Annotated in this window: 102 protein-coding genes, 1 tRNA gene and 1 riboswitch (1 of these 104 running past the window's edge); of the genes, 30 read left to right on the plus strand and 73 right to left on the minus strand. The window is 61.2% G+C overall.

Annotated elements, in window-relative coordinates:
* From creD to hisD, 37 genes are all read right to left on the minus strand, one after another.
* Window positions 1–875: the 5' portion of a cell envelope integrity protein CreD gene (creD, locus tag HMPREF0326_RS12030; protein ID WP_020990572.1), read on the minus strand. Its footprint begins 727 nt before the window's first position; only the first 875 of its 1,602 coding nucleotides appear in the window; the start codon lies at window positions 873–875; its stop codon lies beyond the left edge, outside the window.
* Between the two features lie 47 nt (window positions 876–922).
* A complete protein-coding gene (locus tag HMPREF0326_RS12035) occupies window positions 923–1,864 on the minus strand; it encodes a symporter (RefSeq protein WP_008685002.1) in 942 nt (313 codons plus the stop codon).
* 257 nt (window positions 1,865–2,121) lie between these two features.
* Window positions 2,122–2,880, minus strand: a complete 759-nt coding sequence (locus tag HMPREF0326_RS16265) for an IS5 family transposase (RefSeq protein ID WP_020990573.1) — start codon at window positions 2,878–2,880, stop codon at window positions 2,122–2,124.
* A 50-nt stretch (window positions 2,881–2,930) separates the two neighbouring features.
* Complete coding sequence (locus HMPREF0326_RS12050) at window positions 2,931–4,088, minus strand: sel1 repeat family protein (protein WP_008685001.1); 1,158 nt, start codon at window positions 4,086–4,088, stop codon at window positions 2,931–2,933.
* Between the two features lie 301 nt (window positions 4,089–4,389).
* Window positions 4,390–5,172 carry a hypothetical protein gene (locus HMPREF0326_RS12055; RefSeq protein WP_008684999.1) on the minus strand — a complete coding sequence of 261 codons (783 nt, stop codon included), beginning with the start codon at window positions 5,170–5,172 and terminating at the stop codon, window positions 4,390–4,392.
* 17 nt (window positions 5,173–5,189) lie between these two features.
* Window positions 5,190–6,155: a serine/threonine-protein kinase gene (locus tag HMPREF0326_RS12060; protein ID WP_008684998.1), complete on the minus strand. Its 966-nt coding sequence runs from the start codon at window positions 6,153–6,155 to the stop codon at window positions 5,190–5,192.
* A 3-nt stretch (window positions 6,156–6,158) separates the two neighbouring features.
* Entirely contained in the window at window positions 6,159–6,896 is a 738-nt protein-coding gene (locus HMPREF0326_RS12065) for a PP2C family protein-serine/threonine phosphatase (protein ID WP_008684996.1), read from the minus strand.
* Window positions 6,897–7,136: 240 nt separating this feature from the next.
* Window positions 7,137–8,222: a lytic transglycosylase domain-containing protein gene (locus tag HMPREF0326_RS12070; protein ID WP_008684995.1), complete on the minus strand. Its 1,086-nt coding sequence runs from the start codon at window positions 8,220–8,222 to the stop codon at window positions 7,137–7,139.
* A gap of 55 nt (window positions 8,223–8,277) precedes the next feature.
* Window positions 8,278–11,823: a type VI secretion system membrane subunit TssM gene (gene tssM / locus HMPREF0326_RS12075; protein ID WP_008684994.1), complete on the minus strand. Its 3,546-nt coding sequence runs from the start codon at window positions 11,821–11,823 to the stop codon at window positions 8,278–8,280.
* The gene (gene icmH, locus HMPREF0326_RS12080; RefSeq protein ID WP_008684993.1) at window positions 11,820–12,827 is read right to left on the minus strand and encodes a type IVB secretion system protein IcmH/DotU; all 1,008 of its coding nucleotides are present in this window, start codon (window positions 12,825–12,827) and stop codon (window positions 11,820–11,822) included. The genes tssM and icmH overlap by 4 nt, the downstream gene beginning before the upstream one ends.
* Window positions 12,828–12,830: 3 nt before the next feature.
* Entirely contained in the window at window positions 12,831–14,171 is a 1,341-nt protein-coding gene (gene tssK, locus HMPREF0326_RS12085; protein WP_008684992.1) for a type VI secretion system baseplate subunit TssK, read from the minus strand.
* 67 nt (window positions 14,172–14,238) lie between these two features.
* A complete protein-coding gene (gene tssJ / locus HMPREF0326_RS12090; RefSeq protein WP_008684991.1) occupies window positions 14,239–15,042 on the minus strand; it encodes a type VI secretion system lipoprotein TssJ in 804 nt (267 codons plus the stop codon).
* Window positions 15,039–16,367: a type VI secretion system-associated FHA domain protein TagH gene (gene tagH, locus HMPREF0326_RS12095; RefSeq protein ID WP_008684990.1), complete on the minus strand. Its 1,329-nt coding sequence runs from the start codon at window positions 16,365–16,367 to the stop codon at window positions 15,039–15,041. The genes tssJ and tagH overlap by 4 nt, the downstream gene beginning before the upstream one ends.
* Complete coding sequence (locus HMPREF0326_RS12100) at window positions 16,351–17,940, minus strand: sigma-54 interaction domain-containing protein (protein WP_020990574.1); 1,590 nt, start codon at window positions 17,938–17,940, stop codon at window positions 16,351–16,353. Before HMPREF0326_RS12100 ends, tagH begins: the two co-directional genes overlap by 17 nt.
* Window positions 17,937–20,609, minus strand: coding sequence for a type VI secretion system ATPase TssH (gene tssH, locus HMPREF0326_RS12105; RefSeq protein ID WP_008684988.1), 2,673 nt, complete (start codon window positions 20,607–20,609; stop codon window positions 17,937–17,939). Before tssH ends, HMPREF0326_RS12100 begins: the two co-directional genes overlap by 4 nt.
* 3 nt (window positions 20,610–20,612) lie before the next feature.
* On the minus strand, window positions 20,613–21,617 hold the full coding sequence (gene tssG, locus HMPREF0326_RS12110) for a type VI secretion system baseplate subunit TssG (RefSeq protein ID WP_008684987.1): 1,005 nt from the start codon (window positions 21,615–21,617) through the stop codon (window positions 20,613–20,615).
* Window positions 21,614–23,389 carry a type VI secretion system baseplate subunit TssF gene (gene tssF / locus HMPREF0326_RS12115; protein ID WP_008684986.1) on the minus strand — a complete coding sequence of 592 codons (1,776 nt, stop codon included), beginning with the start codon at window positions 23,387–23,389 and terminating at the stop codon, window positions 21,614–21,616. Before tssF ends, tssG begins: the two co-directional genes overlap by 4 nt.
* Window positions 23,386–23,775, minus strand: a complete 390-nt coding sequence (gene tssE, locus HMPREF0326_RS12120) for a type VI secretion system baseplate subunit TssE (RefSeq protein ID WP_008684985.1) — start codon at window positions 23,773–23,775, stop codon at window positions 23,386–23,388. Before tssE ends, tssF begins: the two co-directional genes overlap by 4 nt.
* Window positions 23,776–23,778: 3 nt before the next feature.
* The gene (gene tssC / locus HMPREF0326_RS12125; RefSeq protein WP_008684984.1) at window positions 23,779–25,254 is read right to left on the minus strand and encodes a type VI secretion system contractile sheath large subunit; all 1,476 of its coding nucleotides are present in this window, start codon (window positions 25,252–25,254) and stop codon (window positions 23,779–23,781) included.
* A 101-nt stretch (window positions 25,255–25,355) separates the two neighbouring features.
* A complete protein-coding gene (tssB, locus tag HMPREF0326_RS12130; RefSeq protein ID WP_008684983.1) occupies window positions 25,356–25,934 on the minus strand; it encodes a type VI secretion system contractile sheath small subunit in 579 nt (192 codons plus the stop codon).
* A gap of 18 nt (window positions 25,935–25,952) precedes the next feature.
* Complete coding sequence (tssA, locus tag HMPREF0326_RS12135; RefSeq protein WP_008684982.1) at window positions 25,953–27,521, minus strand: type VI secretion system protein TssA; 1,569 nt, start codon at window positions 27,519–27,521, stop codon at window positions 25,953–25,955.
* 603 nt (window positions 27,522–28,124) lie between these two features.
* Window positions 28,125–28,385, minus strand: coding sequence for a PAAR domain-containing protein (locus tag HMPREF0326_RS16270; protein WP_008684980.1), 261 nt, complete (start codon window positions 28,383–28,385; stop codon window positions 28,125–28,127).
* A gap of 1,161 nt (window positions 28,386–29,546) precedes the next feature.
* Window positions 29,547–30,938 (minus strand): hypothetical protein, encoded by a 1,392-nt coding sequence (locus tag HMPREF0326_RS16885; protein WP_008684979.1) that lies wholly within the window; start codon window positions 30,936–30,938, stop codon window positions 29,547–29,549.
* A 10-nt stretch (window positions 30,939–30,948) separates the two neighbouring features.
* Window positions 30,949–33,480, minus strand: coding sequence for a type VI secretion system Vgr family protein (locus HMPREF0326_RS12150; RefSeq protein ID WP_008684978.1), 2,532 nt, complete (start codon window positions 33,478–33,480; stop codon window positions 30,949–30,951).
* An 89-nt stretch (window positions 33,481–33,569) separates the two neighbouring features.
* Window positions 33,570–34,088: an Hcp family type VI secretion system effector gene (locus HMPREF0326_RS12155; RefSeq protein WP_008684977.1), complete on the minus strand. Its 519-nt coding sequence runs from the start codon at window positions 34,086–34,088 to the stop codon at window positions 33,570–33,572.
* Window positions 34,089–34,894: 806 nt separating this feature from the next.
* A complete protein-coding gene (locus HMPREF0326_RS17235) occupies window positions 34,895–35,152 on the minus strand; it encodes a class I SAM-dependent methyltransferase (protein WP_198012624.1) in 258 nt (85 codons plus the stop codon).
* Between the two features lie 206 nt (window positions 35,153–35,358).
* Complete coding sequence (locus HMPREF0326_RS16275; protein ID WP_232224950.1) at window positions 35,359–35,694, minus strand: IS3 family transposase; 336 nt, start codon at window positions 35,692–35,694, stop codon at window positions 35,359–35,361.
* Between the two features lie 10 nt (window positions 35,695–35,704).
* Window positions 35,705–35,848, minus strand: coding sequence for a hypothetical protein (locus HMPREF0326_RS17240; protein ID WP_020990577.1), 144 nt, complete (start codon window positions 35,846–35,848; stop codon window positions 35,705–35,707).
* A gap of 179 nt (window positions 35,849–36,027) precedes the next feature.
* Entirely contained in the window at window positions 36,028–36,375 is a 348-nt protein-coding gene (locus HMPREF0326_RS12170; RefSeq protein ID WP_008684974.1) for a helix-turn-helix domain-containing protein, read from the minus strand.
* A complete protein-coding gene (locus HMPREF0326_RS12175; RefSeq protein WP_008684973.1) occupies window positions 36,375–36,677 on the minus strand; it encodes an addiction module antidote protein in 303 nt (100 codons plus the stop codon). The genes HMPREF0326_RS12170 and HMPREF0326_RS12175 overlap by 1 nt, the downstream gene beginning before the upstream one ends.
* Window position 36,678: 1 nt before the next feature.
* Window positions 36,679–36,786, minus strand: coding sequence for a hypothetical protein (locus HMPREF0326_RS17440; protein ID WP_232224952.1), 108 nt, complete (start codon window positions 36,784–36,786; stop codon window positions 36,679–36,681).
* A gap of 353 nt (window positions 36,787–37,139) precedes the next feature.
* Window positions 37,140–37,418, minus strand: a complete 279-nt coding sequence (locus HMPREF0326_RS12180; RefSeq protein WP_008684972.1) for a hypothetical protein — start codon at window positions 37,416–37,418, stop codon at window positions 37,140–37,142.
* A 316-nt stretch (window positions 37,419–37,734) separates the two neighbouring features.
* Window positions 37,735–37,826 (minus strand) — tRNA-Ser (locus HMPREF0326_RS12185).
* Between the two features lie 294 nt (window positions 37,827–38,120).
* A complete protein-coding gene (locus HMPREF0326_RS16890; protein WP_009302331.1) occupies window positions 38,121–38,261 on the minus strand; it encodes a hypothetical protein in 141 nt (46 codons plus the stop codon).
* A gap of 10 nt (window positions 38,262–38,271) precedes the next feature.
* A complete protein-coding gene (locus tag HMPREF0326_RS12190) occupies window positions 38,272–39,042 on the minus strand; it encodes an enoyl-ACP reductase FabI (protein ID WP_008684971.1) in 771 nt (256 codons plus the stop codon).
* 72 nt (window positions 39,043–39,114) lie between these two features.
* Entirely contained in the window at window positions 39,115–40,002 is an 888-nt protein-coding gene (locus HMPREF0326_RS12195; RefSeq protein ID WP_008684970.1) for a phosphoribosylaminoimidazolesuccinocarboxamide synthase, read from the minus strand.
* A gap of 147 nt (window positions 40,003–40,149) precedes the next feature.
* A complete protein-coding gene (gene hisD / locus HMPREF0326_RS12200; RefSeq protein ID WP_008684969.1) occupies window positions 40,150–41,454 on the minus strand; it encodes a histidinol dehydrogenase in 1,305 nt (434 codons plus the stop codon).
* A 323-nt stretch (window positions 41,455–41,777) separates the two neighbouring features.
* On the opposite strand from hisD, the gene grpE reads away from it, so the two are divergent.
* Window positions 41,778–42,305 carry a nucleotide exchange factor GrpE gene (grpE, locus tag HMPREF0326_RS12205; protein WP_442852262.1) on the plus strand — a complete coding sequence of 176 codons (528 nt, stop codon included), beginning with the start codon at window positions 41,778–41,780 and terminating at the stop codon, window positions 42,303–42,305.
* A gap of 229 nt (window positions 42,306–42,534) precedes the next feature.
* On the opposite strand, the gene HMPREF0326_RS12210 is transcribed toward grpE, so the two are convergent.
* The 6 genes from HMPREF0326_RS12210 to HMPREF0326_RS12235 all read right to left on the minus strand — a co-directional run bounded on the left by HMPREF0326_RS12210 (window position 42,535) and on the right by HMPREF0326_RS12235 (window position 47,868).
* Window positions 42,535–43,074: a GNAT family N-acetyltransferase gene (locus tag HMPREF0326_RS12210; RefSeq protein ID WP_008684966.1), complete on the minus strand. Its 540-nt coding sequence runs from the start codon at window positions 43,072–43,074 to the stop codon at window positions 42,535–42,537.
* A 122-nt stretch (window positions 43,075–43,196) separates the two neighbouring features.
* Window positions 43,197–44,315, minus strand: a complete 1,119-nt coding sequence (locus HMPREF0326_RS12215) for an HD-GYP domain-containing protein (protein ID WP_008684965.1) — start codon at window positions 44,313–44,315, stop codon at window positions 43,197–43,199.
* Window positions 44,312–44,908, minus strand: coding sequence for a PqiC family protein (locus HMPREF0326_RS12220; RefSeq protein WP_008684964.1), 597 nt, complete (start codon window positions 44,906–44,908; stop codon window positions 44,312–44,314). Before HMPREF0326_RS12220 ends, HMPREF0326_RS12215 begins: the two co-directional genes overlap by 4 nt.
* Entirely contained in the window at window positions 44,908–45,873 is a 966-nt protein-coding gene (locus tag HMPREF0326_RS12225) for an MlaD family protein (protein ID WP_008684963.1), read from the minus strand. The genes HMPREF0326_RS12220 and HMPREF0326_RS12225 overlap by 1 nt, the downstream gene beginning before the upstream one ends.
* On the minus strand, window positions 45,870–46,733 hold the full coding sequence (locus tag HMPREF0326_RS12230; protein WP_051149952.1) for an ATP-binding cassette domain-containing protein: 864 nt from the start codon (window positions 46,731–46,733) through the stop codon (window positions 45,870–45,872). The genes HMPREF0326_RS12225 and HMPREF0326_RS12230 overlap by 4 nt, the downstream gene beginning before the upstream one ends.
* Before the next feature lie 7 nt (window positions 46,734–46,740).
* Window positions 46,741–47,868 (minus strand): MlaE family ABC transporter permease, encoded by a 1,128-nt coding sequence (locus HMPREF0326_RS12235; protein WP_008684961.1) that lies wholly within the window; start codon window positions 47,866–47,868, stop codon window positions 46,741–46,743.
* 79 nt (window positions 47,869–47,947) lie between these two features.
* Between HMPREF0326_RS12235 and polA the strand changes: the two genes are divergently transcribed.
* From polA to HMPREF0326_RS12255, 4 genes are all read left to right on the plus strand, one after another.
* Window positions 47,948–50,716, plus strand: coding sequence for a DNA polymerase I (polA, locus tag HMPREF0326_RS12240; protein ID WP_008684960.1), 2,769 nt, complete (start codon window positions 47,948–47,950; stop codon window positions 50,714–50,716).
* Window positions 50,717–50,913: 197 nt separating this feature from the next.
* Window positions 50,914–52,692: a TraB/GumN family protein gene (locus HMPREF0326_RS12245; RefSeq protein ID WP_020990579.1), complete on the plus strand. Its 1,779-nt coding sequence runs from the start codon at window positions 50,914–50,916 to the stop codon at window positions 52,690–52,692.
* Window positions 52,689–53,582, plus strand: coding sequence for a hypothetical protein (locus HMPREF0326_RS12250; RefSeq protein WP_008684957.1), 894 nt, complete (start codon window positions 52,689–52,691; stop codon window positions 53,580–53,582). The genes HMPREF0326_RS12245 and HMPREF0326_RS12250 overlap by 4 nt, the downstream gene beginning before the upstream one ends.
* Before the next feature lie 16 nt (window positions 53,583–53,598).
* Window positions 53,599–54,657, plus strand: coding sequence for a radical SAM/SPASM domain-containing protein (locus HMPREF0326_RS12255; protein WP_008684956.1), 1,059 nt, complete (start codon window positions 53,599–53,601; stop codon window positions 54,655–54,657).
* Here the strand turns inward: HMPREF0326_RS12255 and HMPREF0326_RS12260 are convergent.
* From HMPREF0326_RS12260 to HMPREF0326_RS12280, 4 genes are all read right to left on the minus strand, one after another.
* Window positions 54,654–55,292: a hypothetical protein gene (locus HMPREF0326_RS12260; RefSeq protein ID WP_008684955.1), complete on the minus strand. Its 639-nt coding sequence runs from the start codon at window positions 55,290–55,292 to the stop codon at window positions 54,654–54,656. The genes HMPREF0326_RS12255 and HMPREF0326_RS12260 overlap by 4 nt on opposite strands.
* A gap of 67 nt (window positions 55,293–55,359) precedes the next feature.
* A complete protein-coding gene (locus HMPREF0326_RS12265) occupies window positions 55,360–56,118 on the minus strand; it encodes a translation initiation factor 2 (RefSeq protein WP_232221557.1) in 759 nt (252 codons plus the stop codon).
* 321 nt (window positions 56,119–56,439) lie between these two features.
* Window positions 56,440–57,197 (minus strand): IS5 family transposase gene (locus HMPREF0326_RS16895; protein WP_147568319.1). Its coding sequence is split into 2 segments (ribosomal slippage): window positions 56,440–56,873 and window positions 56,873–57,197, totalling 759 coding nucleotides; the frame shifts between segments, so codons are not numbered across the junction.
* Between the two features lie 50 nt (window positions 57,198–57,247).
* On the minus strand, window positions 57,248–58,486 hold the full coding sequence (locus HMPREF0326_RS12280) for an HD domain-containing protein (protein WP_008684947.1): 1,239 nt from the start codon (window positions 58,484–58,486) through the stop codon (window positions 57,248–57,250).
* 314 nt (window positions 58,487–58,800) lie between these two features.
* Between HMPREF0326_RS12280 and rplM the strand changes: the two genes are divergently transcribed.
* From rplM to nrdG, 15 genes are all read left to right on the plus strand, one after another.
* Window positions 58,801–59,235 (plus strand): 50S ribosomal protein L13, encoded by a 435-nt coding sequence (gene rplM, locus HMPREF0326_RS12285; RefSeq protein ID WP_008684945.1) that lies wholly within the window; start codon window positions 58,801–58,803, stop codon window positions 59,233–59,235.
* Between the two features lie 12 nt (window positions 59,236–59,247).
* Entirely contained in the window at window positions 59,248–59,640 is a 393-nt protein-coding gene (rpsI, locus tag HMPREF0326_RS12290) for a 30S ribosomal protein S9 (RefSeq protein ID WP_008684943.1), read from the plus strand.
* 120 nt (window positions 59,641–59,760) lie between these two features.
* Window positions 59,761–61,575, plus strand: a complete 1,815-nt coding sequence (locus HMPREF0326_RS12295) for a YcaO-like family protein (RefSeq protein ID WP_008684941.1) — start codon at window positions 59,761–59,763, stop codon at window positions 61,573–61,575.
* Between the two features lie 164 nt (window positions 61,576–61,739).
* Complete coding sequence (locus tag HMPREF0326_RS12300) at window positions 61,740–62,888, plus strand: ABC transporter substrate-binding protein (protein WP_008684939.1); 1,149 nt, start codon at window positions 61,740–61,742, stop codon at window positions 62,886–62,888.
* A 140-nt stretch (window positions 62,889–63,028) separates the two neighbouring features.
* Window positions 63,029–63,922 carry a branched-chain amino acid ABC transporter permease gene (locus HMPREF0326_RS12305; protein WP_008684938.1) on the plus strand — a complete coding sequence of 298 codons (894 nt, stop codon included), beginning with the start codon at window positions 63,029–63,031 and terminating at the stop codon, window positions 63,920–63,922.
* Window positions 63,922–64,959 (plus strand): branched-chain amino acid ABC transporter permease, encoded by a 1,038-nt coding sequence (locus HMPREF0326_RS12310; protein ID WP_020990580.1) that lies wholly within the window; start codon window positions 63,922–63,924, stop codon window positions 64,957–64,959. Before HMPREF0326_RS12305 ends, HMPREF0326_RS12310 begins: the two co-directional genes overlap by 1 nt.
* On the plus strand, window positions 64,956–65,774 hold the full coding sequence (locus HMPREF0326_RS12315; RefSeq protein ID WP_008684933.1) for an ABC transporter ATP-binding protein: 819 nt from the start codon (window positions 64,956–64,958) through the stop codon (window positions 65,772–65,774). The genes HMPREF0326_RS12310 and HMPREF0326_RS12315 overlap by 4 nt, the downstream gene beginning before the upstream one ends.
* Window positions 65,767–66,489: an ABC transporter ATP-binding protein gene (locus HMPREF0326_RS12320; protein WP_008684931.1), complete on the plus strand. Its 723-nt coding sequence runs from the start codon at window positions 65,767–65,769 to the stop codon at window positions 66,487–66,489. The genes HMPREF0326_RS12315 and HMPREF0326_RS12320 overlap by 8 nt, the downstream gene beginning before the upstream one ends.
* A gap of 205 nt (window positions 66,490–66,694) precedes the next feature.
* On the plus strand, window positions 66,695–66,907 hold the full coding sequence (locus HMPREF0326_RS12325) for a DUF6485 family protein (RefSeq protein WP_008684929.1): 213 nt from the start codon (window positions 66,695–66,697) through the stop codon (window positions 66,905–66,907).
* An 84-nt stretch (window positions 66,908–66,991) separates the two neighbouring features.
* Window positions 66,992–67,921, plus strand: coding sequence for a hypothetical protein (locus HMPREF0326_RS12330; RefSeq protein WP_020990581.1), 930 nt, complete (start codon window positions 66,992–66,994; stop codon window positions 67,919–67,921).
* Window positions 67,922–68,349: 428 nt separating this feature from the next.
* A complete protein-coding gene (locus HMPREF0326_RS12335; protein WP_020990582.1) occupies window positions 68,350–71,007 on the plus strand; it encodes a M16 family metallopeptidase in 2,658 nt (885 codons plus the stop codon).
* A gap of 714 nt (window positions 71,008–71,721) precedes the next feature.
* Window positions 71,722–72,624: a hypothetical protein gene (locus tag HMPREF0326_RS12340; RefSeq protein ID WP_008684925.1), complete on the plus strand. Its 903-nt coding sequence runs from the start codon at window positions 71,722–71,724 to the stop codon at window positions 72,622–72,624.
* A gap of 222 nt (window positions 72,625–72,846) precedes the next feature.
* Window positions 72,847–73,028: riboswitch (cobalamin riboswitch) on the plus strand.
* Between the two features lie 130 nt (window positions 73,029–73,158).
* Complete coding sequence (locus HMPREF0326_RS12345) at window positions 73,159–75,414, plus strand: anaerobic ribonucleoside triphosphate reductase (RefSeq protein WP_009302350.1); 2,256 nt, start codon at window positions 73,159–73,161, stop codon at window positions 75,412–75,414.
* 223 nt (window positions 75,415–75,637) lie between these two features.
* Window positions 75,638–75,808: an anaerobic ribonucleoside-triphosphate reductase gene (gene nrdD / locus HMPREF0326_RS16900; protein ID WP_008684923.1), complete on the plus strand. Its 171-nt coding sequence runs from the start codon at window positions 75,638–75,640 to the stop codon at window positions 75,806–75,808.
* Window positions 75,786–76,400, plus strand: coding sequence for an anaerobic ribonucleoside-triphosphate reductase activating protein (gene nrdG, locus HMPREF0326_RS12355; RefSeq protein ID WP_009302351.1), 615 nt, complete (start codon window positions 75,786–75,788; stop codon window positions 76,398–76,400). The genes nrdD and nrdG overlap by 23 nt, the downstream gene beginning before the upstream one ends.
* Window positions 76,401–76,553: 153 nt before the next feature.
* On the opposite strand, the gene HMPREF0326_RS12360 is transcribed toward nrdG, so the two are convergent.
* The 8 genes from HMPREF0326_RS12360 to HMPREF0326_RS12395 form a co-directional block, all read right to left on the minus strand.
* Window positions 76,554–77,627 carry a bacteriohemerythrin gene (locus HMPREF0326_RS12360; protein WP_008684921.1) on the minus strand — a complete coding sequence of 358 codons (1,074 nt, stop codon included), beginning with the start codon at window positions 77,625–77,627 and terminating at the stop codon, window positions 76,554–76,556.
* Window positions 77,628–77,726: 99 nt separating this feature from the next.
* On the minus strand, window positions 77,727–79,031 hold the full coding sequence (locus tag HMPREF0326_RS12365) for an HD domain-containing phosphohydrolase (RefSeq protein WP_008684920.1): 1,305 nt from the start codon (window positions 79,029–79,031) through the stop codon (window positions 77,727–77,729).
* Between the two features lie 217 nt (window positions 79,032–79,248).
* On the minus strand, window positions 79,249–80,403 hold the full coding sequence (gene nifS, locus HMPREF0326_RS12370) for a cysteine desulfurase NifS (protein WP_008684919.1): 1,155 nt from the start codon (window positions 80,401–80,403) through the stop codon (window positions 79,249–79,251).
* A gap of 3 nt (window positions 80,404–80,406) precedes the next feature.
* The gene (nifU, locus tag HMPREF0326_RS12375; RefSeq protein WP_008684918.1) at window positions 80,407–81,243 is read right to left on the minus strand and encodes a Fe-S cluster assembly protein NifU; all 837 of its coding nucleotides are present in this window, start codon (window positions 81,241–81,243) and stop codon (window positions 80,407–80,409) included.
* Window positions 81,230–81,670: an RrF2 family transcriptional regulator gene (locus tag HMPREF0326_RS12380; protein WP_009302354.1), complete on the minus strand. Its 441-nt coding sequence runs from the start codon at window positions 81,668–81,670 to the stop codon at window positions 81,230–81,232. Before HMPREF0326_RS12380 ends, nifU begins: the two co-directional genes overlap by 14 nt.
* Before the next feature lie 35 nt (window positions 81,671–81,705).
* Window positions 81,706–82,647 carry a homoserine O-acetyltransferase MetA gene (metA, locus tag HMPREF0326_RS12385; RefSeq protein ID WP_009302355.1) on the minus strand — a complete coding sequence of 314 codons (942 nt, stop codon included), beginning with the start codon at window positions 82,645–82,647 and terminating at the stop codon, window positions 81,706–81,708.
* A gap of 222 nt (window positions 82,648–82,869) precedes the next feature.
* On the minus strand, window positions 82,870–83,589 hold the full coding sequence (locus tag HMPREF0326_RS12390) for an ATP-binding protein (protein ID WP_008684915.1): 720 nt from the start codon (window positions 83,587–83,589) through the stop codon (window positions 82,870–82,872).
* A 105-nt stretch (window positions 83,590–83,694) separates the two neighbouring features.
* Entirely contained in the window at window positions 83,695–84,357 is a 663-nt protein-coding gene (locus HMPREF0326_RS12395; RefSeq protein WP_008684914.1) for an HAD family hydrolase, read from the minus strand.
* Window positions 84,358–85,045: 688 nt separating this feature from the next.
* Here HMPREF0326_RS12395 and HMPREF0326_RS12400 point away from each other — a divergent pair.
* The 4 genes from HMPREF0326_RS12400 to HMPREF0326_RS12415 all read left to right on the plus strand — a co-directional run bounded on the left by HMPREF0326_RS12400 (window position 85,046) and on the right by HMPREF0326_RS12415 (window position 88,264).
* Complete coding sequence (locus HMPREF0326_RS12400; RefSeq protein ID WP_008686473.1) at window positions 85,046–85,939, plus strand: aspartate/ornithine carbamoyltransferase; 894 nt, start codon at window positions 85,046–85,048, stop codon at window positions 85,937–85,939.
* A 163-nt stretch (window positions 85,940–86,102) separates the two neighbouring features.
* Window positions 86,103–86,860 (plus strand): IS5 family transposase gene (locus HMPREF0326_RS16905; protein WP_147568320.1). Its coding sequence is split into 2 segments (ribosomal slippage): window positions 86,103–86,427 and window positions 86,427–86,860, totalling 759 coding nucleotides; the frame shifts between segments, so codons are not numbered across the junction.
* A 28-nt stretch (window positions 86,861–86,888) separates the two neighbouring features.
* Window positions 86,889–87,743, plus strand: a complete 855-nt coding sequence (locus tag HMPREF0326_RS12410) for a threonine/serine exporter family protein (RefSeq protein ID WP_008684912.1) — start codon at window positions 86,889–86,891, stop codon at window positions 87,741–87,743.
* Window positions 87,740–88,264, plus strand: a complete 525-nt coding sequence (locus HMPREF0326_RS12415; RefSeq protein ID WP_008684911.1) for a threonine/serine exporter family protein — start codon at window positions 87,740–87,742, stop codon at window positions 88,262–88,264. The genes HMPREF0326_RS12410 and HMPREF0326_RS12415 overlap by 4 nt, the downstream gene beginning before the upstream one ends.
* 149 nt (window positions 88,265–88,413) lie before the next feature.
* Here the strand turns inward: HMPREF0326_RS12415 and HMPREF0326_RS12420 are convergent, their stop codons facing one another.
* From HMPREF0326_RS12420 to fusA, 12 genes are all read right to left on the minus strand, one after another.
* Window positions 88,414–88,968 carry a hypothetical protein gene (locus tag HMPREF0326_RS12420; RefSeq protein ID WP_009302358.1) on the minus strand — a complete coding sequence of 185 codons (555 nt, stop codon included), beginning with the start codon at window positions 88,966–88,968 and terminating at the stop codon, window positions 88,414–88,416.
* Window positions 88,968–89,726, minus strand: a complete 759-nt coding sequence (gene queC, locus HMPREF0326_RS12425; RefSeq protein ID WP_008684909.1) for a 7-cyano-7-deazaguanine synthase QueC — start codon at window positions 89,724–89,726, stop codon at window positions 88,968–88,970. The genes HMPREF0326_RS12420 and queC overlap by 1 nt, the downstream gene beginning before the upstream one ends.
* On the minus strand, window positions 89,723–90,436 hold the full coding sequence (locus HMPREF0326_RS12430; RefSeq protein ID WP_008684908.1) for a thermonuclease family protein: 714 nt from the start codon (window positions 90,434–90,436) through the stop codon (window positions 89,723–89,725). Before HMPREF0326_RS12430 ends, queC begins: the two co-directional genes overlap by 4 nt.
* Window positions 90,437–90,706: 270 nt before the next feature.
* The gene (rpoD, locus tag HMPREF0326_RS12435; protein WP_008684907.1) at window positions 90,707–92,476 is read right to left on the minus strand and encodes an RNA polymerase sigma factor RpoD; all 1,770 of its coding nucleotides are present in this window, start codon (window positions 92,474–92,476) and stop codon (window positions 90,707–90,709) included.
* Window positions 92,469–94,205 (minus strand): DNA primase, encoded by a 1,737-nt coding sequence (gene dnaG / locus HMPREF0326_RS12440; protein ID WP_008684906.1) that lies wholly within the window; start codon window positions 94,203–94,205, stop codon window positions 92,469–92,471. The genes rpoD and dnaG overlap by 8 nt, the downstream gene beginning before the upstream one ends.
* A gap of 341 nt (window positions 94,206–94,546) precedes the next feature.
* On the minus strand, window positions 94,547–96,904 hold the full coding sequence (locus HMPREF0326_RS12445) for an endonuclease MutS2 (protein WP_084493640.1): 2,358 nt from the start codon (window positions 96,902–96,904) through the stop codon (window positions 94,547–94,549).
* A 48-nt stretch (window positions 96,905–96,952) separates the two neighbouring features.
* Window positions 96,953–97,710 (minus strand): IS5 family transposase gene (locus tag HMPREF0326_RS16910; protein ID WP_147568320.1). Its coding sequence is split into 2 segments (ribosomal slippage): window positions 96,953–97,386 and window positions 97,386–97,710, totalling 759 coding nucleotides; the frame shifts between segments, so codons are not numbered across the junction.
* Between the two features lie 512 nt (window positions 97,711–98,222).
* Window positions 98,223–98,675 (minus strand): GatB/YqeY domain-containing protein, encoded by a 453-nt coding sequence (locus HMPREF0326_RS12455; RefSeq protein ID WP_035060924.1) that lies wholly within the window; start codon window positions 98,673–98,675, stop codon window positions 98,223–98,225.
* A gap of 148 nt (window positions 98,676–98,823) precedes the next feature.
* On the minus strand, window positions 98,824–99,027 hold the full coding sequence (rpsU, locus tag HMPREF0326_RS12460) for a 30S ribosomal protein S21 (RefSeq protein WP_009302365.1): 204 nt from the start codon (window positions 99,025–99,027) through the stop codon (window positions 98,824–98,826).
* A gap of 224 nt (window positions 99,028–99,251) precedes the next feature.
* Window positions 99,252–99,611, minus strand: a complete 360-nt coding sequence (locus HMPREF0326_RS12465) for an HU family DNA-binding protein (RefSeq protein ID WP_223300001.1) — start codon at window positions 99,609–99,611, stop codon at window positions 99,252–99,254.
* 28 nt (window positions 99,612–99,639) lie between these two features.
* Complete coding sequence (rsmA, locus tag HMPREF0326_RS12470) at window positions 99,640–100,464, minus strand: 16S rRNA (adenine(1518)-N(6)/adenine(1519)-N(6))-dimethyltransferase RsmA (protein WP_008684898.1); 825 nt, start codon at window positions 100,462–100,464, stop codon at window positions 99,640–99,642.
* Window positions 100,465–100,471: 7 nt separating this feature from the next.
* Complete coding sequence (gene fusA, locus HMPREF0326_RS12475) at window positions 100,472–102,514, minus strand: elongation factor G (RefSeq protein ID WP_008684896.1); 2,043 nt, start codon at window positions 102,512–102,514, stop codon at window positions 100,472–100,474.
* A gap of 227 nt (window positions 102,515–102,741) precedes the next feature.
* Between fusA and HMPREF0326_RS16925 the strand changes: the two genes are divergently transcribed.
* A protein-coding gene (locus HMPREF0326_RS16925; RefSeq protein ID WP_147568322.1) for an IS5 family transposase occupies window positions 102,742–103,499 on the plus strand; the annotation gives its coding sequence in 2 pieces (ribosomal slippage) (window positions 102,742–103,066 and window positions 103,066–103,499; 759 coding nt in all).
* Window positions 103,500–103,511: 12 nt separating this feature from the next.
* Here the strand turns inward: HMPREF0326_RS16925 and HMPREF0326_RS12485 are convergent.
* A complete protein-coding gene (locus HMPREF0326_RS12485; protein ID WP_008684892.1) occupies window positions 103,512–103,955 on the minus strand; it encodes a VOC family protein in 444 nt (147 codons plus the stop codon).
* Window positions 103,956–104,196: 241 nt separating this feature from the next.
* Between HMPREF0326_RS12485 and HMPREF0326_RS12490 the strand changes: the two genes are divergently transcribed.
* Together HMPREF0326_RS12490 and HMPREF0326_RS12495 are read left to right on the plus strand one after the other, a co-directional pair.
* Window positions 104,197–104,382, plus strand: coding sequence for a hypothetical protein (locus tag HMPREF0326_RS12490; protein ID WP_009302367.1), 186 nt, complete (start codon window positions 104,197–104,199; stop codon window positions 104,380–104,382).
* A gap of 222 nt (window positions 104,383–104,604) precedes the next feature.
* Window positions 104,605–104,916 carry a hypothetical protein gene (locus HMPREF0326_RS12495; protein WP_008684887.1) on the plus strand — a complete coding sequence of 104 codons (312 nt, stop codon included), beginning with the start codon at window positions 104,605–104,607 and terminating at the stop codon, window positions 104,914–104,916.
* A gap of 70 nt (window positions 104,917–104,986) precedes the next feature.
* Here the strand turns inward: HMPREF0326_RS12495 and HMPREF0326_RS12500 are convergent, their stop codons facing one another.
* From HMPREF0326_RS12500 to HMPREF0326_RS12515, 4 genes are all read right to left on the minus strand, one after another.
* Window positions 104,987–105,865, minus strand: a complete 879-nt coding sequence (locus tag HMPREF0326_RS12500; RefSeq protein ID WP_009302369.1) for a hypothetical protein — start codon at window positions 105,863–105,865, stop codon at window positions 104,987–104,989.
* Window positions 105,866–105,924: 59 nt separating this feature from the next.
* The gene (locus HMPREF0326_RS12505; protein WP_008684883.1) at window positions 105,925–106,443 is read right to left on the minus strand and encodes a hypothetical protein; all 519 of its coding nucleotides are present in this window, start codon (window positions 106,441–106,443) and stop codon (window positions 105,925–105,927) included.
* The gene (argH, locus tag HMPREF0326_RS12510) at window positions 106,440–107,834 is read right to left on the minus strand and encodes an argininosuccinate lyase (protein WP_008684881.1); all 1,395 of its coding nucleotides are present in this window, start codon (window positions 107,832–107,834) and stop codon (window positions 106,440–106,442) included. The genes HMPREF0326_RS12505 and argH overlap by 4 nt, the downstream gene beginning before the upstream one ends.
* Before the next feature lie 275 nt (window positions 107,835–108,109).
* A complete protein-coding gene (locus tag HMPREF0326_RS12515) occupies window positions 108,110–109,315 on the minus strand; it encodes an argininosuccinate synthase (protein ID WP_008684880.1) in 1,206 nt (401 codons plus the stop codon).
* 214 nt (window positions 109,316–109,529) lie between these two features.
* Here HMPREF0326_RS12515 and HMPREF0326_RS12520 point away from each other — a divergent pair, with 214 nt between their 5' ends.
* Entirely contained in the window at window positions 109,530–110,015 is a 486-nt protein-coding gene (locus HMPREF0326_RS12520) for a hypothetical protein (protein ID WP_009302372.1), read from the plus strand.
* A gap of 162 nt (window positions 110,016–110,177) precedes the next feature.
* Here the strand turns inward: HMPREF0326_RS12520 and HMPREF0326_RS12525 are convergent, their stop codons facing one another.
* On the minus strand, window positions 110,178–111,188 hold the full coding sequence (locus HMPREF0326_RS12525) for an aldo/keto reductase (protein WP_008684877.1): 1,011 nt from the start codon (window positions 111,186–111,188) through the stop codon (window positions 110,178–110,180).
* Window positions 111,189–111,608: 420 nt separating this feature from the next.
* Here HMPREF0326_RS12525 and HMPREF0326_RS12530 point away from each other — a divergent pair, with 420 nt between their 5' ends.
* Window positions 111,609–112,523: an AraC family transcriptional regulator gene (locus tag HMPREF0326_RS12530; protein ID WP_020990585.1), complete on the plus strand. Its 915-nt coding sequence runs from the start codon at window positions 111,609–111,611 to the stop codon at window positions 112,521–112,523.
* Between the two features lie 136 nt (window positions 112,524–112,659).
* Window positions 112,660–114,663: an 8-amino-7-oxononanoate synthase gene (gene bioF / locus HMPREF0326_RS12535; protein WP_020990586.1), complete on the plus strand. Its 2,004-nt coding sequence runs from the start codon at window positions 112,660–112,662 to the stop codon at window positions 114,661–114,663.
* Window positions 114,664–114,777 lie beyond the last annotated feature (114 nt).

Raw genomic sequence — 114,777 nt, forward strand, 5'->3', positions numbered from 1 at the left:
AGCGGCACGGGAATACGAAAACCCTCCTTCACGGCGCTAAAGGGCTGAGTGCCGGGTTCGGCGGCCAGTTCGGCCCGGTTCCAGACAAAGGGGCCCACCGTGCGCAGGGCGCTGGGCCAGGAGAGCCCCACGACGGCAAAAGCCCGCTGAAAGTCCACGCTTTCCAGGTCCGGGGCAATGCGTTTCAGGCTTTCGAGAGGCGGCAGCGTGAAATGCCCGGCCATGCTCAGCCTGGCGGTGTAGACCAGGGAGCGGTAAATGCCGCGCTGTCGCTCCTGCGGATCAAGATTGCAGGTAAAATCCGCTCTGGCGGGCAGCAGCACGAAATAGCCCGGCACCAGGCGGCTCTCCTTGATGACGCGGTATTCTTCGCCGCCAACGGCTTTGGGATCCTCATTGCGCACGGTCCGGGAGGTGATCTGGCGTTCGCTGTAGGGAATCAGCAGGATGGGACCGGTGATCTGTTGCTCCCCGCCCCACGCCTTGCTGATGTCCCGCACCACGCTGCGGTACAGACTCGCGCGCTCGTCCGTGAGATCCTTGACCAGCATCAGGGGCAACAGCAACACCACGGCGATAAAGGTCACAATGCTGAAACGGGCCAGAGGCGTGCGCAGCAGGGCGCGGGTTTCCTGATCCGGGCAGGCTTCGCGCCGGGACGGGATCGCTGCCGGGACGGTTGTTTCCATTGTGGGGCGGTTTTCTGTTTCAGGGGCGGGCTGCCCGACTTCCGGCCGGGCCGCGTCGGCGGCGGGATGCGCCGGACGCCGGGGCGCGGCATAGAGCCGGGCCAGCCAGCGCAGAAAAACAAAGCCGCCCAGCAGCGCCAGGCCAAGGCCCAGCAAGGCCACCACGGCCAGGAATATCCATTCCATAATCGCCTCCTGAAACCAAAGTAACGGAAAAATCCGTACAGCCGAGCTCAGCGGGCCGGAGCCGGAGTCCGGCTGCAATAGCGGTAATAAAACAGCAGGATGTACAGCGGCACCAGGTAAGCCGCGCCCATCAGGGCCTCGTTGACAGTGAAGAATTCGTTGCTGACGATCATCAGCAGAATGTTGTTGATGACCCCGAAGGAGATCAGAAAGGCCAGCCGCACCTGGCGGGGCATGCCGCGCGTGGCCGGAAGGGCCGCCACGGTCATGACCACGCAGAGCAGGCAGGACGCCAGCAGGGCGTGCAGGATCAGGGCCGGGGATTGTCGCAGCACCCCGGCGTAATTGCTGAAAATGCCCAGATTGGAAATGACGATGGCCGTGGTAAGCAGAGGGAATTGGCGGCGCAGAATGTCCCCGGCCAGCCGTGGCAGGGCGCGGGTGACCATGGCGGCGGCAAAGGGAAGCAGAATCGTGATGCAGAGCGAGATGGTCATGCCGCCCAGGGAGAAGTTTTCCGGCAGGTCCAGGCCGCCCGTGCCCAGGGCGCGCAGGACGCCGTCCGTGCAGGAGAGCAGAAGCGGCAGGCTGAGCGGCAGCAGCAGGGAGGTGAGGATGTTGCCCACCAGAATCAGGGCGGTATTGGCCCCGAGCATGAGCGAAAACACGGCGGCCATGACCCCTATCGGGGCCGCGCCCAGCAGCAGGGCCCCCAGGGAAAATTCGGGCATGATCAGACGGAAGACGGCAAAGACGAAGAGCGGCAGCGCCAGCAGACGCAAGACCGTGAGTCGGCAGACGATGCCGGGCATGGCGCGCAGTTCGTCCCAGAGGGCTCCGGCCCCCACGGCCAGAAAGCTGAGATAGAGCATGACCATCAGCATCAGGCGGGGCATGGCTTCAAGCGGACCGGCCAGTCCGGGCAGAAACACCCCGGCTGCCATGGAAGCGAAGGAGGAGAATACCATGGTCAGGTCGCGAAGCTGCATGAAATCCTCCAGCGTATTCCAGGCAGCTTGCCCGCTTATGCATCAAAAAACAAGGCCGGATGCCGGGAAAAACACATTGGCTTTTCCACGCCGCCATACCACGGGACTGTACACCTAGAGCATTTTGCGCTTGAAATTATCGCTTAGCGGCGAAGTAAATTCGCCTTGCGATAATTTCGCGGTGCGGATTTTCACGGAAAATCCACACAGAGCGTTAAGATATTTTCAATATCAAAACGCTCTAGGGCCTGTTAACACTATTTCAGAGCTATAACAATCAACGCAAAGACGACAAAGGCCAGGAACATGACATCGAGCTTATCGAAGCGAGTAAAAACACGGCGGAAGCCTTTGAGCCTCCTGAAAAGCCGTTCTACCTCATTACGTCTTTTGTATAGCTCTTTGTCATACTCCCACGGTTTCAGTCGGTTGGGATTGGGCGGCACCACCGGAGTGAAGCCCAACTCACGTCCCAAGCGAGTCGTTTCATTACCCTCATATGCGCCATCCATAAGCAAGCTGCACGGCGCTGGCATCGGCCCCAACTGGACAAGCAGCCTGCGCCCCTCGGGGGCATCGCCGGCGTTGCCGGGAGTGAGGCTGAAATTCAACGCGCATTCAGCATTCGCGGCAACCATATGAAGCTTGGTCGTCCAGCCGCCTCTGGACTTTCCGATGGACTGCGGACCTGTTTTTTTTAAGGCCCCTGTTCCATCGGGATGAACCTTAACAATAGTACTGTCGAGAGAAACTGCTTCTATTTTAAGGCGGAGTATCTGCTCTTGTTGAAGGCGTTCAAATATACGGTCAAGAACTCCGTTCTTGCTCCAGCGGTTCATGCGCGTGTAGATGCTGTGCCAACAGCCAAAATTTTTCGGCAGTCCACGCCATTTACACCCATGCTCCGCAACGTACAGAATCGCATTCAACACCTGGAGATTGTCAAAACGGACATTACCTCTTTGGCGCGGGAAGCAGTCAGCGATTCTCTCATATTGTTCGCGAGTAATTTGCATAAGACATTCTTACGGAATACTCGCTCTTTGTCAAATAGTGTTAACAGGCCCTAGTTCGCCGGGGCGGACTCCAGCAAAGCCTTTTCATGGGCGGCGCCGACTTCGGGCAGCCGGGCTCTGGCCCTGGCGTACAGCTTGTTTCTGTGTTGCAGCCTCTCGGAGGAACGGGCTTTCCAGCTTTCATAGAGCTGTTTGCTTTCGGCCAGGCCGGAGGCAACGGCATCGGACTTCTGACATTCGGGATTGGACTTGATATGCCTGATCAACCGGCCGAGGCGTTCAATGCTCGGCTCGCTGTTGTAGCGGAGCCTGTCCGCCAGCAACATGTAATTGTAGTAGCCTTCGCACTGCGGATGGTGTTTGAACGTTCCATCGGCATAACCGGCACCCAGAGTCAGGGCGTTTTCCACGGAACCGTTTTCAGCGGAGATGGCCGCGTAATGCTCAGCCCGTGCATAATCCGCCGCTCCTTTCCGGGGATTGGCGTAATATGTCGCCAGAAGCCCGGCGGCCTTCCAATAGCCGGAGTCCGCGGCCCTGGTCAGCCAGTAGCGGGCTTCGCCGTTGCGATCTTCCATAAAGCGGGCCTGAATGGGCGTGACGGGCGGCGTGGCCGGGGGAGAAAAGGGGATGTCCTCCCGCTCCCCGGCGGTGGCGAAGGTTCCGTACATACCGGCCCAATGCCCGGTCAGGGCGCTTTGCAGAAAAAAGTCCCTGCTCCTGGAACCCGCTTCGTACTGGTCTGCCAGCATGGCGTACTGCACGCCCAGCACATAGCCGCCTTCGCCCTTGCCCAGCAGGGTAAGCAGCCAGCCCTCCCAGAATTCCGGCGGCACCGGCCATGTCTGGTCGGCGTGCACCCGGCTGACCACGGACAGCGAGGCCATGGCGAACATATCCCCCTGCCATGTCAGTTGCAGCCATCCCGCGTAGGCTTCGCGGATTTTGCCGGACTTGTAGAGCCGCTCCACTCTTTTGAAAGCCGGAGTAATGAACCGGGCGTCGTCATACAGGCTCTCATATTGGTCATCAGGGCGGACAAAAGCCAGGCCCACAGGCGGCGCGGTTTTCGGCAGGCGGGCGCTGTCCGGTTCAGTGTCGGTCGTCAGAAAATTTTCGTCGGCAGAGAAGCCGTCCGCCCTGCTTGGATCGGCGGCCACGGCTGTCATACAGGTGGCCAGGAGCAGGAGCCAAAGCGATTTTCTCATGTGTTTTCATTCCTTCAACTGCACGGATCAAAAACCGTCGCATTTCCCGCGGGAATGCGACGGGCGCGAACTGTTCCCCTCGGCTCAATTCTCGGGCTCAAAACATTTCACCAAGCCTTTCGCCTGGATAGGATCTCCTCCGCCGGAAGCGGGAGATAAAAAGTATGTTGTAGTTTAGCTTATATTTATTTTTAAGTTTAGACCAGGGCTCATTTTCGGGAGACATCAACCGTTTTGGAAAACGGCACAATGGAGCAAAGCGCTCCGCACGGCAGGCACGGAGCACCCGTGCGGACGCGGGCTATGCCAACTCAAGGTATGCCGCGCTTTGGTTCCGTGTTTCCAGGCCGTCCTCTTCGGGGTAAGGAGCTATGAAAATGGCCTCCGGTTCACCCTCCACGCGCAGAAAGCAGGCATTGTCAGCCCCGATGAGGTTGCGGGCCGCGCACGCGCTGAATTCCCGCCCGCCCCAGTCTCCCCGGATGCCGCGCAGCGGGCGCTCAAGCGTGCATTTCCGCGGCAGTATGCCGCGAGGCCCCACGCCGAAGGCCGTTACCTCGGCTCCCAGGGTTCCGGCCATGAAGCCCGGCCATTGCGCGCCTTCTGTCGGTCCCGCTTCCAGCCATTGGCCGATGAGCGGGTCCAAATGGGCTGCCAGATGAAAGGGGCGCGGCGGCAGCGGACGGGATTTCAGACGCGCGGCCATGAGCCTGGCGGCAAAGTTCTTGTCCCGGCGGAAGACGCGTACATCCCCCAGCCAGTGGGGCAGTTCCGGTTCCGGGCCGTCGCCAGTGAGCAGGCAGGCCGTCAGGGGCGGGCTGGGACGGCGCAGGGCCAGGGTCAGCATGGCCATGCGATTCAGCACGGCAGGGGTGAAATCCGTTGACGCGCCGCAAAAGACCCAGGCCTGCACGGCCGGGTCGTCCAGAATGGGCAGAAGCCGCATCCAGCCCCGTTGCGCGGACGTCTGCCGCCAAGGCACGGTGGCTGCGGCAAAGCCCACGGCGCGCAGAGCGGCTTCCTCGGGAGGCTGGGCGGACGGATGTTCGTCAAGAACGCAGAGCAGGGCTTTGGGCAGCGTCACGGCAATCCTCCGGTCGGTCAGGGGGTGAAAAAATTACGGACCTGGCCTGTGCAGTTGCAGAGCGCGCTCCAGGCCGCAAAGGCGCGGCGCAGGCTTGCGGCGTCGGGCCGGGCCTGGGCCTGGAAGGCAAGACCCCGGCGCAGCAGGGGCCACAGAAAGGGCGGGATGCCGGGCGGCCTGGCCGGAACCATGTCCTGCTGCCGGGCTTCGGCCGGGGAAAGCCGTTTGAAGGGATGCGCGCCGCTGAACACTTCATGTACCGTGCAGCAGGCCGAAAAAATATCGTCTTCCATTGAGGGCGGGCCGCCTTCCAGGCGTTCGGGGCTGGAGTAGAGCAGGCTGTGGGCCGGAACGCGCAGGCTTTCGCGCAGCCCCACGGCTGCCGGTGTGCCGCCCTTGCGCACGCTGGCGGCGGCCACGTTGAAGTCGATGAGCACCGGGCGCTCCCCGCTTTTTAACAGCAGGTTGGCTGGCTTGATGTCGCCGTGGGCGATGCCCTGGGCGTGCAGAAAGGCCAGGGCGTCGAAAAAGCGTGCGGTCATGGTCGCCAGGGCCGCGCCGGGCAGGTCGCCGGGCCGGATCTCGCCCGCGTTGCGTCCCTGCAGCAGCTCCATGCTGTAGCAGAGGCCGAAGGGCTCGTTGTGCAAGTCAAAAACGCGGACCACGCCGGGATGGACCAGATGGCGCAGAATGCAGAATTCCTGCGCCAGGGCCAGTTGAGCCTGATAGTTCCGGGTCAGTTCCGGCAAAAGGCGTTTCACCGCCACCTGGGGAGAGGCATCGCTCCACTCCACACGGCGCAGATCCAGAGCGGCGTAAACTTCGCAAACGCCGCCGCAGCCCAGCAGCTGTTGCAAAAGAAAGCGTCCGTTGTGTTCCGTGCCCGGCATGCCCTTGCGGAGGTTGTGCGGCGCGGGAAAACGCCGGGGCCCGCGGAAGGGCCTTGCCGCCGGAACAGGCCGGAGATGCTTGTAAAGCGCCATGGCTCACCTCAACGAGGAAATGAAAACCGCCACCAGAGTGATGTTGTCCGGCTGGGGCACGCCGTCCACAGCCCGTGCCATGTCTTCCGCCGCCTCCCTGGCGGAAGTTCTTGCCAGGCGCGCCGCCAGGGCGTCCGGACCCAAAAGGTTGGACAAACCGTCGGAGCAGAGCAGAAATTTATCGCCGCCCCGCAGGGAAAAGCGGACTTCGTCCAGGCGCAGGGCGTCGCGCGCGCCCACGGCGTTGGTGATGATATTGCCCCGTACCATGCGCCGGGCCTCGGGCGCGGTCAGCTCGCCGTTGTCGATTTTTTCCTGCCGCAGGGTGTGCTCGCGGGTACACTGGTAGAGCACGCCGTCCCGCAGAAGATAGCAGCGGCTGTCGCCCGCCCAGAGGCAGGCCGCCTCGCCGCCGTGCATCAGCAGGGCCACCACTGTGCTGGCGGCCTGGGTCGCGCCGCCGTGCGCGCGCAAAATGTCGTTGCCCTGGCGCAGAATGCCGCCCACATTGTTCACATGCTCGTCCAGCGAGGCGGCATGGGGCGTTGTGAGCAGCATGCGGGTAACCAGCCTGCCCGCCTCGCCGCCGTGCGCGCTGCTGCCCACGCCGTCAGCCACGGCCCAGAGCAGGCGTTCGTTCCAGCTCAGAAAAGAATCCTGGTTTTCCAGGCGGAGATCTCCCTTTTGGCTCCAGCCCCAGGATTCAAGAGTTACGGGAAAGCCGCGCGCATTGTCCGCCATAGAGCCTCCGGCCATCATTTATATTTAATATTTTATATAAAATTTCAATTTATACCAAACGGAGAAACGTCCGCCGGGCGGCACGGCAACAGTCTGACCAAGCCATCGGAACAGAGGTTTGCTCCGCCCCTGAACGGGGTTGGAAAGAGCGCCGCGTGATCGCCGTCGCTTTACCTGTGCGACCGGCCGCTTTGGCACCGAACAGCGTAAAATCCGCCGTCGCGCAGTCCTTTCGCATGGTCAGGGCAGGCGGGATATGCGGGGCAGGCCCTGCGGCGTCCAGGCAGGGGCGTCGTAGCTGCCTTGCATGGCCAAGCGGCGTTTTTCCGGCCTGCTGTGGGTTCTGTTTTCCGGCCTGCCCGTTTTGATGTTTTTTTCCAGAGGAGCTGCTCCGGCCGCTTGCAGGGGCAGAAAGTTTTTTTCATTCAGGCCCAGTTCGGGGCTTTTGCCCAGAACCAGCACGGCCGCCGCGAATTGCGGCACAAAGCGCAATGTCTCTTCCCGCAGGGCCTGGGCGGCCGGGTCGTCGCTCCGGCACTTGCGGGTGATTTCCTCAAGGCTGTCGCCGTAGCGTTGCACGGCCTTCCGCATGGCGCCCTCGCCGCAGTTATACGCGGCCAGGGCCAGAGGCCAGTCCCGGAAAAGGCCGTGGAGATAGGCCAGATAACGGGCGGCCGCATCAGTGGATTTTTCCACGTCGAAGCGCTCGTCCTTTTCCTTGCTCACCGTGAGCCCGAAACGTCGGGCCGTTTGCGGCATCAGCTGCCACAGACCCGCCGCGCCCGCCGAGGAGACGCAGCGCGGCTCAAAAGCGCTTTCCACCAGGGGCAGGCAGGCCAGTTCTGCGGGCAGGCCCTGCCGTTGCATGCCTTCAAGAGCCACGGGCAGATAGCGCCGCGCCCGGCGCAGCACGTGATCCGTGGTGCTCCGCCGTTCTTCCAGCAGGCGGTGCAGATAGCGGCGCACCGTGGTTTCCTCGGCGTGCGGGGTCCAGACATCCAGCCGGGCCTCCGCGCTCAGGGACGCGTAATCCACCACGGCGGCCCGCTCCGTGCGGCGCAGCGGGCTCCACAGGGCGTGGGCGTCCCCCATGAAGCGCGGCACATGGATGGTCTGACCGCCGTTGGCCGGAATGAGTACCCGGCTCATGGAAGCCACACGGGTCTGGGGCAGGTCAGGATCAGGAGACGGGCCGCGGGCCCGGCAGGCCGCGAGACAGAAGCAGAGGCAGACGGCAAGCCCGAAGAACCGCGCGCGGCCCGTGTGCGGGGACGTTCGGGGGGCGGCCCGGCGGGCCGGCCTGAAGCGCGCGGCAAAGTTCCTCATGACCCGCCCGGCCCCGGCAAAGGAAATCTCTGCCGGGGCGTCACGTAACAGGGTGTTATAGCAGGGATGGCGGCAGGTTGAACGTGCAGACCCTGGGATCAAAGGGATTCATCTTGTTTCTGAACTGGATCAGGAACTGGGCCCACTTGCCCTGCTGCTGCACTTCGATGAGGCAGGTGCTGCCCTCCTGGCGCTTGATGCCGCCGCCGCGCAGCAGGCGGAACAGGGCCCATTCGCCTCGGGTTGTGGTCTGGCTGCTGATGCCGTGCAGGTCTATGGTTTCCAGCATGGCCTGGGACGCGCTGTCCGAGGGCCAGGTAAACGAGGCCCCCTGCACCGGGCCGTGCATGTAGCTCAGATGCCTGCCGGCCGCGCGCAGATTGACCTGCTTGAGCGTGGCGTCCAGGGCGTGGGGTTCCATAAGGAAGGTGATGCCCAGCTCTCTGCCGGACATGAAGAAGGCTTCCTGCACCCGGTTGGCCTTTTGCAGGTTGATCACCGCCTGGCTGGAAAGCGGCATGTACCGGCCCATGATGGGGCGCAGGGTGCCCGTGCGGGTGATGAAGGGCCGCAGATAGGTTTCGTGGAAGTTGTCCAGCACGCCGCCGCTGCGGAAGAAGGCGGCGAAATCGTCCAGGTTGGCGTCTCTGGACGCGCCTGGATCAAAGGGATAGCGGGCGTTCAGATTCTTGTCGTAAAGGGCGATGACCCGTTCCTGGTAGGCCTGGTTAATGCTGCGCGCGCCCCTGTTGAGCATGTCGCGCAGACCGCCCGCGGCCACGGTGGCGTACCAGCCGCGCACCGGCGCGGGCAGACGGCCCACGGCGCTTTCCAGGCTGCGCAGGGTGTCGTTTTTCTCGTCGGCCAGATCCAGCAAGGCGTGCAGCACGCGCTGTTCGCCCTGGTCGCTGGAAATGATCCCGGCGAAGTATTCCCCGGCTCCGGTCATGGCGTCCTGCACGGCCCGCAGCGCCGGGCCGGGATTGCCCTGCTCGTCCAGCAGGCTGTCCAGGGGCACAAAATACTGCCGCACGGCCTGGGCGTCGCGCTGGGCCGCCTCCAGAACGTCGCGACGCAGCTCCTCGGCGCTCTTGGCCGCCTGTTCTGTCAGGGCGCGGGCCATCTTGCCGCCGGTCTTGGAGGCCAGCTTCTGTTGCAGCTTGCGCTTGCCTTCCTCCTGCGCGGCGGCCTGCACGGCTCCGGGCTCCACGTTTTCCATGATCAGCCGGGTGTTGGCGCGTACCTCCCGCAACGCCAGCACGGCCGGGGGCATGCCGGGCGTGAGTTCCTCGGCCAGCTTGCGGGCGTCGCCCATGCTGGCGGGCATGCGCACGCTCAGGTTTTTGAGGGCCTGGCTCCAGGAACTGGTGTAATCGCGGAAGTACATGGTGCGCACTTCCTTGTAGACGTTGTTCATGTCCAGGGCGCTGAGCAGGATGGGATTAGCGCCGAAAATCCAGGTTTCGCCCGTCAGATTGCGGATGATGACCGGGCAGCGGCGGATGAGGTATTCCTCGTAGCCCTGGCGCGTGTACAGGTAGTCCACGGGCTGGGTGTCGCCGTTGAAAGGCGACTGGCCGATGGCCGCGCGGAAGGTGAAGGGCGGTTTGCCGCTTTCCCCGGCTTCCTCGCGCAGGCGCTGGTAGGCCAGTTCCGCCAGGGGAATGCGCAGCAGGGCCTTGCGGGCCCGGTCCACCAGCTCCGCGTCGGGCTCGGCGGGCGTGATGCCGTGCGCCAGAAGATAGTCCATATGGCGGCGCAGATCCGCCTGTACCGGGGCCTGGCCGGAATAGTCCCCGGCCCATACGTTGGCCAGCCAGGGATCAAGGAATTTCCGGTTGATGTGTTGGGGCTGGCAGAGCATGAGATAAGCCCTGAGCGCGTTTTTGAGTTCCATGGGATTGTTCAGGGCCGCTTCCACGCGCCGGGCCGCGGCCTGGCGCACCGGAGGCATGAGTCGCGTGTTGAGCGTGCCCAGGTAGGCTTCCTGCGTGGATTTCCGGAAAACGCGCCCCTGGTAAAGGCCGAGGCCGTAGCCGATGGCTGAATCCTCCTCCGGGTCATAGACGAAGGTGGCCTTCTCGATAATGTTCAGCTCCGGCAGGGGCGTGCGGGGCTCGTTGACCAGAGGGGCCTTTTTCTGCGCTCCGGAAAATCCGGCATAGGCCGCGTCCAGGGTTTCCACCCGCGAGTAATTGTTGATGAAACTCACCCCGAGAAAGGTTCCGGCCAGCAGAAAGAGCGCCGCCGCTGCCGCCTGCAGTCCGTAGCGGCGCAGGCGCAGTGCCCAGATGTGTTCCTTGTCGGCATTGGCCAGGCGGGCCTCGGGGATGATCAGGCCTTCCAGCAGGCGCAGCAGGAAAAAGCCCTTGGCGTAGTCGCCCACGGTGGCATTAAAGCCGGTCTGGTAGCTCAATTCTCCTTCCCGGGCCGTGGCGGCCACGATGTCCTGGGCCGAAAGCGCGCTGGAAAAGAAAAATCCCCGGAACATGACCGGCCGGTGATAGCGCGAGGGACCGAAGGCCTCGGTGATGAACTCCTCCATGCGCGAACCCAGGGCCGCCAGTTCCTGTGGAAAACGGAACATCTCGCCGCGCGAGGGGACGTCCCGTTCCTGATGGATTTTGGTCACGATCTGGGCGTTGAGGGTCTGCATGAGATCCTTGAGTTCCGCGCGCACGCTGCCCGCTTCCATGACGTCGGACTTGGCCGGGCAGCCGAAGATCTGCTCCCGCTCGGCACGGGAGAGATGGGCGAAAAACTGCGCGAAGCCCGGCACGGCGTCGCACTTGGTAAAGACAAGGTAGACCGGCACATAGGTGCGCAGGCGCTTGAGGGCTTCGCTGAGCCGCTGGCGGATGATGCGGGCCAGATGTTCGCGCCGGGGCGCGTCGTTGTCGATGATGTCGCGCATGCTCACGCAGACGATGATTCCGTTGAGGGGCCTGGCCGGGCGCACTTTGAACAGGGCGCGCAGCAGGGCGGTCCAGGCCTTGTGGGCCGGAGAATCCGGGCGGCTTTCGGTATAGGCCCCCGGCGTGTCCACAAACAGGGCCTCGTTGCTGTAGAGCACGTCGCAGTGCTCCGTGGCCCTGAGCTGATAGAGATGCCTGTCGGCCTGCTCGTTGAGCGGGAACTTGAGGCCGGAATTGAGCAGCACCGAAGTTTTGCCGCAGTTGCCGCTGCCCAGCAGCAGATACCAGGGCAGGGCGTAGCGGGAACGGCCCTTGGGGCCGTAAAAATTGGAAGTGGTGACGGTTTTGACGGCGGTCTTCAGGCGCTCCCTGATGTGGCGCAGCTCGTCGCGCAGCTGCATCTTGTGCTCTTCCGCCCGCTCGTAGGCCCGGGCCGCCTCGGGATCGTCCAGTTCCTTCCTGCGGCGGCGCGAGGCTGAAAGAGCCACAAAGAGTCCCCAGCAGAAAATAAGCAGCACCGTAGCCATCAGGCGGGCAATAACCCCCTCCAAGGGAACATATCCCGCCACGGCCACCAGCGGTCCCAGCAGCCAGACCAGCAGGATGAGCAGCAGGACAAGGCCCAGGGCGAGCACCCACGGAGTTTTGAACGCGTGCAGAAGGCTGCGGAAAAAACGGGCGATCATGGGTGGACCTCCGAGGCGGGCGTAACAGGCGCATGGGACGCGGCCGGGGTGGGAGCGGCGGTGGTTTCCTCAGCGGGGGCCGGGGTCGCCTCCGTTTGCGCGGTGGTTCCCTCCGTAGCGGCCCGCACGGGCGCTTCGGGCGCAAAGGGCGCGGAAACCAGGGTATGCCGGGCGAATTGGCTGAGCAGGGGTTCCGCCTTGCCGTTCAGCGTATGGGAGAAGCCCCAGAAAATGACGGCAATGCCGAAGACCAGCACGGCCCCGATGAGCCAGAGCGGCACATAGGCGTAGGTTTTGTTCTTGTGCGGCTCCACGCTGATTTTCTGGGCCAGATCCGGGCTGGGCTCGCCGCGCAGCAGGCGAATCTGCCTGTAGAGCTGGTCGCGCAGGGATTCCAGGGCCAGCGGGCCCCGGTCCTGCAAGCGGTATTTGCCTTCAAAGCCCAGACTCAGCAGCAGGTAAATCAGTTCCAGCAGATACAGCCTGCTGGCGGGCTGCTCCATGGTGCGGCCGAGCACGTCGAAAAATATCTCGCCGCCCCAGGTGTCCTGGTGAAAGGTGCTGAGCAGGGAATGATGCTGCCAGTCGCCCTGGGCGCCCGGAATGGCCGAGGTGGTCACGCTCTCATCCAGAGCCGTGCAGAGCAGGTATTGCGCGGCATTGACCTGGGCCTCGCTGACGCCCAGAGCCGCGGCCTGGGCGTTGAAGCCCCGGATTTCAGCTTCCAGGCGGATGCGCAGTTCCTCCAGGTCGGCTTCGCGCGCGTCGCGCAGGCGCACGATTTCCAGCAAGAGGCGGGAAGCCGCGTTGACCAGGGGATTGAGGCCCGGCGTGTATTCGTCAAAGGAGGTCTGCTGCGCCAGATAGGGCACATGGCGCGGGGCCTGCTTGCCGGGGGTCACGGCCACGGCCGTGAAGGGGAGGTCGGCGCTTTGGGAGCGCGGTTCCTCGGTAAAGAGCACCACGGTCTTGTCCGGATCGGTAGCGGCGGCTTGCTGCGACATGCTTTACTCCTTGATGGCCCAGAGTTGCAGGATGAGCCCCGGGAATGTGCCCGACACGTGCAGGGCGCAGCCGGTGGAGGCTTCCAGCTGCGCCCGCTGCTGGGAGGTGAAATCCAGTTGGAAATAGCTTTTTCCCGCGTGGAAGGGGATCTGACGGGGAGCCACGGGCATGGGATGTATTTTCACGCCCGGCAGATGCGTGTTGACCAGTTCGCGGATGTTTTCGGGCGTGCCGATCTTGATCTGCTTGGGCAGCAGGGCGCGCAGGCTTTCCTGATCCATATCCGCCTGCGCCACCAGGACGAAGAGCGCCGTGCTGAGCAGGTTCTTGTCGTGGATCGGGGCCAGCTGGACATTGTTCTTGCGCTGCTGCAGGGAAAGGAGCACGGCGTGCTGTTCCAGCACCATGCTCAGGGCGTAGCGGGCCTGCTCCATGAGCGCGGGGAAACAGTGGTACTGGGCCCCGTGGTCATAGCCCGTAAGCTCGTTGGGGCGCTTGCCCCGCTCGGAAAAGGTGGACAGCTCGCCCGCCAGCGAGAGCAGCAGGCGGTAAAATTCTTCGGGGTGCAGGCCCGGCGTCCTGTCCAGATGCCGGAACAGGGGTTCCATGCGGTTCAGGCATTGCAACAGCATGAAGTCGCCCAGTTCGGCGGTGCCGGTCTGCCCGGCGCTGCTCACGCGATTGGCGATGTGGTCGGCCCGGTGGGTCAGCAGGCCGATGATCTCGCGCAGATAGCCCGTGAGCGTGGGCGAGCCCTCCAGGTGCAGAAAGGTGGGCATGAACTCCTTGTCCAGAAGCACGCTCTTGTCCTGGCGGCACTCCACCACATGGGCCACGGGCATGGTCACGTAGCCCTTGAGATCCGAATCCTCCTCGAACATCAGGCGCATGTCGAAGCGCCCGCAGAGGATGCTCGTCTCGCTGCTGTTTTTTTCCTTGTAGGCATTGTGGTCGCGGATGCGCAGGGGCGTGCGGATATAGCGGGTGGAAAGCCCCGAGGTTTCCTCGTCCCTGGTTTCCGCGCCGCCTTCCACGGCCATGGGCAGGGCCAGCATGATCCGCTTGCCGGTGAGCCCCGGCGCGATGTCCAGGGAAAGCGGCGGCTGGCCGTGCCCGATCTCGAAAAGCGTGCCGTCCGGCAGCATGCCCGCCGCCTTGCTGAGCACTACCTTGCCGAGACTGAGATACTGCTCGTCAATGAGGAATTCGGTGAAACCCCAGGCATGGGGTTTGAGCATGGCCCCGCGCATGCGCAGCTGGGCGTCCACATGGCGGTCCTGCTGCTGAAAATGCACGGGGCTGACGCCCATGCCTTCGGTCCAGATAACCCTTTCAGGAAGCATGCCTTATTCTCCTGCGATAATATCCGTCCTCACGGCCTTGGCGGAACACAACACGGCTGCCCGCGTCTCAGCGGGCCGTCTTCATGGGCGGCACGGCATAGGGCGCGGGCGCGGCCCGTCGGGAGCGGGGCCGCGTGTCGGACGTTCCGGCGGCCTTCCCGGCGGCGTTGGTTTCCTCGGGCTCGGACATGCCGGGCGCGGCGTCCATGTCCTCGGAAGGCATGCGCCGGTTCCGCTCCAGCACGTCCGGGTCCGTCTCCGGTGCGGGCCTGGGCGGCGCGGGCGGGGTTTCGTCCTCATAGCTGGTCAGGGTCTGGTCCGGCGAGGGTTCGGTCCTGACGGCCGTGCGGGCGGCGGGGAGTTCCGGCTCCGGTTCGGGTTCGTGTTGCTTCAGGGCTTCTTCCGGGTCCCAGTCCTTGGCTCTGGATTCGGGGATGACGATGATGCTGGCGTCGTTGAGCTCCAGGGCGATCAGGTTCTTGCCCTCGGCGTCGATGGGCCGCAGGGTGCGCCAACGGGCGCGGTCCATTTGCCGGAATCCGGCCACGACACCCAGAAAGCGCGCGTCCGGACCGGGCAGATAGGTGATGGAGCGCGCTTCGCCGGGCACGAAAACCAGTTCGTCCGCCGCCAGGATGTCAGCGCCCAGCGTCTGCATGGGCTGGTCAAAGAGATTCTGGAAGTCGGCCTGGCGGAAGGCCAGGCCGCGCCGCAGCTCATAGACCTTGACCACCACCGGCGAAGGGCGGCCGGAAAAATCCGGATTCACGTTGGCCTGGCTGGCTACCAGCAGTTGGGCGCGCCCGCCGGAGCAGGCCGTCAGTGCGCAGATCGCCGTCAGTGCCGTCAACAACAGTGCGAATTTTTTCATTGTTGTGCTCCTTGCTTGGGACGCGCGCCCAGCGGGTTGAGGGTCCGGCCCTGCATTTCGTAGGCGCGGGCGAAATCCTGCAAGAGCAGGGCTTCCATGCCTTCATGATCGTCGCGCAGAGCGCGGTGCATGCGGATGAAGCTCTGCCAGAGACGCGTGGCCCGGCCAAGGCGCACCGGGCCGTTGATGTCCAGGCGGTTTTCCACGGCACGGGGCGAAAGCTTGTCCAGCAGCGCCGCGCTGGCGGCGCGCGCCCCGGCCAGCAGGCCCATGTGGTGGCGGTGCAGATCATTGAAGCCGCTGGTCATGGCCTTCACCGGAGGCATGACGCCTTTTTGCGGCGGCCCCAGCAGCGTCGCCAGGGCGGCTTCGGGCGAAGGGCTGAACTTCAGGGGATTGTTGTTGACCGCAAGGCCGGTGCTGGTGGCCGGAAGGCGCAGCTCATTTTTGCATTCGGCGCGGTTGTGCAGGGCGTTGGTCATGCCGTCCACGGCGGCCGCCAGCAGTTCCGCGGCCAGCTTCAGCACGCGTTCCCGCTCCTTTGGCGAGGATGGCGGCTCGGCGAAACCCAGGGCCTTGAAAAAAACGTCTGTTTCCGGCCCCGGCACGGAGCGGCTTTCCGGCGCTGGCCGGAGCGCTGCGACGGGCAGGGGCTCGGGATCGACCTGCGGCGCGCCTGCAGCCGTTTCTCCGCCGAGTGGGCAGGCTTCGCCGCTTTCATCGTCGTTATCCGGTTCGGCATCCCAGTTTTCAGGGATCAGCTCCTCCTGCTCGGGCACGGCCACAATGGGCTGCAATCTGCCCAGAAGCGGATCCGTGTGGTCCGCCGGCAGAACCGCCCTGGTCTGGCGGCCGCTGAGCAGGTCGTCATACTCGCCCATGCGTTTGCGGGCCACGAGTTCTTCTTCCTGTTCCATGGCCGTGAGGGGATTCAGGGACAGGCCCTTGGGGCGGCTGAGGATATCTTCCACATCTTCGGGAGAACCGGCATACGCGCCGGGGTTGTGCAGCAGGCGGGCCATAATCGTGTACGCGCCGATGATGAAGCCCTCGCCGTGTTCGATGCGGTGGCGGCTGTTCCTGCCCACAGGTTCGTGGGCCAGGGAGAGAAAGACGCCGTTGGCGCTGACGTCCTCAAGATAGAAGTGGCCGTCCTCAAAGGTGATCAGCGCGTGCTGGCGGGAAATTTCGCGCGATCTGTCCGGCAGAACCCATTCGCATTCCTCCGAACGGCCGATATAGCCCCCGGCCTCGCCGAAAACGTGCGAGACGGGAAAATTGGCCGAGAATTTCTGCCTGCTGACGATCTCAAACATAATATCCATAGGGCGCTCCGGAACGAGAGAGTTGCCGCCGCTGAGGACGTGAGGCTTCCGTATTGTGGGGCGGGGCCAGTTTTTTCAGCTTGGAAACCAGCGTGCTGCGCGGCAGATGCAGTTCCCTGGCGGCCTCGGCCACATTGCCGGAGCAACGCGCCAGGGCCCGCTTAATGAGCTTTTCCTCCAGCAGGCGCAGGTTCCGGGCCAGGCCGCCGGACCGGAGGTCCTCCTCTTCCGTGGCGGGGGATTCCACGGGAGAGAAGGCCTCCGGCGTCAGGCGGTCGGCGGCGGGATCGGCCATCACGGCCGCCGCCTGAATGCGGTTGCAGAGCTGGCGCACATTGCCCGGGTAGTCCAGGCCGCCGAGCAGACGCAGGCTCTCGGGCGTCAGGCTCAGGCCGGGGCGGCGCAACGTGTCGCGCATCTGAACCAGAAAATGTTGGGCCAGCAGCGGAATGTCTTCCGGCCGTTCGCGCAGGGGCGGAATGTGGATGCGCAGCGCGGCCAGACGGTGGTAGAGATCCGGCCGGAACGAGCCGGATTCCAGAACTTCGCGCATGCTTTTGTTGGTGGCGGCAATGATTCGGATGTCCGCCGGAAAGGTTTTGGAGCTGCCCAGGGGGCGCACCTGGCGGTCCTGGAGCACGCGCAGCAGCTTGGCCTGAAGCTCGGAAGGCATTTCGCCGATTTCGTCCAGCAGCACGGTGCCGCCGTGGGCGCTGCGCAACAGGCCGGGATTGTCGCTGTCCGCGCCGCTGAACGCGCCCTTGCGATGGCCGAAGAGCTCGCTTTCCAGCAGTTGCGCGGGCAGGGCCGCGCAGTTGATCTTGATGAAAGGGGCCGCGCGGCGCCAGCTGGCCGCATGCAGGGCCGAGGCCGCCACTTCCTTGCCGGTGCCGGTTTCGCCGGTGATCAGCACGGCCACGTCCGTGGGCGCGGCTCTGGCGATCTGCTCGCGCACCCGCAGGGCCGCCGGGCTCTTGCCCAGAAAAAAGGATTCCACGATGCGCAGGCATTGGGAGCCCTGTTCCAGGCGGGACAGGTCCTCGTTCAGGCTGTGCAGCAGCAGATCCTCTTTTTGCCGTTGAAGGTGGGCTTCCAGCAGAAGCGCGCCCAGATCGCAGAGCGGCTGCGGATCAGTCGCCGGGGCACGGTCCCGGCCAAAGCCCAGCAGCAGGCCGCCCAGTGAACGGTTTTTCCAGGCGGGCAGCGGCAGGGCAGTGAGACGGGCGGCGGCTTTTTGCGGGCACAGCAGGTCCAGAGAGGGAAAGGCGCTGTTTTGCATGCTGTCGCGCACCGTGTACTCCCTTCCGGTTTGCAGGGAAAAGCAGACGGGATCCTGACTGCCGAGCGGCAGGGAATGCCCGCAGGGCGCGCTTGCGCCCGCGCCCGCGTGCCACACGGCGCGCAGCAGCAGTTCCGTGCCCGTATAGTCCAGCAGAAAGACGCCGCAAAAGTCCGCTCGGGCGGCGGTTCCGGCCAGGCGCGCCAGGCAGGCGGCGGTTTCGGCCAGATCGGCGCAGGCCCGCAATGCCGTTGCGGCGTCCGGGGGTTCCGTGGGCCGGGTTACGGGATTCACGGCCGGGCCTCCAGCGCGCAGTTGAAAGCGCCGTTGGCCGCATCCAGGGAAACGCGCAGGCCGCGCGGCGCGTTTTTTTCCTCCAGCAGGGAGGAAAGCAGGGCGGCGGCCATGCCCGGCAGCAGATGGGCGTTGATGATGTGGTCGATATTGCGCGCGCCCGTGTCCACGGCGTCGCAGGAGGCCGCGATATTGTCGGCCACGGCTTCGTCCCAGAGCAGGGGGATGCGGTGGCGCTCCATCAGGCGGCGGCCCACGTGCTCAAGTTTCATGGCCGTGAGTTCCCGCAGCGTGTCCTTGTTGATGGCGGCATAGGGCACCACGGTCATGCGGCCCAGCAGGGCCGGGCGGAACACCTGGGTCAGCACGGGGTGCAGGGCCGCGCGCAGGGTCCCGATGTCGGGTTTTTCCTCTTCCTCGCAGAGGGCGGCCACAATATCGCTGCCCAGATTGGAAGTCAGAAAGATCAATGTATTGCGGAAGTCCACCTCGCGGCCTTCGCCGTCGGCCAGCACGCCCTTGTCGAACATCTGGTAAAAAAGGTGCAGGATGTCGGGATGGGCCTTTTCCACTTCATCAAAAAGCACGGCGGAATAGGGCTGGCGGCGCACCGCCTCGGTGAGGCGGCCGCCCTCGCCGTAGCCCACATAGCCCGGAGGAGAGCCGATCAGCCGGGAAATGGTATGCTTTTCCTGAAATTCGGACATATTGATGCTGATCAGCAGGCGTTCGCCGCCGAAGAGGGCATCGGCCACGGCCAGGGCGGTTTCCGTCTTGCCCACGCCCGAGGGGCCCACCAGCAGGAAGATGCCCGTAGGTTGGGTGGGGCTGTTCAGGCCCGCATGGGCGGAGAGGATGGTTTTCTCAATGATTTCCAAAGCCTGGTCCTGGCCCTTGATGCGCTCGCGCAGGCTTGCGCCCAAATGCGAAAGCGCGGCATCGCCCGCGCCGTCCAGCTTGCCCGCGGGAATGCCCGTCCATTCAGAAACGATGCCGGTCACCAGCTCCGGGCTGACCTCGTGAAAAACCAGGGGGGCGCCGTTCTGGATTTTACGCAGTTCTTCACCGAGCACGGCCGAGCTGACGCCTTGAGCCTCTTCCGTGGCGGTCCGGGTTTCAGTCTCCGGCGTTTGAACGGCTTCGGATTGGCCGCCTTCATTCGCGGCGGCTTCGTCGGCGTGCTCCACGGCCCGTTGTTTCAGAATGGCTTCCACCAGATCCAGTTCGCGCCGCCATTGCGCCTCCAGGGCCTCCGCGCTCGCCGCAAGGTCGGCGCAACGCTGTTGCAGGGCGGCGTGCCGGGTTGCGCTGTCCTCGGGGCAGCGCGCGGCCACGCCCTTGCAGCGGTCGCGTTCCAGGGCGTCCAGCTCGCGCCGCAGCGTGGCCAGCTCTTCTTCCAGGGTTTCCAGAACCGGAGGCTTGGCGCCCAGGCTGACCTTCACGCGGGCGCAGGCCGTGTCCAGCACGTCAATGGCCTTGTCCGGCAACCGGCGGCCGGTGATGTAGCGGCCCGCCAGCTCGGCCGTGCGGATCACGGCGTCGTCGCGCACATAGACCTGGTGCGCCTTTTCATAATGCGGCACAATGCCGCGCAGGATGGTGACCGTGTCCGCCAGAGAGGGTTCGCCCAGTTTGACCGGCTGGAAGCGCCGGGCCAGGGCCGCGTCCTTTTCAAAATATTTCTTGTATTCGCTCCAGGTGGTGGCCGCGATGGTGCGCATTTCGCCGCGCGCCAGGGCGGGCTTGAGCAGATTGGCCCCGTCGCCGCTGCCCGGCGTATTGCCGGACCCCACCAGGGTGTGGGCTTCGTCGATAAAGAGGACCGTGGGCACAGGCGCGGCCTTGACCTCGTCGATGACCGCCTTGAGGCGGCGCTCGAACTCGCCCTTGACGCTGGCCCCGGCCTGAAGGCGGCCCATGTCCAGGCCCACGATGCGCACGCCCCTGAGGGAGTCGGGCACGTGGCCTTCCACTATTTTCAGGGCCAGGCCTTCCACCACGGCGGTTTTGCCCACGCCGGGATCGCCCACCAGAATGGGATTGTTCTTGCGGCGGCGGGCGAGAATGTCCACCACCAGGCGGATTTCCGGGCCGCGCGCGAAAACCGGGTCGATCTTGCCGTTGCGGGCTTCCTCGGTGAAGTCCACGGCGTACTGGGCCAGAGCCCCGCCCCCGGCTTCGCCTTCGTTCCGCTTCGGCCCGGCGGGATGCCGCTCTTCGTTCAGGCCTTCCAGCTGGCGGAGCAGGGCGTCGGCGGATATTTCCTTGAGCTCCCTGTAAAAGGGCAGCGCGCCGTAACGCACGGGATTGCGCAGCAGGGCCAGCACCAGCGCGCCCGCGTTGATGCGCTCCTGCCGCAGCTCAAGGCTGGTCAGCAGATAGGCCTCCTGCAATAACTGGTAGAGCAGTGGGGAGAAGGACGGGCGGCCCGTGTGGCGGCCCGCGGGCGGGCGGTTTTTGGCCAGAATTTCGCGCAGGGCTTCGGCATTGCGCTCAAACTGGGCCAGAATGTCCCGCATATCGTCCAGCGGCAGCAGGCATTCCATATAATCGTCAATGGTGATTTCATAACCGCCGCGCGCGGCGCAATTGACGGCGGCCTGCTCCAGGGCCTCCCGGCAGGGGATGTCCAGGGCTTCAAACAGGGCGGCGAGACTGACGGTGGACATGGCTCACAACTCCCTGTGATCGGTTTCAAGCGTCACGACGCCGTTGCCGCCTTCCCCGGCCCATACGGACCAGCCCAGGCGGCACTGGTTGTGTTCTTCCAGCCGCCAGGGCCTGATTTCATCGGGCAGCAGGCGGAGTTCCAGGTCAAAGTCCAGGCGGGAGCGCAGCACGAATTTGACCAGGGTCTGCAAGGCGGTGAAATCCTTGCCGCAGGGCAGAAAATCGTTGAAGCGCTCCCAGGTGAGGTCCGTCACCCGGATACGGAATTTGCCCGTCTGGTCCGGCACCTCGCTGCCGAGGATGAAGTCCAGATTCAGGCAGTCGTTGGCCGCGCCCAGGCGGGTTTGCTGGTCTTCGGGCACAGCCACCCAGCGTCGGATGCAGGGCACGATGGTGATGTGCTCGTGGCGGAAATAGTGGCGCAGAATGCTTTCCAGCGACCCTGCGGATTCGCCGTTAAAGGCGATGAGCCCCATATAGGCCATGAGCCGGGGCCAGTTCAGGCTTTTGGCCCGGCGCAGGTCGGCATGCCCCAGCCCGATGAGCCCGAAGAAGCGGCTGGAGAGCCTGTCCGTGGCTCCGGACTGGTACTGGGCGTAGTAGCGGTACTTGTGCCAGGTCTCATAGAGGAGATCGATGAGGCGCTGGTGGAAAATATCAAAAAAGTCCCGCAGGGCCTCGTTTTCGTCCTGATGCTGGGCTACATGCTCGGTGAAGTAGGCGGGCAGGGGCGAAGCCGCGCCGTGCAGGCCCATGAGATTGAGCACCATCTCCGCCGTGGGCGGCCCGTCTTCCCTTTCCCCTGCTTTCAGGGCCAGGGCTGCGATGTCGCCGGGCGGAAAGGAAAGCTCCGGATTGACCCGGAAGCGGAAGGAATCCGGCCCCGGTTCGTGACCACCCGCGCGCATGCCGCGCGCCACGATGCGCACGGCCTGGGCGAAAGCATAGGCCCCGGGCCGGGCCGTGAGGTCTTCCAGAACCGGAGCTGCGGGCACGGCGGAGGTCATAGGCTGATTCTCCCGAGCCGCGCGGGCCAGCGGTATTCCTCGCCGCGCGAAGCCTCCTCGATGGTCAGCTGATGGAAGCTGTTTACCGTGGCGTAGAGCGCGAAAAACTCATTGAGCACCGAGCCGAAAAGATACATGGCCCCCTCGGCGCAGAAGGCGCGCTGGTCCAGCACCAGGCGGGTCTGCGCGCCGCGCACAGGCAGGCCGCCGTAGATGCGGTCCGATTCGGAGCAGTGGATGCGCAGCATGCCCTTGAGGGTTTTTTCCAGCATGCGGGCGCGCGGGCGGTCATGGCGTGCGCGGAAGTCATAGGCCGCCAGCACGGCGCGCAGGGCGGACACGTCGGTGAGGGAGACGTAATTCAGCGACATGTTGGATAAAAGCCGCCAGAGGATGTCCCCTTCCAGGGGAGGACTGAACGAGGGCACCACTGGCGTAATATTGGCAAAACGGACGGCGTCCGGCGTATTGTCGGCATGAACGCGGATGTCGCCCATGCGCAGCTCGTGGGGCAAAAGGCGGTTGGTGCAGGTCAGCTCCAGGGAAATGGTCTCGCCCTGGGGCAGGGCCGCGCTGTCGGCCGTGTGCACGATGGAAATGTAGGTTTCCGGGCATTCGTCGTGATGCGAGGGGCGCAACCGCAGACGGTAGTAGGCGTGGTCGCCGGATTCGCCCGTGTCGTGCTCAAAGGATTCAAAGGAGAGATAGCGGCGGCTGTGTCTGTCGTCATGGCCCCAGGTGCCCACGCTGTCCACGCTGTACACGGCATAGTGATAGGGGCGGCGCGGATCGGGCACCACGCGGTATTCGCTCCGGCGCTGGTCCAGGGTCAGGGGCGAGGCGTCCATGCTGAAGAGATTGACCACCGGCGTGCAGAAGAGATGCCAGTTGTCCGCCCTGAAGGACTCATACTGCTCCGGCAATTGGTCCAGCACGAAATGCAGCTCGAATTCCTGCGCGCCCGGAACGGTTTTGATCCTGTCGCCGTTCAGGCCGTGCTCCAGGCCGGAAACTTCCACAAAGAGAAATTTTTCGGGAAAACAGAAATATTCCTGAAGGATGCGATAGCCGGGGAAAGTATTGGCCGGGTAGGGGTACATGCCCTCGTCTTCCCGGAAGCCCACGGCGCGGATGGATTCCCTCGCGGGCAGAACGGCGGTGGTATGCTCCTCCAGCTTGGCGTCGTGCAGCACCACCCGCACTTCCCTGGTGCGCGCGACCATGGAAAAATAAATGGTGTGGGCGATGGCCGGTTCGCCGCTGATGAAAAAGCGCAGCCGTTTGAGCGGCAGATTTTCCAGGGACGCGCCCTGCGCGGCGATGCGCAGCACCAGGCTGGCCATGCCGTCGCGCTCGCGCACGCTCTGGTCCACAATGCGCAACGGCAGAATTTCGGTGTCGTAGACTGTGCGGAAGCGGCAGCGCAGCCCCCGCGTTTCCACGGATTCCACTTCCGTGCCCTTGGGGATGGTCACCGCGCCGGAGATATTGTCGCCGGGCATGTAGCGGATGACCGAAGCCGCCGGGATGGGCCGCAAATAGTTGGGCCAAAGCAGATTGAACAGGGAGTGGGTGATCTCCGGCAGCTCGTCGTCCAGTTTCTGGCGCAAGCGGCCCGTGAGAAAGGAAAAGCCTTCCAGAATGCGCTCCACGTCGGGATCGCGCCCCGGCGTGTCCAGAAAGGGGGCCAGCGCCGGGTTGCGCTGCGCGAATTCCTTGCCCAGAGTGCGCAGGGCCAGCAGCTCGTCCTGATAGTAGACGTTGAAGCTCATACGCCGCCCCGCACTTTGTCGCCGTTCAGGGAGATGCTCCATTGCCAGGGCGCGGTGGTGCCGTCGGAGCCCACCTTGAGCGCCGCGATGCGGAAGCCCATGGCAAAGAGCGATTCGGGCAGGGCCTGATGGCTGACTTCCACGTCGGTCAGGCGGGGCTCATAGCGCTGAATGCATTTTTTGACGGCGCGGCAGGTTTCGAGAATCAGTTCCGCGCGGGAGAGAGTCAGGTCGTTGAGGTCCGGGAGCCCGTAGTCCGGCAGGGCCTGCACGGAGCCCTGCCGCGCGGTGAGGAGACGCAGGAGGTGCAGACGAATGGATTCGTCCTCGCTCATGCGTGCGCCCTCATCGCCGCGCGTCAGACGGTCAAACAGGCTCCCGGCCATGACTCATTCCTTTTCCAGCTTGCCGACCAGGGACAGCGTGAAATACGCGCCCATGTACTTGAAGTGCGGACGGATGCTCATGCTCACCCGGTACCAGCCCGGATCCCCTTCCACGTCGCTGACCGTGATGCTGGCTTCGCGCAGGGGGCGGCGGCTGCGGATGTCGGAGCTGGGATTTTCCTGGTCGGCCACAAACTGGCGGATCCAGGTGTTCAGTTCCCGTTCCAGGTCCACGCGTTCCTTCCAGGAGCCGATGTGCTCGCGCTGCAAAACCTTGATGTAGTGGGCCAGACGCGAAACAATGAAAAGATAGGGCAGTTGCGCGCCCAGGCGATAGTTGAGCTCGGCGGCCTTGCCCGCTTCGGAGATGCCGAAGTACTTGGGCTTCTGGCAGGAGTTGGCGGAGAAGAAGGCGGCATTGTCCGAGCCCTTGCGCATGGTCAGGGCGATGAAGCCCTGTTCGGCCAGCTCGTATTCGCGGCGGTCGGAAATAAGCACCTCGGTGGGGATCTTCATTTCGATGTCGCCCAGGCTCTCGTAGAGGTGCACGGGCAGATCCTCCACCGCGCCGCCGGAACGCGGGCCGATGATATTGGCCGCCCAGCGGTACTTGGCGAAACTTTCCGTAATGCGCGTGGCAAAGGCAAAGGCCGCGTTGCCCCAGAGGAAGTTGTGGTGGCTGTCGTCCACATTTTCCTTGTAGACAAAGGCCTTGATCGGGTTTTCGTCCGGATCGTAGGGCTGGCGCAGCAGGAAGCGGGGCAGGGCCAGGCCGACGTAGCGGGAGTCTTCTGATTCACGGAAGGACTGCCACTTGGTGTAGCGCGTGCCGCTGAAGATGTCCTGAAGGTCCTTGAGGGCGGGCAGGCGCTCGAAGCTGTCCTTGAGGCCGAAGAAACCCGGCGCGGCGGCGCCGATGAAAGGCGCGTGGGCCATGGTGGCGACCTTGGCCAGGTTTTCCAGCAGGCGGAGGTCCACGGCCGTGGGCTCAAAATAGTAGTTGCCGATCATGGCGCCCACGGGCTGGCCGCCGAACTGGCCGTATTCCGCCGTGTAGACCTGCTTGTACAGGTTGGACTGGTTGATTTCGGGCGCGTCGAGGAAGTCGTCCAGCAGCTCGTCCTTGGTCACGTTGAGCATTTCCACAATGACGTTCTCGCGGAAGTCCGTCCTGTCGGTCAGCAGCTTGAGCCCGCGCCAGGCGGATTCCAGGGACTGGAAATCCGGATGGTGCAGAATGCGGTTCATGAAGGCGCCGAGGCGGCGGTCGATATCCGCGATCATGCGGTCGACCATGCCCTTGTTGACCTTTTCGTCCGCGTTGACGGGCTTGAGCATTTCCTCCACAACCGCGCCGATGCCGAGGCGCGCGTCTTCATAGCCGTCGTCCTGCGGGGTGATGTTGGTCTCGCTGATGATCTGCGCGAGCAGTGACCCCGCGTGTATCGTATCGTGCTGGCGCTCCTGTACTTGACTCATAACGGCATGCTCCTTGGAGATATGTGCGGCAGCGGGGCTGCCGGAGGTATCCGCGTTTCCCGGCCATGGGCGCCGGAGCATCATTCAGGCGGCTACGGGCTTCAGGCCTTGGGCTCCTCCGTCTTTTCGGGGGCCTGGGGCTTGTTGCCCGCGCCCTTGGCCCGTTTGGGCGGCGCCAGGGAAAGGTCCACCCCGGCCTCGGCCAGCTCGCGGCGGATTTCCTCACGCTGGCGAGGATCCTTGACGATTTCCTCGAACGATTTGCGGAAGCTGGGGATATTGCCCATGGGGCCCTTGAGGGAAACCAGGGCGTCGCGGATCTGCATCAGCTTTTGCGTTTCCGGAATCTGGTCCAGGATGTTGCCGGGCTCGAAGTCGCGCATGGAGTTGAAATCCAGCTTCACAGGGATGTCGCGCTCTTCGTCGCCGTCCTGCAGCATGTTGGGCACGGCGATTTCAAGGGTAAGCTTCTGGTTGGCCATCACGTCCGCGAAGTTGTTTTTATTGATGGAAACAGGCTTGCGGTCCAGAAGGCTTCTGGGGTCATGGCGCTGCAAAAAGTCGCCCATCACCATGACCTTCATGGGCAGCTCGATTTCTTCCACCGCCCCGCCGGTAGCCGGTTTGAAGGTGACGTTGATGCGCTCCTTGGGTGCGACGGACGATTCTTTCCTGGCCATGTGTGCCTCCGTTTATGGTTATGCTTCCTGCAACACGCCGACGGCGGTATCCAGACTGAGCCAGTGCAGACGGCGGCTCATTTCCTCGGTTTCCGGGCCGCCCGGCTTGGTCTGGGCCGTAAGCAGCAGGGTGATGATCCGCGCGGAGAGTTCCGGTTCCCAATCCAGCAGATCCCATTGTTCCAATTGTCCGTACAGGGCCTGCAACAGGCGCTGGGCAGCGGATTTCTTGCCCGCGGCCAGGCAGTAGCGGGCCTGCAGCAGACCGTGCAATATGGTGGAGCGGTTGCGCCCCGCCGGGACGTTGCCCAGGTGGCGCAGCCCGGCATGAAAATCTTCCTCGATGCAGAGGGCAATGGCCTCTTGCAGGCGCGCTTCCTCTTCGCCGCTTTCAGCGGCGGGCGCGCGGCCCGGCGGCGGCACCTGGGGCTGGCCCGAGGGCTGCCCCTGTTGCAGGGCCTCCAGCCAGGGCACGATTCTGGCCGGGGCAAAGGGTTCGCCGTCCTTGAACTTGTAAGTCAGCAGCTCGGGAAAACGCCCCAGCAGCTGGGCCAGCGCGTTTTTGACGCTGTTGTGCGCGGCCGTGGCCTTGAGAGCCTCCAGGCAGCGGGCCACCATGTAATGGCCTTCCAGCCAGTACGGGGCCTTGGCGGCGGAGCGCTCCAACCGGGGCAGCGCATTTTCGAACTGCTTGTTCTCAATGGCCGAGGCGTAAGCCTGGGCCATTTCCCTGGGCACGCCGCAGGGCATCTGGGTGAGCCCCGCATTGTCGGCGGGCGGCAAATGCAGCAGGGTGCTCCACAGGGCTGTGCGGTGCAGCTGGTAGGCGCGCTCGTCGCGCATGTCCAGCGAGAGGAAATGCCCGGCCAGCTGTCTGGCCTGATCCATGACATTGCGCACCAGCTGCGGCAGAACCGTGGGCGGCACGCGTCCGTCCGCGTCCATACCGGCCAGGGCCGCATTGAGAACCGGAGAGGCGCCCTGCGCCCTGGCAGTGGAAGCGGCCGCCTCTCCGGCTCTGGTTTCCGCCTCGCGTTCGGCAGCGGCCTCCGGCGTGACGGTAATATTGCTGAAAATGCCCATGAATGCGGGGGCAAGATCGCCCGCCCTGGCTTCCAGCAGCTTTTGCAGGCGCTCCAGCTGGGCTTTGAGCAGTGCGACGTGCTCCGGCTTTTCCACGGAAAAGCCCGTACCGCCCGAGGCGTGTTGCAAACGCGCCTGCAGCCACTGCAAGGGTGCTATGCGGCGCTGCAGGCGCTGGGCTGGGGGGTGGAGGTTGTCCCAGTATTTTCCAAGAAATTCATTGAGACAGGCCAGGGTTTCGGCGCAGTCGGCCAGACCGTCCAGTTGGCAGGTGGCGTGGATGGCATAGGCCATGGCCCAGAGGTCCTTGCTCCGCGTGGAGAGGATTTCCGTAGCCATGTTGCGCACGGCGTCCCAGTCCGGACCTTCGGTGGCGTGCAGGGAAGTGCTTTTTTCCACTTCATTCCGCAACGCCTCGAACTCCGGGGAAAAACTGACGTCTTCCCCGCAGGGCCCGTTTTCAGGCAGGACCGCCTTCCACGCTTTTACAAGATGCTTTACCATAACGCCCCTACGCGCCCCCGGCGCAAGATATGGCCCACTGTAAGCGCGTGCCGGAATCGTTCAAAAGTCATTGCCCTGACTCTGAGCCATGCCGGATGCGAACAGTCTGGAAAGCAAGAAAAAAAGCCAACTGATTGTTGTAAATATTTATTGATATTTTGTATTGATTTTTAAGTACACTTTTTCACATTTAGTTGCAAGGCTATTTTTTGAAATTTTTATAAGATTCTCTATTCAGAGGAGGTGAAAGCCCGGCTGGCGGGCATTTGCAGGGAAGGGAATGGAGCGGGGAGAAGGCCTAGGCAAGGCTATATTGGCCGAGCGGCTGACCAGCTCAATGCTAAGCTCACACGGTTTGCAGACCCCCCAAAAAAACAAGAAGGCGTTTATGTCCAACTCACTGCTGGAGTTAGTGAAGTTGAACCAGGAGACATTGGCGGCGGCCGTCTGGGTTATGGGAATCCTCAATCTGGAGTCATCTTTATGTTAGATATATAATAATAAATAAATATATAATAAAAAATTGTATTACAATTTGTAATATTGCTGTTGTCAGTGAATAAAATATAGATAGAAGGAGCAGGTGTTCTCCGGACTGCCTGATCAGACGGAAGAAATCAACGTTGCACCGCAGGCGGTTTTGTGCCCTTCAAAAGCCACCGGAGTTCCGTTGATCGTGCAGGAAGGATCTCCCTCAACGATGGGATATGTGCCTTCACATTTGGGACAAGACACCATGTCGCCAATGCAGGCAATGGGTTTGCCCATGTCCGTAGGGGAATGGGATACAGAGATAACCTTGCCGCCGTGGTTGGTGACATCACCGAGGCGAATAACACCACGGGCCTCTTTTTTTAGTGACATAGTTTACTCCTGCTGGAATGTGCCATCATTTTTTATAAGTGACGATCGCAATACTCTCGAAAAAATTTATCAGAGGATATCAGGCGCCACCTCGAAAAATTTGCTTCCAAATAAATTCGTCTAATTTTATGTAACAGATTATTTTTGTTTCATACTAGATTTTTAAGGGAAGACTTTGCCATTATGGAAGATGAGAAAATAACTTCTTTAAATATGAGTATGGTTCTCAAGTATAAACTTCATACAGGCACAATAGTCCAATGTTGAGTTTTACAAAAAACTTTGAACTCATTTTTTATAGGATATATCTGTAAAAATATTTGCATATTGAATAGGAATTTTTGAAAGATTTGATCCGAGAATTTTTTTTTCAAGTACGGGGTCAACTTCAAAAAGGCCCCAATAGTCTGATAGAACTGGCTGTTTGAAATGATTTTCAATATAAGGCATAAAAAATAGGTTAAAGTATATTAATTCACATACATGATATGTTAGTAATGAAAATAGTACGAGAGATACGAGTCCAAGGGTTATTACGAAGTTGACAAATATACCTTGAAATACTGTATAGATAAGTAATGCATATAAAATTTTTGAGAAAAAACTAGCTGGCTCCATTACTTTTAATTTTATTTCTGAATAATCAATAAATACTTTTGAGTTTATAAGAAAAAAACACATTGAGAAATTTTTCTTTATATTTTTTTTAAAAGAACAAATAGCATATATAGAAATAGATAATAAAATAAATAAAATTGATATATATATATATATATTGTAATTGAAATTTAGAACATATATTGAATAAAACAATACATATGACACTAGTAAGTATATAAGTATAAAACAGATCAAGTGAAATTTTGCAATAGTGGCATGTACAAAAAATACTGCATATTTTTTATATATTCTTTTTATAAAAAATACTATTATCAAATAAGGAATATTTAATAATAAGTATATATACAAAAAAAATTTATTCGTATCATAAATTGAAATTATATAGACTGTAATAAGTGGGAATAGAATTAGAATTGGAAAAGTTGATATAAGTCTAAATACAATTTTATTAATTGCGTCGTCTCTATTCTTATATTTTATTCCAAATCTGTCTTCTAAATTTTTCATAAAACCACCGTTATATTTAATTATTAATATAAATTAATCAAACAATTTTTTATATTCTTGTGATTCTTTCTTGAATAAATTATAAAAGAATTTATCTACACCAATTGCCGATAATAAAAATCCAATAGATACAGCTACTACAATAGCACAGCCCCCAACAGTAATTGTAATTGTAGCAGCACCAATGCCAGCGGCAGCTAGTGCAGTACCAAGTACGGATGTAACTGCTGGCATGATTAAACTTGTAATTTCAAAAGCTAGTATTGTTGAAATCAATGCTGAAAAAAGTTTTGCTATATCGTTATTGCCTTCTTTCCACCAATAAAAAGTATCAAGAAGAATTGCGCCATAAAAGAATCTTCCGGCCCATTGATTTGGTAAAAATATAGATCTTGCTTCTCTTAATGAAACATTTTTTATTTCAGCAAGGGATGCCTTTTGTGCAGCTAGTGTAAACACTTTCGTATTTGTTACTCCATATCGCGTACCAGTGAGTACTATTCTTTTTTGAGGATTCCCTTTGAATATAATAAACCTTTTTATCGTCCCATCTTTAAGCCGAGACTCTTTAAACATATATTCTATGTTGTGAACATCAAAGATTACTTTGCCTTTCTCAATGACCTCGACTCCCATTGCGAATAAGGCATCCTTAAGCATTGATTCCTCATAGATATTTTTTATAACGTGCCATCCACCTGAGGCTACTCTTCCAAAATATTCATATGCCGGACTACCCTCTAAAAGCTCTATCAGATAAGTATACTCTGGTTCGGGAGGGTAGGCATGGCAAAGCCTCATGCCTTCCTCTCTGGACATCCATTGTGTTTGCTTCCATTTGGCACTCAACGAGGAAAATGTTTCGTGTGACTGCTCTAACGCTCTCCGCCTTACTTCTCGCAATCGTTCATGATTTGCAGCGCTGATCTGCCCGTGCAGTGTGGTTTCAGAAGAGGGCTGTTCCTGGGTACTATCTTGCGGCGGCTGAGTCAGAGGCAAGTCTTTATCTGTATTTCCCTGGCTATTGGTGTGGCAAGGCCGGGTATCAAGAACTATGGGAGCCGGGCGTGCCAGCAGATGGGAATAGTCATTGCCGTCCACCTCTTTCGGATCAATGAGGGACAACGGTTTCCAACCCTGATCCGTTTGCTTGTCGATCTGCAATGTCCACTGATCAAATTTGGAAAACCAAGCATGGACGTTATCTTGGCCTGAAAAAATATATTCGGTGAAAAGTTTTTTCTTCTCGGGAAGGTAAAAGGGCGTCTGAGTGGATGACATTCTGTATTGAGCATTCTCCGGAGAACTCAGAGAAATGTGGACATCACGGTGCTCATGCAGAACTATAAAATTCTCTTCGGCCAGAGTGCCTTGTACAGGCATTCCTGGAAGTTCCAGGAAATATACGCCGTTGTTCTCAGACATGGACAACTCCTCAAAGTTTTCTTTTGCTTTGAATGAAGGAAAGGCTGGACAAGGCAATATTTTTCAGCAAGATCTCTCCATTACCATCTGTTGACTCTAGTAAGCGGCCATCGTTGCCATTTTTAAATACAATTTGATCATTCTGTAGCGCATTTCCACTTAAATCTGTAAATACTAACTTAACATTTTTGGTATATCCTGAGATTGGTAAATCCAACATCGGAGTATTCCATGTCTTAGGTCCTTCCATGGCATGAGATGCAGCATGGACAGACCATTTGCTGGCAGTGCCGTGTTCTATCCCATCTTTATTAATACGGATGTAACTACCCCCGGCGGAGAGAAAAATTTCTTTGGCGGCTACAATTTCAACTTTTTCCTTACAACTGGCTACACGTACGCTTTTGTCCGCTATGATCTCGACCTGATCGCTCTGAGCCTGAATTTGGACTTTACCCATTGCCGAAAAAATTTTGATTCCAGCCTTATGAGCAAAGAGGCATATTTTTTCTAAAAAACTACCAAGTAGGCTTTTTCCAGCAGCCAGAGTAATATTTTTTTCTGCGCTGACTGCCGCATGCCCTCCCGCATGAAGATGGTGCGTGCCCACAGATGTCGTGGCTATTCCTGCGGCAGACGCAAAAACAATATGCTGTTTTTGCAGCTCGCTATGAGACTTGCCATCTCCTGCGATCTCGCGTTGTTGTTGTTTCAACTCTTCACAGATAGGAGTTACATCCTTATCAAGGATGTGGGCTCCATGCTTATGGGCAAGTTCTCCAAGATCCTTATGCATAGTCACTGCTGAGGCGAATCCTGAAACACCCTCGGAAAAATCTTTGATGTGACTTGTGGCGGATGGGCGACTATGTGTTGTCGAATAAAGTCCTTTTGCTGCGCGCAGAACTCCCCATCCGTCCGTGCGCAGTTCAAAGCCTTCACCACGGAAATCTTTCCGCCCGTAATGATGATTGATGCGGGTAATATGACCCAGATTCAATTGTGAAAGTTGATGGTCGCTGGACAGTTGGGCCTGGATTGCATTCTGGGTGTCGTCCAGCACAAGCTGATTACGGCGTCCCGCATGGAACTCCCGGCTCTGAATACCGGAAAGGTTTTTTTGTTCCGGTAGGTTCCACGGGGGCATCTTCAAGGTATTGTATACCCGCCCGGTTATCACCGGACGATCTGGATCACTCTCCATATATTCCACAATGACTTCTTGTCCGATGCGGGGCACCTGGATGAAACCGAAATCCTCGCCCGCCCAACTGTCAGCCACACGCACCCAGCAAGTGGTATTTTCATTATACTGGCCTTCGCGATCCCAATGGAACTGCACCTTCACACGACCGTATTGGTCCGTATAGACTTCCTCTCCTTCAGGACCGGTGACAATGGCCGATTGCAGGCCTTCTTCGCGATTCTTGGGATGCTCCAGGGCCGGAATGAAACGGGTCATCTCCGGAATGGCCCTGACCCGCGAGGCATAGTGCAGGCCGCGCTCGTCCGGGGCTTCGTGCTCCAGCACGCCGGGCTGCTGCCCTTCGTGATGCACGGATACCACCCACCAGCCAGCGTTGAGGGCCTCGCGGGGGTGATCGTGCATGCTGAAGGTATAGCTGGGCAGAAAGCGGGCCACGTCCGAGGAACATTCGATCCACTGCCGGAAGGTCAGCTGGCGCAGCATCCGCAGCTTGACGTAACGCTCGCCGGGCTGCCGCAACTGATAGAGATGCGGATAGGTGTACTGTTCCAGCAGCATGCCTGGCGGGGTCGGGGCGGCCTGTTTGTCCTCTTCCTTGTCGCGCACTTCCAGATCCAGGCGGGGCTTCTGGAAGTTCCATTCGCGGTAGGCGGCGGCATTGCTGTTGACCTGTTCGTGCAGGGTCAGGCGGTTGATGACCGCCGTATCCGAGCGCTGCCCGGAGCCGGGGAAAAAGCGCAGATCGCTCTGCCCGGGAATTTTGGGCCCGCCTTCGCGATCGCAGAAGCAGAGGCAATGGGCATCGGCCTTGTGCTCAAAGTAAAAATAAATGCCTTCTTCCTCGCACAGGCGGGTGATGAAGTGCAGGTCCGTTTCGCCGTACTGCACGCAATACTCGCGCGGCTCATAGCTGTAGGAGAGCTTGAAGGATGAGCCGTCGGCCGTGAAGCCCTGCTCCTTGAGAATCCGCTGGATGATTTCCACCACCGAGAGATTCTGAAAAATACGATGATCGCGGATCTGGCCCAGAAACCAGAGGCGCGGCACCAGGGAACAACGGTAGTGAGTGAAGCGGTTGGCGGTGTGGAGCTGCTCCATCTCCCGGATCAGGCCGTGGACCAGGCGCTCGCCGCCGCTGCGGTCGGCAATGGAAAGGCAGGCCGGAGTGCCCAGCAGGGCCGTAAGATCCACGTTGGCCGAGCGGCTGACCAGCTCAATGCTGAATTCATACGGCTTGCAGACCTCCTCGAAACCCGAGAAGGCGTACACGCCGAAGTCGCCGCTCTGGGCGGTGAAGTTGAACCAGGAGGCATTGGCGGCAAGCATCTGGGTCATGGGAACTCCGGGGCCGAGGGTTACGCCGCTTCAACGCGTCGGACTCGGGGCGCGGCCGCCGCTGGCGTCCGACAACCGCGCCCAGGCGGCTAAGCGCTCTGCGGCTTGCGCCAGTCGTCGCTTTCCGAGGTGCTGGCGATTTCGTGGGTCTTGGTGAGCTTGCGGTACGTGAACTGCACGTCCTCAAGATGGGTGAAATGCGCCATGCCGGGGTCCTGACAGTTGGGCATGTAGGTGGTGATGTCCGTAATAATGGCGTCTTCCAGCGTCATGGTGAAATAATGTTCCATGGTGCCCTGGGCCGAGGTGCGGTAGAATTTGAGTTCCACCTTGGGCAGACGCTCGCCGCTGGTCAGGGCGCGGTAGAGCAGGGGAGAGCACTTGTCCATGACCTTGGTGATCTTCAGGGGCTGGTGCACGCGCTGGCCTGTGGGCTGGCCGGACTGCGGATCGCGAGGCAGCAGGATTTTGTGCTCGAAGGCCTCGATAAGGGTCTCGTTTTCGTGCCCTTCCTGATAGATGTTGCCCACCGAGGCTTCGGTAAAGTTGTTGGCGGTGATGTTGCCCTGACGCTCGCCGGTAATGGTCATATACGCTGGGGTCGGCATAACGGTCTCCTGTTGCTGGTAAGAGGATAATATATCGATCTTCTTTATAGCAAGAGCTATTCCATAGTGTAAAATTTAATAAAATTAGACTGTTGATTGATATCATTATTGCTATATGGCGAGGTTTCGCCATAGGCTTTGAAATAGAAAGGCAGATATAATGATGTAATATACTGATATTACAAATGAAAATTGATCGACGAAATTTCGTCGTCGCTCTGCCGCCAATAAAAACGGGAATATCATAGTCCCTGAAATGGTTGGAATTTTGCGTGGCGAAGAATCAACAATTCATCCGGTTGGCAGGTAAACAGCCCGCTTGGCATGGCCTTGCGGGCTGTTTACGCAAAAAGGACGACAGGACGTCGGGATGAGACTTTTAAGCGGTAAGAGCTTACCGGGACATTTCCGTGTCGGTTGGGCAAATCTCGCCTTTCCAACTGCACACAGAAGGCATCAGACGCATCTGCCAAGACGCTTGCTGTGTGAACGCCTTGCTGTGCGCTGTGCTTTGGGGGAGTGGTCAAAGCAGATTCACATGCGGTCACTGATTAAACTTTTTGAGCTACCATCTGGATAATATTGAAATATTTTCCAACTCCCGCTTCCATCATGGCAACATAGTGTTGCGCATGCGGGGGGGAGATTGCAGCCAATCATCCCAGGCCTGCTTGCATGAACTCATTTCACGCAACGCAGTGATCGTTATGCCGGGTTCTTTTTCCCATAATGCCCGCCACCAGTCGCAGGAATAAAAATACCACTCCGGCATCCAGAAGGGCTGAACCTGCCTTCGGCAGTTGCCCTTAGGGGAAGTCTTGTGTGAATCCGGGTACGGCCGCCGCCATCAGTCCGCCTTTCTTCACAAAGGACAGGAGTTTCGGCAGCATGGCCTCGTTCCCGCCAAAATACTGGTATGAGTTCACGCTGATGATCATGTCGAAATATTCATGAGAGAATGGTAACTCTTTCGTCGCATCGACCAGAAAGGGGAAGATTTTCGCATCATGTCCCAGGCTTGCGAAGTGTTTCGCGTTTTCACCAGAAATCCATAAATCAGCCACAGCCTACCAGCGTTCAGACCTGCTTACGGAGCGACGCAAAATGTTGCAGGCGTGGGCTGATTATCTCGATATGCGCTGTGCTTGGGCGATTCTTGGCAAGTAATTTTCTGAAGGCAGGCGGGGGCGGTTAGGCCCCCACCGAGCGACGCGACAACGCTGGTCTGACCCCTGTCAAGTAGACAGGTAAAAATCCCCCAGGGCAACGATTACGCGGCCAGCTTTTCTCGGTACTCTACCGGGGAAAGCTGGCCGAGCCTTTTCTGAAACCGTTCCTTGTTGTAGAAGAGGATATATGCTTCTACCAAGGCAATAGTTTCATCCTTGGGTAACGGTTGGTTGTCTGTAAATAATTCTGTTTTGAGATGAGAGAAGAATGACTCCGCACAGGCGTTATCCAGGCAGTTCCCCTTACGGGAATGGCTGCCAAGAATCTGCAAACTGCCAAGCCGTTCCTGATATGTCTTGTGGGTGTACTGAAAGCCCTGATCAGAGTGCAGCACGGCTCCAGGCATGGCCGGAAGTCTAGACAGTGTGGCAAGCACCAGTTCAAGGTCATTTCTGGCTGAGAGGCTGTATGCGATAATCTCGGTGTTGTGCAAATCCTGCCACAATGGGGTCAAGCAGCACGGAACGCATCTTATGCGCCCGCGTGGTGATGTTGGCGATTTGCTTTTTGAAGCCGTCAATGTTGCTCATGTCTGCGCTCCATTGTCTGGTTTGCGATTTGGCCTCACACCGGAGGCTGGTCACAATCTGACAATGGAGCGAAAACCGAGTACACAGTTTTCAATGCAGATATGGTGTATTAGGGGAGAGGATAAAAAAATCCCCGGCCGGATGGTCGGGGATGATGAGAAAAGGGAAAATGGGAAGTGTTACGGGAACACCACATGGATGGAACCCGGTCGGCTATGCGGGCCGGGTAGCGGTCTGACGACAATCTGAACATCGTAGCCAAGACGGGTAAAACAACTCAGAACTTGTGTCATGCTGATGTCATGGAATTGTCCACGCAGCATGAGCGAGAGCTTGGGCTGAGTCATTCCCAATAGTTGGGCCGCCTGCTGCCGGGGCCAGCCTCTTTCCTGTATAGTGTCTGAAATCTTGGCCACCAAGCTGGCCTTATGGAACATTTCATCGGTGTCTTTTATGCCAAGGTCGGCATTGACGTTCCCCGGACTATGCTCAAAAGATATTTTTTCTTCGCTCTGTATTGCTTTCATTATGCAGATTCCACAGTAGCCGGGAGTATCTGCATTTTTACATTCAGCGCCGAAAGGATTTTGGCAATTGTTTCATAGCGTGGTTTGGAGCCAGGACGCAGCGCTTTATACAGGCTTTCACGCCCAAGGCCCGAATCCAGTGCAAGTTTTGCCATACCACGTGCCTTTGCTACATCGGCAATAGCAGACAATAAGACGCCAGGGTCGGGGTCGGCAGCCGCAAGACTCAAGTATTCGGCAATGGCTTCTTCGCTATCCAGATAATCTGCGGCATCAAAAGGAGCAAATTTGCGTAGATCCATATTATTCCTCCATCATGGCGCGGGCGCGAGCTATATCACATTTTGGGGAAGATTTATCACCGCCAATGAGGAGCAATATAATAACGTCTTCTTTTCGCGTGAAATACACTCGATACCCTGGCCCATAATCAATACGCAGTTCAAAAAGCCCCCGTCTAAGGATTTATAGTCACCCAATGAACCGCGTTGGACTGTTTTAATTCTACTCGCTATCCGAGCGTGTGCCTTCCTTCCCGGAGGTTGGAAAGCCAAGCATCAAAGAGCGATGAACGGATGAACGAAAGACTGTGTACATAGGAAGATTGTAATCATTTAGATACAAACTTCAAGATGAGAAATGACCCAACCCAAATGAAACGGTAGAATTTGCGGTAATCACCTTCCCAGTCCAACCGCAAGGGGGTCGGGGGAAAACGGGAACCGATCAATGTGAATGGTGATTTGTGTTTCCTCCGGCGTCAATCACGCTGCCCCGACCTTCACGTCGCCTCCAACGTCAATGTTATCCTTGAACGTCGACGGTCCCTCAAATGTCAGCCCGCCGGGGCCGCTCATGCTTCCCTGTTGGGCTGCGGCCAAATTCAGGCTTTCAGCGGAGCTGCCTACTGACATACTGCCCTTTGATTGCACCGTTCCGGCACCTGCGGCGGTCTGGGTCATATTGCCGCCCACGCGCAACTCGTAATTGCCCTTCACGTCAAAAAGACAATTCCCGGTGGCGCTGTAGTAAATATCCGCCAATCTGTTCAACCGTCTGGTAGTGCTTGATGCAGTCCCGTATCCAGGCCGTCGAAGGCAGGTACAACGTCTCTCCCTCTTTCAGCCGCTCGCGGGGGTTAGCCTACGGCACTTCATAGCCACCAACTTCAAAGACCCGCAGTGAGCACAAGAGGTACTTGGGCACCTGAACCCCAGGACCACGCGAATCTATCTGCATGATCTGGAAGTGGACAGGAAAGCGGCGGACATTTTTGAGGCAATCACCAATCAAATCACCAATTGTCAAAGTTCCACCAATGAAAAAGGGGTTACTGTTTTTCAGTAACCCCTTGAAATCTGGCGGAGAGGGTGAGATTCGAACTCACGGTACGCTGTTAACGTACACACGATTTCCAATCGTGCTCCTTAGACCAGCTCGGACACCTCTCCGTGGATGGGCGAATGCTGGCACCCGCCCGTAAAGCCGAATCTGTATATGCTAAAACCGTGTCAGCCGCAAGCAAAAAGTGCGGTCTGTGCTACCATAACTTGTCCGGCGGCTTGCCGCCGGGGGGCGTATCGCTTTTTTCCCTCCACCGGAGGTGATTGATATTTGGCGCTCACGGGCTGTGATTGGCGAAGGGCGTGCCTTCACAGCCTTTTTTGAACAGCCAGGCCAGAGCCAGCACAATCACAATCGCCAGAATACTCCAGAACATGGCGTTTTCCCCGGCGTCGGCCGGTTCAGGACTTGTCCTTCTTGTTGTCGTCGTCCTCAGAGCGCGGCGGACGTTTTTTACCGCCTTGCGCGCCGCGCTGGAAGGCCCAGAGCCCGAATGCGGCCAGCAGGGTAATGCCCAGAGCGTTGAGGGTCAGATAATCCATACCGCCGCCGTCAGGCCGAAATGCCGATCTGGTTGAAGCCGCTGTCCACGTAGATGATTTCACCGGTGACCGCGTGGGACAGCTCCGAAGCCAGGAAGACCGCCGCGCCGCCCACATCCGTGGTGCTGACGTTGCGGCGCAGGGGGGCGTGGGCCTCCACATGGTTGAAGATGTCCTTGAGGCTGGATACCGCCGAGGCGGCCAGGGTTTTGATGGGCCCGGCGCTGAGGGCATTGACGCGCACGCCCTTGGGGCCCAGATCATAGGCCAGGTAGCGCACCGAGGCTTCCAAGGCGGCCTTGGCCACGCCCATGACGTTGTAGCCGGGGATGATCTTGGTGGAGCCGTGGTAGGTCATGGTGATCACTGAGCTGCCGTCGTGGAGCAGGGGCTCGAAGGCCCGGCAGAGCCCGGTGAGCGAATAGGCGGAAACCTCCAGGGCCAGCTTGAAGCCGTCGCGCGAGGTGTCCACAAAGCGGCCCACCAGATCCTGGCGGTTGGCAAAGGCCACGGAATGCACGAGGATATCCAGATCGCCCCATTTTTCCTTGACCAGGTCGGCGGCGGCCTGAATTTGGGCATCGTCGCAGACGTCGCACTGGAAGGTGAATTCCCCGCCGAGTTCCTCGCTCAAGGGCTCCACACGCTTTTTGATGGCCTCGCCCACATAGTTGAAGGCCAGCCGGGCCCCCTGGGCTTTGAGACATGAGGCTATGCCGTAGGCAATGCTTCTATTGTTGGCGAGCCCCATGATCAGGGCCTTTTTACCTTGCAGCAGCATGGCTTCTCCTTAAAAACAAGCCGGCGCGCCGGCCTTCGGTTAATGAATGTTGGTCCTGCGGGTGCGAGCCCGTTAAATTTCGCTGGTCAGAATCTCGTAGGCTTCCTTGTAGCGTTCCGCCGTGGCCTGAATGACTTCTTCGGGCAGGTGCGGCGGGGGCGGCTGCATATTCCAGGGCTGCTTCTTGAGCCAGTCGCGCAGATACTGCTTATCAAAGCTGGGCTGGCCCTGTCCGGCCTTGTACTGGTCAGCGGGCCAGAAACGCGAGGAGTCGGGCGTGAGCACTTCGTCGATAAGGTGCAGGCTGCCGTCTATGAAGCCGAATTCAAATTTGGTGTCCGCCACGATGATGCCGCGCCCGGAGGCATAGGCGCGCCCGGCCTCGTAAATGGCCAGGGAGGTTTTTTCCGCCAGACGGGCCGTGTCCTCGCCCAGCAGGCGGGCGGCTTCGGCCACGCTGATGTTTTCGTCGTGCTGGCCCAGTTCCGCCTTGGTGGAGGGGGTGAACAGGGCGGGCTCAAGTTTGTCCGACTCGCGCAGGCCCTCGGGCAGCCTGTAGCCGCAGAGCTGGCCCGTGGCTTGGTAGTCCTTCCAGCCGGAACCCGTGATGTAGCCGCGCACGATGCATTCCACCGGCAGGGGCTTGGCCTTGCGCACCAGCACGGCGCGGCCTTCCAGCTCGTCCTTCCAGGGGGCCAGGGCGGCCGGAAAACGGTTTACGTCGCTTTCCAGCAGATGGTTGGGGATAATGTCCTTGAATTTATCCATCCAGAACAGGGTGATCTTGTTCAGGATCACGCCCTTGTAGGGAATGGGCTCGCTCATGATCACGTCAAAGGCCGACATGCGGTCCGTGGTGACGATGAGCAGCGTTTTTTCGTCCACATCGTAGATGTCGCGCACTTTGCCGCGCGAAAGCAGAGGATAGGCGGTGATGTCCGTTTTGACGACGACTTTCATATGAGCTCCTGTTGTGCCGCTAGAGCATTTTCACAATGAAAATTACCCTGTACTGTTAAAATGCTCGGCCTTGTGAAACAAGGCCCGCAAGATTCCCGTAGGTGGGCTTTGCCCTCCGTAAAGCGGAAATCTCAAGCGTGCTATGCTCTATTTGTGCCGGCGGGCTTCCACCGAGCGGGCATGGGCCTCCAGGCCTTCCAGACGGGCCAGGGCGGCGATGGCCGGGGCATTTTGCAGCAGGAAGGCCGACGAGGCGGCCACGATGCTGGTTTTTTTGCAGAAGGTCTGCACGGAAAGGGCCGAGGAAAAACGCGCCGTGCCCAGGGTGGGCAGCACATGGTTGGGACCGGCGTAATAATCGCCCACGGCTTCGGGGCTGTGCTGCCCCATGAAGACCGCGCCCGCATGGCGGATGTGCGGCAGCACGGCCCAAGGGTCGCGGGTGCAGATTTCCAGATGCTCCGGGGCCACGCGGTTGGCCACGGCCACGGCCACACTGAGGTTGGGCACCACCACGATGGCGCCCCAGTCCATGAGCGAACGCCCGGCGATCTGAGCCCTGGGCAGGCTTACGTACTGGTTGTCCAGTTCCTGCTGCAGGCTTTCGGCCAGGCGGGGATCGTCCGTGACGCAGATGGCCGAAGCCAGGGGGTCATGCTCGGCCTGAGAGAGCATGTCCGCCGCGATCCAGCTCACATTGGCCGACGAATCGGCCAGGACCAGCACTTCGCTGGGGCCGGCGATCATGTCGATGCCCACTGTGCCCTGAACCAGACGCTTGGCCGTGGTCACATAAATATTGCCCGGTCCGGCAATGACGTCCACCGGCGGCAGACTCTGCGTGCCGTAGGCCAGGGCCGCGATGCTCCAGGCCCCGCCCACGCGGTAGACTTCGTCGATATCCAGCAGATGGGCGGCAGCCAGGATGTGCGGGTTGACGCTGCCGTCCTTGCGGGGCGGCGTGCAGACGGCCAGACGCGGCACGCCCGCCACCTGGGCCGGAATGGCGTTCATCAGCAGGCTGGAAACCAGGGGCGTGTTGCCTCCCTGGCCGCCGGGCACGTACAGGCCCACGGCATCCACGGGCAGAACCCGCTGACCCAGGATGCTGCCGTCCGGCCGGGTCAGAAACCAGGATTTCTCCAGCTGGGCTTCGTGGAAAGCGCGGATGTTGGCGGCGGCCCCGCTGATCTGCTCCCGGCTTTCCACGGAAACCGACGCCGCGGCGCGGGCGATTTCCTGTTCGCTTACGCGCAGGGGCGGGGCGAAATCCGGGCAGTCGAAACGGCGGGTAAAGTCAACAAGGGCTTCGTCGCCCTTGCCCCGCACGGCGGCCAGAATGTCCCGCACGGCATTTTCAACCCCGTCGCCGGGGTTGCTGCGGCCCTGCAGCCACTGGGCGGCTTTGGGCCATTCCTGTTCGTTCTGCAGGGTCAGAATACGGCATGTCATAGGCAAGTCCTCTCAGCAATCGGGACAATATACAGGAGGGCCGCGAGAATGTCGAGGCGCATGCTGGGTATTGCCTGCTGGAGAAGCGTCCGGAGCTCCGGCAATGTCCTGCGCGCGCCGCCGCATCTTGACAGCACGGCGCGGCGACCTTACTCAATACAGATATACACCGTCATGAAGCATCCATCGGGATGACGTTTTCAGGGCGGCACGTTTCAGGAGGAAGCATGCGGCGTCATACGATGCAGTCATATATGCGGTCGGCCCAGGCCGGTGAGGAATTTCAGGACGAGGCCGGCGAAGGCCGTCCGGAGCAGGAGGGCATGAGCCCGGATAACAACGGGTGGGATAACGCCTTGCGCGACGAAGCCCTTATGCCGGAAGACGCGGGCGCGGCGGACCAAGCCCAGGCTGACGCCGAGGCGCGCCTCAAGGCCGAGGTTGAGGAACTGCGCCTGCGCGCCGCCGCGGAAATGGAAAATTTCAAAAAGCGTCTTACCCGGGAACATCAGGAACAGATGCGTTACGCGGCCGAAAACGTGCTCAGCGATCTGTTGCCCACGCTGGACAATCTGGATCTGGCCCTGCAATACGGCAGTAAGCACGAAGCCTGCAAGGACATGCTTCAGGGCGTGGCCATGACCCGCAAGCTGTTGCGGGAGGCGGTGACCAAGCACGGTCTGACGCCGCTGGGCGAAGAGGGCGAGGAATTCAACCCGGAAGTGCATGAAGCCGTGGGCTTTGATGCCCGGCCGGATCTTGCCTCCGGCGCTGTGGCCCGCGTGCTCCAGCGGGGCTACAAGCTGGGCGACCGGCTGCTGCGCCCGGCCAAGGTGATGATCAATCAGTAAGAACGATTTGCCCCGGCACGCCGACGAGCGCTGATCCGGTCTGCGCGGGCGGAACTCCTGGGGGCAATAGGGTTTTTATCCGGAAAATGCCCGGTTCGCCGGGCATTTTCCGCGTTGCGGGCTGCCTTCGGTCGCTTTGCCGGAATGAATCCTTTGAAACGTGCAGCGTTTCAAAGGTAATCTGCTCTAAGAGCAGCGCGCAGATGCGCCCGCGCGCTGCTTTTCGCGTCTATTCCCCGCAATTGTAGTATAGTCTTTTTTCAAAAAAGAGATGCCTATCGTGAGCAATCAACCCGCCGACCTTCATGCTGGTAGTCCCCGCCAGCTCAAACCCCAGCTTCCTGTATAAGGAAACAGCGGGAATGTTTTGTGAGCCTGTGTCAAGTCTGACTGCCTCGCATGAACGCTGTTTGGCTATTTCCAGCGCGTAATTTACAAGTGACGAACCAATGCCTTTTCCTGCCATGCCGGGGCGTACAATGACCAGATGGATGACCATCACTTTTTCGGCTGCCGCCTGACTCGGCCAGTCTATTTTCCCATATTCATCCGGCTGCCGCATATCAACAATGATGCTGCCCGCCGGAGTACTATCCTCTTCGTATACAAATAAGGCCCCAGCCAGCAAAGCTCTCTTTGCATCTTCTCGCGTTGGGTAAACACCCTCTTGAAAGACGGTAAATGCGCCGTGTTCTCTTTCATGTAAAAAATGCTCTTGGTATCCTTCTTCTATATGATCCAGATCCGCGGCGACTGCCTGTCTCAGCATTTTGTTCTCCTCTTGAAAAACAAGCTGGAAAAGCCGATGAACGCCCTGTTCATCAACTTTTCCAGCGTCGTTATATCCACATTGAAGCGAACGGCAACGGCTCAAGCCATGACTATTTTTTCTTACGCGGGGACGTCGACGCGCTTGCCTGCGTCATCCTGATCGGAATAGCGCTCCGCAATGTCCCGGAACCGGTCCTGGATGGCCGCGAAGGCGTCCACCACATCCGGAGCGAACTGCGTGCCGCGTCCGGCCAGGATGATTTTAGCGGCCATCTCATGATTCATGGGCGGTTTGTAGACGCGCTGGCTGCGCAGGGCGTCGTAGACGTCGGCCACGCTCATCAGCCGGGCCGAAAGGGGAATTTCATCGCCTTTGAGCCCGCGCGGGTAGCCCTTGCCGTCCCAACGTTCGTGATGGCAATAGGCAATGTCGCTGGCGACCCGCAAAAAGGAATTACCGCCCAGCACCTGTTCGGCCGAAGCCAGCACCGCGCGTCCGCGCACGGTATGCTCCTTCATGGCCTCGTACTCCTCGTCCGTGAGGGGACCCGGCTTTTGCAGCACGGCGTCGGCAATGGCCACCTTGCCCACGTCGTGCAGGGGCGCGGACAGATAGAGCCAGGAAATGGCGTCCGCATCAAGACGGTCCACGTATTGGGGCAGGGTAGCCATATGTTCGGCCAGGGCCCGGACGTAATTCTGGGTGCGTTTGATGTGAGCGCCGGTTTCCGGGTCGCGCCATTCGGCCAGGCTGGCCATGGCGTGAATGGTGGCTTCCTGGGTCAGGGCCAACTGCCGGGTGCGCTCGTCCACCAGTTCCTTGAGGTGGTCGCGGTAGCGTTTGAATTCGAGCTGGTTGGCCACGCGGTTACGCACCAGCGAGGCCTGGAAGGGCTTTTTGATATAATCCTGCGCGCCCAGGGAAAGGCCCTCGGCCTCGTCGGCCTCTTCGTTCTGGGCCGTGATGAACATGACCGGGATGTCGCGGGTGCGCGGCAATTCCTTGAGCCGGCGGCAGACGTCATAGCCGTTCATGCCGGGCATGATCACGTCCAGCAGAATAATGTCCGGCGCGGGTTCGCCGCCGGCCAGGCGCAGGGCGTCCCGGCCGTTTTTGGCGAACATGATGGTATAGTCCCCGCGCAGGCTTTCGCTCAGAATGCGCAGGTTTTCCGGCGCGTCGTCCACGATCAGCACGCGGCTGGGCGCGGGAACGGCGTCGGAAGCAAGGCTGCTCATGATTTTTTTCCGCGCATCAGCGGCGGCAGCTTTTCGGCCAGATAGTCCGCCATGCGACGCACCAGACGGCTTTCCGCGCCCACCAGCAGGTCGTAGGTTTTGCCCCGCACCATCTCCTCGGAGGCGTAGATGCCGCGGCCGAGGATGGCGTTGTCCCTGTCCCGAAGCGTCCAGCGCGTCTCCAGCACGGCCTTGTCGTCAAAATTGCCGTCCAGGCGCTGCACGTCCAGCAAAAGGGTGAAATCGCCGCTGCTTTCGTCGCCGGAGGGCAGCACATTGATGCCCCCGGCCAGCAGCGGCGGGGTCAGCACTTCCTGGGTGACGCGGCGCACGCCGTTGCTGACGGGTTCGGCCCAGGCGTGGAACTGGGCCACGATCAGCTGGGTCTGGCCGTCCACGCGGCTGACAATGCCGCTGCGGTCCAGATACTCGGGCACGCTGACCTGGGCCACGCGCAGGCTTTTGGCGGGCAGGCCGTCGGCCTGCACCGGTCCCAGCGAGCTTTCCAGCAGATAGTAGTTGGTGGGCGTGCTGCGGCCGCAGGCGGTCAGCAGGGTCAGCAGCGCGGCCAGAAGAAAGATATGGCGTGACATCAGCGTGTTCCTTTTCTGCCCTTGAGCAGGGCTTCCGGGTTGCGTTCAAGCAGGTCCGCGAGATCGCGCAGCGCACGGGCCGCTGCGGTGCTTTCCTTGAGCAGGCGGCGCAGATCGTTCATGGCGGGCGAGTCGCGTCCCAGCACATCCTGGGCCGAACCCGAAACCCTGCGCAGCTGTTCGGCGGCCTGGGCCATGTTGGTCATGGCCTCGCGGAAGGCCACCAGCGCGCCGGGCAGCTCCTGGCGCACGGCACGGGCCGCGCCGTCGATCTGCTGCAGGGCGCTGTCCGCCGCATTGCGCAGGGGGCTGTCCTTGAGCATCCGCTGCGCCTCGGCAAAGGTGCCGGCAAAGGAGGCGATGCCTTCCTTGAGCTTGCCGTCGGCCAGGGCCTGGGCCAGATCTTCCAGAATGGAATCCAGCGAATGGACCATCTGTTCCAGAGGCAATTTGGCCAGGGTGCGCTGGAGCGTATCAATGGGCGAGGGAATGGTGGGAATTTCCAGATCCGGCGTGGAGGAGCGGAAATTGGCCGGGGTGTCCGGGTGGAAATCCAGCTCGATGCGGTATTGGCCGGTGATCAGGCTTTGCAGTTGCAGCCGGGCGCGCAGGCCGCGCTGGACCATGCGGCGGACGATCTCCTGCTGAAAGGCCTCGGAGATGCCTCTGCCCCCGGCGCGCACAATGCTTTTTTCGTCAATGCGGATGTGCACCGGGATGGTCACGTTGGAATCGCGCGAGTTGGCTACCAGGCTGATCTGGGTAACGCTGCCCATGGGCACGCCGCGGAAGACCACGGGCGCGCCGATGGAAAGGCCGCTCACCGAGCCGTCAAAATAGAGCACGTACTCGAGGTCGTTGCTGAACAGGCGGTTCCCGGCCAGCAGAACCAGGCCCAGGGCAAAGAGACCGATGCCGCCGAGCACAAAGGCGCCCACCATGGTTTTGTATGCTTGTGAAGTCATTCTGACGTATCCTTGTCGGGCGTGGCTGCCCCGGCGTCGTCACGGGCGGAGTCCTCTCCGCGGCGTTCGCCGCCTCTGGTCAGGAAGAGCAGGGCGCGCTTCTCGGTATGGGGATCGCGCACCAACTCGTTGGGATTGCCCCTGGCTGTGACAGAACGGGTCTGCGCGTCCAGAAAAATGCTGTTGCTGGCAATGGCGAAAATGCTGGCCAGTTCGTGAGAGACGATCACAAAGGTGGTGCCCAGCGTGTCCCGCAATTCCAGAATCAGCTCGTCCAGCAGGTGGGAGCTGACCGGGTCCAGACCGGCCGAGGGCTCGTCCAGGAAGAGGATCTGGGGATCCAGGGCCAGGGCGCGGGCCAGACCGGCGCGCTTGCGCATGCCGCCGCTGATTTCCGAGGGATAATAATCCTCAAATCCGGCCAGCCCGGCCAGGGCCAGCTTGAGCGAGGCCTGTTCGCGGATTTCCTCGTCGTCCAGATCCGTATACTGTTGCAGGGGCAGGCCCACGTTTTCGGCCAGAGTCATGGAGCTCCATAACGCCCCGCCTTGGAAGAGCACGCCCGCGTGGCGCATGATTTTCCGGCGCACTTCCTCGCCGCCGCCCCAGAAATCCGTGCCCCCGTAAAGCACTTGCCCGGCCTGGGGGGGCTTGAGCCCCATGAGCACCCGCAGCAACGTGCTTTTGCCGCATCCCGAACCGCCCATAATGAAAAAAACGTCTCCGGCGCGCACGTCGAATTCCACATTGCGCATGAGCACAAAGGAGCCGTAGCCCACTTGCAGGCCGCGCACGCTGACCCGGATCTCGCGTTCGCCCGGCCCGGTGCCGCCCGCCGTTTGGGTGTTGTCTTTGCCCATGCTCATGTCAGACGCCCAGTACGTTGCAGATGACGGTGATGGCGGCCGTGGCCACGATGATGCCCACAATGGAATGGACCACCGCCGTGGTGGTGGCCTGTCCCACGGCCTGGGCGCTGCGGCCGCAGCGCATGCCCTGGTAACAACCGGCCACGGCAATGACCACCCCGAAAACCGTACCGTAAACCAGGCCGATGAGCACATGCTTGAAGGGCACCATCTGGGTGGTGGCGTTGATGTATTCCATGGGATTGAGGTCCAGCATCATGACACCCACCAGATAGCCGCCCAGCACGCCCATGAGGTCGGCGTAGAGCGTCAGCAGGGGCACCATGGCCGTGAGCGCCAGTACGCGCGGCAGCACCAGAAAGTCCACGGGCGAGATGCCCAGAGTCGCCAGGGCGTCCACCTCTTCGTTGACCTGCATGGTGCCGATAAGGGCGGCGTAGGCCGCGCCCACCCGGCCCGACATGACCACGCCCACCATCACCGCGCCCATGACCCGCAGCATGCCGATGCCCACCAGGCCCGCCACATAGATCTGCGCGCCGAACTGGGTCAGCTGCACCGCGCCCACAAAGGCCAGGATCAGGCCGAAAAGCATGCTGGTGACGGAGATGATGGGCAGGGCCTGCACCCCGCATTCATACATGGCGGCCACGAAATCCTGGCTGCGCATCTTGGACCGGCCCAGAAAAAGCCGCCAGATGGAGAGCGTCACCTCGCCGCAAAAACTGAGAAAGTCCCCGACCGTGGGCGGCAGGCTCAGGGCCGCGTCCCCCAGGCCGGACAAAAACGTCGCGTCGCTTTTTTTGCGGGCCGCGCCTTCCTGCGCGGGAACGGCGAAAGCCATGTGCAGCAGGCGTTCCAGTCCTTCGGGCAGAGCCAGATCCACATCCAGCTTGCGGGCGCGCGCGGCCTTGACCATCTGCACCAGAAAGACCAGCAGACTGGTGTCCCACCGGCCCAGACCATTTGCTTCCAGGCGCAATTCGCGCACGCGCTGGTCCGCAATGCCGGCCAGGGCAGCGTCGGCTTCCTCGGGCCACGGCTCTTCCATATTCCAGCGGCCGCCCACGCTTACGAGCCAGAGCGGCCCCTGGGCCGAAGCTGTCACTTGCGGACTTGTTTCCATCCCTATACTATACCCGCAGCATGTCTTCTCCGCAAGCGGCGACGCCGACCGGGCCGCGCAACCCTCAACCCCTACTGCCATGTCACTGAAAGAACGCCTGGGCCTAGCCTCTGATCCCATATTTCTGATGGACGGTTCCGCCTTCATTTATCGCGGCTTTTTCGCCAATAAAAATATGCAGCGCTCCGACGGTTTCCCCACCAACGCCCTGGTGGTGGTGACCCGCGTGCTGTTGCGCATCCTGCGCGAGGAGCGGCCCCGGCATTTCGTCTTCGTCAAAGACGGCAAGGGCAAAAATTTTCGCCACGATATCTTTCCGCTGTACAAGGCCAACCGCGACGCCATGCCCGAGGATCTGGCCCGGCAGATCGAGCCCATCCTGCGCATGGTGCATGCCCTGGGCCTCAAGCTGGAAGTCTCGGAGGGCTGCGAGGCCGATGACTGCATCGCCTCCCTGGCGGCCCGTTTTTCTTCCGAGCGCCCGGTGGTCATCGTCAGCGGCGACAAGGATCTGAAACAATGCCTGGGCCCCAACGTCTATATGTGGGATCCGGCGGCGCGCGAGGAAAAACTTCTCAACGAAGCCGAATTCCGGGCCGAGAGCGGGGTGAGCCCGGCCCAGTGGCCCGACGTGCAGGCCTTGGTGGGCGACGCCAGCGACAATATTCCCGGCGTGCCGGGCATCGGCCCCAAGACCGCGCGCCAGATTTTCGAGATCTGTCCCAGCCTGGAGGACATCCGGGATCATTTCGTCCTGCTGCCGCCCAAAATCCAGGACAAGATGCGCGGCCATCTGGAGGATATGTTCATCTGGCGGGAGCTGACCACCTTGTCGCTCAAGGCCTGCGAAAGCCTGACCCTGGACGACATGGCCGTGCGGCCGCTGAATGTGCCGGAATGCCGGGCTCTGGCCGAGGAATTCGAACTCTTTGCCCTGCGCCGGGAAATGGCCTCGCTGCTGCGCCGCCAGAGCGATGAGGATGCGGCCGCGCCGCCGCGTCCGGGCGCGCGGACAGAGGATGCCGCGTCCGGAGCCGAGGGGGCCGCCGCGCAGAAAGCCGGTGCGCAAAGCGTTTCGTTCGCTGCGGCGTCATCCGGCGGCGCCTCGCGGTCCCAGACCCGCACGGGCGCGCAGATGAGCCTGCTGGATGCCGTTGAAGAGCCTCTGGCCCCGGAACTTTCGGATGTCGCCGCCCTGCCGGACTGCGCGGGCCGCCATGTGGCCCTGATCTGGCCGCAGGGTCCCAAGCAGCCGCCGCATCTGGCCGTGGGCGATCCGCTGTCCGAGACGACGGAGCCTGCGGAATACTGCTGGACCGGGCGCATGGACATGCTCTGCGCCTGGCTGCAGTCGGCTCGGCGGCTGGTGGTGGCCGATCTCAAGGCCCTGCTGACCGCCGCGCCCTGTTGGCGCAATCTGCCTCTGGGCGAAACGCCGCCGCGCTGTTTCGACCTGGGCCTGGCCGCCTATCTGCTCAATCCCGAGGAAAGCGATTACGGCTGGCCCCGCTTGGCCGCGCGCTGGGGGGCGGCTCTGAAACCCGAGGGCGGGGGTCCGGCCCGGCTGGCTCTGGCCATGGCCGAAGCCCTGGAGGATCGTTTGGTCCGCGACGGGCTGCGCGAGCTTTACAATACGCTGGAACTGCCTCTTACTCCGGTGCTGGCCGAAATGGAAGGGCGCGGCGTGGCTATCGACGCCGCCGCGTTCCAGGCCTTTCTCTCCGACGTACAGCACGAGCTGGACCGCCTCACCGCCGAGGTCTACGCGGCGGCGGGAACGACCTTCAATATCCGTTCGGCCCAGCAGCTGGGCGATGTGCTCTTCAAGACCCTGAATCTGCCCTCGCCGCGCAAAACCAAGGGCGGGCAGGCTTCCACCAGCCAGCAGACTTTGGAAAAACTGGCCGGACGCCACGCTGTGGTGGACAGTATTCTGCAATTCCGCAAACTGGAGAAGATGCGCTCCACCTATCTGGACCCGCTGCCGCGCCTGGTGGACGGGCAGGGGCGTATCCATACCACCTTCAATCAGAAGGCCACGGCCACCGGGCGGCTGTCTTCCAGTAATCCCAACTTGCAGAATATTCCCGTGCGCGGCCCGCTGGGCAAGCGCATGCGGGCCTGCTTCATCGCCGGGCCGGGGCGCACCCTGGTTTCCGCCGACTATTCCCAGGTGGAACTGCGCGTGCTGGCCCATATGTCCCAGGACGCGGCCCTGCTGGACGCCTTCCGCCAGGGCGAGGACATTCACGCCCGCACCGCGGCCCTGATCTATGACCTGCAGGCCGGTGAGGTCAGCCCGGACCAGCGCCGCAATGCCAAGACCATCAATTTCGGCCTGATCTACGGCATGGGCGCGCAAAAGCTGGGCCAGGAACTCAAGATCAGCACCGCCGAGGCCAAGGAGTTTATTACCCGCTATTTTGAACGGCTCACGGGCCTCAAGGCTTTTTACGAGAACGTGGAGGCCACGGCCAAACGCCAGGGCTACGTGACCACCCTGGGCGGCCGCCGCCGTCTGTTGCCCGACATTCTTTCGGCCAACGGCCAGGCCTTTGCCCTGGCCCGGCGGCAGGCCATTAATACGGTCATCCAGGGCTCGGCCGCGGACATCATCAAGCTGGCCATGCTGGCCGTGGCCCATGACGCGGAACTGCGGCGCATGGACGCCCGCCTTCTCTTGCAGGTGCATGACGAACTGTTGCTGGAAACGCCCGAAGCCACGGCCGAAGCGGCCGGTGCGCGGGTGGCCGCCCTGATGAGCTCGGTGGCTCCGGGCGGCGAGACGCTTTCCGTGCCTCTGGTGGTGGATTGGGGGGTGGGGCATGATTGGGGCACCGCCCACTAGGTTTTGCCTCTCCCAAGCGCCTTTTGCCCCTTGGACTGCGTCAAAGGAGCGTGCGCGGGCCAGGGCTGTACATAAGAGTACTATCCCTGGCCCGCGCACGCTCCTTTCCTTGCCAAAAGACAAAATGCCTCTTGGGAGAGGCAAAACGGAGAGGCAACGCCTGAAACAGAGCTTGGGAAAACATTTTTTGTAACTGTATGGAAACCGAATTTCTTGCCCGTATCAACGCCCTGGCCCGCGTGCCGGAGCATTCTCTGCCGCTCATGCGGGCCATGTCGCGGGGTGCGCCCTTTCGTGTGGGGCCGTATCTTTTTTGGGCCGCCGAGGACTGGCTCATGGCCGTGGCCTATCCCCTGCGCGGCAAATACAGCCACACGGCCTTTGAGGCGGCCCTGGACGAAGCCCTGGAGAAAAGCGGGGCCGTGAGCTGCTGGGCCGTGGGTCCGGATCTGCCGCCGCGTCTGCATCCTCATATTGTCGATCGCGACCGTTATTATCTGCTTTCGGCGCGGGCCGAGCCCCCGGCCCGGCTGCGCGGCGTGTTGCGCCGCGCGGCTGCCGCGCTGCGGGTGGAGGAGGGCCGCGAGTTCACTCCGGCCCATCGGCGGCTCTGGGCGGAGTTTATGGGGCGCGCGGACCGGAAAGAGGCCAGGCCGCTGGCCCCGCATGTACGCGAACTGTACGCCCGTACTCCCGAGGCTCTGGCTGAAGCGGACGGCGCGCTGTGCCTGCTCAACGCCTGGGATCAGGATGGCCGCCTTGCCGCCTGCCTGCTGCTGGACGACGCGCCGGAAAAATTCTGCTCCTATGTGCTCGGCGCGCATTCCCGCGCGCAGTATACGCCCCACGCGGCGGACCTGCTGTTCGCGGCCATGCTGGAAAAGACCCGCCGGGCGGGCAAGCGCTACGTGCACCTGGGCCTGGGCGTCAATGAAGGTATTTTGCGCTTCAAGCGCAAATGGGGCGGCAGGCCCTATCTGCCCTATGTCATGGCCGCCTGGGAGGAAAAACCGCGTGCCGCGCGCAACGATACGGCCCGCGCATTGACCCTGGCCCTGCTGCGAGCCGTTGCCGCACCCTCGCCGTCACTGCCGTCGCCGGAGAACGCGCGGCCCGACCAGCGTCCCTTTGCCATGCTCTGGGAAGTGGAAAAAAACGGCAGAGTGTCCTGGCTTGGCGGCACGGCCCACTTCTTCTGCTATTCCTTTGAGACGTCCTTTATCCGCTTGTTCCGCAAGGTGGACAACGTGCTGTTCGAAGGCCCGCTGGACGAGGACGCCCTGGCCGCCGTGGACCAGGCGGGCAAACGGTTGCCGCCGGAGCACAAAGCGCTGCTGGAAATGCTCGCCGAGGAGGAAATCCGTCGCCTGGAACGGGTGGTGCGCGGCCCGGAGGGCCCGCTGGTCCGCTGGCTGGGCATGGAAGCCGCGCGCAAGGCGGACGTGCGCTGGCTGTTGCGCCATGCCCGGCCCTGGTGCGCCTTTTTCTCTCTCTGGACTGCCTTTCTGGAGCGGCAGGGCTGGTGTGGTTCCGTGGATATGGAGGCTTGGCGCATCGCCCACAATATGGGCAAGAACGTGATCGGCATGGAAAATCTGGAAGAACAGCTGGCCTCGCTGGAGTCGGTGCCTGTGGAGCGGGTGTTACGTTTTTTCCGGGCCTGCGAAGGCTGGAAGGCCCAGTCCCGCCGGAACATGCGCGCCTATCTGGCCGGGGATCTTGAGCGGATGATGGGTTCCAGCGCGGAATTTCCCACCCGCACGGAATATGTGGTCAATGTCCGCGATCAACGCTTCCGGGAGCGCATGCGGCCATATCTGGAAGAAGGCCGGTGCGTGGTTTTCGTGGGCGCGGCTCATCTGGTCAATCTGCGCCGCATGCTGGCGGAAGACGGCTTCCGGGTGCGCCGTTGCCTGCCCGGCCTTGGGCACAAACTGCGCGCGCTTTGGCGCGGAGACGCGGAGGTGCGCTGGTGACGCCGTTCGGGGACGCAAAAAATCCGGCGCGCGGCCTGTACGGTGGGCTGTCCGGCGGTTTGGCCCGCGTGACGGCGCAGGCCGTGACGCCGGAACAGCTTCTGCCCTATGTGGGGGCCGTGTCCGGTCTGCGGCCCCGCCTGTTCGGCGGCTGTGTGGGGCACACGGGCGAAGGCGAGGTGGTGCTTGTGGGCTACCCGCTGCATGACCCGCGCGATACGGCGGCCGTGGACGCGGCCGTGCGTGAAGCCCTGACCGTGCCCGATCTGTCCCGAATTACGGTTCTGGCCGCCGCGCGCCCGGCCGCCGCGCCGTCCGGGGCCGAGAGCCGGGAAGACGCCTACTGGTCCCTGCCCCTGCCTGTGCCCCCTGTGGGCCTGAAGCTGCGGAACATGCTGCGCCGGGCCGCGCGGGACATCACGGTGGAGCAGAGCGGCGGCCCGGACTGCTGGACAGCGGAGCACGCGGCCCTGGTGGAAGATTTCTGCCGCGCCCGTGCTCTGGAGCCGGGCAGCGTGCATATTTTCCGGCAGCTGGAAGCGTACCTGGCCGCCGCGCCGCAGGCCCGTCTGTTTTCCGCCCGCTGCCGGGACGGCGGCTTGGCTGGATGTGCCATCGGCGATTACTCGTCCTTTTCCACCGCGTTTTACATGTTCGCCTTTCGCTGTCCGGACGCGCCGCCGGGCACGGCGGACGCGCTGTTGGCGGCCCTGGCGGCCGAAGCGGAAGCGCGCGGGCACGGCCTGCTCAATCTGGGCCTGGGCATTCATCCGGGCGTGGCTTTTTTCAAGAAAAAGTGGGGGGCAAGCCTTTTTCTGCCCTGTGTGGAAACCGGCTGGTCCGTGCGGGCGGCAAAAAAGAGCTGGCTGGCGCGCCTGCTGGGACGCTGATTACGGAGGGCTTGTCATGATCGGGAATGATCCGTTGCGAAATCCGGCCTTCCGCGCGCCCGGTCTGGGCGAACGCCTGCGGGAATTGCTGCTGGGCGAGCGTCGTCCTCTGGACTGCGTGCAGGTGGAAGTGACCTCCTGCTGTGCCGGGCGCTGCGTCTATTGTCCGCATACCACTCAGGCCGCCTTCTGGCGGTCGCGCCACATGCCGGATGCTGTTTTCGCGGCCCTTTGGCCCTTGCTGCGCCGCTCTGGCCGGGCGCATCTCCAGGGCTGGGGGGAACCCCTGCTGCACCCGCGCTTTTTTGATTTCGCGGCCTTGGCCCGCAAGGCGGGCTGTCAGGTGTCCAGCACCTCCTGCGGCCTATGCATGGATGCGGACCTAGCCGCGCGCATTGTGCAAAGCGGCATGGACATGCTGGCTTTTTCTCTGGCGGGCACGGACGCGGCCTCCAATGCGGCGCGGTCCGGCGTGCCCTTTGAGCGGGTCTGCGAGGCCGTCCGCCTGGTCCGGGCCGCTCAGCATGCTTCGGACGCGCGGAAGGAGACGGCCCTGGAAGTCCATCTGGCCTATCTGCTGCTGGCCGACAGAATAGACGCCGCAGCCGGGCTGCCTCGGCTGATGGCCGAATTGGACGTGCGCACGGCCGTGATCAGTACGCTGGACTATATCGCCGCGCCGGAACAGGCCGCCCTGGCCTTCGCTTCGGAAGAGACGGACAAGATCGCCCGCGCCCGTGCCGTGCTGGAGCGCGCCGCCGCGCAGGCCGAGGAGGACGGGAGGGAAATCCATTACGCCCTGCCGGGCCCCCGGCCTTTGGCGGACGCCGGAGGATGCCGCGAAAACGTGGCCCGCAGCCTGTACGTGGATGCCGACGGCGCGCTTTCGCCCTGCGTCTACCTCAATGTGCCCGCTGACCGGGACGAGCCGCGCCGTCGGGTCTTCGGCAACGTTCTTGACGACGATCCCTGGGCGGTGTGGAACAGCGAAGCGTTCGGCGGGTTCCGCGCCGCGCTGGCGCACAACGCGCCGGACGCCTGCTGTCTGGCCTGTCCCAAGCGTTTTGAGGTTTAAGACGCCCCGTCACGGGCTGCCGCCGTCTTTTGCACGGCCAGCCAGCGCGTGTGTTCGTTCCGATAGCTGAAATCGCGGGACGGATGATGGCACTGCCAGATCAGGGTATGCGGATGGTCGGCGTAGACGTAGAGCGGCAGGGAGACTTCCAGCGTGGTCAGTCCTTCCTGAGGCAGCCAGCCGTTCTTCAGCAAAGTCTGGCCCCAGACGATGAGATAATCGGGCGCAAGGATATCCAGAAGGGCGGAAAAGGCCTCCCGGCCCCGGCGGATGTCCTCCGGCGTGTGCCCGTCGCCGGGATTGGTCTTGATCCTTTGAAAAAAGACGGCATAGGCCAGCTTCTGCCAACAGTGTTCCGGCGCGCCGTACTCCCGGCCGCCGAGCATGGCTTCAATATTGCGGATATAGCGGATCCAGTGGTCGCCCTTCATGCCCTTGGCGCTCTCGTCCAAAGCGGTGCGCACCACGGAACGGACGAAGCTCCGGTTCTGCCCAGCCGGGGCCGGGCCGTGCGCCGCTTCGCCCAGCATGGCGATCCGTGGCGCGGCAGCGCCGTATTCCGGGCCTATATAAGGAAGAAAATGGAGCGCGGACTGCGCCTGCAGGCGCGCTTCCATGCTTTTCAGTGAGGTCATGGCGAAACTCCTTCCCCTCCATATAAGTCCCGGCTGGGAAGGAGCAACGGCGCAAAAGGGAATCGCGTCAGGAACCGGCGGGCCGCTGTTGGCGCAGAATAATCCGCAGGGTGTCTGCCTCCGGTCCGGTCCGCCCCTGAAGGGCCTGCTCCAGACGAGAGCGCACCAAGGCATGGCGCGGGGCCAGTTCGTAGAGCGAGGCGGCCGCCGCCGCGCAGACCGGAAAGGACGCTTCGTTCTGGCGCCCCCCGGCATTGAGCCGGGCATAGCGCAGGGCGGCATTGATGATGGCGTCCAGATAACCGACCTTGCCCGAAGCCAGAAAGGCCGCCCAGTACATTTGCAGGACCGATTTCTCGGCATAGATGTCCCAGCGGGCCAGCGACGCGGGGCTGCTTTGGATCTGGGCCAGCAGCGGGGCGTCATCCGGGCTGAGCAGTTCGCCCAGCAGGGCCGTTTCGTCGGGCATCCCGGCCAGATGCGCCACCCAGGCCAGGGTACGCCTGCCGTCTTGGCTCAGCCCGGCCTGCGGCGGCAGAAGCAAGGAGCGCGCGGAAGGGTCGTCGCGCAGGACCTCGGCCAGGAAAGCGGCCACCATCAGCCGTTTTTCACCCTGAGCCAGGACGCCCTGGCCGTCAAAAGAACGCAGAATGCCGGGCAGCACTTCGGGGCGTTTGTTCTGGTAGTAAAATTCCATATCCCGCGCATACAGGGGCAGGCTTTTGGAAACGGAGAGGGCGTCCACCGGGCGGGGCGACAGGAGGCAGAGCGCGGCCAGCAGAAACGCCGCCAACGGCGGAAGCAAAGGGCGGGTGGTTCTGTTCATGACTGCCATGGCGGAGTGAATATCTTGGAGCAATTTTACTTTGAAATTGTTCTAACGCCGAACACGGTGCGGCGCGCCGCGAAGACCGGCCCGACGGGCGGCCCGTAGGGCCGTGCCTGTAGCCCAAAGGGCGTACAGGCATCAAGAGCAACGCGGCGTGGATTGCGGCGAAGCGACCGAAGGCAGCCCGAAGGGCTGTCCCCGTTGGCGACAACGGAGCCATACGAGGAGCGACAGCAGCGATAACCGCGTTTTTCGCCGGAATGCCAACTTTGAACGTTGTAAAAGTTCAAAGTCAATCTGCTCTAGGGCCTGTTAACACTATTTCAGAGCTATAACAATTAACGCAAAGACGACAAAGGCCAGGAACATGACATCGAGCTTATCGAACCGAGTAAAAACACGGCGGAAGCCTTTGAGCCTCCTGAAAAGCCGTTCTACCTCATTACGTCTTTTGTATAGCTCTTTGTCATACTCCCACGGTTTCAGTCGGTTGGGATTGGGCGGCACCACCGGAGTGAAGCCCAACTCACGTCCCAAGCGAGTCGTTTCATTACCCTCATATGCGCCATCCATAAGCAAGCTGCACGGCGCTGGCATCGGCCCCAACTGGACAAGCAGCCTGCGCCCCTCGGGGGCATCGCCGGCGTTGCCGGGAGTGAGGCTGAAATTCAACGCGCATTCAGCATTCGCGGCAACCATATGAAGCTTGGTCGTCCAGCCGCCTCTGGACTTTCCGATGGACTGCGGACCTGTTTTTTTAAGGCCCCTGTTCCATCGGGATGAACTTTAACAATAGTACTGTCGAGAGAAACTGCTTCTATTTTAAGGCGGAGTATCTGCTCTTGTTGAAGGCGTTCAAATATACGGTCAAGAACTCCGTTCTTGCTCCAGCGGTTCATGCGCGTGTAGATGCTGTGCCAACAGCCAAAATTTTTCGGCAGTCCACGCCATTTACACCCATGCTCCGCAACGTACAGAATCGCATTCAACACCTGGAGATTGTCAAAATGGACATTACCTCTTTGGCGCGGGAAGCAGTCAGCGATTCTCTCATATTGTTCACGAGTAATTTGCATAAGACATTCTTACGGAATACTCGCTCTTTGTCAAATAGTGTTAACAGGCCCTAGTCAAAGTCGGCCAGCAGCGCGCCCAGATGCAGGCATTCCAGCGGGCTTTCACAAAGTTTGGCCTTGAGCCGGGCCTGGGCCTCCTGCAAATGCGGAGAGGAAACGCCGTTGCGGATGGAACTGTGCGCCTCCAGAAAGGCGGCCAGCCAGTCGCAGATCTTGAGCATCTGGCCGTCCTTGGGGTCCAGGGCGTCGGCGTTGCAACTACGCTGAAGGGTCTCAAAACCATCCACTTTGATGATATTGCCGCCCTCCCGGTGGCATTCCTGAAATTCCGAGCCTACGCCCAGACCCAGATAGTAGGAAATCCGTTCCACCAGGGGTGCGAAGCCCTCGTCGCGCAGGGGGCGGAAAATGCGCCGCTCCAGTTCCGCTTCCTCGTATTCTTTGAGGATCAGGGGCAGGCTGGCCACGGACTGCTTGACCGGGGAAATGATGTCGCGGGTCAACAGTTCGGGCAGGTCGTGGAACAGGCCGCAGAAGAAATTGTTGTTGGCTCTGGCCGTGCAGGCGTCCACCGAAAGGCTGAAGAAGTAGGCGAAGGTCGCCACAATAAACATGTGCCCGAGCACCGAAGTGGCCGGAATGCGCGGAGCCTGCGTCCAGCGGATCTGGAAGCGCAACTGCCCGCAGAGATTGGCAAAACGGGCCAGGGCTGTGTTGGGCGTGAGGATGGCCTCCATTCCCTCCAGATCACGGAAGGTATCCAGACGCTCCACAAAGGAGTCGTCGATCTCGTCCATTTCATCGTCAAAACCGTTGAGCGGCTTGATGAGATGGAATTCCCATTGCGAGGCATAGAGATGGGCCGCGGTGAGGATACGCCGGGCCGGGCCGCTCTCGTCGCCCCTGAGGTGCCAGGCGCGCATCCGCTCCCAGAAATTTCCCAGCGGGGAGAGCACCGGCTCAAGCCGGGCCAGCACATGTTCGGTGAGCTGGCGGAAGTGGGCGGGATTTTCCTTGATTTTGTAAAAGACCGGCGGCTTGATGTCCGTGATGATCAGGCGATAGAAATAGTCGAACAGACCGCCTTCAATGATGTCGCGCGCCAGGGTCAGACGTTGCTCGTCCGGCAGCGTGCGGGAATTTTCATGCCAGAGCACGCAGGCCAGCAGCATTTTATGGGCCTGCTTGTCGATTTCCAGCAGTTCCGCGGGGCGCAGCTTGTCGTTCCAGCGCAACAGATACGCGCCGGAAAAGATCAGTTGCAGCAGGCTCTTGCGAATGACCGGCATACGGTATCCTCAACTAAAGACGCGCACGGCGGCGGGGCGTGGTGCGGGCCGCGGCTGTGGGTCTTAAAAAGTAATGGCGAAAGTATAGGGGCATGTGCTACAAAGCTCAAGCGCTGCGAAGCCGACGGAAAATCTCTGTCAGGCACGGATAGCGCTTGACACGTCCCGGCCTTTGGCGTATCAAATCGACCTTTGCAGTGGTCCTGCCGCCACCCCCCGTTAGACGGCGCGACGCTGGACGAATTTTTTTCAGCCTGACGGCTGCCGTATATTTTTTGCTGCTTATTCCAGCAGACCCTGAGGAGTTCATTCTGATGAAGACGTTCAGCCCTACCCCCAAAGACATCGACCGCCAGTGGTTTGTGGTTGATGCCCAGGATCAGGTTCTTGGCCGTCTGGCCAGCCAGATTGCCCATCGCCTGCGCGGCAAGCACAAGCCTGAGTTCGCCCCGCATATGGATAACGGGGATTTCATCGTGGTGGTCAACTGTGAAAAGATCAAGGTGACCGGCGCGAAAATGACCGACAAGAAATACTACCGGCACTCCGGCTGGGTGGGTGGCCTCAAGACCACGACCCTGGGCGATGTGCTGGCCGACAAGCCTTCGCGCGTTCTGACGGCCGCCGTGCGCGGCATGCTGCCCAAGAACCGCCTGGGCCGCGCCATATTGAAGAAACTCAAGGTTTATGCCGGGCCCGAGCATCCGCACATGGCCCAGAATCCCCAGCCGCTGACCCTGCCTTACTAAGGAGTGCACGCCATGAGCGAGAAATTTGAATACGGCACCGGACGCCGCAAGACCGCCACGGCCCGTACCCGCATTTACGCCGGTTCGGGCGGCATCACGGTTAACGGGCGCTCCTTTGAGGAGTATTTCCCCCGCAAGACCCTGCAGATGATCATCCGCCAGCCCCTGGTGCTGGCCAAGCTGGCTGAAAAGCTGGACGTGCGCGTCAATGTGGCCGGCGGCGGCGTGACCGGTCAGGCCGAGGCCGTGCGCCACGGCATTTCCCGCGCCCTTCTGCTGGTGGACCCGGCTTTGCGCCCTGTGCTCAAGAAGGCCGGTTTCCTGACCCGCGACGCCCGCAAGAAGGAACGTAAAAAGTACGGTCTGCGCGCGGCCCGCGCCCGGTACCAGTATTCCAAGCGTTAATCCGCCTTTTATTCCGGAAATCCCTCCTGCCGGGGATTTCCGGAATATATCTGCGCGACAAGCGGGCCGTCCCATGCGGCCCGCTTTTTTTGTAGCTATTGTTCCGCGCGAGGAACCATGATGCCCGGCCATTCCCAAGCATCCGGACCCTATCCGGCACCGGAAGGATCGCCTGTTGCGCCTTCCCCCATCGACTACACCTACACCCACGCCGAAACCCTGGCGACCACCGGCTATTTCTCCTGCGAACCGCCGTCCTCCCTAAGTCTGGAGGCGGCCTTGGAACGGCTGGAGGCAACACCCTTGGACGACTTTCTGCACCAGCATCTTCTGCGGGTTCTGAGTAAAAAAAGTCCGGGCGAGCTGCGTTCTCTGGCCGCAACCTGCTATGACGCCGCCGCCGATGTTTTCATCAGACCCGCCCTGGCCGGTCTGCTGCTGGAATGCGCCTTGCTGCTGCCCGCCTGCCGGGAAGTGTGCAATGGCTTTCCCGCCGACGCCGCCGCGCGGCTGGCTCCAGCCAGCCCGACAGTCTACCTGCGGGCCGCGCTTCAATCCGACCGGGAGGCCGCCGCAGCCTGGAGCGCTTTGTTCCGCGCCAATATCTGCGGCCATCATCCGCTTCCCCGGCCGGACGAGGCGGACATCCCCCCGCTGTTTTGCCCGCGAGAATTGGCGGCAAGAGCCGAGGAACTCGCGTCGCGCGCCGATATCTTGGCCCGCGAACATGCCCGCTGGAAAAGCGAAGACTGGGAGCCTCGGGAACGGCCTCCGGCCAAGGAAACTTTTTTGCGCGCCCTGGACGCCCTGATGGAGGCGGGCTTCATCGCCGGACCGGAAATGCGGCATGAAGCCTCGCTTTCGCCCATTGCCCTGCTGCGCTCCTGGCAGGTGGACATCAGCGTGCGCAACAGCCGTCTGAACCACAGTCTGCGCGGCCAAGCCACGGCCTATGGCCGGGGGCTTTCGCTGGCCCAGGCCCGCGCCTCTTACGCCATGGAAATCGTGGAGCGGGCCAGCGCCTACGTCAGCGTGGGACCAGGCCAAGCCGGGATTGGCGGCGAAGTGCTGGACCGCAAGCTGCCCCTGTTGTTGATCAAAGCCCGTTATGCGGACCTCAAAGCGCAGGGAAGGGCGGTGCTTGATCCCGGACTGTTGCCTCTGGAGGCATCTTGTCCGGACGCGCCCCTGTACTGGCTGACGGCCCTTGCCGTGGACGGCGCGGAAGTGCTGGTTCCGGCCCAGGCCGTTTTTCTGTTCTGCAATCTGGACGAGCCGGGCCTCTTTCTGGCCGGGGGCTCCACGGGACTGGCCTCGGGCAACAGTCTGGACGAGGCCAAAGTGGCGGCAATCACGGAGATTCTGGAACGGGACGCCGAGGCCACCACGCCCTTCAGCCGGGCGCTCTGCTTTACTCTCAGAAGCCGCGACCAGCGCATTCAGAGCCTTTTGGAAGACTATGCCGCGCGCGGCATCCGCGTGCAGTTTCAGGACCTCACCACGGAACTGGGCCTGCCCGTGTACCAGTGTTTCGTCACGGCTCTTGACGGTGCCGTGGCGCGGGCCACCGGCGCCAATCTGAACGGCGCGCGCGCGGCCCTGGCCGCCCTGACCGAAACGCCCTGGCCCTATGTCTGGGCGCGTCCGGCTCCCTTCGGCAAAGCATCCGGGCCCGGCCTGGCGGGCTTGCCCGAGCGCGTGCTGGAAGATCTGCCGGATTACAGCCTGCCGTCGGCCGAGGCCAATCTGCGCTTGCTGGAAAGCGTGCTGGCCGGGCACGGCAAAAGCCCGCTCTATGTGGACCTGACCCGGACGGATCTGAATCTGCCCGTGGTCCGCGTTCTGATTCCGGGTCTGGAGCTTACCGCGGAATGGGACAGTTTTTCGCGGCCGAGCCTCCGGCTTTTTGCGCGTTACGCGGCCATGTATAAATAACGCACTGATATCTCCGCTTTTTTTGTGAATTGCGACAAGAGGCCAAGTGGTCTATACTTGCTGTCACATACCTGTCACAGCGGCGGGAGGACTGCCGTTGCGGGCCGCTGAAACGGCCCGTGCAGGACTGTCGTGTCGTGAACCGCACAACCTGGAGGGTTAGGATGAAACTGGGCAAACATCTTGCGGTGCTGGCCGCGTTGACGCTTTCGCTGGGTTTTGGCGTGCAGGCCGCGTCCGCCGCGGACAAAGATCCCATTAAAATCGGCGTGTATCTGCCGCTGACCGGGCAGAACGCCTTCGGCGGCCAGCTGGAGCTGGAAGGCGTGCGCCTGGCCCAGAAGGAAATGCCCACGGTTCTGGACCGCCCCGTGGAGCTTGTGGTGGTGGACAACAAGTCCGACAAGGTGGAAGCGGCCAATGCCGTGAAACGCCTGGTGGAACGCGACAAGGTCGTGGCCCTTATCGGCACCTACGGTTCCTCCCTGGCCATGGCCGGCGCTGAAGTGGCCGAAAAGGCCAAGGTGCCCGGCGTGGGCACCTCCTGCACCAATCCTTTGGTGACCCAGGGCAAGAAATACTATTTCCGCGCCTGCTTCATCGACCCCTATCAGGGCGCTGCCGCGGCCACCTATGCCTATGAAAACCTGGGCCTCAAAAAGGCCGCCGTGCTTATGGACATGACCAACGACTATGCCGTGGGTCTCTCCAGCTTCTTCACCCGCTCCTTCAAGAAGCTGGGCGGCGAAGTGGTGGCCAACCTCAAATACAGCTCCGGCGACCAGGACTTCACGGCCCAGCTCACCGAGCTGATCGCCAAAAAGCCCGACATCGTCTTTATGCCCGCCTACTTCGCCGAAGGCGCCATCATCATGAAGCAGGCCCGCGAACTGGGTGCCACCTTCCGTCTGATGGGCGCTGACGCCATGGACAATCCCGACACCGTCAAGCTGGGCGGCAAGGCCGCGGAAGGCTTTTTGCACACCACCTTCCCCTATGATTCCAAGATGACCAACATGAGCCCCGAGGCCAAGCGCTTCACCGAGGCCTGGAAAAAGGCCTATCCCGACAAGGAAACCAACGTGAACGGCGCTCTGGGCTACAACTGCTACTTCCTGATCGTGGACGCCATCAAGCGCGCCAATTCGGCCGACCCCCAGGCCATTGCCAAGGCCCTGGCCGAAACCAAGGATCTGCCCACCGCTCTGGGCAAGCTCTCCATCAACAAGACCCACGATGCCGAAATGCCTGTGGGCATCATCGAATACAAGAATGGGCAGCGCGTCTATGTGGGCGAAGTGACGCCCAAGTAAAACGGTTGCAGTATCTCGGCCCCGCGGCGGCTTGCCGTCGCGGGGCTCTGTCGTCTCTTTTTCCGCTGTGATCGCCGTTGCCCCGAAGCCGAATCGCCAGTGTCCGGGCTTCGCGGCACGGCCGCGCCCAGAGGTGGCCCATGAGCCTTGAGATGTTTTTGCAGCACTGTTTCAACGCCCTGACCCTGGGCTCGCTCTATGCGCTGATCGCCATCGGCTATACCATGGTCTACGGCATCCTGCGCCTGATCAACTTCGCCCACGGCGACATCCTGATGGTGGGCGCGTATTTCGTCTTTTTCGGCACCTTCGCCTTCGGCTGGCCCTGGGGCGTGGCCGCCATCATGTCCATTGCCGGGGCGAGCCTGCTGGGCGTGATCATTGAGCGGGTGGCCTACCGGCCTTTGCGCGACGCTCCGCGCATTTCGGCTCTGATCAGCGCCATTGCGGTATCCTTTTTCATAGAAAGCCTCGCCGTGGTGGTCTTTACCGGACAGCCCAGGCCCGTGCTCCAGCCGGAGTGGCTGGTTTCGGAATGGCAGGTGGGCGGCCTGCGCATCCTGCGCCTGACGGCCTTCGTGCCGACCATGACCGCCGTGCTGGTGGGCATACTGCTCTACATCGTCTACCGCACCAAGCCTGGCCTGGCCATGCGGGCCATTTCCAAGGATATTGAGACCACGCGTCTGCTGGGCGTGCGGGTGGACAACATCATTGCCTTCACCTTCTGCATCGGCTCGGCCCTGGCCGCGGCCTCGGGCATCATGTGGGCCCTGCGGTATCCGCAGGTGCATCCCTACATGGGCATCATGCCCGGCCTGAAAGCCTTTATCGCGGCGGTGTTCGGCGGCATCGGCTCCATCCAGGGCGCGGTGATCGGCGGCGTGGCCTTGGGCTTTGTGGAAATCATGACCGTGGCTTTCATGCCCGAGCTTTCCGGATACCGCGACGCCTTCGCCTTTGTGCTGCTGGTGCTGGTTCTGCTGATCAAACCCACGGGCCTGCTGGGCGAACGCATGGAGGAGAAAATCTGATGCGCCTGAACCGCAGCACCCTCCTGAACATCGTGGCCATGTTCCTGCTGGGCTGTGTGCTCTGGCAGGCGGAAAGCTTTCTGGGCGACTACCAGATCTACATCGCCAAGCTGATCTTCATCAATATCATCCTGGCTCTTTCCCTGAACCTGATTTACGGTTTCACGGGCCTGTTTTCCCTGGGGCAGGCGGGCTTCATCGCCGTGGGGGCCTATGTCTCGGCACTGTGTATCCTGCCGCCCGAGCAGAAAGAAATGATGTGGATTCTGGAACCCATCATCTGGCCTTTCTCCGAATTGTTCACTCCCTTCTGGACTTCCGTGCTGGCCGGCGGCTTTGTCGCCATGATTTTCGCCTTTTTGATCGCCGTACCCGTGCTGCGCCTGGGCGACGACTATCTGGGCATCGCCACCCTGGGCTTTGCTGAAATCATCCGCGTGCTCATCGTCAACGCCACGGCCGTGACCAACGGCTCCCTGGGCATCAAGGGCATACCGAGCCACGCCACCCTGCTGGCCTGTTACGGCTGGACGCTGTTTACTCTTATTGTGCTGGCGCGTCTGGTCTTCAGCAATTTCGGCAACGTGCTGCGCTGCATCCGCGACAATGAAATCGCGGCCAGCGTCATGGGCATCAACGTCTTTCGCTACAAGGTGCTTTCCTTCTGCATCGGGGCCTTTTTCGCGGGCGTGGGCGGCGCGCTGCTGGGCAGCCATCTTTCCACCATCGACCCGAAGATGTTCAACTTTCTGCTGACCTTCAACGTGCTCATGTTCGTGGTGGCCGGCGGCCTGGGCTCCCTGACCGGCAGCATCCTGGGGGCCACGGTGATCACCATCCTGCTGGAATGGCTGCGGGCCATCGAGGAACCCATGAATCTGGGCTTCATCGAGCTGCCGGGCATTCCGGGCATGCGCATGGTGGTCTTTTCACTGGTGTTGCTGGCGATCATTCTCTATCGGCGCGAGGGCATCATGGGCACGCGCGAGCTGACCTGGACGAGAATTTTCGCCTTCCTGAGGAGGCATAAGGCATGAGCGGCTTTGCATTGCCCACGCCGCCCGACTATGAGGGCGCGCTGCTGCTGGCCCGCGACGTGACCATGCGCTTCGGCGGGGTGACGGCGGTGAGCGAGCTGACCTTGGCCGTCCCCCAGGGGGCCATCGCGGGGATCATCGGCCCCAACGGCGCCGGTAAAACCACGGTATTCAACGTGCTGAGCGGCTTCTACACGCCGCAGGAAGGCGACGTGATTTTCGCGGGCAAGAGCATCAAGGGGCGCAAACCCTATGATATCTGCCGCCTGGGCATGGCCCGCACTTTTCAGAACATCCGGCTTTCGCGCCAGATGACCGTGCTGGAAAACATCATGGTGGGTTGCCATGTGCGCCGCCATTGCCCCTGGTGGATGGCTCCCCTGGGCCTGCCCCGTTTCTACCGGGAAGAGGCGGAGATCGCCCGCAAGGGGCGGCTGCTGGCCGAGCGCGTGAATCTGGGCGACCAACTGGACGAAAAGGCGGGCAGCCTGCCTTACGGGGCCCAGCGCCGCCTGGAAATCGCCCGCGCCCTGGCCACCGAGCCGCGCCTTTTGCTCCTGGACGAACCGGCGGCGGGCATGAACCCTCAGGAAAGCCTGGATCTGATGCACTTCATCGGGCACATCCGGGACGAATTCAATCTGACGATTCTACTCATTGAACACGACATGAAGGTTGTCATGGGCGTGTGCCAGTATATCTGGGTGATGGAGTACGGCGCGCTGATCGCCCAGGGCGATCCCGAATCCGTACGCAACAATCCTGTGGTCATCCGCGCCTACCTGGGTGAGGATGTGGTGGTGCAACATGCTTGAAATACGTGATCTCCATGTGCGTTACGGCGGCATCCAGGCCGTGCAGGGCGTCAGCCTTTCCATTCCGCGCGGCAGCATCGTGACCCTGATCGGGGCCAACGGCGCGGGCAAAAGCAGCATCATCCGTTCCATCGCCGGTCTGAACAAGACCATCAGCGGCGAAATTCTTTTTACCCGGCATGAGGGCGAGGAGCCGGTGTCCCTGATGGGCCTGAAGCCCGAGGGCATGGTGCGCAAGGGTATTTCCCTTTCGCCCGAGGGCCGCCGCATCCTGCCGCATTTGAGCGTGGAGGAAAATCTCTATCTGGGCGCGTATTCCCGCAAGGAAAAGGACGAGATCGCGGCGGACCTGGAATGGGTTTACACCCTTTTCCCGCGCCTCAAGGAGCGCAGCTGGCAGAAGGGAGGCACCCTGTCCGGCGGCGAGCAGCAGATGCTGGCCGTGGGCCGGGCGCTCATGAGTCGTCCGGACCTGCTCATGCTCGACGAGCCCTCGCTGGGCCTTGCGCCCTTGCTGGTGCGTGAAATTTTTGAAATCATCAAACGGATCAACGCGGAAGGCAAAACCGTGCTCTTGGTGGAGCAGAACGCCTTTGCCGCGCTTTCCGTGGCCCATTACGCCTATATTCTGGAAGTGGGCCGGGTTGTGCTGGAAGGTCCGGGCCGGGAACTGCTGGAAAATCCCAAAGTCAAGGAAGCCTATCTGGGCGGCTGATGCGTGGGCGGCCAGAGCATTTCAAGTCTTGACTGTTCTGTGGGCTGTTTCTAAATTAGGATTTCCATTCTCTGCCAAGGGCACTAGCCGTTACCGCGCCGGTGGCTTGCTTGAGCCGTTCACGGCGAAGCCGTGTTACGGCTCACAAGGTTCGCCTACGGCTAAAGCTCCTTTATGCCGGGAGCGGCGGATACGGAGAATATCCATGAAAGATTTCTGCACCTGCGCGAACAAAGCCTGCCCTCTGCATCCTTCCAGGCATGATAAGGGCTGTTCTCCCTGTATTGAAAAGAATTTGCGTCTTCGGGAAATTCCCAATTGTTTTGTGAAGCTGGTCAAAGAGGATGTGGATCTCAACGCATCCTACACGCTTGAAACGTTCGCGGATGTGATCAGGCAAAGCAAACAAAATGCCTGAGGCGGCTCTTGGACGGCCTCTTGAAAATATGCCGCCCATCCCGCATCATGGTCATATCTTCATACATCACAGGAGCTGATCGGCATGGCTGAGAAAAAATACCGGCTTGTGACCCGCAGCGATTTCGATGGCCTTGTCTGCGCCGTTCTGTTAAAAGAAATGGACATACTGGACAGCATCAAATTCGTTCATCCCAAGGATATGCAGGACGGCAAGGTGGAGATCACCGAAAACGACATCACCACCAATCTGCCGTACAATTCCAAGGCTCATCTGGTCTTCGACCACCACCTCTCGGAAACCCTGCGCCTGGGCGGCGCGCGGCCCGAGAATTACGTCATCGATCCCGAAGCTCCCTCGGCGGCCAGGGTCGTCTACGAATATTTCGGCGGGCGGGAGCGCTTTGTGGGCATCCCGCAGGAAATGATGCGCGCCGTGGACCAGGCCGACTCCGCCCGGTATTCCAGGGAGGACATCCTTGCGCCGGAGGGCTGGACCCTGCTCAACTATATCATGGACCCGCGCACCGGCCTGGGGCGCTTCCGCCAATTCCGGATCAGCAACTACGACCTGATGATGGAGCTTATCGAGCATTGCCGCACCAATCTCATTGAGGATATCCTGCAATTGCCGGACGTGAAGGAACGGACGGAGCTCTATTTTGAGCAGCAGCCCAAGGCCGCGGAGCAGATCAAACGCTGTTCCTCGGTGCACGGCAAACTGGTGGTGCTGGATCTGCGCGATGAGGATGTCATCTGGTGCACCAACCGTTTCATGATTTACGCGCTTTTCCCGCAGTGCAACATTTCCATGCATGTGCTCTGGGGCCTGAAAAAGCAGAACACGGTCTTTGCCGTGGGCAAATCCATTCTGGACCGGTCCAGCACGGTCAATATCGGTCAGGTCATGCTGGCCCACGGCGGGGGCGGGCATCTGGCCGCCGGAACCTGCCAGGTGCCCAACGAGCGGGCCGAGGAAGTGCTGCGCGAACTTGTGCCTGCCTTGCAGGGCTGAGCCGGAAAACCTCGGGTGTCCCGGCCCTTTGCCGGAATCCGCTGTTTTTTCCCCGCTTGCCTTGAGCGGCGGCAAAAACTACTATTCCCGGATGGAATGCGTCATGCCTTCCATCCGGTTTTGTTTTTACAGCCGGAGCAGACGCCCGCGCCCAGGCGCAAGAAAGCGCCCGGAGGCGGCGCAGCCGTGCCGTTGGCCCCAAATACGGGTATCGACAGCAGCGATAAACTATTTTTTTAGCGTTGCTGTCGGCATCCGTAAGGCTCGGAGACTTGCCAACGGTTGCCGCTTCCACGGTACGCGGGCTGCGTAGAATTTGAAATATTACATATTTCAAACGCAACATGCTGTAATGAGCGACCCTCCGGAAAAAATCCGCATCATGCGGAGACAGCCGGAAGACTTGAAACCAGTTTTCAGGAGTTTTCATGCGACATAGTATCTCCTTTCTGACAGCGGCGCTGTTCTGCGCGGCCGCCGTCCTGCTTTCCATCGGTCAGGCCTTTGCCGCCGGGCGCGCAGCCGCTGCCTCTTCCGTTTCGGCGAACGAGGTGCTGACCCGGCTGCCCAACGGGCTCACCGTCTATATTCTCAAGGACACGCGTTTCCCCCTGGTCTGCACCCGCTTGTATGTGCGCACGGGCTCGGCCAATGAAGAGCCGCGCCATGCGGGCATCAGCCATGTGCTTGAGCATATGGTCTTCAAGGGCACGGAGCACCGGCCCAAAGGCCAGGTGGCCCGTGAGGTGGAGGCCTTGGGCGGTTATCTCAACGCGGCCACCAGCTTTGACAAAACCTGGTATCTGACCGACATGCCCGCCGCGCACTGGCGCACCGGCATGGACGTGGTCAAGGATATGGCCTTCCAGGCCCAGCTCGATCCCAAGGAACTGGAAGCCGAGAAAAACGTGGTCATTTCCGAGCTCCAGCGCGGCGAGGATTCGCCCATGCGCAAGCTCTATGAAAACCTTCAGGTGGCCGGGCTCAAAAATACGCCTTACGGCCGTCCGATTATCGGCTATGTGGACACCATCAAGGCCATTACCGCCCAAGATCTGCGCGACTATGTCAAGCGCTGGTACCAGCCGCAGAACATGATGCTGCTGGTGGCGGGCGACATTGAGCCCGACGCGGTGCTGGCCTATGCCCAGAAGATTTTCGGCGGCCTGAAGAACGGCGGCGACCTGCCCGTGCCCCAGCCGCTGGACCTGTCCGGCGCGGCGGGTGGTCCGCGCGTGGAAGTGAGCCGGGGACCCTGGAACAAGGTTTATCTGGGCATTTCCCTTCCCGCGCCCGGTCTGCGCGACCTGCGCGCCGTGGATCTGGACGTGCTGAGCTATCTGCTCGGCGGCGACGGCACCTCGACCTTCTACCGCAAGTACAAGTATGAAAAACAACTGGTGGACGGCATCAGCGTGGACAATATGAGTCTGGCCCGCGCGGGCCTGTTGACCATCACCGCCCAGCTGGACGCCGACAAGCTGGAACCTTTCTGGCAGGAGCTGACCAGGGATCTGGCCGGGTTGACGGCCAAGGACTTCAGCGCCGACGCCGTGCGCCGGGCCAAGTTCAATCTGGAGGACAGCATGGACCGGGCCGGGGAAACCCTCAACGGTCTGGCATCCTGGAAGGGAACCATCCAGTTTGATCTGGGCGGGGAGCAGGGGGAGCGCAACATGCGTTTCGCCCAGCGCAATGTGGATGAAAATCAGTTGCAGAATGCCGTCAGCCAGTGGCTCGTGCCGGAACGGGCGCGAGTGCGTGTGCTGGCACCGGAAGGCGCGGCCCTGCCCGATCTGGAAGCCGTGCTGCGGAAGAACTGGCCCGCCGCTGCGCATGCGCAAAGCGTGGCGGCGGCAGCTGTGGCCGCCGGAAAGCGCGAGGTGGTTCAACTGGGCCAGGGCCGCACCCTGATCATGATCCCCGACGCCACGGTGCCCTATATTTCCCTGGACCTGATGCTGCCCGGCGGCAACGCACTGCTCAAGCCCGAACAGCAGGGCTTGGCGGATCTGACCGCCCGCCTGCTCACCGACGGCAGCGGCAATCTGGATGCCCAGGGCGTGGAGCGCTATTTCGCGGAACGCGCGGCCTCCATTGCCGCCAAGGCGGGCCTGCAGACCTTCGGCATCTCCCTGACCGGGCCCTCGCGCTTCAACGCGGAGTATTTCAGCGCGCTGGGCGATGTGCTTGCCAAGCCGCGTTTCGAAACCAAGGAACTGCGCCGTGAGGTGGATAACATGAAATCCGCCATCCGCCAGCGCTCGGACAATCCTCTGGCCTATATGTTCTCCAAGCTGAATCCCTTCCTCTATCCCGGCGGACAGCCCTATGGCTTTGACGGCCTGGGCACGCCCCGGAGCCTGGACGGCTTTGACCGCAAAGACGTGCAGGCTTTCTGGGCCCGTCAGTCCGGCCAGCCGTGGGTGCTTTCCGTGGCAGGCAGCTTTGACCGCGAGGCCGTGCTGGCCTTCGCCCAGGGCCTGCCCGCGCCGGAAGGGGAAGGCTTGGCCGTGGCCGCGCCCGACTGGGGCAAGGACAGAGCGCTCAGCCTGAATCTGCCGGGCCGTAATCAGGCCCATCTCCTGCAGATCTTCAAAACCGTGCCGCCCACCCATCCGGACGCGCCTGCCCTGATGCTGCTGCAATCCGTGCTTTCGGGCCAGAGCGGCCTGCTGTTTGCCAGCCTGCGCGACGAGCAGGGCCTGGGCTATACCGTAACCGCCTTCAACCGCAGCATGCCGGAGACGGGCTTCATGGCCTTTTACATCGGCACCACGCCGGACAAGCTGGAGCAGGCCCGGCGGGGCTTTGCCGGGATCATTGCCGAAATCAAGGCCAAGCCGCTGCCCAAGGCCCTGTTGGCCGCCGGAAGCAACCGCCTGCTGGGCGAATACCTGCGCGAGAGGCAGAGCCTGGCGGACCGCGCCGGTGAGGCGGCCACGGATGCCGTGCTGCACTATCCCCAGGATTTCCAGAAGCAGTTGCTGGACAAGGCCGCCACGCTGGCCCCGGCTGATTTGCAGGCCGTGGCCCGCAAGTATCTGGAACCGGCCAATGCCTATGAGGTAACCCTGCTGCCGTAGGAGCCGCTCCCAACGTGCTTTCATTCTCTCCTGCGCGAGGCCCGTTCCATGCGAAGTTCGAATATGCTTTACCATGCGTCCTGCGCCGGAATTCGCTTTCTTGGGCAGGGAATGAAACTTCCAACCTAGAGCCATTTCACCTTGAAATTGCTCTGGCGGCTGCGTAAGCAGGCGCTCGCCACGAGCGTCAGCCGTTGGCGGCTATGCCGCCGTACGGACATCGAGAGCAGAGCGAGCGGCTTAAAAACTTTGAGAATGTCAATTCTCAAAGTTAATCTGCTTAGAATATCCCCGGCGTTCGCAGGTTTTGTCTGAACAGCGCCCCGTCGCGGTCAAGTTCGACCGGGACGGGGCGCTGTTGCGACTTTACAGAACGCGTCCGCGTGAGCTATCCATGAAAAATCCTTGGGAAATAGGGCAGGTTAACGTTGAAAGATCCCCTGCTCCGGTGCTCACTCGCGTGGCCGCCCGCGCCTGAGGCAAAGGGCTGAAACTCAGTCCCACCGGGCGTCAGCTATTGCCGCCGGGGCTTGCCTGAACCGTTCATGGCGAAGCCTGGCTGTAGCCGCAACGCGACAGACGAGGACAGCATTGCTGCGAATAACGACAACAGCCGGCTGAGGTCAGCGCCGGCTTTGAGAATGGCAATTCCCCAACTTGCTCTGTGCCAAAGGACATGGCATGCATCCTTGGTGATGACAGGAGATCCGCGTAATGCCCCTCTGCCTCTGGCGTCCGAATATCGCAACCGCCCTGGAATACGCCCGTGACCGGGCCCTTCCGGTCCAACTCACCTTTGACGGCCGTCCGCGCGAAGCGGGACCTCTGCTCTGCACCGTAACCTTTACCGCCCGCGACATCACGGTCCTGTCCACGGCGGAGCCCCTGATTCCCGCTGAACTGAAGGGCGGGGAGTGCCGCATCTATTTCAAGCCGGATATCGAGGTGAAGCCGGAAGAGGCCAGGGACGGGCAGGAAGAGAGCGGTAAGGCTGCCGTCGCGCGGCACGGTTTTTATTGCAACTGCCGCGTGCAGGACGTGCGGCGCGACGCCGGAAACGCCCTGACCGAGATCACGCTCAAGACGCCTTTCCGTTCCTTATGGCGGGAGTTGCGTCGGCACGAACGGCTGCGCCTGGGGCCGGGCATGCTCAAAAAATTCCGCTTCTGGTTCGCGCCCATGTTGCCGGAGCAGCGCGGCCAGGTGCAGATCTATATGAGCCGTTACAGCCAGGATCTGGAACGGAAAATACGCCTGATCGACGTCTCCGCCGGTGGTGCGTTCGTGCGGCTGGTCGATTACGATCTGCTCAACGACATTGATATTGATCAGAATACGCTCTGCCTGCTCTATCTGGACTGCAACGGCCCGGAAGGAGAGTCCCGCAAGTTTTTTCTGGCTGCCCACAGCGTGCTTGTCGGTCGGAATAAAAAGGACAGCGCTCTGAATCTGCATTTGCGTTTTGTGCGCTATCTGTCCGCAGCGCGGCGGGATGCCGTGCTGGACTGGCAGCCAGTGGGCGAGGAGGGCGTGCCCGGTCTGGACCTCTGGATCACGGCGCGGCTCGGCGGCCCGTCAGGGAGAGGAGCCGAAAGCCAGGCCGCCCCGGCGCGGTGAACCGGCGGGGGCGGCAAGATGCTCCTGCCCGGCATCGTCGGCGATGAAACCATCCGGCGCTACCTTTTGGAGGGCATGGCGGCCCGGCACTGTGGCCGGAGCGCTGACGGTCGTCGCCGTAGGGCCGTACCCTTAAAATTTATCTTTTAAATTCAATATGTTGCTACGAAGCAAGGAAGCCTTTTTTCGCGCCTCTGATTGACAGAAAGGGGCTGTTTTGACTATCTCTAGAGATACGGAAGCGCCCTTCGGGGCTTAATAGGGAATCCCGTTCAAATCGGGAGCGGACCCGCCGCCGTGCGCCGAACTGATGCCGCTTTTCCTTGCGCGCCACTGGATTCGCTCCGGGAAGGCCGAAAAGCGAGCCGGCAAGCCGGAAGACCTGCTTTCATTCATCGTCTTTGAGGACGGACCGCCGGCAACGGGGCTTTTGCCGTCAGGTCTTGCAGTGAGGATAAATGCGCTTCCTCCTCCGCCTGTGTTGCGGGCGGAGGTTTTTTATTCCATACAGCCCCTCCATGCCTGGAGTTTTTCATGCCCGCCAGTATTATGAAACGGGACGGTGCGTCCGTGCCCTTTGATTCGGTCAAGATTCTCAACGCCATCACCAAAGCCAATCAGGCTGTGGGCGGCGAGGACATGTCGCCCACGGACCTGCTTTTCGTCACCGAAAAAGTCTGCAGAAAGCTGGATGAGCGCAGCCTCCGCCATGTGGAAGAAATTCAGGACGTGGTGGAAGAAACGCTGATCCAGTACGATTACGCCAAAACCGCCAAGGCCTATATTCTCTACCGCGCGGAGCACGCCAAGATCCGCAACGCGGAATCCTACCTGATGGATATCTACAAAAAGCTGACGTACTCCCCGGCCATCCGGGAGGACATCAAGCGGGAGAACGCCAATATTGACGGCGACACGGCCATGGGCACCATGCTCAAGTACGGTTCCGAGGGCTCCAAATTCTTCATCGACAATTATATCCTGCCCAAGGACGCCTCGGCCGCGCACCTTAACGGCGATATCCATATTCATGACAAAGATTTCTACATGCTCACCGAAACCTGCTGCCAGATCAATCTGATCCCGCTGTTCAAAAATGGTTTCTCCACCGGGCACGGCTATCTGCGTGAGCCCAATTCCATTGAAAGCTATTCGGCCCTGGCCTGCATAGCCATTCAGGCCAACCAGAATGAAATGCACGGCGGCCAGAGCGTGCCGCACTTTGACTATGCCATGGCCGAGGGCGTGATCAAGACCTATGCCAAGGAATACCGCAAGGCCTTCTGCGCCTGCCTGCGCATTGCCGGGGGCCTGGACGCGGCCGCTGCGGAGGAACTGGCCGGGAAACTGCTGGATGCCGTGGGCGTGCGCCCGAGCATGGCCGGAGCCGATGCTCTGGGCCGCGCGCTGACCGAAGCGGCTCCCGAACAGTGGAAAGAACTGACGGAACGCGCCCACGCCTATGCCGTGGACGAAGCTTTGGCCAATACGGACCGGCGCGTGTACCAGGCCATGGAGGCCCTGATCCATAACCTGAATACCATGAATTCCCGGGCCGGGGCCCAGGTGCCGTTCAGCTCCATCAACTACGGCACGGACGTCTCCGCCGAGGGCCGGATGGTCATGAAAAACCTGCTCCTGGCCACCCAGGCCGGTCTGGGCAACGGCGAGACTTCCATTTTCCCGGTGCAGATTTTCAAGGTCAAGGAAGGGGTCAACTACAATCCTGAGGACCCCAACTACGATTTGTTCAAACTGGCCATGGAAACCTCGGCCAAACGCCTTTTCCCCAATTTCAGCTTTCTTGACGCCCCCTTCAACCTCCAGTACTACAGGGACGGTTATTACGACAGCGAAGTGGCCTATATGGGCTGCCGCACGCGTGTGCTGGGCAATGTGTATGATCCGGAACGCCAGGTGACCTGCGGACGCGGCAATCTGAGCTTCACCTCCGTGAACCTGCCGCGCCTGGGCCTGGAAGCCCGTAATGATCCGGAAAAGTTTTACGCCCTGCTGGATGAGAAGATCGACCTGGTCTTCCGGCAGTTGCTGCACCGGCTCAAGATCCAGAGCGCCAAAAAGGTGCGCAACTATCCCTTCCTCATGGGCAACGGCATCTGGCTGGATTCCGGCAAGCTGGACTGGGACGACGGCATAGGGGAAGTGCTCAAGCACGGCACCTTGACCATCGGCTTCATCGGTCTGGCCGAGGCCCTCAAGGCCCTGGTGGGCGCGCATCACGGCGAAAGCGAGGAGGCCCAGAAGCTGGGCCTGGAAATCATCGGGCATATGCGCCGTCGCGCCGACGAGGAAGCGGAAAAGACCGGCCTGAACTTCACGCTCATCGCCACCCCGGCGGAAAGCTTAAGCGGGCGTTTCGTGTCCCTGGACCGGGAGCGCTACGGCAGTATTCCCGGCGTCACGGACCGCGATTATTACACTAATTCCTTCCATGTACCGGTTTACTATCCCATCAAGGCCTTCAGGAAGATCCAGCTGGAAGCTCCCTACCACGCCATGACCAACGCCGGGCACATCACCTATGTGGAGCTGGACGGGGATACCTGCAAAAATCTCGAGGCCTTTGAGCGCATCATCCGCTACATGCATGATCAGGGCGTGGGCTACGGCTCCATCAACCATCCCCTGGACCGCGACCCGGTCTGCGGCTACACGGGCGTCATCAACGACGTCTGCCCGCGTTGCGGCCGCCGCGAGGGCGAGGGGATCAGTCTGGAGGCGCTGCGGGAACTCCGCAGAAAATACCCCCAGATGCCCAAGTGGGAATGAACGGTCGAGGTGGAATATCATAGTGGAGCAATTTCAACTTGAAATTGCTCTGGCGGCTGCGAAGGCGAGGGCGCGATTCACTTGCGCCGTTAAGCGCCGAAGCGGGCGTCTCAGATACTCTGAGAATGTAACTTCTCAAAGTTGATCCGCGTTATTGAACCCCGGTTCCCGAACCGGTGGGAAATTTTTTACAACTTTCAGAACCAGAAAGGAGATTGCGGCAATGCTGATGGAATCGCGCTTGTTTGAGGAAACGAAAACGAAACAGAAGATGGTGGGCCAGGGCATGGGCTTTGAGCGCATCCGCCGGATCACCGGTTATCTGGTGGGCACCCTGGACCGCTTCAACAATGCCAAGCGAGCCGAGGAGCATGACCGGGTTCGCCATGCCTGAGCGGACCGCGTCCGCGTCGCCCGCTGCGGCCCGCGCGCGGGCGGGGTTGCAGTCGGACAGTGAAGCGCGCCCGTCTCTGCGTCTGTCCGGCATTGTCGAAGAATCCATTGTGGACGGCCCGGGCCTGCGCTTTGTGCTCTTTACCCAGGGCTGTCCGCACGGCTGCAAGGGCTGCCACAATCCGGAAACGCACAGCTTGGAGGGCGGTTTCATCCGCGACGTGGACGAACTCCTCGCTGTGTATGACGAAAATCCGTTGCTGGCCGGAGTGACCTTTTCCGGCGGCGAACCCTTTCTCCAGGCTGCGGCGCTCTGCGCCGTGGCCGAGAGGGTCCGCGCGCGGGGCGGGGATGTGGTCACGTACACCGGCTATACCTATGAATCTTTGCTGGCGCGGGCGGAACGCGGAGACGCTCCGGAAATAGCCCGCCTGCTGGAGCTGACCGATCTGCTTATTGACGGGCCGTATCTGGAAGCTCTGCGGGATCTGGATCTGCCCTTCCGGGGCAGTTCCAACCAGCGTCTGCTGGACAGGGAGCAGCGGCGTCAGCTGGCGCACGCTGCAGGAAAGCATGCAAAGAACGCGGCCTGAGCCGGGCTGATTCCGATCTTTTCCGCCGTGCGGCAGTCCTTGTCGCGAATGGCCATGACGAAAAATGAGCGTATAAAAAAAGTTCAGGCGCCGCTGTGAAGAATGGCGGCGCCTGAACAAATGTGTTTCAGCGTAAATTCGGTCCGGCCGGAATCATTCCCGACCGTCGCCCGACGCTTTGGCAAGATAGGGGGCAAAGGCGACATCCATGCCCTGAATGTGCTCAATGAGCCAGTTTTTCAGAAAGTCCAGCACTTCCGTATCCACATTGGCCTTGCCGTCTGAAACCGCGTCGCGGAATTCCACCACTTTGGCCTTGAACTGGTCGTGCACGCGGATATGCTTCTCCACATCCGGGTAGTCGGAGTGGCTGAAGAAGATTTCCTCTGTATTGAAGTGGGTGAAGGCATAGCCCGCCAGAGCGTCCAGCACTTCCAGCAGTGTCTTTTCATCCCTGCCGTCCCGGATGGCCCGGTGCAGCTTGTTGATGTAGGAAAGCAAAAGTTTGTGCTGCCCGTCAACGGCCGGTACGCCCGTGGACAGACTGTCGGACCAGGTCACAATGGCGTCGCCGCTGGGTCGGAACACGGCTGGTTGTTCTGTCTGCGCCATGTCGGTGAATTTTTCCACCTGCGCCAGACAGGCATTGAGAAAATCCAGATCACTGTTGAATTTTTTCAGAAATTGCGTGATGAGCGCATCCGCGCCGCGCGCGCGGCACGAGAGCGCTTCCTCACCGGCCGGGGCCGCGCCGGGACCGGATTCGGCCAGGGAAGGCAGCAAGCGGGATAATTCATCGGAAAGTATGTGGATGCGCGTGGCGCTTGCCGCCAAGTTCTCGCGGATCAGCTGCTGACCGGCCTGTATCAGTTTGTATTTTTCGCGCCACTCCTCCAACGACTGGGTCGCCTCCTCGGCGTCCCACCGGGCCTGGGCCAGTTCGCGCCGTAACAGCTCCGCATGTTCGGCCGCCGCGTCCGCCACTGGGCGCAGCAGGCCGTAGGCCGCGTCGCAGGGCAGGGCGGCGGTTTCCTTCAGGCCGCGCAGATCCCGTTCCAGCGCCTTTGCCGGGGCGAATACCGCCCGGTAGAGCAGAATCAGGCCGCAGCCGCCCAGCAGCAGGGCCAGAACCGGCAATATCCAGTCCAGGGGCGCGGCGGGGGCCAGAACCGTGGCCGCACCCGCCAGCAGCCCACAGGCCAGCAGCAGAAAGAGAGTGGTACGCATCGTTATATCCTGCCTTGCGCATAACAGCTCCTGGAGCCTGTCGCGCTTGAAATTGTTCCTTGACGGTCAAGCAAGCGTGCGCGGAATATTTTGACAGTATCAAAATGCTCTGTGGCCGTAAGGCTCGCCGTCGTGGACGGGCGCTTCGCCCTCGGGGCCGGTTTTGTCCGGCTTGCGGCACAGGGCGCGCAGTTGCTGAAAATTTTCAGCGGCCTTACGCTGCCCGTCAAGGCGGGCCCGATTGATCCGGGCCACGTCGTCGGCCAGCAGACGCACCACGTCGGCGTCCAGGGCACTCCGACCGGCCATGTCCCGCATGATCGTCAGGGTATCGTCGATCTGCATGCCTTGGCGGTAGGGCCTGTCCTCAGTCAGGGCGGTGAACACGTCGGCCACGGCCATGATCCGCGCGGGCAGGGGGAGTTGACGTCCGCTGAGGCCCAGAGGATAGCCCGAACCATCGGGCCGCTCGTGGTGCAGGCCGCCCCAGGTCCGGATGCAGGCAAAACCGGGCACGCTGCCCAGCAGATCCAGGCCGACTCCGGCATGACGCTGAATGACGGCGAATTCCTCGGGGGTGAGGGCAGCGGGTTTTTCCAGGATCTCCGTGGGCACGGCCAGTTTGCCGATATCGTGCAGCAGACCGGCCACAAAAATGGTGGTATATTCCTCTGCGCTTGCCAGGCCGCTGCGCTGTAGCAAGGCACGGGCCGTATAGGCCACGCCGCTGGAATGGGTGGCCGTGAACGGACTTTTGGAGTCGGTGATCAGGGAAAACAGCCCGCAGACCTTCAGCAATTTCCGTGGCCCCAGGCATTCTGTGGGGGTGATTTCGCCCAAATGTTGGAGCATGGCTTCCGCATGGCCGGCCTGTTCTACGAACTCCCGGTCTTCGGCCAAAGCGCGCAGGGCCTCCAGGTAGCGTGGGGCGAACTTGCCGCTCTGGCGGGAAAGATGCTCGGCCACGGCGGTGAAATCCGTATTTTTCTGCGCACGCAGGGCAATGTCCAGCCTGTCGGCCAGATGGATGAGATTGCCCAGACGGGCGTCCCCACCGCATGCGCGGGCCGTGCTCCAAGGGGTATGGTGGTGGAGGACCAGGGTATGGATGGCCTCCGGCAGTCCCGCTGTTTTGCAGAAGGCCCAGCCCGCACGGGAGTGGGGGCCCTCGTTGATTTCAAAAACCAGATCCCTGGTTTCCGTTTTCAAGGGCACGGTGCCGATATCGTGGAGGATGGCCGCGGTCAGCAGCTGGCTGCGCCTGCGTCGGCTGTAGCCCAGTTTCTCCGCCATGCGCAGGCTCAGATAGGCCACGCGCGCGTGATGTCCGGCCAGAGCCGGCGTCACCATGTCCAGCGCGGTGGAAAAGCCTCTGAGCAAATCAAAAAGACGGATCGTCCGCATAAAGCCTCACGCTGTTGCCCTCACCGGAAGAATACCCTGAAGGGCTGAGCAAAACTAAATCATAGTGGTTCGGGAGGCAAGCGGGTACGCCGTTTTTATGTAATGCACACTTTTTTGTAAGCCATGGCCCGCCGCCGGGCGTTTTCACCGTCTGTCCGGCGGGAGGCATATGAAAACGCCGGAGGGCATGCCCTCCGGCGTTTTGCCGCATTCCGGATCAGTTCTTGAAGGGGGAAATCGCCCGCAAGGTTTCAATGACGCCGGGGAAGTTTTCAATCACGTAATCCACATCCTCTTCCGTGGTGTAGCGGGAGAGGGAGAGACGCACCGAACCGTGGGCGTAGTTGAAGGGCACGCCCATGGCTCTGAGCACATGCGACGGCTCCAGGCTGCCCGAGGTGCAGGCCGAACCGGAGCTGGCGCAGATGCCCAGACGGTCGAGCATCAGCAGGATAGCCTCGCCTTCCACATTTTTGAAGGCGATATTGCTGGTGTTGGGCAGGCGGTTTTCCACATCGCCGTTGACCATGCAGTCGGGGATGCGCTCCAGCAGGCCGTTTTCCAGCTTGTCCCGCAGCCGGGCCACATTGACGCGCTCTTCCTGCATATGGTCGCTGGAGAGTTGGGCTGCCATGCCCAGGCCCACAATGTAGGGCACGTTTTCCGTGCCCGCCCGGCGGCCCCGTTCCTGATGGCCGCCGCGCAGAAACGGTCTGAAGCGCACGCCCTTGCGCACGTAGAGCACGCCGATGCCCTTGGGCGCGTGGATTTTGTGCCCGGACAGGGAGAGCATGTCCACCGGCAGATGCCTGAGGTCGATGGGGGTTTTGCCCACGGCCTGTACCGCGTCGGTGTGGAAGAGTATGCCCCGTTCCTTGGCCATTTCGGCCATGGCCTGGATGGGGTAGATGTCGCCCACCTCGTTGTTGGCGAACATGATGGACACCAAGGCCGTGTCGTCGGACAGGGCGGCGGCGTATTCGTCCAGGTCCAGGCGGCCCTTGCCGTCCACGCCGAGCAGGGTCACGTGATAGCCCTGGCGCTCCCAGTACTGAACCACATTGAGCACCGCCGGATGCTCCACCCGTGTTGTGATCAGGTGGCGCTTTTCCGGCTGGGTCTGGAGGGCGGACCAGATGGCCGTATTGTCGCTCTCCGAGCCGCAGGAGGTGAAAATGATTTCATCCGGACCGGCCCCCAGCAGGGCGGCGATGCGTTCGCGGGCCGTGTCCACGGCTTCGCCCACCTGGCCGCCGAAGCTGTGCATGCTGGAAGGGTTGCCGTAGAGTTCGCCCAGATAGGGCAGCATGGCCGCGAGCACTTCCGGGGCCACGGCCGTGGTGGCGTTGTTATCGAGATAGATGGTCTTCATGGCTTAAGCCTCCTCCACCACGATGTCGGGTTCCACATGCTCGCGCAGCAGACGCTCCACCAGATTGCGGATGGTCACCTCGCTGGAACGGCAGTGCGAGCAGCGTCCGCGCAGGGAAACGGTCACCCGCTTGCCGTCCACGTCCACCAGCTCGATGTCGCCGCCGTCGGCCGCGAGCTGGGGCCGGATTTCCTCGTCAATGGTCTTGAGCACCTGCTGCATGCGCTGCACGTTGGTCATGCGCGGCTTGGGCTTGAGTTCGGCCAGAGGCTTCTGCTTGAGCTCGGTGGCGAGAATTTCGGCGATCTCGTCCAGGCATTCACCACAGGCGCCACCGGCCTTGGTGTAGTTGGTGATTTCCTCCACGGTCTTCAGATTGTTCTCGCGGATGGCTCGGATGATCTGGGCGTCCGTGACGCCGAAGCACTTGCAGACCAGCTTACCCTCTTCATGGGCGTGGGGCACGGGCGGCTCGCCCTTCCACTGGCGGATGGCCGCCTCAAGGGCTTCCTGGCCCATGACCGAACAGTGCATCTTCTGCTTGGGCAGGCCGCCCAGGGCATTGGCGATGTCCTTGTTGGTCAGCTTGAGCGCCTCGTCCACCGTCATGCCCTTGATCATGTCCGTGAGCACGGAGCTGGAGGCGATGGCGCTGGCGCAGCCGAAAGTTTCAAAACCGGCGTCCTCGATGACGCCTTGGTCATTGATTTTCAGATAGAGCTTGAGCGCGTCGCCGCAGGCCAGGCTGCCCACCTCGCCCACGGCGTTGGCGTCGGCCAGGGGGCCCGCGTTGTGCGGGTGCAGGAAATGATCATGCACGGCTTCGCTATAATTCCACATAATTGCCTCCTGAAGCGGAATGCTTCTCAGATTCTATGATTTCCCGGAGAGTGTGCTGCTGCAAGAATCCACGGATGTGGCCGTCCAGTTCTTTCCAGAAGCCACGTGTGGAACATTGCTGTTCACGCTGGCAGCACCGCCCCTTGGTCAGGCAGCGCACCGGCGCGATCTCGCCCTCCAGGTGCAGAAAGACATCTTCCATATTGATTTCAGATGGATCTTTAGCCAGGGCGTAGCCTCCGCCCGAACCGCGCACGGCCCGCAGGATGCCCAGAGGCTTCAGGGCCCGGACAATCTGCTCCAGATAGCCCGAGGAGATGTTCTCCTCGCGGGCCACTTGACCCAGCTGCAGCAGACTGTCCTTGGGCTGGGCCGCCAGCCGCAGCAAAAAACGTAAACCGTAACGGGTTCTGGTGGAAAAACGCATGCGCACCTCGCTGGTCGGACAGAGGCTCCGGCCGGTTATTCCGCCCGTGTCTCACGGCTTCTGGAAATGGCCGTGAGGCTGAACGGGGTTTCCTGATATACATAATAATTGAGCCAGTTGCTGAAAAACAGGTGGGCGTGCGCCCGCCAGGTCATCAACGGCATGGCCGAGGGATTGTCGCCGGGATAGTAGTGCCTGGGCACCACGGGGTCCAGGCCCTTGCCCAGATCCCGCCGGTATTCGGCGTCCAGGGTGCCCCGATCGTATTCCAGATGGCCGGTCATGAAGACCTGGCTGTGGTCCAGGCTCTCAGCCAGGGCCAACCCGGCCTCGCCGGACTCGGCCAGGACGCGCAGATTGGGCACCTTGAGCACGTCCTCCGCGCGCACTTCGGTATGCCGTGAGTGCGGAGCCAGAAATTCGTCGTCAAAGCCGCGAAACAGGCGGCATTCCGGATGCAGAACCTCATGACAGAAAATGCCCGAGACCTTGGCCGGAAGAATGTACTTGGGCAGGCCGTAGAAATGGTACAGAGCCGCCTGGGCCGCCCAGCAGAGATAAAGCGTGGAGTAGACGTGTCCCTGGGCGTAGCCCATGATTTCCAGCAGTTCCTGCCAGTAGTCCACATCCTCGAAAGGCAGATGTTCCACGGGCGCGCCGGTGACGATCATGCCGTCAAAACTGCGGTGGCGGATCTCCGCGAAGGTCTTGTAAAAACGCTCCAGATGGCGCAGGGGCGTATTCTTGGATTCGTGCGCCGCCGTGCGCAGCAAGGTGATGTTGACCTGGATGGGCGAATTGCCCAGCAGGCGCAGCAGCTGCGTTTCCGTGGCGATTTTGGTGGGCATCAGGTTGACGATGACGATCTCCAGAGGCCGGATGTCCTGCCGGCGGGCGCGGTCCTCGGTCATGACGAAGATGTTTTCATCTTCCAAGGCGGCGCGGGCCGGGAGATCAGCGGGAATCTTGATGGGCATGTCCACAATCCTTTACAAGACCTTGCGCAAAGGCAAAGCGTGCTTATCCTCAGATATACGATGTCGTTGCATCAAGCCGTGCTTAAAACATAGTTGTTTGCTAGGTTTTGTCAAGGCGTAACAAAAAATTTTACCCGCGCCGCAGCCCCGTGCGAGGCGCCGTCAGCGCCGTTGATTCCCGGCTTTGGCCACACATCAGGCCAAAGCCGGGTTTTGTTTTGTTCAGCTCAGCCGCGCCACATGGATTTCCAGGGGCAGATCACAAGCCGCCGCCTCCAGGGCCTGTCCGGCCAGGCGCTCCAGCCCGCCGCAGCAGGGCACGCTCATGCGCAGCACCGTGAGCCCGGCAATGCGCCCGGTGCGCAGGATGGCCGTCAGTTTTTCCAGCAGGACCGTATTGTCTTCCAGTTTGGGACAGGCGATGAGCGGCACGCGGCCCGCCAGCCAGTCCTTGTGCAGGTTGGGCAGGGCGAAGCCCGCGCAATGGGCGGCCAGCAGCAGATGCGCTCCGTCCAGAAAGGGGGCCTGCGGCGGCACCAGCCGCAACTGGATGGGCCAGGTGGGCAGCTCCACGCGCAGAGCTTCAGGGGCGGCCGGAACGGCGGCGTTCCCGTTCAGGGGCCGCAACACCCGCGCCGCGCTGCCGGGACAGCCGCCCGCCGGAGGCATCATCGGCGCGGGCCGGTCCGGGCTGTTTGGGGTCTCCCTCTGAGCCTTGGCCGCCAGGGCCGCCGCCTCGTCAAAGTCCGGGGCTTCGCGCGTGGTCAGGGTCAGCGCGCCCTGCGGACAGTTCAGGCAGGCTCCCAAACCGTCACAGAATACTTCACTGACCAGACGGGCCTTGCCGTCAATGACGGCCAGCGCGCCTTCGGCGCAGTCCAGCACGCACTGGCCGCAACCGTTGCATTTTTCCTCATCAATCTCAATAATGGGTCGTTTCATAGTCTTCCTTCGTCAGGCGAGAGCCCGGCGCGGCGGCAAAACCGCCGGAAGAGCCGGAAAGCATGTTTTCCGGCTCAGTGATCCTCGTAAATCGCCTATGGCGAGTTACGACATGAGTACTAGTTCCGGCAATTGCGCCGGTGTGTCCACCAGATGTCGCGCGCCTGCGGCGCGCACTTCTTCAAGGCCGCGAAAGCCCCAGGCCACGCCTACGGAAACCATACCCGCATTGCGCGCCGTGAGCATGTCCACGTCGCTGTCGCCCACGTAAAAGCACTGCCCGGCCTCCAGGCCCAGCGCGGCCAAGATGGCCCGGGGTCCGGCGGGATCGGGCTTGAGCGGCGTGCCGGATCGCCCGCCGCGTACCTCGGCAAAGGGAATTTGTGGGAAATAGCGGCTGATCAGAGTCCGGGTGAAGTCGTCGGGCTTGTTGGACAGCACGGCCAGGGTCAGGCCGTGCCGGGCCAGTTCCGTCAGGGCTTCGGGCATGCCGTCATAGGGATAGGTGCGCTCGTGCATATGTCGTCCGTACCAGGCGCGAGCCTCGTCCACCAGGGTGGTGAGCGCTTCGGGCGTCAGTGCTTGCAGCGCCGCCGGGGGCAGGGCGCTGCGTACCAGACGGCCGAAGCCGTTGCCCACCATCCGGCGGTAGGCCGCCAGGGGATGCGTGGGATAGCCGTGGGCGGCCAGAACTGCGTTGCAGGCCTGGCCGATGTCTTCAAGCGTGTTCAGCAGGGTACCGTCCAGATCAAAAATAAAAGCCTTCATATCCGCTCCATTCTACTGAACAAACGTTGCCTCGCGGCTTTGCGCCGCCTTCGGGTGGATCCGCCGACAGCGAGTTTGTCTGCCAGTATAGCCGAAAAACGCCATAATCCCAAGTGTCGCGTACGATGGCGGCAGGGCAGACGCATCTAAAAAGCCTTTATTCCCCGATAGATCGGGGAACGAACAAAAAGAGGCGAAGCTACCTTTACTCCGCCGGAGCGAAGCGCAGGCGGATGGCTGGTGCCGGGAGAATCCTAAAAAATAAGATTTTTGCGTGCCGGCAAGGAAAATGGCGCTTTTTGCGCGGAATGTACTCAAGTACATGAGCAGCAAAAAGCGCCAGATGACGCAGCCAGCACACAAAAGGCTGGTTTTGACGGATCATCACGGCAAATAAAAGGCCTGCAAAGCCTGGAATTAGATGCGTCTGCCCTGACGATGGCGGATCGGTTGGGCAACATGCCGCGTCCGGGCGTAGTTGTCACGGCTCGTGGACCAAAAGAGTTCCGTTCCCGCGCCAACACCGCGCTTTTCCATACGACGCCAGACGATCTCCACTCCCCAACCTGCCTGAATCGTGCTGTTTCCTGCTGTTCGGCTTCTGGACAGGGCCGGGCTGCCTTTGCTACACTCAAATTGTATGCGGCCGTGGCATATTGCCCGTGCCGGCCCCTCACGGGAGGAAATAATGCCAAGACATGTACTGACCATAAAGGATCTGGGAGAGAACGCCTGCTGGTTGCTGGTGCAGCAGGCCATAGGCACTCCGGATGCCAAGGCGCGCACCGACTTCATGACCGAGCGGGTGGCCGTGCTGATTTTTGCCCAGCAATCCCTGTCCGAGCGCCTCTGCGTGACGGCGGCCGTACGCCAGATGGGCGGCTTTACAGTGTATGAGGGTGAGCAGGGCACTTGGCGCATGGAGCTCAATGACTATCAGGAACATTTGATGCCGATTTTCGGCTATTATCTGGATTGCCTGTACACCTACGGCCTGCCGGTGAACACCTGGGACATGCGGACCGCCAATGTGAATTTTCCGGTCATCAATGCGGGCAGCCCGGACGCGCATCCGGCCCATGCCCTGGCCGACATCGCCTGCATGCTGCGCGCTTCCCGCTATCTGCAGGGCGTCACGGCCTCCTGGCTGGGGTGCGCCAACGGCACGCTCCATTCCCTCATCGCGGCCACGGCCTTTTTCCCCTTTGCCTTGCGCGTGGCCCTGCCCCCGCATTTGGACCCGGCCCCGCTCAAGGCCGTGGTGGACAAGCTGCAAACCCCGGTGACATTTGTGGAAACGCCGGAGGAAGCCGTGAAGGGCGCCAATTTTGTCTTTGCCGGTTGCCGGGGCGGCATGAGCGCCGAGGATGTAGGCTCCTGGCGGCTCGACGCCGCGCTGATGAGCAAGGCTAATCCCGACGCGCGCCTGCTGCTCAGCGCTTCGCCCGTGGAAGCCATTCCCGTGGACCAGAAGATTCTTTCCGGTCCGGCTTCCTGGCTGGTGCGTCAGGCCGAATACCGCCTGCGTGTGCACAAGCGGATTCTGCACTGGGTGTTTCTGGATAACGAGAGCCCGGCCTAGGTGTTTAGAGCAATTCACGCATGAAATGCGTCAACGGCTCTGTTAGCTGCAAATCCTTGTCACGAAATGTGAGCAGGCGGCCTTTGCCCGCCGTCAAAATGAATCTGCTTTAGGGCCTGTTAACACTATTTGACAAAGAGCGAGTATTCCGTAAGAATGTCTTATGCAAATTACTCGCGAACAATATGAGAGAATCGCTGACTGCTTCCCGCGCCAAAGAGGTAATGTCCGTTTTGACAATCTCCAGGTGTTGAATGCGATTCTGTACGTTGCGGAGCATGGGTGTAAATGGCGTGGACTGCCGAAAAATTTTGGCTGTTGGCACAGCATCTACACGCGCATGAACCGCTGGAGCAAGAACGGAGTTCTTGACCGTATATTTGAACGCCTTCAACAAGAGCAGATACTCCGCCTTAAAATAGAAGCAGTTTCTCTCGACAGTACTATTGTTAAGGTTCATCCCGATGGAACAGGGGCCTTAAAAAAACAGGTCCGCAGTCCATCGGAAAGTCCAGAGGCGGCTGGACGACCAAGCTTCATATGGTTGCCGCGAATGCTGAATGCGCGTTGAATTTCAGCCTCACTCCCGGCAACGCCGGCGATGCCCCCGAGGGGCGCAGGCTGCTTGTCCAGTTGGGGCCGATGCCAGCGCCGTGCAGCTTGCTTATGGATGGCGCATATGAGGGTAATGAAACGACTCGCTTGGGACGTGAGTTGGGCTTCACTCCGGTGGTGCCGCCCAATCCCAACCGACTGAAACCGTGGGAGTATGACAAAGAGCTATACAAAAGACGTAATGAGGTAGAACGGCTTTTCAGGAGGCTCAAAGGCTTCCGCCGTGTTTTTACTCGCTTCGATAAGCTCGATGTCATGTTCCTGGCCTTTGTCGTCTTTGCGTTGATTGTTATAGCTCTAAAATAGTGTTAACAGGCTCTAGTATAGACACGATATGTCCGATTCTTCACAACAAAGCGCGGCCACGGCCGCGCTTTCCCGTGCCCCGCACAAAAGTTCCGGCAGCCTCGGCCCGGTCGCGCAGACCCCCAGCGCATGGGAGGTCAACGACTTTCTGCGCGTCTTCTGCGCGGCCCTGCTGGCCCTGGGCGCGCAGACCGCGCGCGTGGACCGTAATGCCGTGCGCATTGCCGGGGCCTTTGGTTTTGCGGTGGATCTGGCGGTCTTTCCCAAGCATCTGATGCTCTCCGTCACCTCGGCGGACGGGCGGGACCGCCGTACCTCGGTGGGCTCCATCAAGGCCGGTGCGCCGGACTTCCAGAAGGTGGCGGGCCTCAACGCTCTGGGCTGGCGCATTGTGGACGAGCGTCTGAGTTTGGAGGAAGCGCGGCAAAGTCTCGACGCCATCCTGAGCGGGCCGCGCTATCATCCGGCTTTGGTGCGCATTCTGGTGGCCTGCGCCAATGCCGCCTTCTGCCGTTTGTTTGAAGGCGACGCCACGGCCATGGGCCTGGTCTTCATCGCCACCCTGGCGGGTTTTTATCTGCGCCAGCTTCTGGTGCGCTGGCGCGTGGACGGCAAGATCGTCTTCTTTCTCTGCGCCTTCGCCGCCTCCCTGCTGGCCGCGCCGGGCGTGCTGTTCCATTGGGGCACGACGCCGCAGACCGCTCTGGCGGCCAGCGTGCTGTTTTTGATCCCGGGCATTCCCCTGATCAACGCCATGCTGGACATCATGGACGGGCATGCGCTGATGGGCTTTGCCCGGGCCGTGCAGGCCAGTATTCTGATTGCCTGCATCGCTCTGGGGCTGGCCCTGACCATGGCCCTGCTGGGGGTGAGTTCGCTGTGACCCCTTTGCTGACAATGCTGGCGGACGGTTTTTTCGCGGCCGTGGCGGCCATGGGGTTCGCCGTCATTTCCAACCCGCCCAAGAAGGTCGTGCTTGTGGCCGGAGCACTGGCCGCCGTGGGGCATATGGGCCGTTTCGCGCTGATGCGGGAAGGTGTGGGCATCGCCAGCGCCTCACTCTGCGCGGCCCTGCTGATCTCGCTGTGCAGCATGCCGTGTACCCGGCGCTGGCACATTCCGGCGGAGATGTTCGCCTTTCCCGCGCTCCTGCCCATGATTCCGGGCATGTTCGCCTATAAGGCCATCCTGGCCACCATGCAGTTTCTGGGCACAGCGGACATGCCCCTGCGCCAGGAACTGCTGGTAAGCATCGTCTACAACAGCCTGACCACCTTCTTCATCATGTGCGCCCTGGTTATCGGGGCCGTGCTGCCGCTCTTTCTGTTTCACCGGGAATCGCCCCTGGTCCGGGGCCTGCGGGGAATCCGCCGTTACGGAAAAGCGAACCGGCGCGGGGATTGAGGGGAAAAGGCGGGGGAATAAAAACAGATCGGCCTTGAAACACCGTGTGTTCCAAGGCCGCATGCAGCCGTAAGATGCCTCGACTACTCCAACACCACGTTCCCTTACTGGCGTCGGCAAACAACACTCCGGAGTGTTGATCACAGCCCCTAATCGGGCAGGATCTCATACTCTTCCAGCTTATCCCACACGGCGCTGATCACCAGTGCCATGGCAGCGGCCAGACGGGCCTGGGCGCGGGCATCCGCGGCCGGTTCGGCCGCAACGCCGGGCGCTGCCCCTTCGGCCAGGCGGCGGCAGAAGAGCTCCGGGCAACCGGCCTGCTCGCCGTGCCCCAGCAGAGCCATATAGGCGGCAAAAGGGCCGTCCACAAAGTCGGCCTGAACGAGAGTTCCCGCTGTTGGGGCATTGTTGCTTTCGGCGGGCGCGTCCGTTTCAGCCGCGCGCAGCAGATTGCCTGTTTCCCGCAGATAACCCGCCAGAACGCTGTTGGGTGCGTGCTGCATGAGCCCGGCCGTGACCACGGCGTGGACAAAAGCCCGCCATTCGGCGCAGAGCCGGGCCTGTTCCGGCCCGTGCGCATACGCGGAAGGCAGCCCGGCATTTTCAGCCAGACGCAGGATGTCGGCGGTTTTGCTGTTGAGCTGAAAGAGGATGCAGGCCGCTTCAATGCCTTGGGCCGCGCTGAGTTGCTTTTTGGACATCAGACCTCCGTGCGGCCCCGTTCTCCGTTTTTCCGCGCTTCCCGGTAGGCCGCGTAACCGGAGGCCCGCAGGCGGCAGGCAGGGCAGACCCCGCAGCCGTAGCCCCAGTCATAACGCCGGCCGCGCTCGCCCGCGTAACAGGTGTGGCTTTCTTCCAGAATCAGGTCCACCAGAGCCGTCCCCCCCAGAGACTCGGCCAACTCCCAGGCTCCGCGCTTGCTCAGCCACATCAGCGGCGTGTGCAGGACGAAGCGGCTGTCCATACCGCAATTGAGCGCCACCTGCATGGCCTTGATGCTGTCGTCGCGGCAATCGGGATAACCGGAAGAATCGCTCTGGCAGACGCCCAGGATCAGATGGCGGATATTCTTGGCATAGGCCCAGACAGCGGCGTGCAGGATGAACAGCAGATTGCGGCCCGGCACGAACGTGGTGGGCAGGCCGCCCGGACCGTCGGCGGCGATGGGGGCCTCGGAGGTCAGGGCCGTGTCGGCCAGCTGGCGGAAAATATCCACATTCAACAGGGTATCCGGTCCCAGACGGGAGGCCCAGAGCGGATCAAGTTCCGCCAGAGCCGCACGCAGACGCTGACGGCAGGCCAGTTCCACGTTGTGCCGCTGGCCATAGTCAAAGCCCAGGGTCCGGACACGCTCAAAGCGGCTCAGAGTCCAGGCCAGGCAGGTGGCGGAATCCTGACCGCCGGAAAAGATGACCAGGGCCTGTTCCTGTTGCAGGGGAGTGGGGGAAACGGTGCTCATGGCTGGGTGGGCCAGAATTGGCAGACCCTGGCCGGGGCGTAGCCCGCCAGAAAGGCGTCCATCAGGGTGCCGAAATAGACCCGGTTGCGGGGTTTGATGTGCTGGGCCTCCGGGCAGTCCGCCGGAAAAAAGCGCAGGGAATTGCGGTTGCCCGTGTAGTTCTGGTGCGCCAGGGGCAGGGAGAGCAGATGGGCCCAGAGGCCGCGCCGCGCATTGATGGCCTGTTCCTGCAGGCCGCGCAGGCGTTCCTGCAACTGCGGGCTCTGATCCTGATGCGGATAGTAAAAGGCCGCGCCCCGTTCGAGCATCAGATCGCTCAGGGACCGGCCGTCCTCCAGCCGCACGTCGGCCACGATGCGGCCGTGGCGGTCTTTGCTTTTGACTCCGGCGGCGAACAGACGGACTTTCTGACCTTTGGCCAGAGCGTCCAGTTCCTGCCGGGCTTCGCGGGCGTAAAACTGGGGCTTCCTGTTGTCCCGCCCCAGCTCCGGCGTGTCGATGCCCGCCAGACGCACCACGCGCCGGTCCGTAAGTTTGAGAGTGTCACCGTCGAAGCAGCGGGCCACCACGCCTTTCGGCTGGGGCAGGGCGTCTTCCTCCGCCCGCGCCGCCGACGGCAGAAGCAGGCAGCAGAGCAGGAGAAGCAGAACGGCTTTCCCCGCATGGCGGGGCCATTTGCTGTTGCTGAAATTCGCTGTACTCGCAGCCATTTTACTTTCCTGTGCCGTCTTAGCAAATAAATGGCATTTGAGAAATTTTTGTCGCTGGCACGGCAGGCAAGCGGCCCGGCGCGGGCGCTAGCCGTTGCCGAGTTCACGAGGCTTACGGATGGCGACAGCAACTAGTCACACATAGTTGCAGTAACCAGTTGCTGTCTTTGTCCATAGCTTCCTTTGTCGCAACGGCCAAAGCAGTTGTCTACGTAACCAAGCCGGGCCGCGCCGCCTAACACAGCCAGCGGCAAAAAGAATCAAATGCCATCAGTTTTCGTAGTAGGAGCGCAAAGGCTGACTCCGCACCGGATGCCGCAGCTTGCGCAAAGCCTTGGCCTCGATCTGGCGGATGCGTTCGCGCGTCACGTTGAAGAGCTTGCCCACTTCCTCAAGGGTGTGATCGCTCTTTTCCGCAATGCCGAAACGCTTGCGCAACACCTGCTCCTCGCGCGGGGTCAGATCCGCCAGCACGGCGGCCAGTTGCTCGGAGAGCTTGGTGTTGATGACTTCCTCGGCCGGAGCCACGGCCTTCTTGTCCTCAATGAAATCGCCCAGGCTGGAATCTTCCTCGTCGCCGATGGGCGTCTCCAGAGAGATGGGCTCCTTGGCTATCTTAAGCACTTTCTTGACCTTTTCCACCGGATATTCCATGCGCTCGGCGATTTCCTCGGGCGTGGGGTCGCGCCCCAGTTCCTGCACCAGATAGCGCGAGGTGCGGATCAGCTTGTTGATGGTTTCGATCATGTGCACCGGAATGCGGATGGTCCGGGCCTGGTCCGCGATGGCCCGGGTGATGGCCTGGCGGATCCACCAAGTGGCGTAGGTGGAAAACTTGTAGCCGCGCTGGTACTCGAATTTGTCCACGGCCTTCATCAGGCCGATGTTGCCCTCCTGGATCAGATCCAGGAACTGCAGGCCGCGATTGGTGTATTTTTTGGCAATGGAAACCACCAGACGCAGGTTGGAGCGGATCAGCTCCTGCTTGGCGCGCATGGCCGCGGTATTGCCGCGCTTGATGCGCCAGAGCACTTCTTCCAGGTCACCCACATTGTGGCAGCATTTTTCCTGAAGGCGCTTGAGGATTTCAATCTTGCCGATGATCATTTCCTTGAAGGAAAAGAGCTCGTCAACGCTGAGCTTGAGGTCGCGCGCCGCCTCTGTGGGATTGACCTCGCGCTTTTCCAGGCCGTCGAACATGGTCTGGATTTCCACTTGGGTGCGGCCCGTGGAGAGGATGTAGGCCGAAAGATCGCGCTGGCAGTTGTGCATTTGGCGCACATAGTCTTCCACCGTCTCGATGATCCGGTCGATGAGGGTCTTTTCCAGCTTGATGTCGCGCAGGCGGGTGACGATCTCTTCCTTGAAGCTGATGATTTCCTTCTGGGTGGCCGTGACCCGGCGTTCCAGGGTGCAACAGTCGTCCAGCTTCTTGTAGATCTTGCGTTTTTTCTTGAAGACCTGCTTGATTTCGTCCAGGAGCAGGATGACCCGCGAGCGTTGGTTCATCTCGTCTTCGCTGGGGTCGTCTTCTTCAATGGTTTTGACCACATCCTTGAGCTTGACGCGGTTCTGGCGCAGATCCTCGCCCACGTTGATGAGTTCTTCCACGGCTACGGGCACTTCCACCAGGGCGTAGAGCACGTCCTGTTCGCCCATTTCGATTTTTTTGGCGATGACCACTTCGCCGTCGCGATCCAGCAGGGGCACGGCGCCCATTTCGCGCAGATACATGCGCACGGGATCGGTGCTGCGGGAGGAGTAGTCGGCTGATTCCTCGTCTTCGGTCAGGTCCAGCGTGTCTTCACTCACGTCGTCGTCGGTTTCGGCGGCGGTGGCGGAAATTTTTTTGCCGTCCTTTTCGGAATCCACAATGACGATTTCCAGCTGCTCGAAAATGCCGATAATCTCTTCAAACTGCTCGGGCGTGCTCATTTCCACGGGCAGAGCCTTGTTGACCTCTTCAAAGGTCAGAAAGCCCGTGCCTTTGCCCTTGGCGATAAGAGATTGTATTTGCTGGATATCTTTAAGATTACTCATGCCCTTTCTCCAAGGTTTCCTGCAGTGCGCGAAGATAATCCAAATCAGCCGCAAAGTCACCTGTACCGGTATTCTCGCGTAAGGCTGCGGAAACAGACGATTTTTGCGCCGAGGCGTAATAGGCGTCCAGGTCGCGGCGCAGGAATTCCAGTTCCTTGTCGCCGTTGTCGCGGGGCGCGGCTTCAGCCCCCCGGCAGAGGGTCCAGAAGTTTTTTTCGCGTTGGTCCAGATGATAGGGGCTTTCTTCCCCCAATTCCTCAATCTTGTCCCAGAGCCGCCGGGCAACGGCCGACTGGAGGGTCAGATCCGCGCCGAGAGCGCGCAGGTCGTCGAGCCGTTCGGGATAGCGCACCGCGTACATCATAATCTGGCGGTCGCGCATGTTCTGCCGGGCGAGGCTGGGTTTGGCCGTTTGCGCCGGGGCGCGGCCCCGGCCGTCCTGTTTCTGGCTGTGCCAGGCGGCCAGGCCCTGGCGCAGCTCGTTTTCCGAAAGTTGCAAATGCCCGGCCAGCCGCGAGACATACGGGCTGACCAGTTCAGGCAATTCCACCTGGCGCAGGAAGTTGCGCGCCCATTCCACTGTTTCGCGCGGGGCCAGGGCCTTGAGTACGTCCACGCAGAAGCGCAGCCCGTCCGGCGCCTTGGCCTGCAATTCCTCAAAAGCCTCGGGCCCGGCGGTGCGCAGCAGGCTGTCGATGTCCTCGCCTTCGGGCATCAGCACCACGTTGCAGGCCAGGCCGCGCGTGAGCAGCATTTCGCAGGAGCGCAGAGCGGCCTTGCGCCCGGCCCGGTCTCCGTCGAAGAGCAACACCATTTGGGAGGCGAAGCCCGAAAGCCGCTTGATCTGCTCCGGCGTCAGCGCGGTGCCCAGCACGCCCACGGCGTTGTCGTAACCGAACTGGTGCAGGGTGAGCACGTCCATGTAGCCTTCGGTGAGCAGGGCGCGCCCCTTGGTGGTGATGCCGCGCCGGGCCTGGGCCAGGCCGTAGAGATGCTCGCCTTTTTTATAGATGGGCGTGTCCGAGCTGTTAATGTACTTGGCCTCGTCCTCTCCGGCGATGATCCGTCCGCCGAAGGCGATGATCTGGTTGGAAAGGCTCTTGATGGGAAAGACCAGCCGCCCCCGGAAGCGGTCATAGGCCCGGCCGTTGCCGGACTGGCCCAGCAGGCCCGCCTCCACGGCCAGACGGGCGTCAAAGCCCGCGCGGCGCAGGGCGTCGGCCAGAGACTGCCATTCGCGCCGGGCCCAGCCCAGGCCGAAACGCTGCACGATGTCCTCGCTCAGGCCGCGCTTTTCGATATACTCGCGGCATTCGGCGGCTTCCGGGCTTTGCAGGGCAGCGCTGAAATGCCCGGCGGCCAGCTCATACATGCGCAGCATCTGCTGGCGGCCCGAGCGGCGCTCCCGCTCCTCGCCCTGGCTGCGGGCGTTGCTCCGGCCGCGTTCAATGGTGATCCCGGCCTCGGCGGCCAGTTGCTCCAGACATTCCTTGAAATCCAGGCCGTTGATCCGGCCGTAGAAATCAAAAATGTCCCCGGAGGCGTGGCAGCCGAAGCAGTAGAACATGCCCTGTTCCTCATTGACGGAAAAGGAGGGCTTGGTTTCCTGGTGGAAGGGGCAGGGGGCCACCCAGCGCGGGCCGTTGCGTTTGAGCTCCACAAAGCGGCGCACAATGTCCACGATGTTCAGGCGCTCCTTGATGGCGCGGATGGCGTCTTTGGATTGCATGCAGCCCTGTGCTCCGGTCTAGCGTTGCGGGGGAATGCCGTCAACGCAGCAATGGAAAACGGAAAAGGCACCCACGTGGGGCGCTTGCCGAGTACTGCCGCTTACACTGAGAATTTTTGGCTTTCCGGCAAGGAAAACGCGTTGTTTGTGATGGAAGAGTGCCCTTCCCGTAGCATGCCCGACCGGGGCAAAAAGCGCGTTTGCTTCGGCCGTCGGCGGCGTTGCCGCCTTGCCTTTGCCTCTGCCGCAATGCGGCCTGCAGAGAAGGGCAGCGGCGCTACGGATAAAGGCAACCTCGATGACGCGATCGGCAGTCAAAAAGGTTCATGTAACGACAGTGGTTAACGAAATGTGACGATAGTCATGCCGTCCCCGCCCCTGTCCTCCGGGGCCAGTACGAACCGGTCCACGGCCGGAAAGCCGCGCAGAAATTCGTGAACTTCGCGGCGCAGCGCACCCGTGCCGCGTCCGTGCACGATTTCCACCTCGGAAAAACCGGCCAGCAGGGCCTTGTCCAGAAAACGCTCCACTTCGGCCAGAGCCTGGTCCGCGCGCATGCCGCGCAAATCCAGGCTCAGGGAGGCGTTTTCGTCGGTCCCGCGTTTCACCGCACTGCGCGGCGCTGCCTGGGGGGCTTGGCCGCCGCTTTCTCGCAGGTCCTTCATCTCGGCCCAGAGATTCACGCCGTTCATGTCCAGGCGCACTCGGCCCCGGCGTTCATCCACGTCCGTGATCACGCCGCGCTTGTTGAACACACTGTGCAGCACGTTCTGACCCGGCGTGAAATGCTGCGGTTTGGGCAGCACGGACTGCGTCTCCGGCTCCACAGCCGGGGCCAGGGAGGCGCGCAGGCGGGACATTTCCTTCAGGGCCTGCTTGGACGTGGCCCGTCCTTCCTTCCAGGCCCGCATCAGTTCGGCGGCCTTGCCGCGCACTTCCTCGTGCAGGCGGACGCGTTCCTTTTCCAGGCGCTCGCGGCTTTGCTGCACGGCATGGCGGGCTTTTTCCTGCTCCGCCCGCAAGACGAGCAGTTCTTCCTCGCGCCGGGCGGCCAGATCGTTGAGCCGCCCCAGCAGGGCCGTGGCGTCCTGGCCGTCCTGCAGCAAATAGTGTTCGGCCCGGTGCACAATGGTTTCGGGCAGGCCGTGCTCCCGCGCCACATCCAGAGCTTGGCTGGCCCCTACCTGGCCGTAGGCCAGCTTGAACAGCGGTTTTTTTGTGGCCGGATCAAACAACATGGACGCCGCCCTGGCTCCCTCGCGGGTCAGGGCGTAGGACTTGAGCGACGGAAAATGCGTGGCTGCCAGTACAAAGGTATGTTTGTCCAGCAATTCGTCAAGGACCGCCTGGGCCAATGCCGCGCCCTGCGCCGGGTCCGTGCCCGCGCCGAATTCGTCCAGCAGCACGAGACCGTGCTGGTCCAGATGCTTCCAGGCCTTGGCCAGATGGTCTATCTGGGCCGTGAAGGTGGAAACATTGTCATCCAGGCTCTGCTCGTCGCCGATGAAGGCGTCCATGCGGTTGAACCATGGCAGATGCGACCCCTTGCCCGCGGGCACGGGCAGGCCGCTGAGGGTCATGGCCACCACGAGCCCCAGGGTTTTCAGGCAGACTGTCTTGCCGCCCGCGTTGCCGCCGGTGATAACCAGGGCCCGTTCGCCGGGGCGCAGCAGAATGTCCAGGGGCCGGACCGGCGCGGCGGCGGTCTTGTCCGCGCCCGTGTTTTTGCTCCGGGCCAGAGCCAGCAGGGGATGGCGGGCCTCCAGCAGACTGATGCCTTCCTCCACCGGCGAGAGGCTGATGCAGCGGCCGTCATACAGATCGGCCAGGCGGCGCATGGCCTGCAACACGTCCAGCCGGGCCAGCAGGTCCAGGGCGGCCCAGGCGCCGGGCAGTTCGGCGGCCAGCAGGTCGCGCAGATAGGCCAGTACCTTCTGCTCCTCCTCGCGCTCCTCATGCTTGAGTTCCTGGAGACGGTTGTTGATCTCCACCAGAAACATGGGCTCGAAATAGCAGGTTTCGCCGGTCTGGGACCAGTCGTGGATGATGCCCTGCATGCGGCCCTTGAAATTGGCCTTGAGCGGCAGCACATAGCGGTCCGAGGACAGGGTCATGAACTCGTCCTGCAGATAGGGCAGCATATTGTACTGCAGGGCGAAATCCTTGACCTTGCGCATGCAGCTCTGGTGCAGGCGGCGCAGTTCGCCGCGCAGACGATAGAGTTCCGGCGAGCTTTCGTCCCTGATCAGGCCGTCGTCGGAAATGCAGCGGCTCAACGCCGCCGTGAGCTGCACGGGCATGGGCGCGGCCTGGGCCAGCTCCAGCAGATGCGGCCAGTGGCGCGGGGCCTCGGGCGTATTGATGGCGGCCTGCGCGCTCTGGGCCAGGCGCAGCACTTCGCGCAGAGCCCAGAAGGCGTCGGCGTCGGGCCGGGACTGGGGGCGCTCGGCGGCGTGCAGCAGGCCGCCGACATCGGGAAAGGCGGCCAGGCTGAAGCCCTTGCCGCCGTCGCCCACGGGGCGGGCGGCCCAGGTGGCGGCTTCCTCATAGAGGCGCGCGGCCAGGGTCACGGCCTCGGAGTCCGGCAGGGGAGCAAGGGCCAAGGCGCGTTCGCGGCCCACGCCCGAGCAGCAGAGCCCGGCCAGGTATTCCGTGATCTTGCCGAATTCGAGGGAATTGAGAGTGCGGGTATGAATCATGATTTCTTTGTGCCATAAGGGTTGCGCCAGCACTAGGGCCTGTTAACACTATTTCAGAGCTATAACAATCAACGCAAAGACGACAAAGGCCAGGAACATGACATCGAGCTTATCGAAGCGAGTAAAAACACGGCGGAAGCCTTTGAGCCTCCTGAAAAGCCGTTCTACCTCATTACGTCTTTTGTATAGCTCTTTGTCATACTCCCACGGTTTCAGTCGGTTGGGATTGGGCGGCACCACCGGAGTGAAGCCCAACTCACGTCCCAAGCGAGTCGTTTCATTACCCTCATATGCGCCATCCATAAGCAAGCTGCACGGCGCTGGCATCGGCCCCAACTGGACAAGCAGCCTGCGCCCCTCGGGGGCATCGCCGGCGTTGCCGGGAGTGAGGCTGAAATTCAACGCGCATTCAGCATTCGCGGCAACCATATGAAGCTTGGTCGTCCAGCCGCCTCTGGACTTTCCGATGGACTGCGGACCTGTTTTTTTAAGGCCCCTGTTCCATCGGGATGAACCTTAACAATAGTACTGTCGAGAGAAACTGCTTCTATTTTAAGGCGGAGTATCTGCTCTTGTTGAAGGCGTTCAAATATACGGTCAAGAACTCCGTTCTTGCTCCAGCGGTTCATGCGCGTGTAGATGCTGTGCCAACAGCCAAAATTTTTCGGCAGTCCACGCCATTTACACCCATGCTCCGCAACGTACAGAATCGCATTCAACACCTGGAGATTGTCAAAACGGACATTACCTCTTTGGCGCGGGAAGCAGTCAGCGATTCTCTCATATTGTTCGCGAGTAATTTGCATAAGACATTCTTACGGAATACTCGCTCTTTGTCAAATAGTGTTAACAGGCCCTAGAGCATTTCAACTTTGAAATGCTCTAACGCCGAACACGGTGAGGCGCGCCGCGAAGACCGGCCCGACGGGCGGCCCGTAGGGCCGTGCCTGTAGTCCAAAGGGCGTACAGGCATTGAGAGCAGCGCGGCGTGGATTCCGGAAAAGCGACCGAAGGCAGCCCGAAGGGCTGTCCCCGTTGGCGACAACGGAACCATACGGGGAGCAGTAGCAACGATAACCACATTTTTCGCCGGAATGCCGACTTTGAAATTTGTAAAATTTCAAAGTTAATCCGCTCTAGAAATACCCCCAAGGGGAATTGAAAAATAAAAGAGCTACGGCAAAACGTTTCCCTGAAAACATGGACTTTGTTCTTTGACAGGGAAGACGTCGCTTGCGGACCGAGGGTAGCACTTTCCCGTGCAACCCCGGCCTGCAAACGACATTCTGACGCAGTCCGGAGGACAAAAGGCGCGTTTTCAGCTGAGCCGTTTTTTGACCGCCTCGGACAGCGCCTTGCCGTCCACCCGGCCCTTGTATGAACCCATGACGGCAGAAATCACCCGGCCCATATCCTTGGGCGTGGCGGCCTGAAGCTCGGTGACGGTGGTCTCGATAATCTCCGCCAGTTCCTCGGGGCTGAGGGCTTTGGGCAGGTATTCCTGCAAAATTCGCAGTTCGGCAGCTTCCTTCTCGGCCAGATCGGCGCGGTTGGCGGCGGTGTACTGCTCAATGGAATCCTGACGCTGCTTGCCTTCCTTGATGATGACGTCCAGCATTTCCTCGTCGGAAAGGCTGCCGCCGGGCCGCCGAAGGTCCACCAACTTGTTTTTGACCGCGGTTTTCAGAAGCCGCAACACGGTAAGACGCACGGCATCCTTGGCTTTGTAGGCCTGGATGTATTCTTTCTCGATCTGTTCAGATAGGCTCATGGCGGTGCCGGGGGTAAGAGTGGAAAAGAAGCGGAAACTGCGGGAAATCCCCAAGGGATTTCCCGCAGTGTCTGTCCGAATGCGTGATGGCCTCGGGACAGCGGAACCGCACCGCGCAATGCGCGGCATGGCGCGCTGTGGGGATGGGCTAGGCCATGTTCATTTTTCTGATTTTTTTCATCAACCGCTTGCGGGCGGCGGCCTTCTTCTTTTTGCGCATGACGCTCGGTTTTTCGTAGTGCTGGCGCTTCTTCATTTCAGAAAGAATGCCGGCCTTCTCCACCTGCTTCTTGAAACGGCGCAAGGCAATGTCGAAGTTGTAATCGTCGTCGTTGAGAAAAACTCCGGGCAAGAATATCACCCCCTCCGGCGGACAGGCCGGGCTGTAAAAAGCACGGCGCTGCAAAATATGAAGAGTCTGTATAGTGCTTGGCTGGAAAAAAAGCAAGCACTGGAGCGGTTCAATTTCAAAATTGTTGAACAGCCCTCAAGGTCTGGAAAGGCGCATTTTCCAGTGGACAAGAAAAAAACGGCAAGCCCGTACGGGCTTGCCGTGTCGCCGCATGCGGGGAAAAATTAATTCAAGGCGTCTTTGAGCATTTTGCCGGGGCGGAACTTGACCATTTTGCAGGCGGGAATGGTCAAGGTGGCGCCGGTGCGCGGATTGCGGCCCTGGCGGGCTTTGCGGCTTTCCACGGCGAAGGTGCCGAAACCGGTGAGGGTCAGTTTGGCTTCCTTGCTCAACGAGTCTTCCACGGAAGCCAGAAAGGCATTGAGGGCGCGCTCGGCGGCGGCCTTGGTCAGATTGGCCTTGGCGGCGATTTTTTCAACCAGATCAGCTTTAGTCATCAGCATATCCTCCTGAAGATTTGCCAACAGATACCGCGAGCCTGACTCCCCAAGTCCGTGGCGCAAAACCACCGCACGCAATACCATTATGATAGCGGACTTAACTCAACCTCTTTTAGCGCGGATTGTCAAGATTCAGCGCCAAAAAAGAGGACAGGCGCTGAAAATCATCCGTGCTCAAGGCTTCGGGCCGCAGGCTGGGGGCCAGGCCCGCCTGGTCCAGAGCCCTTTCCATCTGCGGCAGACCGGCCCGGCGGAAGATGCCGCCCAGCTGCTTGCGGCGCTGCTGAAAGCAGATCCGCAACAGGCGGGCCAGGGCCTTGGGATGGGCGGGCTGCGCCTCGGGCGGCAGCGGCTCAAAGGAAAGCACGGCCGAATCCACCTTGGGCGGCGGGCTGAACGCGCCGGGCCCGACCACGAATTCCAGACGCGGGCGGGCGTAGCTCTGAACCCAGACCGAGAGGGCGCCGTAGTGGCCGTTGCCGGGCGCGGCCGCCAGGCGCTGGCCCACTTCCTTCTGGACCATGAACACGGCTCGCTTCAGCCCTTCCGCGCGCGACACAATATCCCAGATCAGGGGCGAGGCCACATTATAGGGCAGATTGCCGATGACTTTCCACGGGTGCTCCGGACTGATGCGCCGCCAGTCGAAGCGCAGGGCGTCGGTCAGCACGGCCTGGGTGCGCGGAGCGGCCTGGCGCTGCCGTTCGGCCGCCCAGTGGCGGTCCTTTTCCAGCAACAGCAGGCAGGCGTGCGGCGCGGCTTCCAGCGCCCTGGTCAGCGCGCCGGGGCCGGGGCCGATTTCCAGTACGCGGTCTTCGGCCTGGGGCAGCAGCAGGGCCGCAATACGGTCGCAGATTTCCTCCCGGCGCAAAAAATGCTGGCCCAGGCTTTTCTTGGCGCGGGGGGCCTGATTTCTGTTTTCCGGCGATGCGGGCATGGCGGCCTCAGGGCAGATCAAAACGGTCAAAGGCCAGCATCAATCCGGCCCGTCCCTGGGTGGCCGAGCGCAAGGAGGTGGAGAAGCCGAACAGACGGCGCAACGGGGCCGTGCCGCGCAGCAGCTTGCGCCCGGCATGGTCCTCCAGGTCTTCCACTTTGCCTCCGGCGGCAGTGAACAGGCTGATGGCCGGGCCCAGAAAATCCTCGGGCACGTTGATTTCCACCCGCATGACGGGCTCCAGGGCCACGGGCGCGGCTTTGGACAGTGCCTCGCGCAAAGCCTGTCCGGCGGCCATGTGACAGCCCGGTATGGTGGTCAGGCCCTCGCGCCGCTCCACATTGGTCAGGGTCACGGCCACGTCCACCAGAGGCCAGCCGGTCAGCTCGCCGCTTTGCAGGCCGTCGCGCACGCCGTCCAAGGCGGCCTGGAGCAGGGCCGGGGGCAGAATTTTACGGGCCTCCTGCGGATCCGCAGGCAGGAAATCGCCCACCGTCACCTGATTGCCCGTATGGCGGGGCAGGGGGGCCACGCGTAGGGCCACCGCTCCCTGGTGATGCTCCTTGCCCAACTCCTTGTCGAAGACGGCTTCAGCCTCGGCTTCCCTGCGCACGGTTTCGCGCAGCACCACCTGCGGCTGTCCGGCGCGCGGGCTGATGCCGTATTCGCGGCGCATGCGCTCCAGCAGCACGTCCAGATGCAGTTCGCCCATGCCGGAAATCATGCGCGTGCCGGAATCATCGTCCAGGCTGACCTGGAAGGTGGGGTCCTCCTCCACATAGCGGGCCAGGGCCTCATCCAGGGTTTTGCCCTCATCGGCGTTGCGCGGCTCCAGCGCTAGAGTGAGCACCGGGGCGTAGGCTTCAATGGATTCCAGCACGAGTTCGCGGGCCCGCGCGGCGTAGGTTTCGCCGGTATGGGCCGTGCGCAGGCCCACCACCGCCGCGATTTCCCCGGCCGAGGCCGATTCGAGCTGTTCGCGCCGGTCGGCATGCAGGCGGAAGATGCGCCCCACGCGGTCGTCGCTCTTCCGCGTCACATTGCGCAGCGAGTCGCCTTCCCTGATTTGCCCGGCATAGAGACGCAGAAAGGAAAGTTTGCGCCCGTTTTCCATAAGCACCTTGAAGACCAGGGCTACGGGCGGCGCGTCCGGGTCCGGCTCCACGGCTTCTTCGCGGCCTTGCGCATCTCGTCCCACAGGCGCGGGCACGTCCAGGGGCGAGGGCAGATAGTCGCAGACAGCGTCCAGTACGGGCTGAACACCCGCATTGCGCAGGGCCGAGCCGCAGAGCACGGGCGTCAGGCCGCGGGAAAGCGTGGCGCGGCGCAGGGCGGCGCGGACATCCTCCCGGCTGAAAGAGCCTTCCATCCAGAGCTCCAGAAATTTGTCGTCGGCCTCGGCCAGTTTTTCCAGCAGGGTTTCGCGCCAGGGCGCGGCCAGCGTAGCCTCGCGCGGGCTGAACGGCACGCGCAGCACGGTGCGGCCCTGGTCCGCCGGATCGAAGGTCAGGGTTTCGCCGCTGATCAGATCCAGCACCCCGGCAAAGGATTCGCCCTGGCCCAAGGGGGCCGTGACGGCCACGGCATTGGTCTGGAGGCGGCGGCGTATGGCCTCCAGCGCGGCTTCGAAATCCGCGCCCAGGCGGTCCATCTTGTTCACAAAGGCGATCTTGGGCACTGCGAAATGCTCGGACTGCCGCCAGACCGTCTCGGACTGCGGCTCCACCCCGCCCACGGCGCAGAAGACGCCCACGGCCCCGTCCAGCACGCGCAGAGAACGCTCCACCTCAATGGTGAAATCCACATGCCCGGGCGTGTCGATGAGATTGATCATTTTCTCCCGCCACTGGCAGGAGGTGCAGGCCGAGGTGATGGTGATGCCGCGTTCCTGTTCCTCGGGCATATAGTCCATGGTGGCCGCACCGTCGTGGACTTCGCCCATACGGTGAATTTTGCGGCTGTAGAACAGCATACGCTCGGAAAGAGTTGTCTTGCCCGCGTCGATATGGGCGATAATACCGATATTACGGATGTCGCTGATTGGGGGCATGGCTGGCTCCGGCTGGGTGGCGTTGCTTCAGTGGTACGGTTTTTTCAGGCCCACGGCAAGGGCGGGCGCGAAACCCCAGGGGCATTTCGCTCTCCTGCCGTGGGCAGAGTGATTTTGTATTTGGAGCAGGTTAACCACGGATGAGGTATTCCGAGTCCCGCGGGCATGCCGTACTAGGGCCTGTTAACACTATTTGACAAAGAGCGAGTATTCCGTAAGAATGTCTTATGCAAATTACTCGCGAACAATATGAGAGAATCGCTGACTGCTTCCCGCGCCAAAGAGGTAATGTCCATTTTGACAATCTCCAGGTGTTGAATGCGATTCTGTACGTTGCGGAGCATGGGTGTAAATGGCGTGGACTGCCGAAAAATTTTGGCTGTTGGCACAGCATCTACACGCGCATGAACCGCTGGAGCAAGAACGGAGTTCTTGACCGTATATTTGAACGCCTTCAACAAGAGCAGATACTCCGCCTTAAAATAGAAGCAGTTTCTCTCGACAGTACTATTGGTAAGGTTCATCCCGATGGAACAGGGGCCTTAAAAAAACAGGTCCGCAGCCCATCGGAAAGTCCAGAGGCGGCTGGACGACCAAGCTTCATATGGTTGCCGCGAATGCTGAATGCGCGTTGAATTTCAGCCTCACTCCCGGCAACGCCGGCGATGCCCCCGAGGGGCGCAGGCTGCTTGTCCAGTTGGGGCCGATGCCAGCGCCGTGCAGCTTGCTTATGGATGGCGCATATGAGGGTAATGAAACGACTCGCTTGGGACGTGAGTTGGGCTTCACTCCGGTGGTGCCGCCCAATCCCAACCGACTGAAACCGTGGGAGTATGACAAAGAGCTATACAAAAGACGTAATGAGGTAGAACGGCTTTTCAGGAGGCTCAAAGGCTTCCGCCGTGTTTTTACTCGGTTCGATAAGCTCGATGTCATGTTCCTGACCTTTGTCGTCTTTGCGTTAATTGTTATAGCTCTGAAATAGTGTTAACAGGACCTAGTCCGCGTCTTCAATCCGCAGCATGTCTTGCGCATCAAATTTCCAGTCCGGGCCATAGGCAACCTCCCAGTAATGGCCGTCCGGATCCCGGAAGTAACCGCTGTAGCCGCCCCAGAAAACGTCCCTTGGCTGTTTGGCGATCACGCCGCCGTGCTCTTGGACCATTTTCATGAAGACGTCGACTTCCTCTCTGGATTTCATATTGCAGGCCAGGGTCATGCCGGCGAAGCCGCCCTGTGAAAGCGGCGGCGGATTTTCGGCATCTATGTCCCGGGCAAGTTCCTCAAGAGGATAGAGTTCCAGCTTGCTGCCCTGGTTGTCGAAAAAAACAACGACCGGTTGGTCCGCTTTTTCATAGGTCTTGAAGCCGATATTTTTGTAAAAGGCCAAAGATTTTTTTATGTCCCGCACGCCGAGACATATCAGATTGATCCTGTTCACAACACATCCTTACTTGACTTGTCGGCCCGGCAGGCCGGTGATTCCCGTGCCGGGGTTCCGGCTGCGGAGTATTTGCCTTGCCGTGCCCTTTGCGGACGCCATGACTTATACTCTTTCAGAATGGTCCAGTTTCAGCCGGAACGCAAGACGTTGTCATTTTCGCGAAAAAGGGGACGGGGAGCCTAATGTTTTGAGGCGGAATGCCGAAAAGAGAAATGGGGAACAGGGAGAAGGAGCGCCTATGGAAGCCATACAGGACAACGGCACCTTCCAGAGCACCGAGGAACTGTTGCGCGACGGCATTGCGCCGCAGCAGGTCATGAGCAACCTGATTATCGGCAAAACCTTGCAGGAATCCACGGAGATGGCCGAACAACTACGCATCGCGGCCACCGGCGTGGGCCAGAAGCTGAATGTGGAGGTATGATCCACAATGCACGCCGGCCTGTGCGCCGTCGTGCGTGCGGCCTGACTGACGCGGGAAAACGTCTGCCGCGTTACGGTCTGTCGCTCGGTGCGCGGGGGGCGGAAAAAGTCTTTTTTCTGCCAGGGTAGGGACAGTGGGAGCTAACTTGAGTTGACATATTGAAAATGAATTTCATTTTATATAGAGTGTGTCTCTACGAAATGCTCAGCCCAAGGAGAACATATGGTCAATCGTTTCGGAAGCACCTCGGACATGGTCATTCAAAGCGTCGAGGAAAACGGCGCGCAGTACCTGCTCGCCATTGACGAGAAAGGGCTTTACCTCACCTCGCAGAAATATCTGGACAGCAGTCTGGCGGATCCCAACCGTTATTCCGCGGCCCGCGTCGGCATGTCCGCTCGGTTGGAGGCCCTGCAACTGGACACGGCGGCCCTGACCAGTGCCAACCAGCATCGGGTGAAGAAAATCGGCGAAGGGGATGCCAAGAAGAAAATCAACCCTCTCAAGGCTTCCAAGCGCGGCATGAAAGCCTGAAAAAGATTCGTGGCTGTAGCGGCGGCAAGTCCGTCTCGGCGGGGCGTTCAAAGCGTCCCGCCTTTTCCTTTTACAGCGGTCCGAAAGCCTGGCGTGAAACCGTGAAAAAGTCCGGCGTGAGATCCTCGTGCAGCCAGAAGCCTTCGCAGCCGGGAGAAAGGGCCAGCGAGCCTGTATAGCGGAAAGGACCGTGGCGGTGGGCCCTGCAGTGGCCGCGCGCGGCCTCGGGCCTGAGGTAAATGGCCGAGGGCAGGGCGGGACGCGCGGGTTCCAGGGCCTGCTCCAGAGCGTCGCCCTGGGCAAAAGACAGAATATCCAGATCAAAGGCTTCGGGCTCGGGCAGGATCAGGGCCGGAGCCCGGCGTTCCTCATAGCAGGGCAGGCCCAGCACGCGGGCCGTGTGCGCCACGCTGTCCAGTTCCCCCTTGTGCAGCAGAACCAGTCGGCCCGGACCGGGCTGGCTTTCTTCCAGCAGGGCGCAGAGTCCGGCTTTGTCCAGGCAGAAAATGTCTTCCACGCCGCTGAGTTCCAGACTGACCAGGGCCGCGCCGTGGGGCGTGCCGCCCACACAGACCGCGCCCACCAGGGGCACGTTGGCCAGCAGGGCGGGCGCACAGGCCGCCGTCAACCGGGCCGCGGCCGCGTATTCGGGCGTAAAGGCCAGAACGGCCCAGGGAGCCGGAAACGAGGCCCTATGCCGCCAGAAGCCCAGATGGCCGTCCCGGCGCTCTTCGCGCAGGCAGCCCTGACTCTGGCCGAAATGCATGTGGGCCAGGGCCAGACCGGTTTTCAGGGCGGCCCGGCAGGAAGGCGGCGTGGCCTCATAGGCCTTGGCCGTCAGTTCGTCGTCCAGACGCGCCTCTTCCGCCCATTCCGGCCAGCGGGCGGTGTCTTCAACCGGCTCAGGCGTCGGCTTCCGGGTCAGTTCCGTCTGAAGGGCGTCGGGCATGATTCTTTCCTTATGGCGTTGGTTGGCAGGTCGCGCGTATGCGTTATGTGCTATAACTCCTAGCGGTCCGCCGTCCGACCGGCACATTCGCGCCAGCGAGTGTTGAGCAGAACGTGGGCGTCGACCCGCACGCCCGCGCCGTTCATCTTTTTGGCGGCAAAGGCGCCCCAGGGCAGGTCGGCGCAGTCATTGGCCGCGCGGCGTACCATATCCGCCAGCAGGCCGTCGCGTTTGTAATCATTATAAACAAGTGCCGAGGCCGCGCAAGCGCCGTCGAAACGGCCCGATCCCATGGCTTCCCTTGCCAGCAGTTCCACCTTGGCGTCTTTCTGGGCGTGCCCGGCAAAGCCGGCGGCGCTGTCCACGAGCAGATTTTTGAAAGATCGGCCCCAGGCGTCGGCCTCAAGGTCGATATGCAGGGCCCGGGCCTGTTCCAGCAGGCCCGGTTCCAGAGTCGGAATCTCCGGGCGGCTCAGATACCGCCAGAGAGCGACAACGCTCACGATCAGAATCACCGTGGCGCAGAACAGTAACGGAATTTTCCAACCCGTGGCCTTGTCGGAGCCGGTCGTGCTCATCGTTGCTCCTGCTCGGCAAGCCACAGTTCAAGCTGTTCCAGCTGACGCGCCACGGAGCGAGGACCCGTGCCGCCCGGCGTTTCCCGGCGGCGCACGGCCGCCGCGTAATCCAGCACCGCGTAGACGTCGCTGTCGATGCGCGGCTCCAGGGCCTGTAATTCGGGCAGGGTGAGGTCTTCCAGGCCCTTGCCTTCGCGTTCGGCGGCGGCCACGGCCTGGCCGGTGACATGATGCGCCTCGCGGAAGGGCAGGCCCCTGCCCACCAGATAGTCGGCCAGTTCCGTGGCGTTGAGAAAGCCCGCCTTGCAGGCTTCGCGCATGCGGTCCGTGCGAAAGGTCAGTTCCTCCAGCATCCCGGCCATGAGCCGCAGGGAGGATTCCACCGTGCGGTCCGCGTCCAGGAAGCCTTCCTTGTCTTCCTGCATGTCGCGGTTATAGGCCAGGGGCAGGCCTTTCATGACCGTGAGCAGGCCCGTGAGCGCGCCGTAGACCCGGCCGGTCTTGCCGCGCATCAGTTCGGCCACGTCCGGATTTTTTTTCTGCGGCATGATGGAGGAGCCCGTGGCGTAGCCGTCGGGCAGCTTCACGAAGCCGAAGGCCGGATTGGCCCAGAGGATGATTTCCTCGCAGAGGCGGGAAAGGTGCATCATGGCGGCGGAGCCGTCGAACAGGGCTTCCAGTACGAAATCCCGGTCGGATACGGCGTCCATGGAATTGCCGTAAATTTCCGCAAAGCCCACCTCGTCGGCCACGCTCTGCGGGTCCAGGGGGTAGGTGGTGCCGGCCAGGGCCGCCGCGCCCAGGGGCGAGATGCGCACCCGCTTGAGCGTGTCGGTCAGGCGCAGGGCGTCGCGCCGGAACATCCAGGCATAGGCCAGCAGATGCTGGGCCAGGCTCACGGGCTGGGCGGGCTGCAGATGCGTGCAGCCGGGCAGGATGTCCCCCTGATGCTCGGCGGCGCGTTTGACCAGCACGGCACAGAGCGCGGCGGCGCGCTGCCGCCAGATGTCCAGCCTGTCGGCTACGAAAAGGCGGAAACTCAGACCCACCTGATCATTGCGGCTGCGGCCGGTGTGCAGCTTTTTGCCCACATCGCCGGTCAGTTCGGTGAGCCGGGCCTCGATGTTCATGTGCACGTCTTCCAGTTCCGGCTTCCAGACAAAGCCGCCTGACTCGATCTCGGCGCGCACCCTGTCCAGGCCGTCCGCCAGAATTTGCGCCTCTTCCGGGGTGATCACGCCCTGGCGGCCCAGCATGCGGGCGTGAGCCCGGGAAGCGCGGATATCCTGGGCGTAGAGCGCCCGGTCGTAGGTCTGGGAATCCGTATAGCGGGCCACGGCCTCTTTGGGGCCTTCGGCGAAACGGCCTCCCCAACTCTGATTGGTTTTCATCGTGCGTTCCTCATTGCTGGAAGCGCTGATTAATGAAGATTTTTGTTCTCTGCCAAGGACGGGAAACTCCGGGCGAAGGGAGTATATTCAAATATATTCGACCTTCGCACGGAGCGAGCCGGGCGCGGGCAGAGGGCAAAAAGACCATTACTCAGCGCTTCCGTTATAAAAAAGCCCCGCCCGTGCCGAAGCGGGAGCGGGGCCTTGCGGTCGTGCCGGCACGGGACTGGACCGGATTATCTTTGAAACGCGTTGCATTTCAAAGTTGGAATGCTCTATTTCGCCATCTTGTTTCTGATGGCCGCGTACATGCCCAGGCGCAGGCCGTTGAGGCGGATGAAGCCCGCCGCGTCCTTGTGGTCGTAGTCGCCGCCTTCGAACGTGGCCAGATCCTCGGAGAAGAGCGAGTAGGGAGAGGTACGGGCCAGGGGCCACACGCCGCCCTTGTAGAGCTTGGCGCGCACGGTGCCGGTGACCGTCTCCTGCGACTTGTCGAAAAAGGCCTGCATGGCTTCGCGCTCGGGCGAGAACCAGTAGCCGTTGTATACGGCGTGGGAATAGGGCACGGCCAGCATGTCGCGGATGCCGAGCAGTTCGCGGTCCATGCAGATGCCTTCCAGGTCGCGGTGCAGCGCGAAGAGCAGGGTGCCCGCCGGATTTTCGTACACGCCGCGGCACTTCATGCCCACATAGCGGTTTTCCACCATGTCGTCGCGGCCGATGCCGTGCTTGCCCGCCAGTTCTGCCAGGGTTTTGATAATGGTGTACGGCGACAGCTTCCGGCCGTTGACGGAAACGGGGTTGCCCGCCTCAAAGCCCACTTCGATAATTTCAGGTTCGTTGGGGGCCTGTTCCACGGGCACGCAGCGGTCGTGGCAGATTTCGTGCGGCGCGTTGCCGGGATTTTCCAGTTCGCTGCCCTCAAACGAAGTGTGCAGCATGTTGGCGTCCATGCTGTAGCGCTTGGCCTCTTTGGAAATGAAGATGCCGTGCTTTTCGGCAAAGGCGGTCAGGGCCGTGCGGGACATGAGATCCCACTCGCGCCAGGGCGCGATGACCCGGATTTCCGGGGCCAGGGCCTTGGCGGAAAATTCGAAGCGCACCTGATCATTGCCCTTGCCCGTGGCACCGTGCGCGATGGCGTCGGCGCCTTCCTTGCGGGCGATGTCGATAAGGGCCTTGGTGATGCAGGGGCGCGCGATAGAGGTGCCCAGCATGTAGCGGTTTTCGTAGCGGGCCGCGCCGCGCATCATGGGGAAGACGAAGTCGCGGGCCATTTCTTCGCGCAGGTCAACCACATAGGCTTTGGAAGCGCCGGTTTTCAGCGCTTTTTCCTCCACGCCGGAAAGATCCTCGGGCTGGCCCAGGTCGGCGGTGCAGGTGATGACCTCGCAATGGTAGGTTTCAATGAGCCATTTGAGAATAACGGATGTATCCAGCCCGCCGGAATAGGCGAGCACGACTTTTTTGACGTCTTGCATGCTAGAGCCCCCTTGTGGATTCGGGGGAGTAGTATTGCCCAAAAAAGACCGGGGCGCAAGTCCCGGCACCGGGCGCGGGAACTGCGGGGAGGCGTTACGGGGCGGCCCTGTCGTCCGTGATTTTTTACTTGCCAGCGGGGAGAGATGGTATTAGGTCTGGCCGGACGTTGTCACGCGTCATAATCTTTTGTTTTTTCTGTAAAAGGAGACTTTCATGTTGCAGTTTTTCGGCAGGATTTCCCTGCTGGTCGCGGCCGCCGTGCTGGCCGTCGCTCTGGCCGCCCCGGCTCAGGCCGCGGAAGTGAAAACCAAATATTTCAGCATTGACCTGCCCGCTGACTGGACCCAGCCCCAGCCCGTGCAGGAAGGCAACGGCGCTTTGATGGCCCTGTTCGTCAGCGGCAAGGACGGCAGCGCCGTGACCATCACGGTGGTGGCCAACGGCATGTCCGCCAAGGACGCGGCCACCCAGACCGTGGCCAATATGAAGAACGGCGGCATGTCGCCCAGCGATCCGGTGGAAAAGAACGGCCTGTATGAGAGTTCGTTCAGCCAGGGGGCCGGCAAGGGCATGTCCTGGTTCGGCTCCAACGGCAAGGAATTTGCCGTGACCACGGTGCTCGGCAGCTCCCTGGACAGCGCCAAGGCTCTGCTCAAGGGCCTGAAGCCGGTGGACGCCAAACTCTTCCCCAAGTTCTAAAGCCGTATCTCCGCCTTCGGGCGTGAGCTGTTTTCCAGGCCGGACGCGATATGACGCGCGTCCGGCCCGTTTTTTTTGCGTCGGGCTGTAGGTCGCCCGGTTTATTCTCTGCCCGGTTTCGTGCATGTTCCGATCATCTCTCCTGTACGGAGAGTTGCATCGCTATTCGAGAATAACGGATTGAACCGTACCCAGTTTGACGATGTCGCTGTCTTTTCTGTCGCCGTGTATGGCGATCTTGCCCAGGGCCTTGTCGATCTCGGCAAGCTCTTCAGGCAACAGGGCAACGTCCGTCGCGCCGAAGTTTTCCGCCAGGCGTTCGTCCTTGCGCATACCGGGAATGGGCACGATAAAGTCTTTTTTGTGCAGCAGCCAGGCCAGGGCGAGTTGCGCGGGCGTGGCCCGCTTCTCCGCGGCATAGGACCGCAGCAGGTCAAGAAGCGACTGGTTGGCTTCCATGTTTTCCCTGCTGTATCGTGTGATGACGCGCCGCACGTCATCGCCCGTAAACTTCGTATCCTTGTCGTATTTGCCGCTGAGAAAACCGCCGCCCATGGGAGAGTAGGCTTCAAAACCGATGCCGAGTTCCTGGCAGGTCGCCAGCACCTCTTTTTCGGGCCGCCGCTGCATGAGGGAATATTCATTCTGCACGGCGGCCAGGGGCGTTACGGCGTGCGCAATGCGGATCTGTTCCGCCGTCGGTTCGGATTGCCCCCAGGCCCTGATTTTGCCCTCCTGAATGAGTTCGCCCATCCAGAAGGCGACTTCCGCGGGATCGCTGTCCTCGGGGACCCGGTGCTCGTAGTAGAGATCGATATACTCGGTTTGCAGGCGTTTCAGAGAGGATTCAAGCGCGTTCCTGAGTCCTTTCCGGCTGAGTTTTCCCTCCGGAATTTCCTGGCCGGGCAGGAAAACGGGCATGAACTTTGTCGTCAGGATCACGTTATCCCGAATGGGCTTCAGCGCCTTGCCCACCAGCTCTTCATTGGCATAGGTCGCATACACTTCGGCTGTGTCGAACAGGGTGCAGCCGTATTCGTCATAGGCTTTGCGCATAAGCCTGATGGATTCCCCTTCGGAGGGCACAGCGCCGTAGCCGTGGCTGAAGCCCATGCAGCCCATGCCGATGGCCGATACTTCCAGGCCGCTTTTTCCCAGCCGTCTTTTTTTCATGATCTGTTTTCTCCTGTGTTCAGGGTTATGTCCGCGATGCGAACGGCGTTTCATGGGATGCGCCAGAGCGGTTGACGCATTTCATGCGTGAGCCGCTCCGCAAGGATTCGCAGACAAATCCTTGCCGCGAAATGCGAGTAGACGGGCTTTGCCCGTCGCAAACGAGCATTTCAAATGCTGCATGCTCTTATAGCTGCGCCCCGGCCCGGGAGATAGAGACATTCCTCTCTGTTTTCTGCCTGTTTCTCTATAGCTGAATGAAAAACACTTGATCCGTGATCCGGATAATTATACGAATATATATGGCTGTCCCTGAAAAGACATGTGCGCGGAGTTTTTCACATCTGCCTGATTCTCCTGGAAAATGTTGCGGCGAGAAACGGCGGCGGAGGAGAGAACGGATCAGGAAGGAGGCGTTGTATGGCGGAAAACAGACGTGTGGATGCGGACAGGAACTGGGCCGTGCTCAGGGCGAAACTGCTTGGCGGGGCGCCGGGGGCGGGAAATTATCCCACAGCGGTCAAAGGTTTCGTGCTGCATTGCAATACAAGCAGCGCCGATCCCTGGCCCAACTTTTATCAGCCGGTGATCATTGTGGTGGCCCAGGGCCGGAAGCTGGTAAGAATCGGCGGGGATGAGTACCATTACGGCGAAAATGTCTGCTTTGTGGCCGGGGTGGACATGCCGGTCACCAGTTGCGTCATGGAGGCCAGCGAGGAAAAGCCGTACCTGTCCATGTCGCTGAATCTGGACGCCGCCCGTATTGCGAACCTTGCGGCCAGGGTGCCGCCGCCGTCCCCCGGCGACGCCGCGCCCAGGGGGGCGGCGGTGCAGGCTGTCGGTCCCGGCTTGCTGGATGCGTTTTTGCGTCTGCTCGAACTGACGGAAACGCCGGAGCACATTCCTGTCATGGAAAACCTCCTGCTGGATGAAATCCACTATCGGTTGCTTGCGGGTCCGTTCGGCGGCATTCTGCGCAGCCTCAATACCCTGGGCTCACAGGGCAACCAGATTTCGCGGGCCATATCCTGGCTGAAAGAGAATTACAAAGAGCCGTTGCGGGTGGAAAAGCTGGCCGGGCAAACCAATATGGCTCCATCGACCTTTCACAAATATTTCAAGCAGATCACCACATTGAGCCCGTTGCAGTACCAAAAGCGCCTGCGCCTCAGCGAAGCCCAGCGCCTCATGCTGTCCGGCGGGCACGATGTGACGCAGGCCGCTTTTGCCGTGGGCTACGAAAGCCCTACGCAATTCATCAGGGAATACAAGCGCCTGTTCGGCAATCCGCCGCGCAGGAATGTCATGCGGATGAAGGGAGCCCTGAGCGCGTGAGCCATATCTGAAGGCCCTGCGCGCCGGCTTGCGTCCGGCCTTTTGCCGGGCCTCTCGACCGCGCGGGGCAAGTCTGGCATGCTGGGCAGGCCGCGCCGGATACGGGCGGCCATGAGAATCAAGGACAGGATACGGCATGCAGTTGTTCAGCGTGAAAATGCGCGCCAGCCGAAAGGTTCGGGGTGAGGAAGAGCATATTTCCGGGGCGGAGCGCATTGTCGGGGCGCAAGGCGTGCCCGCGCTAACCCATGATCTGGTGACCCGCGCCCAGCGCCACGGCAAGGGAAACCCCGATTTCATCAACATCAAGGTGGAGGCCGTGCCGGAATCCGCCTGCCTGCGCCTGTCGGCCCTGCCCGTGCGCGCGCTGGACTGCGCGGACGCCGCCTCCGGGCTGCGTCTGGCGGCCGGACTGCTGCGGCAGGCGGGCGTGCCCGCGCCGGAAGCCGTGCTGGCCCTGATGCGCGCGGCGGGCGGCCTGCGCGGGGCCATGCTGCTGGATGCCGACAGCCTGGAGCGGCTGGAGCCGGACAGGGCGCGCGGCGTCCGCGCCACCTATATGGACAGGGCCGACGCGGCATCTTTTTCCGCGCCTTCCGGCACGTCGGGAAAAAATCACTATCAGGAAGCCCTGGTGCTGGCCACCAAGGTGGCGCATGCGCCCCATATTCTTGCCGAGATCTGCATTTCGGACGATCCGGATTATGTGACCGGCTATGTGGCCTCGCGCGAGCTGGGCTATGTGCGCATCGCCAGGATGAAGGAACCCGGCTCGCCGGAGGGCGGACGCATTTTCCTGTACCGGGGTCCCAGGGAGCGGCTCGCCGCCACGCTGGACTTCATCGAGCGGCGGCCGGTGCTGGTGGAAAGCCTTCCGGACGCGCCCGTTTTTCGCGCGGGCGATTCCGCGGTTGCGGCTGTTTCCGGTCCGCCGGATGATGCGGAGAACATGACGGATAAGGCGGGCAGGGCGGACAAGTGGGCTTTTCTGGACGAACGCCTGGAGCGCCTGCGCGCAAACGGCCTGCGCCGTCATATCCGGGACATGGCTTCGGCCCCCGGTCCGCGCGTGCGCTGTGAAGGCCGGGAGCTGCTTCTGCTGGCCTCCAACGACTATCTGGGCCTGGCCGATGACGCGCGGGTCAAAGCCGGGGCCGCCGAAGCGCTCGTGGCCTGGGGCGCGGGCACGGGCGGCTCCCGCCTGACCACGGGCGGCCTGGAACTGCACAGCGAGCTGGAGCGACGCCTGGCGGCGTTCAAGCATGCGGAGGCCGCGCTGCTGTTCAATACCGGCTACATGGCCAATGTGGGCGTGATCACGGCCCTCTGCGGCCGGGGCGACGTGATTTTCAGCGACGAGCTGAACCATGCCAGCATTATTGACGGCTGCCGCCAGAGCCGGGCGGAGATCGTGGTCTACCGCCACAATGACATGGCGGATCTGGAGGCCAAGGCCCGCCGTTATGCGGGCCGCCGGGGCCTGATCGTCAGCGACGCGGTGTTCAGCATGGACGGGGATGTGGTTCCCTTGCCGGAACTGTTGCGCATCGCGGACCGCTACGGCTTCCTTTCCATGCTCGACGAGGCGCACGCCACCGGCGTTCTTGGGGCCACGGGGCGCGGCACGGCGGAACATTTCGGCCTTGCCGCCGCGCCGGACGTGACCATCGGGACCTTGAGCAAGGCCCTGGGCAGCGAGGGCGGTTTTGTCTGCGGCCAGGCGCGGCTCATCGAATATCTGAAAAACAGCGCGCGCAGTTTCATTTTTTCCACCGCGCTGTCGGCCGCGCCCGTGGCCGCCGCCCTCGCGGCCCTGGATGTCCTCTGCCGGGAGCCTGAGCGCGTGCGGCGTCTGCGGGACAATACGGCCTTTTTCTGCGCCAGTCTGAAGGAGCGGGGCATGGACGCGCATTCCTCAAGCGCCATCGTGCCCCTGCTCGTGGGCGACGAGGGCGTGGCCCTGAACGCGGCGGAGCGGCTCTTTGAGGCCGGATATTTTCTTTCGGCCATCCGCTATCCTTCGGTGGCCAGGGGGCGCGCCCGGCTGCGGGTCACGCTGCGCAGCGATCATACGCCGGAAGATCTGGCGGAAGCCGCCCGTCAGACGGCGCTGGCCCTGGGATCGGCGCGTCGAGGCTGACCCGGTCCTGGCGTCCGGAGGAAAATTCTTGACTGACAGGCCAGGCGTAACGTAGAAATAATCGTTTTGAGCCACAACGGTACGGCTGCACTTTGTCATTATTTCTGACTCTCC

Origin of the sequence: Desulfovibrio sp. 3_1_syn3 (assembly GCF_000145315.2) — a bacterium.
Taxonomy (GTDB): Bacteria; Desulfobacterota; Desulfovibrionia; order Desulfovibrionales; family Desulfovibrionaceae; genus Desulfovibrio; species Desulfovibrio fairfieldensis.

Coding starts and splice junctions, on each gene's coding strand:
- HMPREF0326_RS12420 (WP_009302358.1), bottom strand. CDS start 88,968: ATGTCCAAAAAGCAACTCAGCGCGGCCCAAGGCATTGAAGCGGCCTGC.
- rpoD (WP_008684907.1), bottom strand. CDS start 92,476: ATGAGTAATCTTAAAGATATCCAGCAAATACAATCTCTTATCGCCAAG.
- HMPREF0326_RS12515 (WP_008684880.1), bottom strand. CDS start 109,315: ATGCAAGACGTCAAAAAAGTCGTGCTCGCCTATTCCGGCGGGCTGGAT.
- HMPREF0326_RS12360 (WP_008684921.1), bottom strand. CDS start 77,627: ATGCGTACCACTCTCTTTCTGCTGCTGGCCTGTGGGCTGCTGGCGGGT.
- dnaG (WP_008684906.1), bottom strand. CDS start 94,205: ATGCAATCCAAAGACGCCATCCGCGCCATCAAGGAGCGCCTGAACATC.
- HMPREF0326_RS12400 (WP_008686473.1), top strand. CDS start 85,046: ATGCCAAGACATGTACTGACCATAAAGGATCTGGGAGAGAACGCCTGC.
- hisD (WP_008684969.1), bottom strand. CDS start 41,454: ATGACATGCCGTATTCTGACCCTGCAGAACGAACAGGAATGGCCCAAA.
- tssG (WP_008684987.1), bottom strand. CDS start 21,617: ATGACCTCCGCCGTGCCCGCAGCTCCGGTTCTGGAAGACCTCACGGCC.
- HMPREF0326_RS17240 (WP_020990577.1), bottom strand. CDS start 35,848: ATGAGCAACATTGACGGCTTCAAAAAGCAAATCGCCAACATCACCACG.
- HMPREF0326_RS12305 (WP_008684938.1), top strand. CDS start 63,029: ATGAGCCTTGAGATGTTTTTGCAGCACTGTTTCAACGCCCTGACCCTG.
- HMPREF0326_RS16885 (WP_008684979.1), bottom strand. CDS start 30,938: ATGTCTGAGAACAACGGCGTATATTTCCTGGAACTTCCAGGAATGCCT.
- tssK (WP_008684992.1), bottom strand. CDS start 14,171: ATGCTTCCTGAAAGGGTTATCTGGACCGAAGGCATGGGCGTCAGCCCC.
- tssF (WP_008684986.1), bottom strand. CDS start 23,389: ATGAGCTTCAACGTCTACTATCAGGACGAGCTGCTGGCCCTGCGCACT.
- HMPREF0326_RS12295 (WP_008684941.1), top strand. CDS start 59,761: ATGCCCGGCCATTCCCAAGCATCCGGACCCTATCCGGCACCGGAAGGA.
- rplM (WP_008684945.1), top strand. CDS start 58,801: ATGAAGACGTTCAGCCCTACCCCCAAAGACATCGACCGCCAGTGGTTT.
- HMPREF0326_RS12490 (WP_009302367.1), top strand. CDS start 104,197: ATGGAAGCCATACAGGACAACGGCACCTTCCAGAGCACCGAGGAACTG.
- tssC (WP_008684984.1), bottom strand. CDS start 25,254: ATGAGTCAAGTACAGGAGCGCCAGCACGATACGATACACGCGGGGTCA.
- nifU (WP_008684918.1), bottom strand. CDS start 81,243: ATGTGGAATTATAGCGAAGCCGTGCATGATCATTTCCTGCACCCGCAC.
- tssJ (WP_008684991.1), bottom strand. CDS start 15,042: ATGAAAAAATTCGCACTGTTGTTGACGGCACTGACGGCGATCTGCGCA.
- HMPREF0326_RS16890 (WP_009302331.1), bottom strand. CDS start 38,261: ATGGATTATCTGACCCTCAACGCTCTGGGCATTACCCTGCTGGCCGCA.
- HMPREF0326_RS12310 (WP_020990580.1), top strand. CDS start 63,922: ATGCGCCTGAACCGCAGCACCCTCCTGAACATCGTGGCCATGTTCCTG.
- tssA (WP_008684982.1), bottom strand. CDS start 27,521: ATGGTAAAGCATCTTGTAAAAGCGTGGAAGGCGGTCCTGCCTGAAAAC.
- HMPREF0326_RS12325 (WP_008684929.1), top strand. CDS start 66,695: ATGAAAGATTTCTGCACCTGCGCGAACAAAGCCTGCCCTCTGCATCCT.
- HMPREF0326_RS12190 (WP_008684971.1), bottom strand. CDS start 39,042: ATGCTGCTGCAAGGTAAAAAGGCCCTGATCATGGGGCTCGCCAACAAT.
- HMPREF0326_RS12195 (WP_008684970.1), bottom strand. CDS start 40,002: ATGAAAGTCGTCGTCAAAACGGACATCACCGCCTATCCTCTGCTTTCG.
- HMPREF0326_RS12235 (WP_008684961.1), bottom strand. CDS start 47,868: ATGGAAACAAGTCCGCAAGTGACAGCTTCGGCCCAGGGGCCGCTCTGG.
- HMPREF0326_RS12070 (WP_008684995.1), bottom strand. CDS start 8,222: ATGAGGAACTTTGCCGCGCGCTTCAGGCCGGCCCGCCGGGCCGCCCCC.
- HMPREF0326_RS12505 (WP_008684883.1), bottom strand. CDS start 106,443: ATGAGCACGACCGGCTCCGACAAGGCCACGGGTTGGAAAATTCCGTTA.
- HMPREF0326_RS12455 (WP_035060924.1), bottom strand. CDS start 98,675: ATGAGCCTATCTGAACAGATCGAGAAAGAATACATCCAGGCCTACAAA.
- nifS (WP_008684919.1), bottom strand. CDS start 80,403: ATGAAGACCATCTATCTCGATAACAACGCCACCACGGCCGTGGCCCCG.
- HMPREF0326_RS12380 (WP_009302354.1), bottom strand. CDS start 81,670: ATGCGTTTTTCCACCAGAACCCGTTACGGTTTACGTTTTTTGCTGCGG.
- HMPREF0326_RS12245 (WP_020990579.1), top strand. CDS start 50,914: ATGGAAACCGAATTTCTTGCCCGTATCAACGCCCTGGCCCGCGTGCCG.
- tagH (WP_008684990.1), bottom strand. CDS start 16,367: ATGGATATTATGTTTGAGATCGTCAGCAGGCAGAAATTCTCGGCCAAT.
- grpE (WP_442852262.1), top strand. CDS start 41,778: ATGAGCCCGGATAACAACGGGTGGGATAACGCCTTGCGCGACGAAGCC.
- tssH (WP_008684988.1), bottom strand. CDS start 20,609: ATGTCCACCGTCAGTCTCGCCGCCCTGTTTGAAGCCCTGGACATCCCC.
- rpsI (WP_008684943.1), top strand. CDS start 59,248: ATGAGCGAGAAATTTGAATACGGCACCGGACGCCGCAAGACCGCCACG.
- HMPREF0326_RS12175 (WP_008684973.1), bottom strand. CDS start 36,677: ATGGATCTACGCAAATTTGCTCCTTTTGATGCCGCAGATTATCTGGAT.
- HMPREF0326_RS12390 (WP_008684915.1), bottom strand. CDS start 83,589: ATGAAACGACCCATTATTGAGATTGATGAGGAAAAATGCAACGGTTGC.
- tssE (WP_008684985.1), bottom strand. CDS start 23,775: ATGGCCGGGAGCCTGTTTGACCGTCTGACGCGCGGCGATGAGGGCGCA.
- HMPREF0326_RS12445 (WP_084493640.1), bottom strand. CDS start 96,904: ATGATTCATACCCGCACTCTCAATTCCCTCGAATTCGGCAAGATCACG.
- tssB (WP_008684983.1), bottom strand. CDS start 25,934: ATGGCCAGGAAAGAATCGTCCGTCGCACCCAAGGAGCGCATCAACGTC.
- HMPREF0326_RS12495 (WP_008684887.1), top strand. CDS start 104,605: ATGGTCAATCGTTTCGGAAGCACCTCGGACATGGTCATTCAAAGCGTC.
- HMPREF0326_RS12465 (WP_223300001.1), bottom strand. CDS start 99,611: ATGGTATTGCGTGCGGTGGTTTTGCGCCACGGACTTGGGGAGTCAGGC.
- HMPREF0326_RS12065 (WP_008684996.1), bottom strand. CDS start 6,896: ATGGCGGACAATGCGCGCGGCTTTCCCGTAACTCTTGAATCCTGGGGC.
- nrdG (WP_009302351.1), top strand. CDS start 75,786: ATGACCGGGTTCGCCATGCCTGAGCGGACCGCGTCCGCGTCGCCCGCT.
- HMPREF0326_RS12340 (WP_008684925.1), top strand. CDS start 71,722: ATGCCCCTCTGCCTCTGGCGTCCGAATATCGCAACCGCCCTGGAATAC.
- HMPREF0326_RS12260 (WP_008684955.1), bottom strand. CDS start 55,292: ATGACCTCACTGAAAAGCATGGAAGCGCGCCTGCAGGCGCAGTCCGCG.
- HMPREF0326_RS12345 (WP_009302350.1), top strand. CDS start 73,159: ATGCCCGCCAGTATTATGAAACGGGACGGTGCGTCCGTGCCCTTTGAT.
- HMPREF0326_RS12365 (WP_008684920.1), bottom strand. CDS start 79,031: ATGCGGACGATCCGTCTTTTTGATTTGCTCAGAGGCTTTTCCACCGCG.
- HMPREF0326_RS12320 (WP_008684931.1), top strand. CDS start 65,767: ATGCTTGAAATACGTGATCTCCATGTGCGTTACGGCGGCATCCAGGCC.
- HMPREF0326_RS12035 (WP_008685002.1), bottom strand. CDS start 1,864: ATGCAGCTTCGCGACCTGACCATGGTATTCTCCTCCTTCGCTTCCATG.
- tssM (WP_008684994.1), bottom strand. CDS start 11,823: ATGATCGCCCGTTTTTTCCGCAGCCTTCTGCACGCGTTCAAAACTCCG.
- nrdD (WP_008684923.1), top strand. CDS start 75,638: ATGCTGATGGAATCGCGCTTGTTTGAGGAAACGAAAACGAAACAGAAG.
- HMPREF0326_RS16270 (WP_008684980.1), bottom strand. CDS start 28,385: ATGTCACTAAAAAAAGAGGCCCGTGGTGTTATTCGCCTCGGTGATGTC.
- HMPREF0326_RS12230 (WP_051149952.1), bottom strand. CDS start 46,733: ATGGGCAAAGACAACACCCAAACGGCGGGCGGCACCGGGCCGGGCGAA.
- HMPREF0326_RS12330 (WP_020990581.1), top strand. CDS start 66,992: ATGGCTGAGAAAAAATACCGGCTTGTGACCCGCAGCGATTTCGATGGC.
- HMPREF0326_RS12215 (WP_008684965.1), bottom strand. CDS start 44,315: ATGAGCAGCCTTGCTTCCGACGCCGTTCCCGCGCCCAGCCGCGTGCTG.
- HMPREF0326_RS12225 (WP_008684963.1), bottom strand. CDS start 45,873: ATGACTTCACAAGCATACAAAACCATGGTGGGCGCCTTTGTGCTCGGC.
- HMPREF0326_RS12170 (WP_008684974.1), bottom strand. CDS start 36,375: ATGAAAGCAATACAGAGCGAAGAAAAAATATCTTTTGAGCATAGTCCG.
- argH (WP_008684881.1), bottom strand. CDS start 107,834: ATGAAAACCAATCAGAGTTGGGGAGGCCGTTTCGCCGAAGGCCCCAAA.
- HMPREF0326_RS12265 (WP_232221557.1), bottom strand. CDS start 56,118: ATGAACAGAACCACCCGCCCTTTGCTTCCGCCGTTGGCGGCGTTTCTG.
- HMPREF0326_RS12210 (WP_008684966.1), bottom strand. CDS start 43,074: ATGCTGAGACAGGCAGTCGCCGCGGATCTGGATCATATAGAAGAAGGA.
- HMPREF0326_RS12315 (WP_008684933.1), top strand. CDS start 64,956: ATGAGCGGCTTTGCATTGCCCACGCCGCCCGACTATGAGGGCGCGCTG.
- polA (WP_008684960.1), top strand. CDS start 47,948: ATGTCACTGAAAGAACGCCTGGGCCTAGCCTCTGATCCCATATTTCTG.
- bioF (WP_020990586.1), top strand. CDS start 112,660: ATGCAGTTGTTCAGCGTGAAAATGCGCGCCAGCCGAAAGGTTCGGGGT.
- HMPREF0326_RS16265 (WP_020990573.1), bottom strand. CDS start 2,880: ATGCAAATTACTCGCGAACAATATGAGAGAATCGCTGACTGCTTCCCG.
- HMPREF0326_RS12430 (WP_008684908.1), bottom strand. CDS start 90,436: ATGGCTGCGAGTACAGCGAATTTCAGCAACAGCAAATGGCCCCGCCAT.
- HMPREF0326_RS12220 (WP_008684964.1), bottom strand. CDS start 44,908: ATGTCACGCCATATCTTTCTTCTGGCCGCGCTGCTGACCCTGCTGACC.
- HMPREF0326_RS12525 (WP_008684877.1), bottom strand. CDS start 111,188: ATGAAAAAAAGACGGCTGGGAAAAAGCGGCCTGGAAGTATCGGCCATC.
- HMPREF0326_RS12060 (WP_008684998.1), bottom strand. CDS start 6,155: ATGGCGCTTTACAAGCATCTCCGGCCTGTTCCGGCGGCAAGGCCCTTC.
- HMPREF0326_RS12520 (WP_009302372.1), top strand. CDS start 109,530: ATGTTGCAGTTTTTCGGCAGGATTTCCCTGCTGGTCGCGGCCGCCGTG.
- HMPREF0326_RS12280 (WP_008684947.1), bottom strand. CDS start 58,486: ATGCCGGTCATTCGCAAGAGCCTGCTGCAACTGATCTTTTCCGGCGCG.
- HMPREF0326_RS12500 (WP_009302369.1), bottom strand. CDS start 105,865: ATGCCCGACGCCCTTCAGACGGAACTGACCCGGAAGCCGACGCCTGAG.
- HMPREF0326_RS12300 (WP_008684939.1), top strand. CDS start 61,740: ATGAAACTGGGCAAACATCTTGCGGTGCTGGCCGCGTTGACGCTTTCG.
- HMPREF0326_RS12530 (WP_020990585.1), top strand. CDS start 111,609: ATGGCGGAAAACAGACGTGTGGATGCGGACAGGAACTGGGCCGTGCTC.
- icmH (WP_008684993.1), bottom strand. CDS start 12,827: ATGTCGCAGCAAGCCGCCGCTACCGATCCGGACAAGACCGTGGTGCTC.
- metA (WP_009302355.1), bottom strand. CDS start 82,647: ATGCCCATCAAGATTCCCGCTGATCTCCCGGCCCGCGCCGCCTTGGAA.
- HMPREF0326_RS12410 (WP_008684912.1), top strand. CDS start 86,889: ATGTCCGATTCTTCACAACAAAGCGCGGCCACGGCCGCGCTTTCCCGT.
- HMPREF0326_RS12155 (WP_008684977.1), bottom strand. CDS start 34,088: ATGCCGACCCCAGCGTATATGACCATTACCGGCGAGCGTCAGGGCAAC.
- HMPREF0326_RS12050 (WP_008685001.1), bottom strand. CDS start 4,088: ATGAGAAAATCGCTTTGGCTCCTGCTCCTGGCCACCTGTATGACAGCC.
- rsmA (WP_008684898.1), bottom strand. CDS start 100,464: ATGCCCGCATCGCCGGAAAACAGAAATCAGGCCCCCCGCGCCAAGAAA.
- HMPREF0326_RS12395 (WP_008684914.1), bottom strand. CDS start 84,357: ATGAAGGCTTTTATTTTTGATCTGGACGGTACCCTGCTGAACACGCTT.
- HMPREF0326_RS12335 (WP_020990582.1), top strand. CDS start 68,350: ATGCGACATAGTATCTCCTTTCTGACAGCGGCGCTGTTCTGCGCGGCC.
- HMPREF0326_RS12150 (WP_008684978.1), bottom strand. CDS start 33,480: ATGACCCAGATGCTTGCCGCCAATGCCTCCTGGTTCAACTTCACCGCC.
- HMPREF0326_RS12255 (WP_008684956.1), top strand. CDS start 53,599: ATGATCGGGAATGATCCGTTGCGAAATCCGGCCTTCCGCGCGCCCGGT.
- fusA (WP_008684896.1), bottom strand. CDS start 102,514: ATGCCCCCAATCAGCGACATCCGTAATATCGGTATTATCGCCCATATC.
- queC (WP_008684909.1), bottom strand. CDS start 89,726: ATGAGCACCGTTTCCCCCACTCCCCTGCAACAGGAACAGGCCCTGGTC.